Below are 114,122 nucleotides of genomic sequence, written 5' to 3'. Positions count from 1 at the left end.
CCGGGACGATGTCGAGGCCGACGCCGGCCTTGGCGAACACCGGCTTGCCCAGGGCGTTCGCGCCGGCGGTCACGGCGGGGGCGTCCGTGACGAACAGGGAGACGCTCTTGTAGCCCTTGTCCTTGGCGGTCTGCGCCATGACGCCGAGCGTCGCCGGGAAGCCGCCGGTCCAGGAGAAGGCGCCGTCGGTGACGAACTCGGCGCCGCTGGCCGCCACGCCTGTCGTGTAGGGGATCCTGGCGCCGGTGATGACCGGGACCATCGAGTCGGCGAAGGCCGTGGTGCCGATGTTCACGGCGGTGACCTTCTGTTCGACCATCTCGTTGGCGCAGGTGCGGGCGGAGGCCGCATCCTCCTGCGACTTGCAGATGACGAGCTGGATGGGCCGCCCGCCGATGCCGCCGAGGTAGTCGTTGGCGTAGGCGGTGGCGGCCTGGGCGCCCTCGCGGACCTCGGGCAGGGAGATCGCGCTGCCGCCCTCCGCGGTGATGAATCCGATCTTCACCGGCGCACCGGTCGCCTTCGTACCCGGGGGGAGCGTCGCGGTCGACCCGGCCGCCGGGGTCGCGCCTCCGCCGCCTCCCCCGCTGCCGCCGCCTCCCCCGCTGCCTCCGTCGCTGCCGCACGCGGCCGGTAACAGGCCCAGGCCGACGGCCAGGAGCGCCGCTCCCACCCGTGCCCGGCGCGGACGCCTCCCCCACACACCTGTGCTGCCCACAGCCCCTCCATCTCGTCCCACTCGGCCCGTCGGAAGGGCTCGGCGGCGAGAACCGGGTATGTTACCCAGCTCACATGGTGAGCTATGTTATCCAGGTCATAGATCCGGTCAAGGGGGTCGGCCGTCGACGGATCACCCGGCGGGGGCGCCGTCCTCCAGGTAGACGGGCAGGAGCGGGGCGGCGAGGCACGCGGCGATCCGACGGGACAGGCGCGCCGCGGCCCGCTCGGCGACCTCGGCGGGAGTGCAGTACCGGGCCGAGCGGATCTCCTCGGCCTGCAGGACGAGCGCGTCCACCGGGATCGGCGGACCGTCCACGGCGAACAGGAACCGCAGCGCGTCCGCCCGGTGCGGCGTGGCGGCGAGGTGATCGACGCAGATCAGCCGCCCGACCGGCAGGTCGAGCCCGAGCTCCTCGCCCAGCTCGCGCTGCGCGGTCTGCCGCGGTGACTCGCCGGGCTCGGCGATCCCGCCGGGGACCTCCCAGTTCGGCTTGTACGTCGGCTCCACCAGCAGCACGCGCCCGGCGGCATCGCGCAACAGGCAGCCGGCCGCCACCGCCTTCCTCGACCGGGCCACGTAGTCGTCGAGCAACGCCGCCATGGCCGGCACGCTACCGGTCCCGGTCAGCCCATCCGGCCCGAACTCTGTACCTGACGCACGGGATACCTGACGCACGGGATACCCGACGCACCGGTCGGGTCGTCACCGACCTGCGGGTCACCGCCGCGTCGGCGTCGCCCGGCGGCTGGAACGGCCCGGGGAGGTGGCCGGCACGGTTCCGATCCGGATGCCGGTCGTGTGCATTCGGTCTCGCAACCGGCTGCCGGTGTGCGGCTGCTCCCAGGAGTCGTTCTCGGCGCGCGCCTGCCCGTCGTGCGTCCGTCCCCAGGGGCCGCCGCTCGCGTGCGGCCGGTGGTCGGCCCTCGGGTCGGCGACCCCGTCACGGTCGAGCACGATGAGCGCGTCGGCCTGGGCCACCAGGCGCGTGTCATGGGTGATCACCAGGACGGTCCGGTGGGCGGCGAGCCGGCGCAGGGAGTGCACCACGAGCCCGGCGACGTCGTCGTCGAGCCCCGCGGTCGGCTCGTCGAGGATGAGGACGGGCGAGTCGCGCAGCAGTGCCCGCGCGATCGCGACCCGCCGCCGCTGCCCCCCGGACAGCCGTCGGCCGCCTTGACCGAGCGGCGTCTCGTAGCCGTCGGGCAGCCGGAGCGCGAAGCCGTGCACCCCGGCGGCGCGCGCGGCCGCGACGACCCGGTCGGGGTCGGCGTCCGGGATGCTCCAGGTGAGGTTCTGCCACAGTGTGCCGTCGACGAGCTGGCTGTCCTGGGCCACCACCGTCACCGCCCGGCGCAGCGACGCCAGGGTGACGTCACGCAGGTCCTGCCCGTCGAGCAGCACGCGACCCGTCGACGGGTCGTGCAGTCGCACCAGGAGCTTCGTCAACGTCGACTTTCCCACGCCGCTGGGGCCGGTGAGCACGGACAGCTCACCGGGGCGCAGAGTGAACGAGACGTCGTCGAGGGTCGGGCGGGTCGCCTCCGGATAGGTCAGGCTGACCCGCTCGAAGCGGATGTGCCCGCGTACCCGCTGCAACGGGCGGGCGTCGGGATGATCCTCGACCTCGGCGGGATGGTCGAGCAGCTCGATGATCCGTTCGCCGGAGCTCACCGCGGTGCCGATGGACACGACGAGTTCACCGAGCTCCTGCACGGGGCCGTACAGATAGCCGAGGAAACCGGCGAAGGACAGCAGGCCACCGACGGTCAGCCGGTCCTGGGAGATCTCCCAGCTGCCCATGCCCAGCACGGCCAGCACGAAGACCGTCTCCAGCAGCGTGGCCAGCACGGCGTTCGCCGTCGCCATCCGATAGGCGACCAGCCGGGCCTCGAACCAGGCCGTGCCGTGATGACGCAGCCGCCGCCGTTCGTGCTTCGCCATCCCGTGCGTCTGGATGAGGGCGTTGGCGGAGATGTTCTCCTCGACCACGCCGGCGATGCGGCCCTCGGCGGCCCGCTCCTCCTGCGCGACCTCGTGCACCCGGCCCGCGAGCCGGCGGGTAAGCAGCCAGTACAACGGCCCCGCGGCGCAGGCCACCAGCGCCAGGTCCCAGCGCAGCACGAAGGCGGCCGTGGTGAAGCACACCACACCGCAGACAGCCGTGGTCGCTCCCACCAGCCCGCTGGCGGCGAGCTCGTCGACGGCGTCGACGTCCGAACCGAACCGGGTCATCAGGTCGCCGGCCGGCCGCTCGGCGAAGAAGGTCTGCGACATGGTGTGTAGGCGGTCGAGCATCAGCTCGCGGATCCGGGTCAGCAGCCGGCCCGACGCCTTCGCCTGCAGGCAGTGGCCCACGTAGGAGCAGGCACCGCCGGCGACGGCGACGACGAGCCACAGCAGCGCCGGTGTCAGGAACGCCTGCGGCGATGCCTTGACAAGCGCGGAGTCGGTGAGCCGGCCGAACAGCCAGATCGTCGCGGTCTCGCCGGCCGTGCTGGCCAGCACCAGCGCCGTCGCGCCGAGCAGCAGGCCGCGCTCGGGCCGGACCAGCGGGAGCAGCCGCCGCAGCACCCGGCGGGCCGCGTCGGTTCCGCTTTCGTCCGCGGTCGCGTCGGCCGCGTCGGCCGCGTCGGCCGCGCTCGCCGCGGCACGCGCCGTGTGTCGCGCGGACATCTGTACCGCCCTTCCCGGCGGGCCCCGGGGTGCGGCGGCGCATGGCCGCCGCACCCCGAGCTGACATCGCGGAATCGCTCTTACGGGTGGAACGGCCTCTTCGGCTGCGGGGGAGGAAGCGGCTTCTTGTGCTTCTTCGGCTTCGGCGGCGGGGGAAGAATTTTCTTGAGAGGCATTTTGTAATTCCCTTCTGAGGTGCCGGCTTTATCGCCGAACGAGACCAACGATAGTGCGCGGAAAGAGATCTCAACTGTGGATTACCTGGGTGTTCCTGTGATTTTGCTGTGATGAGGAAAATCATCATAGAGATTTTCGAGGGGGTTTTCGTTCTCGCTTTCATGGAGAGCTTCCACCCCCCTGGGTGGGCTTGCTGGCGCTGAGCGTTGCGAGATCCGTGCGATCAGTGGCTTGTTGACCTCGTGTCGTGAGAATTGCGGCGGCGGTGACCCGTGGTGGCGCATCGGCGTCGGGCGGCGGTGACGGCCGGGAGACGGGCGCGTCGGCCCCCGGGGGCGGGACCCGTGGCGTGGGGGGCGCCCGTACCGGGGAGGGTCGGAGCGGGCGGAGTCCGGGCGGGCGGAGTCCGGGCGGGCGGAGTTCGGGTGGGCGGGAGACGGGCGGCGGCGGCCGGTTGCTGGTAGGCCTGTCTGAGTGCATCCCGCGCCGGCGGGACCATGTGAGCCTGAGGCGTCTGACCGCAGCACTGGTGACCGTCAGACGTATGACCGCGACGCCCTGTGAACGGAGACGCTGATGAGCCCGGAGTTCCGGACCCTGAAGTTCGAGCGTGACGGCGGGGTGGCCCGGATCACCCTGAACCGCCCCGACGCCGCGAACGGCCTCAACCAGGAGATGTCCGCGGAACTGGCCCGGGCGGCGGCCGCCTGCGACGGTGACCCGTCGGTCCGGGCCGTGCTGCTGACCGCGACCGGCCGTTTCTTCACCGCCGGCGGCGACGTGAAGGAGATGGCGGACCACGGCGACCGCATCGGCGTGGAAATCAAAAAGCTCGCAGACGACCTGCACCGGGCCGTGTCGATCTTCGCGCGGATGAACGCGCCGCTGATCGTCGCCGTCAACGGCGTCGCCGCGGGTGCGGGAGTCAGCATCGTGGCCGCCGGCGACCTGGTTCTCGCGGCCGACTCCGCCACCTTCACCATGGCCTACACCAACGTGGGGCTCAGCCCGGACGGCAGTTCCTCCTACTCGCTGCCCCGGTTGATGGGGCTGCGCCGCACGCAGGAGTTCATGTTCCTCAACCGCCGGCTGTCCGCCGCCGAGGCGCTCGAATGGGGGCTGGTCACCCGGGTCGTGCCGGCCGAGGAGCTCGCCGGTGAGGCGGCGGCGCTGGCGCAGCGGATCGCGGCGGGTCCGGCCGACTCGCACGGGGCCATCAAGCGCCTGCTGGTGCAGACGTTCGCCAACGGCCTGGAGACGCAGATGGAGCTGGAGGCGCGCGAGATCGCCCGCAGCGCGGTCGGCGACGGCCGGGAGGGCGTCACGGCCTTCGTCGAGAAGCGCGCCCCGAAGTTCACCTGACCGCCGCGTCGCCGCGGCCGTCCGGTTCGTTCGGGTCCTCGCCCGTCCTGGTACGAATTCTCCCCACCCGAAATCACCGCCTGTGGGTGGGCGGATGCGAGGAGCGCACGTTGAAGAGCCTGCGGCGGTGCGCCGGTGAGCAGGTCGGAGCGTCCGGGCGCACCAGTGGGCAACGACGGCGCCGCCCGCGGCGGCGGACCCGACGACTCCGTCGTCTTCCACGCGCTGACGGCGGCGGGCGCCTCGAGCTGCCGTCAGCGCCGGACATCTGCGGGGACGGCGACGTCTGCGTGCCAGCCGGCAACGGCTCGGGTCCGATCATCCTGGACGGCCGCACCGGTGCGCCACGCAACTCCGCGGCGCAACCCGCGAACCTCGTGGGCCCCGGCCAGATTCAGCGCCCGCTCCACCACCCCGCGACGGCATCGATCGTGACGGCATCGATCGTGACGCCGACGGCCAGATCCGCGGCGGCCACGTGGGCTGAAGCTCCACCGGCGTCCCGCGGATCCCCGCGCTGGCCTGGTCCACGCCCAGCGGTCGACCCGCCAGCAGACTCGGGCGAGGGCGTGGGATCGCCGGCGGCATACCGTGAGCGTGCGTGCGGCTTGTACTGGAGGATGCTGCTGTGACTGACTTCGGGCTGGTTCGGCCGCCTGTGCTGGCGGGGACGGCCCTGCTGCGGGACGAGCCGTTGCGGCAGGACACCGGGCGACAGAAGGAAGGCTGGGCGACGGCCCGGGTCGTCCTCGTCGACGAGGAGGGCCGCAGCCCCGTGCTGTGGGGGCCCCCGATTGACCAACCCGACGCCGGGGACGTACCCGGCGCCGGTGAGGCGGATGCCGGCCCCCGGCTGTGGACGTGGGCGGCGACCGAGATCGCCGGCTCCCCGCCGTCGGACGCGTTGCTGCTCGGCGAGGCCGACGGGGTCGCGTACTGGGCGGTGCGCGGTGGCCCGGACCAGCCGGCGACCGGCGGCGACGAGGTTCGGTGGCTCACCCTGTTCTCGGTCGGCGCGGAGCTCGGTGGGCGCGACGCGGCGCTGCTGGCCGCGGCGGTCGCCCTGCTGAACTGGCACGGCCGGGCCCTGTTCTGCGCCCGCGACGGCTCGCCGACCCGGCTGGCCAACGCCGGCTGGGCGCGCGTCTGCGAGGCGCAGCACCACGAGGAGTACCCGCGGACAGACCCGGCGGTGATCTGCCTGGTGCACGACGGCGCGGATCGGATGCTGCTCGGCCGCCACCGGGCCTGGCCGGCGGGGCGATTCTCGGTACTCGCCGGCTTCGTCGAGGCGGGCGAGTCGCTGGAGGCGTGTGTGGCGCGCGAGATCGGCGAGGAGGTCGGGCTCGACGTCACCGATATCCGCTACCTCGGCAGCCAGGCCTGGCCGTTCCCGCGGTCGCTGATGCTCGGCTTCCACGCGGTGGCGGATCCCGCCCAGCCGCTGCGCCTCGACGAGACGGAGATCAGCGAGGCGCTGTGGGTGACCCGCGACGAGGTGCGCGAGGCCCTGGCCCGCGGCGACGACTGGGCGGTCGCGGACGACTCGCCTGCGACCGACTCCCCGCCGCCGATCCGCCTGCCCGGCCGGATGTCCATCGCCCGTACCATGATCGACTCCTGGGCCGCCGCCGGCTGACCGATCCCGGCAGCCGCCGCAACCACGATGCGGCAGCCGCCGCAACCACGATGCGGCAGCCGCCGCGACCACGATGCGGTCCATCGGGTTGCGGTCGGCCACCGCGGTCAGCGCATCATGGCTTGCGCGCTATACCGCCGTAGACGCTGACCTGCGCGTCGGTGAGGTTCTCGGTTGCGTCCTCGGGGCGCCAGCGGTGGACGACCTGGACGCCCGGGTCGATGAGCTCCAGGCCGTCGAAGAAGCGCTCCACCTCGGCGCGGTGGCGCAGCCGCATCGTGACGCCGCGGCGCCGGTAGGTCTCCGCGGCCGGCTCGAACGTCGGGTCGTGGTCGCCGGTCGCGTTCGTCAGCGCAAGGTAGCTGCCGGACGGGAGTGCGTCGACGAGCCGACGGACGATGCCGTACGGGTCGTCCGCGTCATCGATGAAGTGGAAGATCGCGATGAGGGAGAGCGCGACCGGCTTCGTCAGGTCGAGGGTGTCGCGCAGTTCGGGGGAGGCCAGGATGCGCTCGGGATCGCGGATGTCGGCGTCGAGGTAGGCGGTGCGGCCCTGCGCCGTGCTGGTCAGCAGCGCCCGGGCGTGCGCGAGGACGATCGGGTCGTTGTCCGCGTACACGACGCGGGTGTCCGGTGCGATGCCCTGTGCGACCTCGTGCAGGTTCGGCGAGGTGGGGATGCCGGTGCCGATGTCGAGAAACTGGCGGATGCCGACCTCGCCGACGAGGTGGCGCACGGCCCGGATCAGGAACGCGCGGTTCTGCCGGGCGGCGTTGCGGGTGTTCGGGAACGCGGCGATGGCCTGCTCGGCGGTCTCCCGGTCGGCGGGGAAGTTCTCCTTCCCGCCAAGGTAGTAGTCGTACATCCGGGCCGGGTGCGGCACCTCGATGTTCAGGTCAACCGGTTTGACGTCCGCCGCCACCGGCGTGAACCAGTGTGTCCCGGTCGTGCCCGCCTCGGCCTCGCTCATCGTCGTCGACCCCCTACGTTTCGGCGCGATCATCCCGAATCACCTTAAACGGCATGCGGCGCCGGGATGGCCGGTGGTCCGCGGGAACCTCGCGTGGCCGCGCCCGGACAAGCGCCGTCCGCCGCCGGCGCCGTTCGGCCGGCCGAAGGACGCGGCGGCGCGCCGACGGGTCAGGTATAGGTCAGGTAGGCGACTCGGCGGCTGCGATGCCGCCCGCGCGACCGACCGATCGTGACCGAAGGAGCCGCATGACCGAGCCCGCCGTCATCACCGGAGCCGACCTGGGCGCCGCCGAGCAGGCCGTCCGCTACGAGCTGGCCACGCTGCACTTCGGCCTGGCCGACGGTGGGTCGGCCGCCGAGGGGGTGCTGCCCTGGGTGGAGGGCCCGGGCGCGCGGGGTCGCCTGCTCGGCTGCTGGCAGACCGAGCACGGCACACTCGGCCGGCTGTTCGTCCTGAGGTCGTTCGACGATGACGGCGAACTCGCGGCCGAGCGGACCCGCGCCCGCCTGTCCGCCGCCCCCTTCGGCGCCGGGCCCGGGAGCGTCGTCACCGACCTCTCCCTGGCGAGCTTCGCGCCGTTCCCGTACGTCCCCCCGGTCCGACCCGGCGAGTTCGGCAAGGTCTACGAGATCCGCGACTACCACCTGCGCCCCGGCGGCCTGCCGCCGACCATCGAGGCCTGGCGCGGGGCGCTGCCCGCCCGCCACGTCATCGACCCGCTGACCGTCGCCATGTACGCGCTCGACGGCCCAGCCCGCATCATCCACATCTGGCCGTTCGCCGGCCTGGACGAGCGGGTCGAGATCCGCCGCGACCTCGCCGCCCGCGGCCTCTGGCCCCCGGCCGGGGCGCCGGAGCAGATCCTCGACGCCCAGTCGAGCATGGCCTGGCCGACCGACTTCTCCCCGCTGCACTGATGCTCGGTCGCGGGCCCGCGGGCCCGCGGGCTATGCCGGGCGGCCCCAGCCGTCGTGGTAGGTGATGTCCTCGACCGGGGGCCAGACGGCGGGGCGGAATGTGTCGGTGGTCGTGTAGGCGACGGCCAGCATCGAGATCTGGGTGACGTCGGCCGGGATGCCGAGAATGTCGGCGACCTCCTGCTCGCGGCCGATCAGGTGGTAGCCGACCATGGTGCTGCCGAGGCCGCGGGCGCGCAGGGCGAGTTGGAAGCTCCAGATCGCCGGGTAGGCCGAGCCGTAGTAGGCGGACAGCTCCCCGTTGTCGCCGCCGGGCCGACCCTGCATGCACGGCACGACCAGCACCGGGATGCGGTGCAGGGTGTCGAGCAGGTGCTTCCCCGAGGCGAGCGTACGGGCGTCGACCAGGTGCCCGTATTTCGCCTGGGACTCGCGGCCCACCTCGCGGACCGGCGCCGCGATCTTCTCCCGCAGAGCCTGGTCGCGAACCACGATCCAGCGCAGGGCCGAGCGCAGCATGCCGGCGGCCGGGGCCTGCTGGGCGATGCGCAGGCAGTCGTAAAGGACCTCGGGTTCCACCGACCGCTCCAGATCGAGCTTGCGGCGGACCGAACGGGTGGTGGTGAGCAGGGTCTCGGCGTCCACGGAATCCTCCACTGAAGCCAATACTTATCCCGTAAGCTTACAAGGTAAGTATCGTAATATCACACCCGCCGACCAATGATCCGCCAACTTCTTTTCGGAGGTGATCCGTGCCGCGTCAGACCCTGAGCCGGCGGACGGTTCTCGACGCCGCGCTGCGGCTTGCCGACGAGCGCGGCCTGGCCGATCTGACGATGCGTCGGCTCGCGGCCGAGCTCGGGGTGGAGGCGATGTCGCTGTACAACCACGTCGCGAACAAGCGTGACCTGCTCGACGGCATCGCGGCGCGCGTGTACGAGTCCATCCCGTTGCCCGATTCCGCGCTTGCCTGGGACGAACGGTTGCGCTTGCTGGGCAACAGCGCGTTCGCCGCGTTCGCGGCCCATCCGGTCGTGGCCCGGGCGATGGTCGCCAACCAGGCCGACCCACGTTCGATCCGGGCGCTGAGCGTCATCGACGCGTTCTTCGGCGCGCTTCTCGACGCCGGGCTCGACGAGCCGACCGCCGTGCGCCGCTACCGGTCGCTGGTCGGGCTGCTGTTCGGCGCGGTCCTGGTCCAGACGGCGAGCCCGGCCGGAGTGCAGACGCACCAGGCCGAGCTGCTCGACGACTGGTCGCGCACGGCGGCGCGCAGCGAGGAGCTACCGCACCTGCGGCTCATCCTGCCCGTCATGGCCGCCGACGAATGCCGGTCGGACTTCGGCCCGGAGCTCGACCTCTTCATCGACGGCCTGCGCCGGGCGCGCCCGGCCGCCTCCGCTCCCGCCTCCGCCTCCGCTCCCGCCTCCGCCTCCGCCTCCGCTCCCGCTCCCGCCTCCGCTCCCGCCCCGGCCTCCGCCTCCGCGCCGGGGCTCTGACGCGGCCTGTCGCCGTCGACCGATTTCCCTGGACCGCCGTTAGCGTAAGGCTTACGCTAAACGCCTTCACTCCCGGACGACGATGGGATGACGCCATGGACGGATCGGTAACGACGGGGGCCGCGGGCCGCCGGTCGCCCCGCGATCGGGTCGCGGCATGACGGGCCTGGTGCAGGGCGTGCGGCGTGCCTCGGTTGCGCGGACCGTCGCCGAACTCGCCGCGATGCTGGGCAGCGAGGGCGGCACGCTCGCGGTCAGCGCGGTCGACGAGCACACCGGCACGGTGGACCTGTCGTTCAGCCTCGACGACGCGGACTGCGGGGACAACTGCGCCCTCCCGCCCGACCAGTTACGGCAGGTGGTCGAGACCCGGCTGCGCAGCGCCCTGCCCGGCCTCACAGCGGTGCGCATCGACGACTCCCGCCAGCCGGCTCCCGCCGGTGACGGCGTCGCCGCACCCGCCGGCCCGGCGCCTTCGTCGATCACCGTGCTGGACCCCACCGGCGGCGTCATGCCCGGTGACGCCGACCCGGGGCCGGATCTCGGCTCGCTACGGGGCCGGCGCATCGGGGTGCGGGTCGACGTCCTGTGGCAGGCGTGGGACCAGACTGTCGACGAGTGGATCGCCGAGCTGGAGCGGGCCGGCGCGATCGTCACGACGTGGCGGCGCGCCCAGGGGCTCAAGGGCGCCGAGGGCGAGCGCAAGCAGGCGGAGTACGACGCCTTCGTCGGCGGCGTCGACGCCGTCATCTCGGGCCTGGCGAACTGCGGTTCGTGCACCTCGTGGAGCGTCAAGGACGGCCTGAACGCCCTCAACCGCGGGCTGCCCACGGTGGTCGCGGCCACCGAGCACTTCGTCGGCCTCGCGCGCACCCTCGCCGCCGACAACGGTCGGCCGGGCCTGCGCCTGGTCGAGTTGCCCTCGTCGCTGAACACCCTGCCCGAGGAGCAGGTGCGCGCGCACGCCCGCTCCTCGTTCCCGGCGCTGCTCGACGCCATCGGGGCGGTCGTCCGATGACCCCGGCGACCCCGGCGTCCACCGTCGCCCCGGCGATGTCTGCGACCCCGGCGTCCACCGTCGCACCGGCGACCGCGGCCACCCCGGCGACCGTGCCCCCGGCGCTGTCGAGCGTGGTCCACGAGGTGCCCGCCGACCAGGAGGCCTTCGACGCCCTCGCGCGCGAGCGCGGCTGGAGCGACGGGCTGCCGCTGGTGCCGCCCACGCCCGAGCGGGTGGCGCGCTACCTCGCCGAGTGGGGGACCCCGCCGGACGAGGTGATCGGCGCGCTGCCGCCCTCCAGGGCGGCCGTCACCGCGGAGAAACTCGCCGTCAACGCGGTGATGGCCGGCGCGCCGGCGGCCGCGCTGCCGCTGCTGCGCGCCGCGGTGGAGGCCGTCGCCGACCCCGGTTACGAGCTGCACGCCCTGAACGCCACCACCGGCTCGGTGACGACCGCCCTGATCGTCAACGGCGCGCAGCGGCATGCGCTGGGCATCCCGTTCGGCGCCGGTTGCCTCGGCGGAGCGGATGGACGGGCGGCCTCGATCGGCCGCGCGTTGCAGTTGGTCATGCGCAACGTCGCCGGTCAGCGGGTCGGCGTCACCTCGCAGAGCACGTTCGGTCAGCCCGGCCGGGTCAACGGCATCGTCTTCGGGGAGTGGGAGGAACGCTCGCCGTGGGCGCCGCTCGCCGAGCGCCGCGGCGTGCCGGGCGACGCGGTCACGGCGTTCGGCACGATGGGGACGGCCAACATCTGCGAGGTGGTGGCCACCGACGCCGACGTGCTGCTCGAGTTCGTCGGGCGCGCGCTGGCCCATCCCGGGGCCAACGGCTACCTCGTCCAGCTCTCGTTCGCCGAAGTCGTCATCGCGCTCAACCCGGTCTGGGCCGCGCTCGTCGGCAGGGCCTACCCGGACGTCGACGACGTGCGCCGCATCCTGTGGGAGCACGCCTCGATCCCGCTGTCGGAGTTCCCGCGCCAGCATCAGCGCCAGTACGAGGACATCGGGTGGGTCGACGCGCGCGGCCGGGTCCCGCTCACCCGCCGGCCCGAGGACGTCATCGTGATGGTCGCGGGCGGTCTCGGCGGCCTGCACGGGGCCGCGCTGCACAGCTGGGGCACGACGATCACCCAGACCCGGCCCGTCCGCCCGTGACGCCCGGCCCCGCCCGCAGCGCGCCCGCCCGACCTGGTCGTCGGGCGCGGCGCAGCGTTCGGGCGGGGCCGTGACAGCGCGGCCCTCGGGCGGAGCCCTGACAATGGCGGGCGTGCGTGAATCTGCCGAAGGCACCCAGCCGCCGACCGTCGGGCGACGCCGGCGGGCGCGCGGCTCGCTGAGCAGCGGCGAGATCGTCGCGGCCGCGCGGGACCTCGCCGCGCAGGACGGCCTCGCCCGGCTGAGCATGCCGGCGCTGGCCCGGCGGCTCGGCTGCGGCGTGATGAGCGTCTACCGGTACTTCGACACCAAGGACGACCTGCTCGCGGCCCTGGCCGACCAGGTGATGTCCGATCTGCACCGCCAGTTGCCGCCCGCCGGGGACGGCCCCTGGCGTGACGAGCTCATCACCTACTTCACCGCCTACCGGGATCTGATGGAGAGTTTCCCGGTGTACCGCGAGGTGGTGCTCTACGCCCCCACGTTCGTGATCCGCGCGGCCCTCACCCCCGCCCAGCTTCGCCGGCTCGACACCGGCATCGGGCTGCTGCTGCGCGCCGGCCTGCCTCTGGCCGACGCCGCCGCGGTCTACAACGTCTGCTTCAACTACACCCGCTCCTTCGTCGCCTTCGAGCACGCTGCGCAGGCCACCACCGCCGTCACCACCGCGGCCGGTGGGGCCAGCGGGGTCGGCGCGCCGGTCGTGGCGCCGCCCCCCGGCCGGCGGCTTCCTGCCGACGAGTACCCCCAGCTCAGCCGGCTGGCTGACATCGACGGCGTGCTGGGAGTCGACGAGCGGGGTTTCCGGCTGGGCCTGGAGCTGCTCGCCACCGGGATCGCCGGCCGCTACGACGTGGCCGAGAGGTAAGCCAGATCCCCCGCGGACCCGTCACGGCTCGCCGAGGCGGGGCCGATTGCGGTGCGTCCGGCGCGATCCGAGCCCGCGGACCGTGCACATCGCACCGCCATGCCTCCCGTGTACCGCGCGGCACACGCTGTGCGGTGCGCCGGCTAGAATGCTAGCATCGCGTCCGTGGGGGATGAGGACGTCAAGCAGTTCAACGTGTACCTGCCGATCGGGCTGATCAAGCGGGTGAAGCATCGCGCCATCGAGTCGGAGCTGTCCCTGTCGGCCCTGGTGGCCGACGCGCTGCGGACCTACCTCGACGACCAGGACGGCCTCGACGCACACGGCGACCACGACGCACACGGCGACCACGACGACCTCCGCGACCAGCGCGGGCAGGCGTCCGGGAAGGGGATCTGACATGGCGACCGAGGGCATCGAGGGCATGGTCGTGGAGACCCACAACTGGGGCCGGGCGGCCAGGTTCTTCCAGTCCCTCGGGTTCACCCTGGAGTTCGAGACCGACCACGGCTCGGGGCTGCTGCGAGCCGGCGACGGTCCCTACGTCTTCCTTCGCGAGGTTCCCGCCGACGAGGTGCCCCGGATCCAGCCCGTGCTGACGGTGGCCGACGCGGACGCGTTCCGCCTCGACCCCGCCGTCGAGGTGGTCACGCAGTTCGAGGAGACCCACTACGGCACCCGCGAGATGACCGTCCGCGACCCCGACGGACGCACCTGGAGCCTCCAGGCCCCGACCAAGCCCACGCCGATGAGACTCGTCGACGAAGGCGACGGTGTGGTCGCCGCGGCCGACGCCGACCTGCCAGTCCTGACCGCCGACCAGGTCCGGGAGACGCAGGAGCGAACCCGGCGGTGAACGCGGTCGACTTCAGCGTGGTGGTGGCCGCCCGACCCCGACGAGCCTAGATCGGCGTGCCGCGGTGACCTACGAGGCCGTCGAGGTCAGCGTGGAGCAGCTCGCGGGCTGGCGCCGGTGCGTCGGCGGGTTCGCGCCGCGTCGGGTCCTTGCTCGGGGACGACGCTCCTTGCTCGGGGATGACGCGCCGAACTACGGTGCTGGTGGGAGCAAGTGCCGGGCGATGCCCTTGTCGGTCACGATCGGCGTGGGCGGTCTTCGGTGCGCGGACGGGGCGGTTGCTGCCGTGGTCTCCTGGTCCCAGGCCGAGCCGCCCCCGGCGCCCGAGGATGGGCTGTCCCAGCCCGAGAGGACGAAGCCGGCATGACGCAGCAGGCAGACTTAGCGAGGCCCGCGCCCCCCGAGATGGTGATCGACGCGTTGAGCGCGCCGTTCTGGGCCGCGGCGCGGGAGCGCAGACTGGAGCTCCAGCGCTGCCAGGACTGCGGTCTGTTCATCCACCTCCCGCGACCGGTCTGCCGGCGCTGCGGCTCCTTCCGGCTCGAGTTCGAGCCGGTGTCCGGGCGGGGATCGGTGTACAGCTTCACGGAGACGCGCCGGGTGTTCCATCCGTTCTTCGCCGACCGGGTCCCCTACCTGATCGCGTCGATCGAACTCGCCGAGCAGGCCGGCCTTCGGATGCTGTCCAACCTGGTGGGGATCGCCGAGCCCGACGTCCGGTTCGGGATGCAGGTCGAGGTCACCTTCGAGGACCTCTCCCCGGACCTCACGATTCCGGTGTTCGTGCCCGCGGGGAGCCTCGCGTGAGGGGCGGGCGCCGAGTCGCCATCGTCGGCGTCGGCTACTCCGACGCCGGGCGGCGCACGGGGTTGAGCGAACGCCACCACGCCGCCCAGGCGGCTCGGGCGGCCCTCGCGGACGCCGGTCTCGAATCCGCCGACATCGACGGGCTGACCACCTGGGGCGGCAACCCGATCGACTTCGCGCACATGCTCGGCTTCTCGCCGCTGCGCTGGCACCTCGACGTCGGCATCTCGCCGGCCTTCATCAGCCCGGCCATCCATGCCGCCCACGCGGTCGCCAGCGGCCAGGCCGACGTGGTGGTGGCCATGCGGGTGATCCTGCAGCAGCCGAGCCGGGCCAACCTGTGGGCCGGCGGGACCGGGATGGCCTTCGACGCGCAGTTCCAGCACCCGTTCGGCGACCTGATGCCGGCGCAGTGGGCGGGCCTGCTGACCAACCGCTACCTGCACGAGTCCGACGCGACGGAGGAGGACTTCGCGAACTTCGCCGTCACCCAGCGCGGCTACGCCGCCAACAATCCCGAGGCGCTGTTGCGGGAGCCGCTGACGGTCGAGGACTACCTCGCCGCGCCCTACATCAGCAAGCCGCTGCGGCTGCTCGACTGCGACTACCCCTGCGACTCGGGTGCGGCCGTCATCTTCACCACCGAGGAGCGGGCCCGCGACCTGCGCCAGAAGCCGGTGTTCGTCGAGGCGACCGCGCTCTCGGCCACCCACGACATGACCTTCGAGCTGCTGCCCGACATGGTCCGGACGTCCCCGGTGCACTGCCTGCGGGAGCTGTGGTCCCACACCGACCTCACCGCCGCCGACCTCGACTGCGCCCAGCTCTACGACGGCTTCAGCGTCATCACCCTGCAGTGGTTGGAGGCGCTCGGGGTCTGCGAGCCGGGGCAGGCCGGTCCGTTCGTCAGCAGCGGCGGGACCAGCCTCACCGGCGCGCTGCCCACGAACACCGACGGCGGCGCGTGCAACGTGGGCCGCCGCCACGGCGCGAACTTCTGCATCGAGGCGACCCGGCAACTGCGCGGCGGCCAGTCGGGCGAACGCCAGGTCGCTGACGCCGAGGTCGCGCTCTGGGCCAACGCGGTCGGCCCCTTCACCGGCGCGATGCTGCTCACCGGGTCGTAAGCGGCAGGCCTGGCCCGCGTCACCGACCGGAGACCGTCATGCGTTCGGGCGCGCGGCGGTCATCCGTCGGATGCCGGGGACGGCGGGCTCGACTGGGCGTACGGGGGGCTCGACTGGGCGTAATGCCCGGGGCTGGTCCCCAGGAACCGCTTGAAGTGGCGGGTGAGATGCGACTGGTCGTAGAAGCCGGTCGCTGTGGCCACCAGACGAGGAGGCATGCCGTCCAGCAGCAGCCCGCGTGCCCGGTCCAGTCGGCGGCCCGTCAGGTACTGATGAGGCGCGATCCCGAACTCCCGGCTGAACATGCGCACGAGATGGGTCGGGTGCGCGTGGAGCAGGTTGGACGCCTCCTGTAGCGAGATCCCCTCGACATAACGCGCGTCCAGAAGCTGCCGGAGCTGCTCGGCGATCTCCGAGTCGCTCACGGTCGGCTTCGCCTCGACCCGGCCCCGCAGGTGCTCGCGCAGGCGCGCGGCGATGAAGCTGAGCCGAGCCTCGGCTTCCAGTTCGTGGCCGGGCGAGGTGAGGGCGCTGTGCAACTGGTCGACCCGGGTGCGTAGCAGGGAGTCGTCAAGGCTGGGATTGTCCACCGCCCGCCCGATGAGGTCCTCGCCGAGCTGCGACGGTTCTAGGTAGAGCACCCGCTTGCGGAAGCCGCGCGGGCTGGCCGAGCAGCCGTTGTGCGGCACATGCGGCGGCAGCAGCGTGACCAAACCCTCCAGCGCCCCGTGCCCGTGCCGGTCGAGGTCGTACCTCACCATCCCGTCGTCGACTATGAGCAGCGTCCACGAGTCATGGGTGTGCATAGGATAGGCGTGGTTCGTAAAATATGCGTGAAATACCTCCGCTATTCCGTCGACCGGCGGCCGCCATGCCTTCACCCACGGCCCGGACATGGTGGTTGACGACATCTCAGAGCTCCCGGAAGCATCGGTGTTCGGTCCGGTGCACCGCCGAGCACCCAGGTGCGAACCGTTCCAGTCTCCGAGCCCGGCGCCCGTCGGTAGCCGACTGCCCAGCCGTCCCGCTCACGGGAGCCTCCTCCACTGCCATCAAAAAACCTATCACAAGGAGTCTCGGTAGTGTGGCTTAGCGTCGCAGTCTCATTGCCCTCCGCCATCGATCGGGTTCTTTCCGTGGCGGGAGAGTCGCGCCGATGCCGGTGGGCCTCGGTCGACCGCGGGATCGTGGTGGTCAGGTTGCGCAGTTCGGCCATGACGCGGGCCCGTCGCCGCCGCGGACGGCATCCTGCGAGACCGCCGGGCCGAGCTGGGAATGGTCATGATCGATCCAGGTGCCGCGCCATCTTCAGAAAACTCCGCGTGCCGCCCCGGGCCGTTCCTGGGCTCACGCGCCTGCTGTCGGCTTGACGACAGATCCCTGCTCCGGGACCGTGCGAAGTAGGTCAGGGCTGGTTCGGGCCGCGCGACGCGGTGCAGGCGGGATCGCGTTGAATTCGTCACACGCAACATGTCAAGTTCGTACAAGACGTCTCCGTGACGGCCATGTCAACATCCCGAGTATGGAATCCGAGCTCCCGCCCGTCCGTTTTGACACCAAAATCGCGGTCCTGCTCCGGGAAGATCTGCAGACGTGGCAGCGCCTGAACGTAACGGCCTTCCTGGTGAGCGGTTTCGGCACGAAGATTTCCGAGGTGATCGGCGAGCCCTACGCCGACGCCGACCAGACGGAGTACCTGCCCATGTTTCGCCAGCCGGTGCTGGTCTTCGAGGGCGCGAAGGAGACGTTGGTCCAGGCGCACTCGCGCGCGGTCGGCCGCGGTCTGCCGATTTCGGTTTTCACCGCCGATCTTTTCGGTACCAACAACGACCGGGACAATCGGGCCGCGGTGGCCGCTGTTCTACAGAGCCAGCTCGATCTGGTCGGCCTGGCCGTGTACGGCCCGCGTAACGCGGTGGACAAGACCCTCAAGGGTTCGCGTATGCACCCATGACGCCGGCCGCATGCGGCCTTCCCTCGTCCGGTCAGGAAATTAGATGACAATCGAAGACTCGCAGATCGACGATGCCGCAGCATACCGATATCTGCTGGTTACCATGGCCTTTTTCGGCAGCGCGTTCTCCAGTTCAAAGGTCGTCGTCGAGAGCATGCCGCACCAGGTGGCGGCGGTTCTGCGCTTCGGCGGGGGTGCGGTGATTCTGCTGCTGCTGACCTTCCTGTCCCGTCGCGGGGCGCCGAGCGGTCGGCGCCTTACCTGGCCCCAGATCGCCCGAGCAGCCGGGGTGGGGCTGCTCGGCGTGTTCGCCTACAACGTCTTCTTTTTCTGGGGTCTTTCGCTCGCGCCATCCGTCGACGGGAGCATAATAGTCCCGGTGCTGAGTCCGGTGCTGACCACGATGGTCCTGCTTGCCGTCGGCAGCGAGGTGGCCTCACCCGCGCGGCTCGGCGGCCTCGCGCTGGGCGTTGCCGGGGCTGTGGTCTTCTTCGTCGGGGCCGACGGTTCCGGCACGGGCCTGAACGGTTCGCGGCTGGCCGGGGATTTCATCTATCTGCTCGGCGCCGCCTGCTGGGCTGCCTACAGCATCGCCTCGAAGAAGGTACTCACAGGCATGGATCCGTTGCGGGCCACGACCTACGCGACGGCCGCGGGGGCGGCGGCTCTGCTGGTATTCGCTGCCCCGAACCTGCCGTCTGCGGACTGGTCCGGTATCTCCGGCACGGCCTGGGCCAACGTCGCCTACCTCGCCATCGGACCGACCGCCGTGGCCTACCTCTTCTATTTCCGCGGGCTACGCGTCGTGAGTCCGTCCACGGCCACCCTCGTCATGTTCACGGTCCCCGTCTTCGGTGTCACCTGCTCCGTCATCTTCCTCGACGAGTCCTTCGCCGATCTACAGATTGTGGGAGCGGTCGTCATGCTCGCCGGGGCTTTGCTCGCAGTGACCCAGGGTCGACTCGGTCAGCGCGCACCGCTCAAGCAGAACTGACCTTTGGCGCAGCGACCGCCGTAGGCCGGACCTGCTCTGCCGCGCGAATTTAATACCAGCACGAGGGGGTGCTTCGACTCATGATCCACGTCGATTTCCGGGTTCTCGGGCCGTTGGAGGTCCGGATAGCCGGGAAGCGTGTTCCTCTACGGGGCACGAAACATCAGACCGTGCTTGGTCTGCTGCTGACGGCGGACGGCGGGGTGGTGTCGGTCAGCCGCCTCGTGGATGCGGTGTGGGGGGAACATCCGCCGACCACGGCCGAGAAGCAGATCCGCAATGCCGTCTCCGATCTCCGGGCAATTCTTGCCGGCGGCGACGCCAGGATCGACGCTGCCGGAGCCGGTTACCGCCTCGATACCGGTTCGGCCGCGTTGGACCTCAGGAGCTTTCGCCAGGGGCTGGACCACGGGCGCCGGTTGCGCGCCGACGGCCGGGCCGCGGACGCGGTCGAGGCCCTGCGGGCCGCGCTGTCCCTGTGGTCCGGCTCGGCGCTGGCCGGTCTGGACCGTTCCGTGGTGCGAGCCGAGGTGACCAGCCTGAACGAACTGCGGCTGTCGGTTCTCGGGGAGTGCGTCGATCTCGAGCTGTCCCTGCACCGCGACGGAAGTCTGCTCGGCGAGCTGTCGGGCTGGGTCGCCGAGTATCCGCTCCGGGAGCGGATCGTCGCCCAGTACATCCTGGCCCTCCACCGATCGGGCGCCCGGGCGCGGGCCTTCGAGGTGTACGAGCGGACGCGGCGAGCACTGGCCGACGAGCTCGGCATCGGACCCGGCCCGGAACTGCGCGACGTCCATCGCCAGATGCTGGCCGACGACGGCGCTGCGGCGGCTGTCCCGAGGTTGGCCGGCGCCCTGCGCAGCAGCCTGCCGCCCGACATCGCGCACTTCGTCGGCCGCGAAGAGGAACTCGACGCTGTGCTGCGGGCTGGCGAGGAGGCAAACCGCGCGGCCGGGCGCAGGGCCGCCCTCCCGCCGGCCGCGACGCCCTCGAGTGCTGCGATCTTCACGATCGACGGCATGCCCGGGGTCGGGAAGACCGTGCTGGTCATCCACGCGGCCCACCGGCTGGCCGAGCACTTCCCCGGCGGCCGCTTCTACCTCGATCTGCAGGGCCACAGCCCGGGCCGTGAGCCCCTGAACCACCACGAGTCCCTGCTCGCGCTGGTACGTGGGATCGGGCTGCCGGAGGCGGCGATGCCGGGATCGGTCGAGGGCCTGGCCATGCTGTGGAAGCACAAGCTCGCCGGGCGCCGCATCATGCTGGTTCTTGACAACGCGGCGAGTGTCGAGCAGGTCAGGCCGCTGCTCGTCGGAGGTCCGGGCTGCCTGGTTGTCGTCACGAGCCGGCGCCGGCTGCCGATGACCAGACTCTCGCCCATCCGGACGCTCTCACTGGGCGTCCTGCCCCGCGAGCCCAGCCGCGAGCTCTTCCGTCGCCTCACCGTCGGCCGGTGCTCGTTCCCCGAGACCGAGCCCATAGACCGGATCGTCGACTACTGCGGTCGCCTGCCGCTTGCCATCTCGGCCGCCGCCGCCCGGTTGCGACACCGGCCGACCTGGCCGGCGGAATACCTGGCCGCCCGTCTTGCAGACCCGGAGCGTCGGCTGCGCGAACTGCAGACGGAGCACGGCGGACTCGTCGTCTGCTTCGAGTCGTCGTACCGGTACCTGGGACCCGCCCAGCGCAGGTTACTGCGGTTGCTGGCGGCCATCGCCCCCGCGACGGCCGACGCTCGGGTGGCGGCCGAACGGCTGCGGATCCCGGTTCGGGTGTCCGAGCAGCTTCTCGAAGCACTGGTCGACGAACACCTTCTGGAACAACCCGAACCGGCCCGCTATCGGATGAATCCGTTGCTCGCCGTGTACTGCGCGCACGTCGCCGACCCCGGTGACGAGCGCGACCGCCAGGGGGCTCCGGTGGAGCGGGCGATGGTGAGCTGCATCCATCTCAACGGGCAGCGGCCCGCCGCGGGCGCGCGCATCCACTGATCAATCTGATCGGCGGCATTTTTCTCCGGTGCGGGCGGCGACCCGGAACCTACAGGAAATCCGTCCGGGATCTGTCTTTGCACGATTTTGTCGCGAGCGCCGTGGGTCGGTCCGTCGGAGTAAATGACTGGGCAGTCGACATGCACTCGACGAAGGAGATGAAGAAGGAAAAGGGCGGTGGCGGGAGGACCATGTAAGGACAGGTCGAGGACGCCTCCCAATATGTTTCCTTCGGCAGCCAGTTGAAGCATCAATCGCCGATTGAGCACCTCCTTCGCGGGGGTTAGGGAGGCAGAGGATGATTGCAGTGCCGCCGCCACCATTCGTTCCGTCGCAGCTCACCTCCCCGGCGGGCGCGGCCCGCCCAGGGCAGCCCTGGTGGAATCCGCAGCGCGCGTCATCGATGCCGGCACAGCGGTACGTCAGGACTCAGCCCAGGCTGCCCGAGAACCTGCTGGACCGCACATGGCCGTCCCGGTCGACCGAGTACCCGCCGTTGTGGGCGTCGGTGGACCTGCGCGACGGCAACCAGGCGCTGGCCCAGCCGATGGACGTCGACCGCAAGACCGCGATGTTCGACCTGCTGGTCCGGATGGGCTTCAAGGACATTGAAGTCGGCTACCCTTCGGCCAGCGACGCCGACTTCACGTTCATCCGAAGTCTGATCACCGGAGACCGGATCCCGGACGACGTGACGATCTCCGTGTTCACGCCGGCCAGGCCCGAGCTGATCGACCGCACCTTCGAGGCCATCGAACACGCCGACCGGGCCATGGTTCACCTGTGCAACGCCACGGCGTGCCTGTGGCGCGAGGTCGTCTTCGGCATGACCACCGACGAGGTGGAGCAGATGGCGGCCCGATCGGCCGAGCACATCCTGCGGCTCGCGGACAAGGCTGCTGGTAGCGCACTGCGGTTCGAGTACTCGCCGGAGACCTTCAACATCACCGAGCCCGACTTCGCGCTGCGCGTCGCCAACATGATGGTGCGGCGATGGGATGCCAGTCCCGACCGCCCGGTCACGTTGAACCTTCCGACCACCATCGAGACCGACTCCCCGCAGGTCTTCGCCGACCAGATCGAGTGGATGCACCGCAATCTGGAGCGGCGGCACTCGATCATCCTGTCAGTCCATCCTCACAACGACCGGGGAACCGCGGTGGCGAGCGCAGAAATGGCCCTCCTTGCCGGCGCCGACCGGGTCGAGGGGACGCTGTTCGGCAACGGCGAGCGCACCGGCAACGTCTGTCTGGCGACCCTGGCTCTCAATCTTTTCAGCCAGGGTGTCGATCCCCAGCTCGACCTCTCCGACATCGACGAGATCCGCCGCACCGTCGAGTACGCAAACCAGCTCCCGGTGCACGCCCGCCACCCCTACGTCGGCGGCCTTGTCTACACCGCATTCTCGGGCACCCACCAGGACGCCATCGCGAAGGGGCTCGCCGCGATGGAGCGCCGGGTGACGGCGAATGGTGGCCGGGCGGGCGAGGTCGCCTGGGAGGTGCCCTACCTGCCGATCGACCCCAAGGACGTGGGCCGCAGCTACGAATCGGTGGTCCGGGTGAACAGCCAGTCCGGTAAGGGGGGCGTCGCGCACGTGCTGCGCAGCGAGTACGGCCTGGACCTGCCGCGGGGAATACGGGTCGAACTGGGTCGCCTGGTTCAGTGGGTGGCGGACCGCGACGGGACGGAACTGACGCCCAGGCAGATCCGGGCCATCTTCGAGGCGGAGTACCTGAACGTCAAGCAGAGGCGCCTGGTGCTCAGGGACCTCCAGGTCGTCTCCCGCGGGCCTTCGACCTCCCTGGAGGCAATGCTCATCCGAGGGGACGGTCGGCAGGCCCGGATCACCGGATCGGGGGCGGACGCCGTCTCGGCCCTGGTGACGGCGCTGGCCGCCGAAGGCCTGGCGTTCGAGCTGGTGGGAGTGGACTCCCACCCACTGCCCGACGGCCTGGGCACCCGGACCGCGGCCTACGCGGAGATCCGCATCGACGGTGCCAGCCAGTACGGGGCGGCGGTGGACGGCGACGAACAGGCAGCGCGCCTGCAGTCCGTGCTCGGCGCGATCAACCGCGCGCGGTAGCGCATCAGGTACCGGTCCCTCATCCGCCTGCACCGCACATTGTCGTAAGGAGCATCCGATGGGCCTCACCGGCGCGCGTGCCCCTCTGCCGCATGTACGGCTTGTACACAAGGTCGTCGAGGAACACGCGAGGAACCACCCGGACCGCCTGGCGGTCACCTGCGCAGACTCGGAGCTCACCTTCGCCGAACTCGACGCCGAGGCGAACCGGTTCGCCCACCGGCTCGCCGAGCTGGGGACGGGGCGCGGCTCGATCGTGGGCATCTGCCTCGACCGCACGCCGGAGCTGATGGTGAGCATCCTGGGCAGCCTCAAGGCCGGCGCCGCCTACGTACCGCTGGATCCGACCTATCCCCGTGGCCGGCTGAAGCTGATGCTGTCCCAGCTCGGCCCCGTCCAGGTCATCGTGGCCTCGGCCGACACCGCGAAGCTGGTGGAGGGAGCCGACCGCGGCCTGTTGCTCGTCGAGGAGCTGGCCAGCCAGCGGGCGGACCTGTCCGACCTGAGCCTCGACGTCAGCCTCGACAACGGCGATCTGTGCTACATCGTCTTCACCTCCGGCTCCACCGGCGTGCCGAAGGCACTCGCGGTTCGTCACGAAGGCTGGTACAACCTGCTCGCATGGCTGCGCACGGCGTACCGCCTGGACAGCCGGTCGAGTGGGCTCAGCGTGAGTTCCTTCGGCTTCGACATCAGCCAGCGGGGTCTGATGGCGCCGTTGTTTGCCGGCGCCCCGATTCACCTGCTACCCAGCCGGTACTTCGACCCGATGCTGGCCTACCGAGTGATCGCCGACCGCGGGGTGAAGACGCTCCACTGCGCGCCGAGCACGCTGTACCTCCTGATCGACCAGGAGAAGGCGCACGGCACGGATGCCCTCGCGAGGTTGGAATACGTATTCATCGGCGGTGAACCGCTGAATGTGGCCCGGGTCGAGGAGTGGGCCGCCCGGCCTGGCAACCACTGCCAGATGCTGCACCAGTACGGCGTCGCCGAATGCACCGACGTGGCAACCTCGCATCTGCTCCAGGACTACCCCCGCTACCGTGAGGGCCCCACACCGGTAGGAACTCCGGTGCACAACACCGAGATCTACCTGCTCGACGAGGACCTGCGCGAGGTGCCCGACGGCGAGCCCGGCGAGATCTGCATCGCCGGAGCAGGGGTCAGTGCCGGCTATCTCAACTCCTCTCCAGCCGACGCGCGGCGTTTCACCTCTGCCGATGTCGGCGGCCGGACGCAGCGCATCTACCGGACGGGAGACCGGGGCTATGCGAACCCCGACCGTGAACTGGTGGTACTCGGCCGCATGGACGCCCAGGTCAAGATCAACGGCATGAGGGTCGACCTGGGGGACGTGGAACACGGTGTGCGGCGAAGTGGCCTGGTGCAGGACGTGGTCGTGCTGGCACCGCCGGACGAGACCGGGGACCTGGGCCTGGTGGCCTTCGTGGTGCCGGCCAGCGATCCGCTCGACATCCGGGCGCTGCGGACAGCGCTCGTCGAGCTGCTGCCCCGCCACATGGTGCCGCGGGAATTCGTCGTGCTGCAGTCGTTCCCGCTGAACCCCAACGGCAAGATAGACCGCCGCGCGCTGGCTGCCGGCGTCGCGCCGCCCCCCGGCGCCGGGGCCCTCGTCTCCCCTCGCTGAACGCCCGCGCTTCCTGGTGCAGCGATTCCTCTCCGCCGCACGAACGTTCGCCAAGGAGTACAGACATGACTGACATTCAGCGGCCGGTTCCGGCCGCGCGGATTGCTTCCAACGCCGTCGTGCCGGACGACATCAAGCTCGACATCGAGCGCTTCGGAGATGACGGCTTCATCGGCCCGATCAAACTGTACGAGCCCGAGGAAGCTGCCGAGATGATCCGTGAGATCCGCATCAAGAACCACGATTCCTCGTCGGCCCTGTACAGGAACAGCGTCAACTACGATCGGCATTTCGACATCCCGGAGCTGACCCGGCACATATCCCATCCGACGGTCGTCAAGTACCTGACCGCGATCCTCGGCCCCGACGTGCTGGCCTGGCGTACCGAATGGTTCCCGAAGTTCCCCGGAGCCGAGGCCACCGAATGGCATCAGGTCCGTGACTACAGCTATGCGAACGGCGAACCACAACTACTCCCGACCGAGTCGGCCTGGAACGCCTACATCGACATCACGGTCTGGACCACCTTCACGCGTGCGACCAGGGACACCGCCTGCATGAGGTTCGTCCGCCGCTCGCAGCATGACTGGATCTTCGACGAGCACAAGTCGACCGGCGCCGGCCGCGGCACCGACTACGACGTGGCCGAGGCCAAGACCGGTTTCTTCGGCTACGACTTCTCCGACTTCAAGGTCGATCCGGACTGGCAGCCGCGTCCGGAGGACGTGGTGGAGATGGAGATGAAGCCCGGTGAGGCAGTCATCTTCACCGCGTCGTGCGTCCACGGGTCCACGGCGAACATCACCGAACGCGAGACGCGGTTCGCCATCGCCACCCGCTACGTGCCGACCCACGTCCGTGTCTACCCGAATCAGAATACCTTCAGCGCGCACGGCGCCACGTTCGACCTGTCCCGGTACGGAGCCGTCCTGGTGGCCGGGGAGAACCGATACACCCACAACCGGGTCCGGACGGAAAGCAACCGCGGCGAGAGGTTCGTCACCCGTTCTTGCGGCGAGGTCGCGCCGTGACGCGAGTTCCCGCATTCGTCCCCGGCCACGAGACAGGGAGCACAAAATGATTGCGGAACAGGTCCACGCCATCTGGAGCCGGGAGCTCAAGCTCGATCACTTCGCCGACACGGACGACTTTTTCGATCTCGGCGGCCATTCACTGATCATGAACAGGATCCAGCAGCAGATCACCGAGCAGCTCGGTATCGAGGTGCCGATGGACCAGCTCTTCCGCAAGTCGACGGTCGCGGCGATCTCCGCGTACCTCGAGTCGGCACTGGCTGCTTCCTAAGCTTGCAGGCGCCCCGGCACCGACCTTCGGATGATTGTCGGCGCGCGGGTGACCCGGGCCGGCCGGCGCCGCGGCCCTCGGCCGTTCTGGCCGGCTTCTCGGTTCGGAAGGAAGTTTGTTCAGTGCAGCTCTCGGCCTGGGGTGCGGAGATGTCCGGTATGACCGGCATCCGGACCATCTTGGAGGACATCGCGGTGGCGGGGGCCGAGGAGGGCGAGGGGGACTGGCTCAACCTCAGCCCGGGCAATCCCGCGCCGATCCCGGAGGTCGTGGCCTGCTGGCGGCAGCTTACGGGAGAGGCCCTGGAGGAACGGTTCGTCGAGGCCGTGTGCCAGTACGGCCCGTCCCGCGGCGCGGACTCCCTGGTCGAGGCGATCGTCTGGTATTTCAACACCACCTACGACTGGTCGATCGGGCCGGAGAACGTGGTGGTGGGGCCGGGCAGCCAGATGCTGTGCTTCGCCGCCACGACGCTGTTCACCGGGCCGGCTCCGGGTCGGAAAGGCCGCCGGCCGCTCGTCCTGCCAAGACTGCCCGACTACACCGGCTACCACGGACTCTCACTCCAACCGGGCGGAGTCGTAGGGGTCGCCCCGACGATCGTCACCGACGGCATCCGGTCGTTCCACTACAAGCTGGATACCATGGGTCTCCGCCATATCGACGACATGGGAATGATGCTGCTGTCGAATCCGGCCAACCCGACCGGCGGGACGATCGAGGTGGCCGAGCTGAAGGTGTTGACCGCGCTGGCGGCGGAGCGGGATGTGCCGTTGGTCATCGACCATGCCTACGGGGAACCGTTCCCGGGAGTCGCCCCGACACGCGTAGCCCCGATGGTCGACCCGCATGTCGTCAACTGCTTCACTCTGTCCAAGGCGGGTTTGCCGGGCGAGCGGCTCGGGTTCGCGATCGGTCCGGCCGAGCTGATCGATCCGATGGTCTATTTCATGGCCCGGGCCGCCCTGCACGCTCCCCAGCTGGTGCAGTCGGTGTTGGAAAAGGCCCTGTCCACCCGGCGCATCGATTACCTCACCGCCGCGGTGATCCGGCCCTACTACCGGGCCAAGCGACAGATGGCCGAAAGTCTGCTGACCGCGAGTCTTCCACCGTCGATCGACTGGCGGCTACATGCCAACGACGGCGGCATGTTCTGCTGGTTGTGGATCGACCACGACTGGTTCGACGACGTTCGCCTGTACGAGCTGCTCAAGCTCCGGCGCATGTTCATCGTGCCCGGACGGCATTTCTTCACCGACCCGCTGACGGTACCGGCTCTGGCCGGCCACGGGACCCGTTGCATCCGGCTGAGCCTGAGTTCCGACGACTGGACCATCGCGGCGGGGATCAGTCGGCTGGCCGACGCGCTGGTGGACCTGCGCCCCTGACGTTGGACCGCGGCCAGACCGGCACCGCGCCCCCAGACGGCGGCTGCGGTCAGGACACGTGAAGGAGGAGTCATGGGATCGTGGCTGCGCCGGGCGGCGACCCGTGGGGACCGGAGGATGAGGCTCGTCTGCCTGCCGCATGCCGGCGGCACGGCCAGCTCGTTTGGGACGTGGCCGGCGCTGCTGCCGGACGGCGTCGAACTGCTGGCTGTGCAGTACCCGGGCCGGCAGGATCGCCTCGACGATCCCCTGGTCGGCGACATGCACGACATGGCGGACCAGCTGGCCGCCGAGCTGCGGCCGTTACTGGATCTTCCCATGGTCATGTTCGGGCACAGCATGGGTTCCGGGCTGGCCTACGAGGTGGGCCAGCGGCTGGAGGCGATGGACGGCTTCGTGATGGACCGCATCGTGGTGTCGGCCCGCGCCGCCCCCCACCGCATCGACGGCGAGCACCGGCATCGCCTCTCCGACGCCGACCTGGTGAGCGCCATGCGGCAACTGGGCGGCCCTGACACGGAGGTCTTCGAGGTCCCGCAGTTGTTGCCGCTCATCCTGCCGCCGTTGCGCTCGGATCTACGGCTGCTCGACAACTACCTGCCCGACTCCCTGATCGAGCTGCATGCGCCGATCAGCGCGTTCGGCGGCGAAGACGATCAGACCTGTTCCATGGCCGACCTGATGAGCTGGGCGGACGCGACGACCGCCGAGACGGACGTCCGCCTGTTCCCGGGCGGCCACCACTATCTGAGGGCCTGCGACGGGGACGTCGTGCGGGCCGTGTGCGAGGCGTCGCGCGCCCCGCGGTGATCGGCTCGACGTGCTCCGGTCATCAGATGCGGTGGCCGGCGGTTATCTCGATGCCGTCGGGGACGTCGTCGTGACGGTCGCCGACGGTCAGTGTCCCGGTCGGGTCGATCATCAGGATCGATGCGCCGCCGGGCGCCACCGGCCTGTGCTCGACGCCGCGTGGGACGACGAAGACGTCGCCCCGGTTCAGGGTCACGAAACGTTCGGCTCCGTTGTCGCGCAGCCAGATCTGCAGGAATCCGTCGACCACCAGGAAGAACTCGTCCGCGTTTTCGTGCACGTGCCAGATGTACTCGTCGTGAAACTTGGCGACGCGCACGTCGAACCCGTTGAACTGGGTGACGATGCGCGGGCTCCACAGCTCCTGGAAGGTGTCGAGGACTGCCTGCAGGGAAACCGGCTGAGACATGGTGATCTCCATTCGGGGTGACGCGTGTCGGCGTTGAGCTCATGATGGGGACCGGCATCCTCGCCGCATCCCTCATCGGTCCCTCCGTCCCCGATCAGAGCGCTTCCGGGCCGGCCCCCGCCGCGGGCACTAGTGACTGTCCTGGCGCTCGCGGCGGACGGCGACCCGGCGACCCTTGATCGTGCTTCCCCGCAGCGACGCGATCACCTCGTCGGCCGCCCCGTCGGGCACCTCGACGAGCGAGAACCGCTGCGCGATCTCGATGGCGCCGATGTCGCGGCCCGACAACCGGGTCTCCCCGGTGATCGCGCCGACGAGGTCCTGCGGCCGGACGCCGGCGCCACGGCCCGCACCGACGAACAACCGGGCCATGCCCCCGCTCGCCGGTCGGGGTCGCCGCTCCCGGCGGCCGGCGCCGTCGCGTCCCGCCCGTTCGCCGCGCGCCTCGGTCGCCGGCGGCAGGTCGGGGATGTCGTCGTCGCCGTCCGGCACGAAGCTGGCGTCGTGGGCGAGCTTCACCGCGGCCAGCGCGATCTCCATGGGATCGAATTCGTCGGTGAGCGTCTCGACGACGACGCGGAATCGCTCCAGGTCGTCCTCGAGCAGGCTCTCCTGCAACGCGGCACGGGTCAGTTCCAGCCGCCGGGCGTGCAGATCGGCGACGGTGGGCACCTTCTCGACGGCGATGCGCTGCCGGGTGACCCGCTCGATCGTCTTGAGCATCCGGTGCTCGCGCGGCTCCGCCAGGGTGATGGCCACCCCCTCCCGGCCGGCCCGCCCGACCCGGCCGATCCGGTGGACGTAGGAGTCGGGCGCCGACGGGACGCTGTAGTTCACCACGTGGGTGAGCTGCTCGAAGTCCAGGCCGCGGGCGGCGACGTCGGTCGCGACGAGCAGGTCGGCCGTCGCCGTGCGCAGGCGCTCCATCACCCGCTCCCGCTGCTCCTGGCTCATCCCGCCGTGCAACGACTCCGCCCGGTAGCCGCGCCCGTTGAGTGAGTCGGCGAGCTGGTCGACCTCCTCCCGGGTGCGGCAGAACACGATCGCGGATCTGGGCGCCTCGACGTCGAGGATGCGGCCCAGCGCCGCCGTCTTGTACGCCCGGGGGACGACGTAGGAGACCTGCCGGACGAGCGGCGCCGCGCCCGGCTCCGGCGCCGCGCGGCCGATCTGGATGCGGACCGGATCGCGCAGGTGGCGGCGGGCGATCTGGTCCATCCGAGGCGGTAACGTCGCCGAGAACAGCACGGTCTGGCGGTCCTGCGGCGCCTGCTCCAGGATCGCGTCGATGTCCTCGGCGAAGCCCATGTCGAGCATCTCGTCGGCCTCGTCGAGGACGACGGTGTGCAGGCCGTCGAGCCGGAGTGTCCCGCGACCCATGTGATCGAGCGCGCGGCCGGGCGTGGCGACCACGACGTCGATGCCCTGCACCAACGCGCGTACCTGCCGGCCGATCGGAGCCCCCCCGTACACCGGCAGGACCCGGGCACCGAGATCACGACCGTAACGGTGGATCGCCTCGGACACCTGGACGGCCAGCTCCCGGGTCGGGACGAGCACCAGGGCCTGCGGGCCACGGTCGCCGCTGCGGTCATCCGTCAGGCGGTGCAACAGGGGCAGCGCGAAGGCAGCCGTCTTCCCGGTGCCGGTCGCGGCCTGACCGAGCAGGTCGCGGCCCGCGAGCAGGGGCGGAACGGCCTCCCGCTGAATCGGCGTCGGCTCCTCGTACCCGAGGGTGGCCAGGCTGCGCAGCAGTTCCGGCCGCAGCGCCAGCTCGGCAAAGCCGGCCCCGTCGTCAGCCGGGTCGGCGTCTCGTGCCGGGTCGGCGTCTCGTGCCGGGTCGGCGTCCCTGGCCTGGCCCACGTCCCTCGTCGGGTCCGGGGCCGGGTCCGGGTCCGGGTCGGTGGTCAAGCTCATGCGCATCCCCCAGTCGCGACTCGTGTGATCCGGGCATCCGCGCTGGTGCCGGTAGGTCTGCTCCGAAGGTAGTCGCTTGCCCGGCGCAGGTGCGGCGGGCCGGCCGGCGGACGCCCCGCCGGCGACCTCCTCACCGACTGCTCGCCGCATCCGGCCCTTTCGCCGGCGACGACCGCACTACTGTATGAATCCGGACGGAAACGGTCTGATGGGGACTCGACGGTCAGGTCAGGCTGGGAGAATCGTCGACGATCGCGGCGGCGCCACGGAAACGTCGGCGGCGGGGACTCCGGGCGGGAGGGCGGCCGACCTGCGCACGGACGTGGCCCACTCGGCCCGGATCTACGATTATCTGCTCGGCGGCAAGGACAACTATCCGGCTGATCGGGCGGCTTCCGGAGCAATCTCCAAGGACTGGCCGAATCTGCCCACATCCATGCTGGCGAACCGGGCCTTCATGGCCAGGCTGGCCCGTCACCTCGCCGCCGAGCACGACATTCGTCAGTTTCTGGACATCGGGACCGGCCTGCCGACCTCGCCGAACCTGCACGAGGTGGTCCAGCAGGTGCGGCCGGACGCGCGGGTCCTCTACGTCGACAACGACCCGTCTATCCCATGGACGCACACACCAAGTAAGGCCCCGCGGCTGTCGGACCCTCAGCGCCGCGCGCTGACCTTCGCCCACGCGGGTGTTCTGTACTACCGGGCCGACAGTTTCGGCCACGGCTACTACGGGGAGCAGGATGGCGCCCCCGTCCGCATCGGGTGGAATACGTTCGAGGCGATCGAGCGTCGCGGTTGGGTTGTCCGGGAGTCGGCGGGAGACCTGGATCTGCGCGGCGGGACCGTGACCATTCTGGCCTACGTCCTGACTGACGCGGGCCGGACGGTGCTCGGTGTCGAGCGGGACGAGGCCCCCGGGCGGGGAAGGCGCCTCGGGGCGAGGCACCGGTCATGGTCGATGTTGCCGACGTGCGGGTTGGGATGGCTACGCCGTTGGGCTGGGTTGACTTCGCTGATCGGTGCCGTCAACACCTCGGCTGTTCACCTGGAGCTGCGAGACGTCTACACGCCAAACGATCCACTGTTCACCGCATGGCGTTCCGGGACCCCTGCGGACGAACTGGCCTCGCGGATGAAAGCATGGTCGGATCTCGTCCGTTCCGCAGTCGCTCGTGGGGTCTCGTTTCGGCGAGCATGCCGGTTGCACGGGCTGGTGGTCACCAGGGGACGACGCCGTGTCGGTTGACGTAGGCTCCGGTCGGGCCGTCCGCGGGAAGCGTCGCCAATTCGACGATGGCGTCAGTGCCCTCTTGCACGGTCTGGATGCCCCGGAAGTTGTTGAGGTCGGTCGCCGTCCAGCCAGGATCGGCGGCATTGACCCTCATATCGGGCAACGCGTGCGCGTAGAAGACCGTCAGTTTGGTCAATGCGGTCTTGGTCGCCGCATAGATCGGGGGCACATGCTCCGGATCCCACCAGCTGTTCTTCTCGGTCAGCGCGAAAGAGCCCGTTCCGCTGGAGACGTTGACGATGCGCGGGTTGCCGCTGGCGCGCAGCAGCGGCAAAAAGGCGGTGGTCACCCGCACGACGCCCAGCAGATTCGTGTTGAAGACACCCGCGACGTCGGCCGCGGTGGCCTGGTCGATCGGAATCGACGGCCCGTTGATGCCCGCGTTGTTCACTAGTACGTCGAGTCGTCCGTATTGATCGCGCACCCAGGAGGCGGCCAGCGCCACGCTGTCCTCGTCGGTGACGTCGAGATGTACGAACGGGACGGCCAGCTCTCCTGCGGCAGCCTGGCCGCGTTCAGGATCGCGTGCGGCGAGCAGCACCGTGTGTCCCGCCTCGCGCAGTCGGCGGGCACTTTCGTAGCCGAGGCCCTTGTTGGCCCCCGTGATCAAGGTGATCGTGTCCATGCCGGTGAGTCTGTCGGGATCGACCGCACCCGAGGAAGGTACGGCTCGTGGGTGGGACTGACAGCACCAGTCAGCCGGTCCGCCGTAGTGCCATACTGGTTCCGTGTTGAGTGAGTTCGGGTCGCTGCTGCGCGGATGGCGGGACCGCACCAGTCCAGCGTCCGTCGGCGCGATCGAAACGAACCGGCGCTCGCCGGGACTGCGCCGCGAGGAACTCGCCGCGCTAGCCGGTCTCTCGGTGGACTATCTGGTGCAGCTGGAGCAGGGCAGGGCGGCTCGGCCCTCACCGCAAGTGGTCGCGGCGCTGTGCCGAGCGCTGCGCCTGGCCGAGGACGACGCCGCCTTGCTGCACCAAGCCGCCGGTCTCGCTATACCGAAAGGCGCGGTCAGCACCGAAATGCCGTCCGGAATCGAGCGTCTACTCCAGCGCCTCGACGACTGGCCAGTCGCCGTCTACTCCGTCGACTGGTGGCTGCTGCGCTGGAACCGCCTGTGGGCCGCGCTTCTCGGCGACCCGGGCGCTTTGCTCGGCCGAAGCCGCAACCTGATCTGGCACGAGTTCACCGACACTCCGTCTCGGGTCGCGTTGGCCCCGTCCGAACGTGACGCCTTTCGCGATGCCCTGGTAGCCGATCTTCGAGTAGCCTCCATCGAATATCCTCACGACCCTGGTGTGCGGCAACTGGTAAACGAACTTCGCACCCGCAGCACCGACTTCGTGAGTAGGTGGATCGCCGGTCGCCCCGTCCGACATCAAACCGCCCGCAAACGCATCGAGCAGCCTCACGTCGGTCACCTCACGCTCGACAGCGATGTTCTACAAACCCCCGGCAGCGCTCTCCGAATCATCGTCTACTCCGCCGAGCCGGACAGCCAGGACGCCAGCCGCCTCGATCTACTCCGAGTGCTCGGTACCGAGGCTTTCGCTCACTAAGTGACTCTTTTGGGTCTTGATTCTTGTATGCTGAGTGTGGTCGTCGGGCTGGGGGGCTGGCGTGTTGGGGTGATCGGTGGGGCTGGGGTCGCGACGGTCGGGTCATGTCTCGTTCTGACCCGTATCCCTCCGATCTGTCCGACGCGGAGTGGGCACTGGTGGAACCGTTGCTGCCGCCGGTGTCGAGGGACGGCCGGAAGGTAGCGCATCCTCGCCGGGAGATTGTGAACGCCATTCTGTATGTGACGCATTCGGGATGTACGTGGTTCGCTGCCGCGGGACTTCCCGCCGTGGGAGACGGTGTACGGGTTCTTCGCCCGTTGGCACGACAGAGGGGTTGTCTCTGCTGTTCACGACGCGTTACGGGACACCTCCCGGGAACTGGAGGGCAGGGACCGGCAGCCGAGCGCCGGGGTGATCGACTCCCAGTCGGTGAAGGGCGCCCAGACCGTCGACGCGTCGACCCGCGGCTACGATGCGGGCAAGAAGGTCAACGGCCGCAAGCGGTTCATCGTCACCGACACGCTCGGACTCCTGCTCACCGTGCTCGTCCTGCCCGCCAGCGTTCAGGACCGCGACGGCGGCAGGCGCATCATGGTGGATCACTACTTTGCGCACCGGAACTGCCGGCACATCTTCGCTGACGGCGGCTTCGCCGGCCGTTTCGTGGACTGGAAACGCGATGTCATGAGAACCACCGTCGAGATCGTCCAGAAACGCCCCGGGCAACGTACCTTCGAGGCCCTGCCGAAACACTGGGTCGTCGAGCGCACCTTCGCGTGGATCACCGCGCACCGCCGCCTCGCCCGCGACTATGAAAGAAAACCCGCCATCTCCGAGACGTTCATACGCTGGGCCATGATACGAACGATGGTTCGCCGCCTTCCCCGTCGCATCGCGGCCAGCGGTCAGACCACTCTAAAACACCTTCTAGGGTGTTCGATCCCTCTTCGGAGATTGTTGACTGGTTCGTTTCCCGCCGATGGTCACGCGTAGCAGTTTTACGCCGAGATCCATGCGCGATCCAAGCTGCTTTGGCCGATACGACGCCCATGACAGCGCCGCGTTAGCGCCTACTGCCGCACCTCATCGAAAGCCCTGACGGACGCGGGGAAGCACCGCGATCAGGTCCCGGCCGCACCGCCGGGGCCCCGTTCAACTGGTGGAGTGTTGTCATCTGAAGTTTCGCCATTGGGAGTGTGCTGAATCGGCTCATCCAAGATTTTCGTAGCCGGTGATCGTCGGCGCCGACGAGGCGTGACTTCGCGCTCGTGCGGCGGGGTGCTGGGGCGTGTCCGACGAGGTGTTGGTCGTGCTGCTTGCGCGACTCAGGCCCGTGGTCGTCGAGTCGGTCGCGGTCGTCGACGGCGTGCTGGTCATCACCGCCCGTACCCGGGGCGGTGATGCTAGAGACGTGTCGCAGTCCGGATGAGGTCGGCGACGGCTCTGGACCGGCTGTGCGGTGGCCAGGCGATCACGGTGGTGACTGTCGGCGCGTCCAGCACGGGCACGGCGGCGAGGTCCCCGTGCAGTTGGGCTCGGCACGACTCTGGTGTGATCGTGCAAGCGCGGCCGAGCGCGATCAGCTGCAGCAACTGCGCGTGGTCGCGGACCTGCGGGCCGGGGCCGGGCGGGTAGGCGCCGTCGGGGTCGGGCCAGCGTGGCAGGGGCAGGCCTGGCAGCGCGGTGATGTCGGCCATGTGCACGTGGGCCCGGACGGTGAGCGGATGCCCGGCCGGCAGGACCACAACCTGGCTCTCCGTGCTGAGCTCTGCGGTGTGGAACCCGGCCGTCGAGTCGAACGGCCGGTGCAGTAGCGCCACGTCGGCCCGGCCCTCGCGCAGGAGTCGTTCCTGCTCGGCCGGGCCGCACAGGGTGACGTCGACGGGGACCGCGCCGGGTTCGGCGGCGTAGGCGTCGAGCAGTTTCGCCAACAGTTCGCTGGACGTGCCGGCTTTCGCGGCCAGGACCAGGCCGGGACGGCCGGTCGCGGCGAGGGCGGCGCGGCGGGTCCGGCGGTCGGCGGCGTCGACCGCGTCGAGGGCCGCCCGGCCCTCGGCCAGCAGCACCGAGCCGGCCTCGGTCAGCGTGACGGTGCGGCTGGTCCGGTCCAGGAGTGCTGCCCCGAGCCGGCGTTCGAGCTGCTGGATCGCCCGTGACAAAGGCGGCTGTGCGATCCCGAGCCGCTGTGCGGCGCGCCCGAAGTGCAGCTCTTCAGCGACAGCGACGAAGTATCGCAGTTCCCGGGTCTCCACGCAGCCACGCTATCCCGGGATCGATACCTGGGCGGTATCGTTGGCCACCTGATCGGTGTTGGACCCCTCACCGGGGCCGGGTCAGCATTAACCCTATGAGTGAACCGACGATTGCGCTGGTCACCGGCGCGAACAAGGGAATCGGGTACGAGATCGCCGCGGGCCTGGGTGCCCTCGGCTGGAGCGTCGGCGTCGGCGCCCGCGATGATCAGCGCCGGGAGGCCGCGGTGGAGAAGCTGCGCGCGGCCGGCGTTGACGCGTTCGGTGTACCGCTGGACGTGACCGACGACGCGAGCGCGACCGCCGCCGCACGGCTGATCGAGGAGCAGGCCGGGCGCCTCGACGTGCTCGTCAACAACGCCGGCATCACTGGTGGTATGCCGCAGGAGCCCACCCGGGTCGATCCGGCCACCATCCGGACGGTCGTGGAGACCAACGTGATCGGCGTCATTCGCGTCACCAACGCGATGATGCCGCTGCTGCGCCGCTCTGCCTCGCCGCGGATCGTGAACATGTCCAGCAGTGTCGGCTCCCTTACCCGGCAGTCAGGAACCGCTGGTGAGCAGACGACGGGTCCGGTGGCCGTGGCGTACGCGCCGTCGAAGACGTTCCTGAACGCCGTCACCCTCCAGTACGCCCGGGAGCTGAGCGGTACGAACATCCTGATCAACGCCGGCTGCCCCGGCTTCGTCGCGACCGACCTCAACGGCTTCCGCGGCGTGCGCACCCCCGAACAGGGCGCGGCGATCGCCATCAAACTCGCGACCCTGCCCGACGACGGCCCGACCGGCAAGTTCTTCGAGGACGCTGGCGTAGTGCCCTGGTGATGTGCACGGCGGTCATCACCCGCCGGGTGAGGCGGCTTCGCCCGCGCGTCTCGAACAGGTTCATCGACTGTGGCGGCCATCCCGGCCAATTATTTGGGCCGAAACTGTCAGGAGACTGTTGTGCACATCGCGGTCATCGGCAAGGGGAAAGTGGGCTCTGCTCTGGGAGCACGGCTCGCGTCCGCCGGTCACGAGGTGGCCTACGGCTCACGTACCCCCGAGGACCACACCGGGTCGGTCAGTCAGACGGATGCCGTCCAGGGCGCCGAGCTGGTCATCATCGCCATCCCTGGCACTGCTGTCCTTTCTACGTTGGAGGGGATCGGCGAGGATGTCCTCGCCGATCGGATCGTGCTGGACGTGTCGGCCGCCTTCACGCCGGACATGGCGCTGGCCTACCCCAACGACAGCGTCGCCCGGCGGGTGCAGGCGCGCTTCCCCCGGGCCCGGGTCGTCAAGTCTCTGAACACCATGAACGTCTCGATCATGGTTGACCCGCTGGCCTCGCTCTCGCAGGCAACGGTGTTCGTCAGCGGTGAGAACCAGGACGCCAAGGCGGCCGTCAAGGGGTTGCTGGCCGACCTGGGCTGGACCACGGAGAGCATCCTCGACCTCGGGGGCGTGGCCAGTGCGACAGCCACCGAGCACGCCGCGCCGTTGTTCTTCGCGACCTACATGGCCTTGCAGACGATGCGGTTCAACATCGCCATCACGCGCTGACAGCAAGCGATTATCCCTCAGCGCCGAGTCGCTCGTCAGGAAGGCATCACTCGGTGAGGCCCACCGTCGGGACGCACTCGCACGGCTCTGACGCTGGGACGAAGGTCAAAGCCCGAAACGAAAGGACTGATGCTGCATGCCGCAAACACCCCGGCCCAGCTTCGGGATCATGACCGCCCCCATGCAGATCGGCTACCACGACATCCTGCGGGTTTGGCGCGAGGCGGACGAGATCGCCGAGATCGAGCACGCGTGGCTGTTCGACCACCTCATGCCGATCGGCGGCGACCCGGACGGATCGTCCTACGAAGGGTGGACCCTGCTCGCGGCCCTCGCCGCCCAGACCCGGCGACTGCGCCTCGGCCTGCTCGTTACCAGCAACCGCATCCGCCCACCCGCGATGCTGGCCAAGATCGCCACGACTGTCGACACCGTCTCCGGTGGACGTCTCGACTTCGGCATCGGCGCCGGCTCACGACCGGACCAGCCCTTGGCTCGGCGGGAGTACGAGGCGCACGGCCTGCCCTTCCACGACGCCGCTCACGCCGTGGGCAGCCTCGCCGAGGCGTGCACGGTTATCCGGCGGTTGTGGACCGAGCCCGAACCCTTCGACTTCCACGGCACCTACCACCGTCTCACCGATGCGTTCGGCAATCCGAAGCCTGTCCAGCGTCCCCACCCGCCGATCCTCATCGGCGGCCGTTCGGCCGCCGTGCTGCGCATCGCTGCCGAGCACGCTGACCTGTGGAACATCCCGGGCGGCGACATCGACGACGTCGTCAGCCGCAGCGCGCTGCTGGACCGCTACTGCGCCGAGATCGGGCGCGACCCTGCCGCCATCACCCGCTCGATCCACCTGCCGGTCTCCTACGACCAGCCCGGCACGACCCGGGACGCAGTCGGCAAGGCGATCGACGCCGGCTTCCAGCACATCGTTCTCGGCCTGCCGGCGCCCTACCCCGCCGGTGCCGCCCAGTGGGTCGCCGACGAACTCATCACCACGTGGATCTGACACCAGGCGAAGCACAAAACTGACCGGGGTGGGCCTTGATGCCGGTCAGCGTACCGCCGTGGGCGTCGAATCGGTCGCGATCATGAGGTCTCTCGGCCCTGACCAGGAGTTGGCGCGGACGTCGCCGATCGCGATGGTGCCGTGATCAGTCCGCCAGGCCATGACGAGCCGGTCGTGGGTGACGACCGCCGTCGGGCCGGCCGAACAGTGCGCGTCGACGTACGTCGTGCCGGTCGCCTCGATCCGTGGGAAGACGACGACCTGCTGACCACGCCAGGTGGACGATCCGGAGAACAGTGTGCTGTGGAAGATCCTCGGGTCGTCTCCCGCTCCCTTCCAGAACAGGTGCAGGCGTCTCTCGAAAGCGGCGAGGAACGGGCTGTCGGAGGTACCGACGCCGTTGATGACGCTGGGCCGCGACCAGTACAGCGGGACGCCGGGGTGCCAGCCGTCGGTGAGCGAGGCGCGGCTGAAGACGATGGCGCTGTTGTCTAACGTCGGGACCGGGCGCACCAGGGAGACGTTGTCGGGACGGGCGGCGGCGGGGGAACTGTACCTCCCGCGAGGACGTGTGGCGTGACCTCCGGCGAGTGGGCGGCGAGGAGGCTGTGATGACCGGCCACGGGTGTCGAGAACGCGGCGCCGGCTCCGTCCCAGGGACACGAGCGGCCACGAGGGCCGCGCGACACAGGAGGAAATCATGACGGTCCACCGGATGGATCACGCCGGCGTTGTGGTTGAGGATCTCGCCGCTGCCATCGCGTTCTTCGTCGAACTGGGCCTGGAGCTGGAGGGCGAGACAGCAGTCGAGGGTGAATGGGTGGACCAGCTCGTCGGGCTGGAAGGCGTCCGAGCGGACATCGCCGTCGTGCGGACCCCGGACGGCCAGGGCCGGGTCGAGCTGTCGACGTTCCACTCGCCGGTGGCCACCAGCACTGCGCCGAGGGCGCCGCTGAACACCGCGGGCATCCCTCGCCTGACGTTCGTCGTCGACGCCGTTGACGACGTCCTCGACCGCCTGCGCGCCCACGGCGCCGACCTCGTGGGTGAGGTGGCGCAGTACGAGGATTACTGCCGGTACTGCTACGTCCGCGGCCCCGAGGGCGTCATCATCGGGCTGGTCGAGGAGCTCGGCTGAAGCAACACCGAGCGGGCGTTGCCATGGCCGTTGGCCGCGCCGATCTCCGCGACGCGCCACCCCGCGGAGTTCGCGGTCTGCGCGGTGACCGCCGGCCCGGTCAGCGTCCGTAGGCCGGACTGTCCGTGCCCGCGGCGAAGCAACGCTCGAACGTGCCCTGCGGTTCCGTCATGACCGGCTCTCCGCCGTAGGCGCTGGGCGACGCGGCCCTCGCATGCATCCGCTGCGCGCCATCCTGCAACCATCACACCGATGTGAAGGCCAAGGTCTCGCGTGAAGGCCAAGGTCTCGGCGGGCCGATGGCCGCGCTCTCCTGTGGCAGGTGCGGCAGGCATGATGATGATGTATTACTTGGTTAGCTATCATCATCGCAGATGGAAATCGTCTGGGGTTCCCGTGGTGTCGCGTGGCCGCGGGCCCGCGGCGGGCGGAACCCGGAACGGCTGGGAGGTCGGACGTGGAACGCACGCTCTACGAGGAAGATCACGAGCTGTTCCGGGAGTCGGTGCGCGCGTTCGTCGAGCGGTTCGTCAGTCCCGGCTACAGCCAGTTCATCGCGGATCGGGTCATCACCCGGGAGGTGTGGCACGAGGCGGGCCGCGCGGGCTTCCTCGGCCTCGGCGTCGCCGACGAGCACGGCGGCAGCGGCGTCCACGACTACCGTTTCAACGCCGTCTGGGTAGAGGAGCTGTCCAAGGTCAGCGCTGGGGTCGCGTCGTCCTTCAGCGTCCACACCGACATCGTCGCGCCGTATGTGGCGGACCTGACCACCCAGGAGCAGAAGAAGCGCTGGCTGCCCGCGTTCTGCTCGGGCGAGATGGTCGCCGCGATCGGGATGACGGAACCGGCGGCCGGCTCCGACCTGGCCGCGTTGCGGACGACCGCGGTCCCGGACGGCTCGGACTGGATCATCAACGGGTCGAAGACCTTCATCACCAACGGCTACTCGGCCGATTTCGTGGTGCTGGCCGCGCGGACCGATCCCGGGGCGAAGGCCGCCCGCGGCATCACGCTGTTCGGCGTCACGGCGGACACCCCGGGGTTCTCCCGGGGTCGCAAACTACACAAGGTCGGCCAGCCGGAATCCGACACGGCCGAGCTCTTCTTCACTGACATGCGGGTGCCGGGAGACGCGGTGATCGGAGAGGTCAACCGCGGATTCCCGCGCATGATGGAGCGGCTGCCGCAGGAACGCATCAGCGTCGCCGTCTCCAGCATCGCCCACGCCACCCAGATACTCGGCGAAACGCTCGAGTACGTCGCCGAGCGCAAGGCGTTCGGCGCCGCCATCGGCAGCTTTCAGCACAACAAGTTCCTGTTGGCGGAGCTCGTCACGAAGATCGATGTCACCCAGGCGTTCGTCGACTCGTGCGTCGCGGCCCACAGCCGCGGACAACTGTCCGCCGTCGACGCGGCGAAGGCGAAATGGTGGTCCTCGGACGTCCAGAATGCCGTCCTGGACGCCTGCGTGCAGCTCCACGGCGGATACGGCTACATGACCGAATACCGTGCCGCGCAGGCCTGGATGGACGGCCGGGTCACGAAGATCTGGGCCGGCACCAACGAGATCATGAAGGAGATCATCGGACGCAGCCTCGGCCTCTGAGCCCCGCGGCGACCCCTCCCCGCTCGTTTCCCACAGGCGTGGGAGGGGCGTCGTACGGCGGGGATGAATCCTCAGGCGTTCCGATACACGAGGTAGACGTACTTGCCGCCGGCGCCCTTGTTCAGGTCCACGTCGATGCGTCGCCACGGCGCCTGCGGCTGGATCCCGCTGTTGTCGCCGAGAATGACGTCGAGACCGTCGATCGGGCTGCCCAGGTGGGCTTCGCGGGTGAAGGCGGCGTAGATGTAGGCGCCGCCCGCGCCCTTGTTCAGGTCGACATCGATGCGGTGATAGCTCGGCGGCGCCGACTCGTCCTTGCTCAGCAGGAAGATGATGTTAGTGATAGGCGCCCCGGAACCCTGCTCGTAGGCGAAATACAGGTAGGCGCCCCCCGCGCCGGCGTTGAGATCCTTACCGATCTTGACCCAGCCATCCGGTGCCGGCTCGTCATCGACGAGAACGGTCAGGTTCGTGACACCACTCATGTGAACATCCCCCATGCTGGTCGGTTGCTGCCGGTCGGCAGACCCGATATCAGCATCGTTGCACGGAGAATCGGGCCTCGTCCGCGGAAAAAGGGAATGTCGAGGGCTGCTGGCAGTGGTCCGGCCTAGGTATTTCATGGCCGGGCAACAAAGGCGTCGTGCGACCGTGGAGGTGACTCGCGTCAGAAGAGGGTCGCGGGCTCGGTCGGTATCGGCTGCGGCAGGGGCGCCAGCGCGGGCACGCGTGCCCGTACCTCGTCGTGGAAGCGACGGGCGAGTTCCGGGGCGTCGGCGTTGTCCGGGGTGTGGATGAAGACGGTGGGGGAGCGGCCCTCGCGCAGCCAGTCGACGACGACGTCGAGCCAACGCTGCCAGCCCTCGATCGTCCGCGCGGAATCGTCGCGGCCGAGGTAGCGGACGATCGGCCGGTCGGTCAGCGCGACCGATCGCAGCGGCACGCGCGGCTTCTTGGTCCAGGCGTCCCGTTCGGCGTCGCTGGTCGGCGGGCTCCGGAAGAGGGCGGTGGTGTCGAAGGGAATCCATTCGGCGGCCGCGACGGCGAGTGCCGCCGCAAGCGTGCGCGTCGCCCGGGGGTCGTCGAAGAACGCGGGATGGCGGACCTCGACGGCGTACCGATGGGACCGGGGGAGCCGGCCCAGGAAGCGGGCGAGCGCGGGGACGTCGGCGGGCGCGAACGATCCCGGTAGCTGTATCCAGATCGCATGGGTCCGTGGGCCGAGTGGCTCGATCGCCGCCAGGAAGGCGTGCAGGGCCTCGTCGACGTCGGTGAGCCGGCGCTCGTGCGTGATGAGCTTCGGCAGCTTGAGCACGAAGCGGAAGTCGGCGTCGGTCTGCTGCGCCCACGAGGCCACGGCGTCCCGGGTCGGCGTCGCATAGAAGGTGGTGTTCCCTTCGACCGCGTTGCACCAGCCGGCGTAGTGCCGCAGGCGTTCGTGCGGCGCAAGCGGATGCGCGAGGAAGCGCCCCTGCCACGACTTGTGCGTCCACATCGCGCATCCCACGTGCAGCCGCATGGCCCCGCTCCCTTCGTGCATCAACCGCTTGTCGCCTCAGGTCGCGGCGGTGAACGATCCGGTGCCCGCACCGGGCGTGAAAGTGCCGATCACGTCGGTCGGGTTGCCCGCCGCGTCGTGGAAACGGACGGTGCAGGTCGTGGTGCGCGTGCCGGCGCGCCAGCTCTCGGCGGGGATCAGGTGCCAGCCGCTTTGCACGGCCGCGCCGCCGAACTGCGGTTGCTTCAGATACGGCGCCAGCAGGGGCGCGCAGGCGGCGGCCGCCAGCTCGTTGAACCGTTCCTCCGACGGCGGCGCTCCGCCCGGAGTATCCGCCAGCGTGACCGCTCCCACGCTTTGCGCGAGGTGCGGCTCTGTGCACGGCACTTCCTCGTCCTTGCCGTCGCTGTCGCCCCGGAAACAGGCGCCGGCGGGATAGGTGGCCGCCTGCTCGGCGCCGCGCACCGGCCCCTCGAACTCCGCCAGCCGGTGCGGGGTGGCGTGTTGCAAGCGGGCGATGAGTCCGCAGACGATGCGCCGGGTGCCGGTCTCCCATTCGCCGCGCAGCGGGTGGATGGTGCCGGCGCCGAATCGGCCGAACGGATCAAGCGAATAGCCGAGGTACGGAGTGATGAGCGGGCCGCAGTGGTACTGCGCGATCGCGACCCACTCCGGATCGGACGGGTACCGCTGGCCGGCCGGATAGGCGGGGCCGATGTCCAGGTCGCCCACGGCCTCGAACAGGTGCCGTCCGGCACACGGCACCTCGTCGACCCTGGTCCGGGGGTCGGGCTGGTCCCAGTTATAGCACCGTTGCGACTTCCAGTCCCAGCGAAGAAGTTCCGGTTCCCGCTCCTCGCCGGAACCGGAATCGCTGGGGGCGCCGGCAGCGGCGGACCCGCTTGGATCGACCGCCGGGAGGGCCGTGCGCGGGGCGTCGTCCGTCGGCCCGAGCGTGGCATAGGCGGTCCAGGCGAGCAGGGGGATGCCGATCAGTGCGACGACGATGCTGCCCCGCGACCGCGACCGCGACGTCCGGCCGCGCCCCGGCCGCGCCGCGCGCCGAGGCCGGACTCTCCGCCCGGCGGTGGCGTCGTCGGCGGAGCCGAAGCGGGCGAGGGCCGCCCTGGTCCTGGCCGGGGGTTCATATCTGGTCGCGGCCTGGACGAAGGTCTCGTCGAGCACCAGGTCGGCGAACGGATCGGGCTCCTCGGCGCCCACACGGTCCTCGTTGTTTTCCGGAATGCCGCTCACTCCTCGGAGCACATGGGGTCAGGACGCGGCGCGACGGATCGCGGCCGTCCGCAACAACTCACGGCACCTGGAACGCCATCAACCCACGTCGGCGATTGATGGGCCATGAACGAGCGGCCCGTCATAATAGCGAGCACAGCGTCATATGTGGTCATCGGCCGGTCGACGCGCGGATGTTCGACGAGCGCCACCGATCCGTAACAACGCTGGCGGACATTCGGAGGGCCCCGTGGACGGAAGGAGGTGTGTCGGATGGTGAAGGACCGTCAGGTCGACGTGCGTCGCCACGTCCACCGGCACGCCTGGACCCGCGGGCGGATCGCGCACGGCGCCTGACGCCGACGACGTCCACACCCAGGCCCGCCGGCGGCGACCCCGCCCCGGCCGGGGCCGACACGTGTGGCGTCCGACGACAGCCCACCGATCCCCCCACCGATCTCCCGCTAATCCCCCGCTGATCCCCCGCCGTGCTCCGCACGCCCCGAGGCGCGCGGTCCCACCCTGCCGAGGCGCCCTGTGGTCGACACCCGTACCGCGCTCGCGACGGTTCCGCCCGACTGTTCCTTCGACCCGGACGACTGGGCGATCCTGGCCCGGCACTGGTACCCGGTCGCGCTGTCGCGTGAGGTCCGCGACCAACCGGTCGCGGCCCGGCTGCTCGACGAGCGACTCGTCGTCTACCGTGCGGGCGGCGAGGTGGTCGTCGCCCGCGACCTCTGCCCCCACCGCGGGGTCCCGCTGACGATGGGCACGGGGGACGGCGAGACCGTCGCCTGCGCCTACCACGGCCTGCGGTTCGGCAAGGCGGGAGCCTGCGTCGCGATACCGGCGCACCCGACGGCGAAGATCCCCACCCGGATGGCCCTGACCGCCTACCCCGCCACCGAACGCTATGGGTTGGTCTGGACCTGCCTACGCCCCGACCCCGGCCCCGACCCCGGCGCCGATCCCAGCTCCGACCCCGGCTCCGACGGGCCGCCCGGGCCGCCGATCCCACGGATGCCGCACTGGGACGACCCCGGCTTCCAACGAGTGACCTGCCCCGGGTTCGACGTCGCCGCGTTCGCCGGCCGCCAGGTGGAGGGCTTCCTCGACGTCGCGCACTTCGCCTTCGTCCACACCGCCACCTTCGCCGACCCGAACGACACCGAGGTCCCTGACTACACGCCCACCCCGACCCCCCACGGCTTCACCGCCGACTACTGGAGCACCGTCGGCAACTACCCCCACGGCGGCCGACGCGGCGAGCCCGGCTTCCGCTGGCTCCGGCGCTTCGACGCCCACCTGCCGTTCACCGCCACCCTCGTCGTGCACTTTCCCGACGGTGGCCGCCTCGCGATCATGAATGCGGCGTCACCGGTCTCGGCCCGCCAGACCCGGATGTTCGCGCCGATCGCGAAGAACTTCGACACCGACCAGCCCGACCAGGAGATCTACGACTTCAACCTACGGATCTTCGAGGAGGACCGGGCCATCGTCGAGGCCCAGCGCCCCGAGAACCTCCCGCTCGACCCCCGCATCGAGGTCAACATCCCCGCCGATCGCAGCTCGGTCGCCTACCGGCGCGGTCTGCGGGCGATGGGCCTGAGCCACTTCTTCACCGCCTGAATCCGAGAAGGGCCCCACCCGCCATGAGCCCCAGCCCCACCGACCCGGCGACGCCCCCCGCCCCCCACTCCGACGCCCCCCGCCCCGTTGCCGCCTCCGGGATCGCCGCCCTCGGCGTCACCCTGCCCGCCTGGGTGGACGACGAGGTCCACACCGTCGGCACCGTGCTCCCCGACGTCGAACAGCGGATGGACCTCGTGCACCGGCTCGCGGCACGCAACCATCGGGAGGGCTGCGGCGGCCCGTTCGCCGCCGTCGTCGCCGACCCCGACACCGGCGAGATCTACGCCGCCGGCGTCAACCTCGTCCTGGCCACCGGGCTGTCCGCGATGCACGCCGAGGTCGTCGCGCTGTCCTTCGCCCAGGCCCGGCTCGGGCGCTGGGACCTCAGCGCCGTCGGCAACCCGGTCGAACTCGTCGTCAACTGGCGGCCCTGCGTCATGTGCTACGGCGCCGTCATGTGGTCCGGCGTCCAACTGCTGACCATCGCCGGGGAAGGCGAAGAGGTCGAACAGCTCACCGGCTTCGACGAGGGACCGATGCGCGACGACTGGCAGGACCAGTTCGCCCGCCGCGGCATCACGGTGCGCACCGACGTTCTGCGCGAACAGGCCCTGAAGGTCTTCGCCGACTACGGTCGCCGGGACGACGTCGTCGTCTACAACGCCCGCCGCGGCGCCGCCACGACGACCTGACGGGTCGCGAGAGCGACCGGACCCATCGAGTGGGCGATCGCACGGCCACTGCAGGGAACCGGTGCGCGTTATCCTGACTGGCATGGGTCGGGCAGTGCACATCCCCTACACGGTGGAGCAGGACGAAGACGGTGTCTGGTGCGCCCACGCCTACGTCGGTCGTGTCGGGTGCAACGGCAACGGGGACACCCGCGAGGATGCATTGGCGGATCTGTATGAGGCCGTCCTCATGATTCTCGAAGACGACGGCGCTCCCGACGAGTTCACCATCATGCTCGACGTCGCCTGAGCTGCATGCCGTCTTTCCCGTCCACGCAGGACGAGATATACCCAAAGGAACACTGCGCCAGATACTTGCGGACGCGCGCCTGAGTATAGAGGATCTTCAATCGCTTCTCTGACGCGGGACTGGGCCGCTAGGCGCGGTCCTCGTCGGCGTCGGGGAAGTACAGGTAGAGGTCCATGGCCTGCATCATCGTGCGCAGGACGTGCCGTAGCTGGCGCTGCTGCTCGGGGTCGAGGAAGGCCAGGGTGCGGTCCTCGGCCTTCTTGGTCGCGGCCTGGGCGCGTGCGAGCAGCTCGGTGCCCTCCGGGGTGATCCGGACCTGAAGGATCCGCCCGTGGGTGGGGTGCGGCGCGCGGTCGACGAGTCCTCGCTCGAGCAGCCCGGCGATCGCCGTCGACATCGACTGCGCGGTGACCCCGTTGCGCTGGCCCAGGGTGGCCCCGGACAGTGCCCCGGGGTCCACGAGGCCGAGCTGGGCGAGCGCGCCGAGCTGGGTGTGGGTCAGCGAGAACTCCCGCAGCGCGCGGTCGACCTGCTGGGCGAGCGCTGTGCTCACCCGCCGCATCAGGTACGGCAATCGCTCCTCGAAGTTCTCCGCCACCGTGCTCCCTGTTCCGTTCCTCCGGCGTGCCCGTGCTTGCGTGGCCACGCTAGCGGTGTGGACAGATGTCAGGCACCTGATAAGGTGGCTGATATTGGCACGATCCGGCTCGAGAGGAGCAGAGCTATGAGCGCAGCACGCACCGTCGTGGTCACCGGCGCCGCCGGCGGCATCGGTTCCGAGATTGTCGACCGGTTTCTGGCCCATGGCGACACCGTCGTCGCCGCCGACGTCTCGTCGGAGGCGCTCGCCACCTGGCGCGCCCGGTGGGACTCTGGCGCGCCCGGTGGACAGCACCCGTCGCTGTACGCCGTCGCCACGGACATCTCCAGCGAGGAGAGCGTCGCCGCGCTGGCCCAGGTCGTGCAGCAGAGCTTCGGCACGGTCGACGTTCTGATCAACAATGCCGGCCATTTTCCGCAGACCGCCTTCGAGGAGATGAGCGCCGATGAATGGCGTCAGGTCATCGACGTCAACCTCACCGGCACCTTTCTCATGATCCGGGCCTTCGTCCCCCTCATGAAGGCGAGCGGCCACGGTCGCATCGTAAACATCGGGTCCGGCTCGGTCTTCAGCGGCACCCCCATGCAGTCCCACTATGTGGCCTCCAAGGGTGGCGTCATGGGCCTGACCCATGTCCTGGCCCGCGAACTCGGCGGATATGGCATCACGGTCAATCTGATCACCCCGGGACTTACCGTCACCCCGGCGGCCGCCGCGGTGCTTCCCGAGGCCCTGCTGGCGGAGCAACGCAGTGCGCGTGCGCTCCACCGCGACGAAACTCCCGCGGACCTGGTCGGACCGATCTTCTTCCTTGCCTCGGACGACGCCGCCTTCATCACCGGCCAGACGCTCAACGTCGACGGTGGTCGCCACCTGCTGTGACCTTCCCCGTCCGCGGCCGGTCCGGTGGCCCGCTGACGTCAACGAACGACGAGGTTCTCGGAAACCTCGAGGGCTGCGGCGCGAAGCGCATCGGCGAGGCGGGCGGCGGGGTCGGTCAGTGGCTGGGGAAGTCGCGCGAGCAGGATGCGCCGTTGTTCGGCAGGCCCGCCTCGGACGGGCAGGACGCGTACGCCGGCGGGCACCGCGGGGGCGAGCGCGGTGGGCACGGTGGTGATGCCGCAGCCGGCGGCGACGAGCCGGAGCTTGGCGAGCCAGTCGCGGGCGGTGTGGGCGATGTCGGGCCGCTCGTCCAGGCCGGGCCAGACGCCCATGACACGATCCTCGCCCGGGCCGGCGATCCACCGTTGGCCGCGCAGGTCGGCGACGTCGACGAACTCGCCCCGAGCGAGTGGATGGGTCGCGGGCACGGCGATGTGCAGGCTGCGTTCGGTGAGGGTCTGCAGCCGCAGCGGCGGTGTTTCGGCGTCGGGTGGGCGAAACGGCGGCTGCGAGGCCAGCAGCGCGAGGTCCAGCGTGCCGGCGCGCAGGGCGCGGACCAGCGCCGGGGTGGCGCCCTCCCGAGTGGTCACGGTGATGGCCGGATGCGTGTCGCGCAGTGCGGCCAGCGCGCGGGGCAGCAGCACGGCCCCGGCGCTGGTGAACCAGCCGAGCCGAACCGTGCCGGGCTCGGCGGGCAGCCCGGCCAGCTCCCGCGCCGTGGCGTCGACCTGGTCGACCACGGTGGCGGCACGGCGCAGCACGACGCGCCCGGCCGGGGTCAGGCGCACCCCGTCATGGCGTCGCTCCAGCAGGGGCGCACCCGCCGCGCGCTCCAGCGCGGCGATCTGCCGGGACACCGCGGACTGGGTGTAGCCGAGCGCGGCGGCCGCGGCGGTGAGCGTGCCCCGCTCGGCCACCTCGCAGAACACTCGCAGCGCGACGAGCGAGGCATCGGTGAAGGCCATGAGAATTACTCATACCTAGCTTGAGGATTTTTCGCTACCGGCATGGACGGCCGCCGCCTAGCGTGGCCGGCATGAACCTGATCCGAGCATCATGACCACCGCACCGAGGACCGCTCTGATCACCGGGGCGACCCAGGGCCTGGGCCTGGCGCTGGCCGAGGGACTCGCCCGGCGCCTCACCTCCGCGGACACCGTCTACCTCACCGGGCGCACCGTCGACCACGTCAACGAAGCGGTCGCGGCCATGCCCGGCGGGGGAGCCCGCGTCCGAGGCGAGATCCTGGACGTCGCCGGCCCCGGGGCCGCCGGCCGCCTCGCCGCGCGACTGGCCGAACGGCACGGCGGCATCGACATCGTGTTCAACAACGCCGTCATGCGGGTCGGCCCCGACGACGACCCCCGGACGATCGTCGACGCTTACGCCGAGGTCAACAACTTCGGCACCACCCGCGTGCTGCGGGCCTTCGCCCCGCTGCTGCGCGACAACGGCAGGCTCATCGTCGTGGCCAGCTCGCTGGGCACCCTGCACCATCTCGCGCCCGTGCTGCACGACCGCTTCGACGGCCTGGCGTCGCTGGACGAGGTCGACACGCAGGTCGCGGCGTGGCGGGACGCGGTCCAGGACGGCAGCGCCCGCGGCGGTGCCTGGCCCGGCTTCGTCAACATCCCCTCCAAGATCGGCCAGGTCGCCGCCGTGCGCGCGCTGGCCGACCAGCGCCGCGAGCGGGACACCGAGCGGGGCATCCTGGTCGCCGCCGTCTGCCCCGGCATGATGAACACGCCGACCTCCGCGATGTGGTGGGACGTCAGCGCCGCCCCCACCCCGGCGCAGGCCGCCGTCGCCGTTCTGAGCCTCGCGCTCGATCCGGTCAACCCCGAGCACTACGGCCAACTCATCCGTGACGGAGGTGTCCTGCCCTGGGCTCCCCGTCGGGCGGTCGTACGGCAACGGACCTAGGACGATCTCTGCTGGTCTTCGGCGTGCCAGCGCCGCCCGACCCGCCGCTCAGCGGGGCGGGGCGACCGACGGCTGCGCCGTGTGTTCGATGGTGGCGCGGCGTTCGAGGGTGGCGAAGAAGCTCTCGGCCGCGTCCTGGACCCGGTCCCGGTCACCGGTGGCGAGCAGGTCGAGCAGCAGTCCGCGGATGGTGGCGATCACGAGGGTGGCCGTGCGCGTCGCGGTCGTCAGGTCGGTGTCCGGCCCCTGCGCGTCGACCAGGGCGCTCATCCAGTAGGCGACGACCTGCTCGAGGAACGCCGCGAACTGTTGCGGAGCCTGCAGTGCGCGCCCGTAGACCGCGAAGAACAGCCTGAACTCCGCTTCGTGTTGCGGGTCGGAGGCCCGCGTCCAGGACGCGCGGGCCTCCGCGGCCAGGTCGGGCTGCTCGCCGGCCAGGTCGCGAGTGGCCACGAAGATGCGCTCCCGCAGGCGTCCGAGGATGGCCTCGAGCATCTGCTCCTTGGTGCCGAAGTGATGCACCAACGTCGTGGGCGACACCCCGAGGGCGGCGGCGACGGGCCGCCACGTCAGCTCGGAGAACCCGTACTCGGCCGCGTACTCGACCGCCGCGTCGAGCAGCTCGGCCCGCCGCTGATGGTTGACCGGTCGTCCCACCATGGCCGCCTCCTCGGTCAACGTGGTTTGACGTTTCTAGCACGGCTGCATACGGTCTTTTCTAGTACGGTCGTACTATCAATGGTAACGGGCATCCCGGGTCGCTCGCCGCGGATCCGCCCGGTGCACGCCCCTGTCGTGGAGGTTTCCCATGCGTGTGTTCGTCACTGGAGCGTCGGGCTGGGTCGGCCGCGGGCTCGTCCCCGACCTGATCGCCGCCGGCCACACGGTCACCGGGCTCGCCCGCTCCGAGGCCGCGGCCGTCGCCCTGCGGGCGGCGGGGGCCGAGGTCCGCGCCGGATCGCTCGACGACCTCGACACCCTGCGCGCCGCCGCCGCGGCCGCCGACGGCGTCATCCACCTCGCGTTCAAGCACGACATCGCCTTCGCCGGCGACTTCGCCGGCGCCACCGACGCCGACCGCGCGGCGATCGAGACCTTCGGCGAGGCCCTCGCCGGCACCGACAAGCCGTTCGTCATCGCCTCCGGCATCCTCGGCGTGCTCGGCCTCCCGCCGGGAGTCGTCGCCACCGAAAACGACGGGCGCGCGGCGCAGGACGCCGATCGCGAGGTCCCGATCAGCGGGGCGAACGGGCGGATCGACAACGCCAACCACACGCTCGCGCTCGCCGCCCGCGGGGTCCGCTCCTCGGTCGTGCGGCTGCCACCGGCCACCCACGGCGACGGCGACAACGGGTTCATCCCGACCGCGATCGGCTTCGCGCGCCAGAAGGGCGCCGCGGCCTACGTCGGCGACGGAACCAATCGTTGGCCAGCCGTCCACCGCGACGACGCCGCGCGCCTGTTCCGCCTCGCCCTCGAATCGGCGCCGCCCGGTTCGGCGCTGCACGCGGTCGGCGACGAGGGCGTCCCCATCCGCGAGGTCGCCGAGGTCCTCGCCGCCCATCTCGGCCTTCCCGCGGTCTCGGTCACTCCCGACCAGATCGGGGACTACGTCGGCTTCCTTGGCGGCTTCTGGGGATTCGACGGCCCCGCCTCCGCGCAGATCACCCGCGACCTACTCGGCTGGCAGCCAACCCGTCCAGGCCTGATCGCCGACCTCAAGGAGGGCCACTACTTCACCTGAGGTCACGAACGCCTCCATCTGGGCTTTGCTGGACGTTGGGGCTGTCACCTGGACGTCGGGGCTGTCACAACGAGCGGATGACCCTCACCCGGTCGGCCATGGCCCGGCGTGCGGCGTCGCTCTGGTAGGCGATGGCGTCGTACTCGTGCGGGGCGCCTGGGGTGAGGTGAAGCTCGACGGGCACACCGCCGCGACCGAGCAGCAGCGCGTAGGCCAGATCCTCGTCGCGGAAGATGTCGAGCTGGCCGACCTCGATGTAGGCCGGTGGCAGCCCGGTCGCGTCCTCGAGCCGCGCGGGAGCCGCGAGTGCCGGTACATCGGTGCCACCGGCGCGCGCGCCGAGGAACGCCTGCCAGCCGGTGATGTTGTCCTCGTAGGTCCAGGCGGCATAGGGCTCGATGTGCGGGTCCGGAATCGTGGTGCGGTCGTCGAGCATCGGGAAGATCAGCAGCTGTCGCGCGATGGTCGGTCCGCCGCGGTCGCGGGCGAGGATCGACACCGCGGCTGCCAGGCCGCCGCCCGCGCTGTCGCCCATGACGGCGATGCGAGCCGGATCGACATCGAGCTCGGTGGCGTGCTCGTGCAGCCATTGCAGCCCGGCGTAGACGTCCTCGACCGGAGTGGGGAACGGGTGCTCGGGGGCGAGGCGGTAGTCCACGGCGAGGAAGGGCACGCCGCTGCGTGACACCAGGCGGCTGACGGCGCCGTCGTTGATCGACACACTCCCGAGGATCATGCCGCCGCCGTGGAGGTACAGCACCGCCGGGCCGGGCGCGACGTCGTCGGTGTCGCTGGTTCTGTACCAGCGCAGGAGCAGTGTGGCGCCGTCCGCGGTGGTCAGCTCGTGATCGGTGATGCGGACGTCGTCGGCGGTGGGCTGAAGCCGGTCGACGGTGGCGAGCATCGTGTTCAGGACGACGCGGCGGCCGTCGACGTCGCCCACCGGCGGCGGTGCCACATCGGCCAGCCCGGCCGTGAGCGGGCCGAGTGCCTCGGCGATCTGCGGATCGAGTTCAAGCGTCATCGGTCCGACGTCCTTCCCTGGGCTTGAAGGTCCGACAGGCGCCGCGACGGGTCGGCGGGCGGTCAGCCCCCCGGCAGGTCATGACGCACCCAGTCCGGATGCGCCGAGTTCTGCGATGTAGGCGGCCAGTGTGCCCGGTTCGCGCCGCAGGATTGTGCGGAGCACGAGTGCATTGCCGCCATGGAAGCCGTGCCTGTCGTACTCGGCGAACATCGCGCCCAGACCGGCGGCCTGCCCGGGCGGCAACGTGAACCCGGCGGGCAGGTCCTCGGCGGTCACCTCGCGACCGGCGGCCTCGGTCATCAGCTCGGCGAGCCGCACGCGGTCCACCGTGCCGGGTGCGGCGAGCTCGAACGTGCCGAAGGAGAGCCGATCGTCGACGAACGCGAGCGTGGCGGCCTCGGCGACATCGCGGTAGTCGACGTACGTCATCTGCGAGTGCTTCGACCAGGGCATGACGAGCGCGCCGGTGCGGCGGGCCTGCTCGTAGGCGCCGTCGAGGCCCTGCATGTACATCGCGGGCTGCAGGATCGTGAAGTCCAGCGTCGAGGCGTAGAGGGCCGCCTCGATCGGCCGGGTGCTGGCGTGGTTCTCCAACGGTAGGGAGGGGTGGTAGACGCCGTTGTAGACGATCTTCCGGACGCCGGCGGCCTGCGCCGCCTCGACGACGTTGAGCCCCATCTTCGTCGCATCCGGCGAGAAGGCCGGGGTGATCAGAAACGCGCCGTCGACGCCGTCGAACGCGGCGCGCAGACTGGCCGGGTCACCGAGGTCCGCGGTGACGATCTCGTTCGCGCCGTGCCCCAGCGGGATGTCGCGCTTGCCCGGGTCGTGCACGACCGCGCGTACGTCGATCCCATGGCGCACGAGAGCGGGCACGACCAGCCCGGCGAACGTGCCGGTCGCCCCGGTCGCGAGGATCTTCATCGTTTGCTTTCCTTCGGCGGAGGGGTCGATCGGGGTCAAAGCGACCAGTGGGATCGTGCGGGTGGGCTTCCGCGGCTGTCGCGGGAATTAACTTCCGCGCGGTCGGTGTGGACGGTCCGCGTCAGCGCGGCGGTCCGACGACGATGTTGCCGAACTTCTCGGCCGCTTCGGCCATCCGGTCGGGGGAAATCTGAAAGCCGTCGGGCCGCGGGGTGGACTTGTCGCGACCGGCGTAGCGGAACATGCCCTCAATGCCGGCCGGCGTGTTGATCATCAACAGGTCGGCCTTCTTCGACGTGATCCGGTAGGCGTGCGGCTTGCCCTTGGGGAGGAAGACCACGCCGCCTTCGGACAGCTCGTACTCGCGGTCGTCGTACCAGACCAGCGCGGTACCGCTGATCAGCATGAACACCTCGTCCTCGAGGGTGTGCGTGTGATAGGGCGGCGCCTCGCCTTCGCTGACGTCGAATCTGCCCATCATCAGTTGGCCGTCGGTCGCCGCGCCGTCGAGCACCATCGTGAGACTTCCGCCGTCGAGCCATTCGAGCTGCTGTTGCTGCTGGGCCTGGGCGAGATAGAGCATGCTCACGTCGTTCTCCTTCGCATCGTCGGTGCGACGTCCATCGCGTCGTCCAGCCCGGGACCGGCACGGCGCCACGCGGGACGGAGCCCTCAGCCGGGTGCGATCTCCGGCATCCACGCGCTGAGCCTCGTGGTGACCACACCTCGAGCCTAGGCGTACACGCATCCGGCGCGCATGCGCTCGATTGCTAAAAAGGTGTTCCTTATTGCGGCGCTCGCGTCTCAGGTTCGGTCACTGACGGTCACTGATGCTCGCGGTTGGCTGCAGTCAATCGCGGCCGGTCACAGCCCCTACGTCGCGCAGCGGCGACGGAACGTCCGCGGCGCCATACCGGTCTCGCGGCGGAACGCGGTCGAGAACTGGCTGGCGCTGCTGAACCCGCACTGCCGCGCGATGTCGGTGACGGACAGATCGCTGTCCTCGAGACGACGCCGCGCCACGTCGATCCTCATGCGGGTGAGAAACCGGCGCGGCGGCAGTCCCGTCGAGGCGTGAAAGACGCGCAGGAAGTGATACGAGCTCAGCCCGGCGCTGCCGGCCAGGTCGGCGAGCGACAGCGGCAGGTGAAGGTTGTCCCGCATGAACTCGATCGCCGTCCGGACCCGGGCGTCCTCCCTCCCGACGCCGACGGGGCCCGGCGATCCGGTCCCGTAGTGGCTGAGCACGTGAGCGAGCAGGAAGGCCGCCGAGGTCTCCGCGTACAGCTCGTCGACTCCCGCGGCCATCGCGTGAGTGAGCTCGGTCAGGACGCTGCGCACGACGTGGTCCTCGGTCAACACCGGCTCCGCCAAGGTGACCGGCGAGGACCGTCGATGGCTCAGCAGACCGGCGGTACGCGCGAGATCGTCTGCCGGGAGAACCATGACAACGAGCTCGCGCCTGCCGCTCCCCGCATGCGTCCACTCATAACTCAGCGGCACTCCGGCTGGGACGATCCACGCCTTCCCCGGCGCGAGCTGGGCGGATCGCCGCGCTACTCCGTCACGTCGTTGCACGGCCACGCTTCCACGGGTCACGAGCATGATCCGGGGATGGGGCAGGACGCCCATGTCCGCACGTCCCGAAGAATCACAGCGCTGAGCGACCCGGACGAGCACCGACTCCCAACCGGCATCCCGCACGCTGCAACGTCGGATCTCACACCGCGCGTCCTGGTCGAAGCGCTGCGCCAGGTCAGTCGCGGCGAAACGCATCGCCCCCGAAGCCAACGAATCTGTCGTCACGCTGAGCTCCCGTGATCTCGTCCCCAAAACCCCGCGGCGCAGGCCACGTCGCCGTGTCCAACCCAGTCTGTACAGCCACGGTGATGCTGTGACAGGCACGGTGGTCAATAGCGTCAGCGGTGATCCGTCTGATCTTGGTTCGGGGTCCTGAAATCACCATCCGGCCGGTCTCCGCCGACGCGGTTGCGTCGGTCGCAGGACACGGACACAGGGTGGCGCGGCAGGCGCGGAGGGCCAGGTCGACACGGGCGGCCGGGGGCCCGTTCTCAGCCGGCGGACGTGGGACACGCGGTCACCGGCCGATCGCCACGAGTCGTCCGACCCGCGATGACCGGCCGGTGGCCGCATTGCCCGCACCCCCGCGCCGCGGGCCGAGCGGAGCACCGCCATGCAGGCGCCCCACTCGGCCGACTACCCAACTGCGGCTGCCGTACTAGCCAGCGAGGCCGACGCCCTCCGCGTCATCCCCGGGACCGTTTGAGTCTGAGTCGTGCTGCTCCGACGAGCCGTCCCACTTCTTGTGGTGGTCATTCTTGTGCTTCTTGTCGAACCAGGTCACCCGCTCGAAGGTCGCCTTCTCCTTCTTCTTGGTGATGTCCCGCTTCTTGTGGTCCCACTTGTGCTTGTCCGGGTCCCACCCAATGATGTTCGCCTGATCCGCGTCGTCCCCCGTCGGCTCATCACCGAGCCATGTCGGGTCGTCGCCTGGCCCCTTCTTGTCGTCCCACTTGTCGTCCCACTTCTTGTGGTGGTCCTTCTTGTCGAACCAGGTCACCCGCTCGAAGGTCGCCTTCTCCTTCTTCTTGACGACGTCCTGCTTCTTGTGGTCCCACTTGTCCTTGTGCGGGTCCCATCCCTGCAAGGAGCCCGCGAGCCACGGGTCCTGGATTCCGGCGTCCTCGGCAGCGACTGTGGGGGGAGCGGCCACGGTCGGCTCCGCAGCCTGTGCCATGGCCACTCCCGGCCCGAGCAAGACGACGCCGGTCGCGACACCAGACATGGTGAGAAGAGCGGCGTAACGTCCGGTCCTGTTCTTCATTCCGTACCCTTTCCCGTAACTTGCATCGACCCAACTACTGCGAGCGACAACCTAGCTGGTTGATCTGTTGAATCGGCGCAGCCGGCCGTACGGGTTACCTGCGGGATAGTCGACGGAGCCGAATCTCCATAGGCATCAGAAGATTCACGCTTTGGCCTCCCAACCGCCGGAGTTCCGGGTTTGCGTCCAGGCGAAAAGTGTCGGAAGGATTCCCGGAAGACGGAAATAGACGGCGCCGCGCCACCAGATCAACGGCCCGCCGACGAGCCAGAAAGCAAGATCTGCAGCCCGGGTGCGGCGCGTCATCGCGGCAGCAGCTAAAGGCGCACCTTCCCCGAATGATGCGCAATGCTATCGGTTACCGGCTGCCCGGCGAGGACATCCGTTTTACAACGTGTTTATGTGATCACACGGATGCGGGCAAGGATGTCCTGCGGATCGTCCAGGTAAACGATGTCGAGCCCAAGTCGCCCCGTCAGCCCGCGGGGCTCCAGAACGAGGCGCAGCCGATCATCTCAGCCAGGATCGGCACCCCTCTGGCCCTCGCATGCTCGGCCTCCTCCAGCACCCTGATCCCCGCTCCGGTGCAACGGATGCGGGCGGGCCGCCGTCGCCGCGGGAGCCCGGCAGCGCACCTGCTGCGGTCGACTGGTCAGGCGGCGGCAGAGACGGTCGCGACCGCGGTTGTCCCAACCGGGTGAGCGGGCGTTTCACGCTGGTCAGGCGAGTGACACCGTCCAGGCGCCGTACTCGCGGGCCACGTCGGTGACCGTCAGGGTGCCCGACCGTGCCGGGCCGTGCGTGCTCAGGGCCTGATCGAGCGGGGTGATCAGCATGTCCTCGAGTGCGGAGCCGATGCTGTGGTCGTCGAGGTGTAGGCCGGCGGTGAGCTCGACTAGGAGGCGGGCGCGGGCGCGCGGGCCGAGGGTGAGATCGATGCCCTGTTCGGTGCGCATGCGGACGACGAGCCGGCCGACGAGCAGATCGACGATCTGCTCGATGTCGGCGCGGTCATTATGGTTCGACACCACACAATTGTCGCCGGGGATGGTGAGGCTCAGGCCGGTTCAGGCCAGCTCGGGAACAGCCATGCACCGCCCCCGCCGACGGCTTCACGTGGCCGCCCCCGGACAACTCACCCACCCTCGGCGGGGCGGAGGCGGTTCGTATGGCCGTGACGTGGTCGTCCAGATGGGGCTCGAACCAGCTGCCGCGGTCCTCGCCAGGGAAGGCTCGCCGGCGAAGGCGGGCGCGCTCATAACCGCGGCCCAGACGAGGGCCGCCCGCTCGTCGACCGGATCAAGGGAAGCAAGCTGCACCATCTGAAGGAGTTGCGCCCAGCCAGCACCGGCGAGACCGAGATCAGAATTCTGTTCCTGTTCGACACCGTCAGACAGATGGTGCTCCTGGTCGCCGGGGACGAGTCCGGCAACTGGCAGGGGTGGTACGAGGTGGCGATTCCGCTCGCCGAGGCACGCTACGCCGAACATCTGGTATCGCTGGAAGAGGGATGTTGATCGACGATGAGTAGACGAACCGCCGCCGGCTGACCTAACGCTGCCGACCACCGATGAGCTGGGCAGGGGCGACCATCCATCGATCAGTGGCGACCGGACGAGCATGCCCCGGGCGCCGCGCCCCGGGTCAGGCGCCGGCCCAGTGTTCAGGGATAGACGGAACCAATCATGATCAGGTGCCAGGTCCCGTCAATACGTGCTGCTTCTACGTACATGCTCCAGTGAGGCTGTACCAGCGCGCTTATCTCCACCGGGATTTCGAACGGGCCGACAATCGTCCCATCATAGTGGTGGAAGGAGATCTCGCCCGCGCCCACCTCGACGGTGTAGACGACGTCCTCGAACCGGTCCTCGAACGGAATTGAGCCAACGTCGACAGCGGGCCTGCTGTCGAGGTAGTCGTCGATCAGGTCTCGAAAGTCGTCAGCCGCCGAGAGATCGCGTCCCGCGTCCCGCGCGTGATCCGCTGCGTTCCGAGCGGTAGACTCGTCGAGATATCCACGCTCGGACATCCAATTAACCAACTTCCGAGTTACCGTCCCCGCCGCTCGGATCTGTTCTTTGCTGGCGATTACCTTGCGGACCATATAGTAGCCGAGGAACTCGCTCAGATAATCCGGAATCGTCTCCGGGCCGTCGAGCACACTACCGAGCTCTCCGTCCTCGACCGTCCTCGCGATGCACTTTCCCAAGAGCGCTATGATCCCCTCATAGTTACTCATGGTCCTCTTCTCGAGGCGGGTGCGCTGTTCGGCGAGGAACTGGTCGAGGACCTCCTCGATCGAGGGTCCGGTCCGCGGCGGCCTGACGACAACGTCGAGATCGCTGGCGACATACGGTCGGCCGGGGTCTTGGTTCCCGTACACGGTTTCCTTGTAGCACCCCACGGCGGTGTCCCGGTCGTCGTAGTCCGACGTCCACCGGAAGTCGCCGGCGGTGTAGTCCAGCGCGTAGCGGGTCGAGCTGTCGACGGGATCGGTGTACTCGTAGACCAGTATCGAGCCACCGACCTCCGGGTGGCTGTCGGTCCGCCGGAGCACGATGCCGGCCTCCATCGCGATGACATATCCGGCCCAGATACGGTCCTGATACCGGCCCCAGCTGCCGTAGAGCGAGTGCCCTCCGGTGAGATACAGCATGCGTGTGCCGTCGTAACTGACGGCGGGATTCCGTAGCTTGGCGTCGCATGGGACCACTTCCCACCGCCCACCGTGGCAAGCCATCAGTCGGCGCACCGCCAGCCAGGCAGCCTGCTTGTCGGTGAACCGGCGGCAGCCGAACCCCGTGTGCTCCACATACCATGCGCCCCCGGTTGAACTACTGACCGAGACGTGCGCCTGCTCCCACTCGCCAGCGTCCCGCAACTCCCACCGCATGACGCACTCATGCCCTTGGACAAGTAGCCCCGTGACAAGCTCACCAGGTTCGGTCCCCACCTGCTCCAGAGTAATACCATGGCTGCCTATATCTTGGACGACTCATTACCGTTGTCCTCGCATTGGGTTCAATGCTGCTGTGAATGTGCGAGGACCATCGGGATAGCTGCGCGTGGTGCCGATCGCGGAGTCGCCTCTTGATCGCCTGGAAAACGCGGTCAGGGAAGAACTTCGGGTCGCCATTTACGAACGGCGTGAGCTGGCGCAGGGCAACTGCCCTGCCGCGCTGGATCTTTTCTAGATCGTCTCGGAGGTCGACGATCTAGAAGCCGTGCTTCGAGTCGGGCGCCAGTACGTAGAGCAGGTCGACATCCGACTCGTCGGTGTCGTCGCCGCGAGCCACCGAGCCGAAGACGGACCTCTCGGCGACGTCGTAGCGCCGGCACACCGGGCACACCTCGGCGATCCGGGTGTCACGAAGGTCGACGGTCACATCCCTCGTCGAGGTTGCCGAACAGCCGTGTGCGGGACGTATCGGACATGATCAGGCCCAGTCGGACCAGGCCGGTGAGATGGCCGACGTCGGTGAGGACACGGTTGGCGATCTCACCGCGTGTTCGCGGGGCGCGGCATGGGTCCGACCCGACCCGGGGGGCTGGCTGATACATGGCGCCCCAAGCTCACGTCGCCAGCGGCATATACATCCATGCAGCGTCGTCACCGCAGTGTTGTCCGCTGATCGATCGAAAAAGTCGGGAATAGCGGACCGGCGGTGGGCGTCCCAGTACAGGATTGAGACTGTGAGCGCGGTGACGGTCCGCGCGGACGACGACGGGAGCGGGTGCGATGGTGCTGTCCGCGCGATCGGCGCGGTGCCCCGTCACCGAGGTCCTGGCCACCGGCCCGCGGTGTCGACATCGAACCGATGACCAAGGAGTCCTGGATGAGCGTGAAGATCTATTTCGAGGAGTACGGCAGCCCGACGGTGCTGGTGCAGGCCGAGGAGACGGTGGGGGAGCCGGGCGCGGGGGAGGTCCGGATCGTGAACCGGGCGATCTCGGTCAACCCGGTCGACTGGAAGGTCGTCGCCGGCTACCTGAAGGACTTTGTGCCACTGCAGTTGCCCGCCGTGCCGGGTAACGAGTCGGCTGGCGTGGTCGACGCGGTCGGCTCGGGCGTGGACGGGTTCGCCGTCGGCGACGAGGTCATCTGGTCAGGCTTCACCGGTGGTTACCGCGCGCAGGCCAACGTGCCCGCGAGCTCGCTGATCGCGAAGCCGGCCGCCGTCGACTTCGAGCAGGCGGCGTCACTGCCCGTCGCGGCCGGGACCGCGTACTCCGCGGTGCACCAGATCGGTGTCCGGGAGGGCGAGACCGTGCTCGTCCACGCCGCGGCCGGGGGAGTCGGGACGGCGACGGTCCAGATCGCCAGGGCGCTCGGGGCCCGCGTGATCGGTACGGCCTCCCCGGCCAACCACGACTACCTCCGCTCGATCGGCGCGGAGCCCGTCACCTACGGGGATGGTCTGGTGGATGCCGTGAAGGCGCTCGGAACGATCAACGCCTCGATCGACAATGTCGGCGGTGCGGCGTCGGTCGCGGCGACGGTGGCGCTTCTTCCCGACCTCTCCCGTGCGGTCACGGCCGTAGCCGACGAGCATGCCGCCGGCGCCGGGATTGCGGCGGTCGCCGCGTCCGAGGACAGGCTGACCGCGGTCGCGAAGCTGGCCGAAGAGGGCGTGATTCGTTTCGAGATCCAGGACCGCTTCCCCCTCGCCGAGGCCGCGAAGGCGTTCGAGCTCAGCCTCACCGGCCACGTCCGCGGGAAGATCATCCTCGTCCCCTGACCCGAGGCCCTGATGACCTGGGCGGATCGCCGCACCCATGAGACACCGAGGCCGAGGGCCAAACACAGCCCTCGGCCTGTCTCCTCAAGGCATCCCGTCATGCGTCAGGCGTCTTGTCGTCCCCCGCTGCTGCCATGTCTGCGCACCCAGTCCTTCGCCAGCCGTCGGGCCGTTTGAGCCCGTGGTGGTCGCCAGGTTCCGCCGCACGAGCAGGCCGCCGCTTCGATCATGTCGACGAGGTACAGCTCGTCACGCCGCGTAGAGGACCCTGGCCTCCGCGAGCACCCGGTCGCGGATGACTCACTTCAGTCGGGACTTGGGTACCAGGTCGACGTGACGTCCGACGATCTTTTCGAGATCATCCCGAAGATCGGCGACCTCGAAGCCAAGCGTCGGGTCGGGCACTGACACGTACAGCAGGTCGATGTCCGAGGAGCCGGTGTCGTCGCCGCGAGCCACCGAGCCGAAGACCGACAACTCGGCGACGCCGTAGCGCCGGCACACCTCGCCGATCCGGCTGTCACGAAGGTCGACGGTCACGCGGCTGCGTCGGCGACCTGCTGGCCCACTGGACCAACGACCGGTGGCGTTCCACCCTGCACCGGGTCGTCCTGCCGCCGCCGGCCCAGGACGCGGTATCGGGCGTTCGTCACTGATATATGTTTCTGCCCGAGCGGGGCGATGCGTGCGGCGGGGGTGACAGATTGGCCGGGGAATGTCCGCCGGCATCAGCCGGACCGGAAGCCTCGGACCGGGGACGGGAACTCCGCGCGCACGGGATGGTCGAGCGCGCCATCGTCAGTGTGCTGCTCGGCGAGGAGCCGGTCGGCGTCGGCTTTCTCGTTGCCGATGATCTCGTCCTCACCTGCTCGCATGTGGCGGCGGCAGCCCTGGGCGGTGAGCTGCCCGAACTGGGCGCTGCCGTGAATGTTGTTTTCCCCCTGCTCGGGACGGAGAACGTCCAGCGCGCCGAGGTGTGCCGGGTGGCCGACGACGGCGGGCCGGATGCCGTCGGGCTGCGAACCCACCCGCCGGCAGGCGCACGCGCCGTCCGCCTCGTCGATGTCGATGACATCGCCGGTGACCGGGTCGTGACATTCGGATTTCCCGCGGGCAGGTCGCGCGGGGTATGGGCGGCGGGATTCATTCGCGGAAAGACCGCTCAGGGGCGAATACAGATCGAGGACGATCGCTCCTGGGGGCTGCCGGTGAGTCGCGGCTTCAGCGGCGGCCCGGTCATCGACCAGGACCGAGGCGCTGTCGTCGGCATGACTGTCGAGGTCGAGAGCCGGGCGGATCGCCGGACCAGTTACGCCCTCGCCGCCGCGACGCTGCACGATTTCTGGCCCGAGCTGGGTGACCACGCCACGCAGCCGAATCCGTTCCGAGGCCTGGCGGCCTTCCGGGAACGGGACGCCCAGTATTATTTCGGCCGCGGCGAGGAGGCCGACGGCCTGGCCCGCCGGCTGGAGACCGAGGACGTGCTGGTGATCAGCGGTCCGTCCGGGTCCGGGAAGTCCTCGCTCATGGCGGCCGGGCTGCTGCCCCGGCTGCGCAACGACACGACGGCGTCGATGCTCTTTCGGCCGGCGGCCGGAAGCGGCCCCTGGCATTCCCTCGCCACGTCGTTCCTGGAGCTGCTGGACCAGGGCGGCGGGTTGGCGCAGACCGAGGAGTTGGCCGCCCGCCTGTCCGCCGGCGGCACCGAGGACGCCGTGAACCGTATCCTGGTCCGCCGTGGGCTAGACCGCCTGCTGATACTCGTCGACCAGCTGGACGAGGCACTCACCCGGTTCCCGGCGGAATGCGACGAGATGCTCGACGCACTGCTGGCGGCCACCGCTCCGCTGACGCGGGCCCCGCGGGCCAGCCTGGTGCTGACCGTAGGCTCGCGTCATCTCGACGCGTTGCTCGCGCACAGCGGCATCGGCGCGCGGCTGAGGAATCGGATCGTGGTTCTCGGCATCCCAGGCGCCGGCGAGATACGCGACATCATCACGCGGCCACTGGAACCGGCGGGCATGCCCGTCTACCAGGACGGCCTGGTGGACGTGCTGCTCGCGGACATCGCATCCGAGAGTAACCCGCTGCCACTCACGGAATTCACCCTGGCGCTGCTCTGGGAAAACCAGCGGCGTGGCGTTCTCACCCACGCGTCCTATCGTGACCAGGGCGGCGTGTCCGGGGCGCTTGCACGGTATGCCGAGCATGTGTGGCAGCGCATCGCCGTCGACGCCTCGACGGAACACGATGTGCGCTGGCTGTTCTGCCAGCTCATCACCCCGCTTCCGGACGGGGGTGCCACCGGCCGGGCATTCACACTGTCCGACGCGCCCGCGCTGGAGGGCCTCGCGGGAGATCTGTGCCAGACGCGGCTGATGGTGATGAGAACGGGCGCCGACGGCCTGACGAAGGTCGAGCTGACGCACGACGCGCTGTCCGTGCACTGGCCGCGGTTCAGGGCCTGGATCGAGGACGAACGCGAATTCCGGCTCTGGCAGGACGAGGTCGGTCGGCATGCCGCGCGATGGCAGGCGCGAAAGGAAAGAACCGCACTGCTGCGCGGCACCGCGCTGCGCACCGCGGTGTCGATGCTCGGCCGCCAGCGGGACCTCACCGCGCCGCAGCGCGACTTCATCCTGCGCAGTCAGGCCAACCGGCGCCGGTCGCTGCTCCTCCGGTTGCTGTCCCTCTCGCTGGTCATCGATCTCGTGGTGATCGTCGTCGCGGGTGTCTGGATTGTGCGGCAGCAGAACACCGCACGGCGCGACGCGCTCGCGGGGGGCGCGCTGCTGAATGCCGAGGTGAACTACTCCAGTGCCCGCGACCCGTCCCCCGTGCGACTGGCACTCGACCTGCGGGCATTCCGGACCGTCGACGACGAGCGGACCCGCAGCGCGCTGCGTGAATGGTATCGGGCCCTCCGCTTCAGCTCGACGATCCTGCCGGCCGACAGCCAGGAACTGGCTATCGAGGCGGTGAGCCCGGACGGGGCGCTGGCGCTCGCCGCGGCCGGCACGGATGAGATGGACGTGCTGGATATGGACCGGCCCCGGACCGCGCTGACCCGGCTACGGATTCCGCGCACGAGCTCCGGAATCCGGGCCGTGGCCTGGCTTTCCCCGGGCGCCCTGGCGATGGGTAACAGGGACGGAATCGAGATCAGAGACGCCCGGGACGGGCGGCTGCTCAGGAAGGTGCCCGCCGAGCTCGACCGCGTCATCACCGATCCGGGCGGGCGATGGCTCGGCTGGGGCCGCACTGGGGATCCGGTATTCCACCTTCTCGACCTCCGGGACACCGCGGCGGTCACGAGAACGGTGCGCCTGCCCTCTCCGCTCGGCGCCACCCGGCAGGGCTCGGCGGATGACATCCAGGTCCGGGCGGTACTCGATGACGGTTCGCTCGTCGGCACGCGCGACGCCGCCGACTTCCGTGTCGACGACCGTGCAGCGACGCCGTTCGACCTTCCGTTCGGCACCGTCCTGGCGAGCCCGGACGGCCGGTCGGTGGTGGTCCGCTGCGCCGAGGGCGTCGGCATGCTGCTTCAGGCCGTCGCCACCGGGCAGACCGTCGCCACCCAGCGGGTCGCGGACGCGCACTGTGACCAGACAATGGGCGGGGCGCTCCATGCCGCCTTCAGCCCGGATGGCCGCTCCATCGCGCTGACGACGTACGACCCGGCGCTGGAATCGAGCGTCGGCCCGGTCCAGGCGACCGACACCCCGCCGACGGTGGAGGTCGGGGAGGTGGGCACCGAACTGCGGCGGGTGCCACGCCCCAGGGGGTATCTCCCCACGCACGTCTCGGCCGAGGCTGGCGGCGTCCTGCGGGTCGTCCTCGAGTCGACGTCCGGGGTGACCGTGCTTCGGATTCCCCCGGCCGGTCCGATGGAACGCGCAGTCGGCACCTCGGCTGACGCGCTCCTGTCGCCCGATCGGCGGTATGTCGTCCTGACCCAGGCCTCCGGTCTGACCGAGGTATGGGACACCGCCACCCGCCGCCGCGTCGCCGCCGCCTCGTTCTCGACCGGACCCCCGCCCGGCGGGCAGGTCGAGAACGGGCTCGGTAAGCCTGAGCTGACCGCAGACGGTCAGGTCCTGGTGATCAGTCGGCCCGGCCTGGCAACCGTGCGGATCGTGCGGCTGCCAGATCTTCGCCCGGTGGCGAGCTTCGCGCTGCCGAAGGATGTCTACGGGGACGGCGGGTTCTTTTCCGTATCCGCCGCCGGCGGCCGAATCCACGTTGTCGGGAACGGTGGCGTCGTCACCGTGTGGGGCGAGGACGGCACGGCGCGGTCCGCGCCGATCAGCACCGACGGTGGGGACGTCATCGCCCGCCCCGGGCACGCCGAACTGGTGGAGGTGACGGACAACAGGGTGTGGCGGCTGCGGACCTCCGACGGGCGCGAGATCCCCGGATCGGCGTTCACGGTGGTGCGGGACCTTCCCCGCTCCACCCGGTGCCAGGCTGCGCCGGCCATCGATCCGGCTGGAAAGGTCGTCGCACTCTGCGCCGGCGACGCGTTGGAGGTGTGGAGCCTGGAATCCCACGAACGGCTGGGCACCTACGATCTCGGGCAGACCCGGACGGTCGACGCGATCGCGTTCAGGGGCGGCGCCGACGACCTCGACGTCACCCTGGGCACACAGTGGCCGACCGCCGGATCGGCCACCGCGGTGGCGCACTGGTCGCGCAACCGCTTCTTCGGTATCCCCGGATTTCTCGGGCATCCCGTGCAGTCGTTCACCATAGCGGACAGCCGTTTCCCCGGAGGCCCGCTCGCCCTGGCGGGCATCGGATTCTCGACTGATCACGCCAGCGTTCTCGAATCCACCGAACCAGCGGCCTGGGCGAGGCGGGTCTGCGCCGTTGTCGCCAACAGCCCGGCCATTTCCGAGCCCACCGTCCGGCAACCCGGGATTCACTCCGGACCGCTCTGCCCCCGGTAGCCAGGAATCGCGAAGGGACCATCATGACCGAATACCTAGAGGTACGGACCCCCGACGGCGATATCGTCCTGTTCGAATCCCTGGAGGACCTTGACGGCGTCGTTCCCGCGGGCCGCCACCGGGGTCCCGGTGGTCACCGTGACGGCGGCAGCCTCCGGCAGGGACTGCGGGCAATGCCACTTCCACTATTTGGATCTTGACTGGTTGCGGTGTGTCGGTTCGGGTGGTTCTGCCTGGTTGGCGGCATGATCGTGGGCTGTGACGGACACGGGTAGCCAGCTGATGGACTGGATCTCGTTGGGGGTCCTGACGTCGTTCGTGTCGCGGGATGCGGTCGACGAGGCGATCGAGGCGACCGGGACGGGTGCCCGGCGCAGCGACACGACGATCCCGCCGCGGGTCGCGGTCTACTTCGTGATGGCGCTCGCGTTGTTCGCGGACGACGACTACGAGGCGGTCGCGCGCCGGCTCGCTACCACGCTTGACGATCTCGACGTGGTCGGGCCGCGATGGGAACCGACCTCGGGCGGGCTGACCAAAGCCCGCCAGCGGCTCGGTGCGGCACCGCTGGCGGAACTGTTCTCGCAGGTCGCCGGGCCGGTCGCGGACCTCGACACGGTCGGGGCGTTCCTCGGCCCGTGGCGGCTGATGAGTATCGACGGACTGGAGTGGGACGCGCCCGCCTCGGCGGAGAACATCGCCGCGTTCGGCCTGCCCGCGGGCCGCGACGGCGCGCCGGGGGCGCTGCCGAAGGTCCGCGCCCTCACCGTGTCCGAGTGCGCCTCGCACGCGCCGGTGCTGGCCGTGCTCGGCCCGGCCGGCGGCGCGAAGCCCGCCAGCGAGCAGGCCCTGGCCCGCACCCTGTACCCACGGCTGGCCGAACGCTGGCTTCTGCTCGCGGACCGCAACTTCTACTCCTGGACCGACTGGTGCACGGCCGCGGACACCGGCGCGGCACTGCTGTGGCGGGTCAAGGCCAGCCTGCGGCTGCCGCCGCTGCGCGCGTTGTCCGACGGCTCGTACCTGACGGTCCTGGTCAACCCGAAGATCACCGGGAAGGCGCGGGACGCCCTGGTCGCCGCGGCCCGCGCCGGTGAGGTACTCGACCCGGCGAAGGCCCGCTACGCCCGTCTCGTCGAGTACGACGTGCCCGACCGGGACGGCGACGGGAAACACGAGGTCATCGCCCTGCTCACCACGATCCTCAACCCACGCGACGCGACCGCGTCCGCGCTGGCCGGGGCCTACCGGCAGCGCTGGGAACACGAGACCGGTAACAGGCAGCTCAAGACCTACCTACGCGGCCCGGGGAAGGTCCTGCGCTCGAAGCACCCCGACACCGTCTACCAGGAGATCTACGGCTACCTGCTCACCCACCACGCGATCAGCGCGCTGACCTGCCAGGCCGCGACCGCCGCCGGGATCGACCCCGACCGGATCAAGTTCAAGCGCACTGTCAGGATCATCCGGGACCGGGTCGCCACCGACCCGGCTTTTTCCCCCTGACCAGCGGGCACGCACCCAAGGCGAGATCGCCACCGACATCACCCGACCGACCCGGCTCAACACCCGCCGCGAACGCACCTACCCCCACGTCGTCCGCCGAGCCCGCCACAACCAGTACCCGGTCAAGAAACCCGGCCAGCACGGCATCCGCCACCATGCCCCGCCCACGATCAGACTCGCCAACCCGGTGAAACCCCAGGTCACAGCTTGATCAACTTAGCGGAAGTGGCATTGGGACTGCGGGTGATCCGAGCGGTTGCCGGTGCGGTCTCGGAGAACCTCGACACCCTGGCGGCCCCACCGAACCGGATCTCCGTGGAGATGGGCGTGAAGGCGGTGGGCGAGGTGGGATTCGCCATCACCAAGTCCACGGCCGAGGCGCACCTGGTCGTCACGCTCGAATGGACGTCGGCGCGCAGGCGGCCATCGGCTGCCGGAGAGCCCGGCGAGGCACCTCCGGTGGGAGCTGAGGCGGCACCTTCGCCGTGATATCAGGGTCGTGACGTCGGCGCCGGGCGCCGGTGGTGGTGGCGGTGGCCCGCCGAGGGGTCTGGTGCACGGGCTGCGGTCCACCCCGGCGGCCGGCATGATCAGGTGATGCGCCGCCGTCGCCAGCACGTCCGACCAGCCGTCCCGGTTTCGGAGTTCGCCGGGTTCCGGTTCCCACCGGAAGTGATCGTCCTGGCAGTCCGGTGGTACCTGCGGTACGGCCTGTCCTACCGCGACGTCGAGGAGCTGCTCGCGGAACGCGGCATCACCGTCGATCACGTCACGATCTACCGGTGGGACTCCACTGCTCGTCGACGCCGCCCGGCCCTGCCGGCACGGCACCGGAGACAGACGGTTCGTCGATGAAACCTAAGTAGCTGTTTTGGATCTTGATGCTTGTGTGCTGAGTGTGGTCGCTTGGGTTGAGTTCGGGGTGTTGTTGCGTCACGAACACGGAGAGGAGTCGGTCGGTAGGTAGCGACTACTCGATGTGATGCTGTGCAGGAGATGGAGGATTGTGGCCCTCCGGCGTCGCCCTGCGGGGGGAGATGTCAAATCACCTTGAGCTGCGTTAGTTGACGACTGTCGTGGTGAGCGTCGAGGAAAAGGCGGTGTAAGAGCCGTCAGATGGGGACCAGAAAGCCGAACGTGAGTGAACCGCTGATGACGTGTCGAGATTTAGGAAACGGCGTCGAAACCGGGGTGTCAATGCGACTCCGGGATGAGCCTGGCGGGTGCCCGTCTATTGGCCAGGTGGCGTCCGGCATGCAGGCGGCGGGATTCTGGTCTGCTGCTCCTGTACGGAACGTGAGAAGGCGCGCGTCGATACAGGGTCCACCGGGCAAAGATGACGGTGGCTCCGAGAGGGAGTGCGTCGAGCGGCGGGAACCGTGAGGCGTTGAGTACCGATGCGATGCGCGCTGGCGGACCGACTCGTAGTAGTGATGAAGCTTCTGTAATGGGAGCGGAGCGAAGGGGTCGGCTCACCTGTGGTTTGCGCACACGAGCAACCGGAGGGGCTCCCTCCGGGAGGACGAGCAACCAGAATATTCTTCTGGGAGGACACGAGTGGGCAAGTTGGATCCGGAAAGTAAACCGTTCGATATATCGAAGCGACTGGTGTGGGAGGCGTACGAGAACGTCAGGGACAACAAGGGTGCCGCCGGGGTGGACGGGTGGTCCGTCGAGGACTTCGAGAAGGATCTGAAGAACAACCTGTACCGAATTTGGAACAGGATGTCCTCGGGGACCTACTTTCCGCCTCCGGTTCGGGCGGTCGAGATACCAAAACCGCACGGCGGAGGGACAAGGATGCTAGGTGTTCCCACCGTCGCCGACAGAATCGCACAGACAGTGGTGGCCCGGCACCTGGAACCCCGTACCGAGTCGATCTTTCATGAGGACTCGTACGGGTACCGGCCAGGGCGGTCGCCGCTGATGGCGGTGGAGAAGTGCCGCCAGCGGTGCTGGGAGAAGAACTGGGTGATCGATCTTGACATCCAGAGCTTCTTCGATTCGGTTGATCATGATCTGGTGGTCAAGGCGGTGAAGGCCAACACCGATCAAAAGTGGGTGGTGTTGTATGTGGAGCGGTGGCTGAAAGCGCCGATCCGGATGCCCGATGGCAGGCTGGTGGAACGGGATCGCGGTACTCCCCAGGGATCGGCCGTGTCACCCGTGCTCGCTAATCTGTTCTTGCACTATGCGTTGGACCTGTGGATGGTCCGGGAGTATCCGGCTGTCCCGTTCGAGAGGTTCGCGGACGACGTTGTGGCGCACTGCGCGACCGAGCGGCAGGCCAGGCAGCTGCTGGGGGAACTGACCGAAAGGTTGGCCAGTGTCGGGCTGCGAGTGCATCCCGACAAGACGCGAATAGTGTACTGCAAGGATCGGAAACGGCGTCAGAACCATGAACAGACGTCGTTCACGTTCCTGGGCTATACGTTCCGCCCCCGGAAGGCCCCGACGAAGGACGGCGGGAGCATGTTCACCGCGTTCCTGCCGGCGATGAGCGGGGAGGCCCTGAAAGACAAGGGCCGTACTGTCAGGCGCTGGCGGCTGCACCTGCGTACCACCTCGGACATCGGGGAAATCGCCGTGTGGATGAACCCTGTCATCCGTGGCTGGATGAACTACTACGGCAGATTCTACCGGACCGAGATGTATGTTCTTCTGCGACGCATCAACACCTACCTGGTGCGGTGGGCGCGGCGGAAGTTCCAACGGTTGAGGGCGTTCAAGCGCGCCAAGCGATGGTGGAACGGGCTCCTGCGAAGGCAGCCCCGGCTGTTCGCCCATTGGGCGTGGATGCCCGATTTCTGACGGATCAGGTGAGAAGAGCGGAGTGACGAGAGATCGTCATGCTCCGTTCTGTGGGAGCCCGGGGGTGAGATCCCCCCGGGCCACCCGGCGGGCTGGCGGGTCGGGACGGTCGGGTCATGACTCGGTCTGATCCGTATCCCTCTGATCTGTCCGATGTGGAGTGGGCGTGGGTGGAGCCGTTACTGCCGCCGCCGTCGAAGGATGGGAGGAAGGAGGCGCATCCCCGCCGGGAGATCGTGAACGCGATTCTGTATGTGACGCACACAGGGTGTTCGTGGCGTTCGTTGCCTCGGGACTTCCCGCCGTGGGAGACGGTCTATGGTTTCTTCGCCCGGTGGCATGACAAGGGGGTCATCGCGCGGGTTCACGACGGGTTACGGGACGTCTCCCGCGAGCTCGAGGGCCGGGACCGGCAACCGACGGCGGGGGTGATCGACTCGCAGTCGGTGAAGGGCGCCCAGACCGTCGGCGCGGCTTCGCGTGGCTACGACGCGGGCAAGAAGGTCAACGGCCGCAAGCGGTTCCTCATCACGGACACGCTCGGGCTCCTGCTGAGCGTGCTCGTGCTGCCGGCCAGTGTCCAGGACCGCGACGGCGGCAGGCGGATCCTGGTGGATCATTACTTCGACCACTGGCACTGCCGCCACCTGTTCGCCGACGGTGGATTCGCCGGGCGTTTCGTCGACTGGGCGGTCGAGGTCATGAAGACCAGCGTCGAGATCGTCCGGAAAAACCCCGGGCAACGCGGCTTCGAGGCCCTCCCGAAACGCTGGGTCGTGGAACGAACCTTCGCCTGGATCACCATGCACCGCCGGCTCGCCCGCGACTACGAAAGAAAACCAGCCATCTCCGAGACATTCATCCGGCTCGCCATGATACGGACCATGGTCCGGCGCATCCCACGCCGACTCGCGAACAGCAACCAGACCACACCGCCCATCACGGAGAGTAACCCGAGCAAGATCTAAAACACCTTCTCAAAGGGCGTTTGATCCCTCTCCGGGGATTGTCGACTGGTTCGTTTCCCACCGATGGTCACGCATAGCAGTTTTACGCCGAGATCCATGCGCGATCCAAGCTGCTTTGGCCGATATGACGCCCATGACAGCGCCGCGTTAGCGCCGAAAGATCCTGTCTCATCCCGCCATCTGACGGTCTACGACCTTGCCAGTGACGGAAAGAAATCCGGGTAGCCACCGCCGGTCCGCGGTAGGCCACAACCATGACCGAGCAGCGACGCTACCCCAGCGACCTGTCCGACGCCCGATGGAGACTGGTCGAGCCCGTGCTGACCGCCTGGCGCGCCGAACGACACCGCAAAGGCCTGACCATCGGACGCCCCCCGGCGCATGACCTACGCAGCATCCTGAACGCGATCCTGTATGTCGACCGGACCGGTATCCCCTGGCGCTACCTTCCCCACGACTACCCGCCCTGGGAAACCGTCTACGGCTACTTCGCCCACTGGCACAACGACGGCATCCTCGACCAGCTCGTCGCCCTGACCCGGTGCCACGTCCGCACCGACGCAGGCCACGACCCTGAACCCACCGCCTGCGTGATCGACTCCCAGAGCGTCAAGACCGCCCCCACCGTTCCGGCTGCCACCCAGGGCATCGACCCCGGAAAGAAGATCATCGGACGGAAACGCACCATCATCGTCGATACCCTCGGGCTGCTGCTCACCGTCCTGGTCACCACCGCCGGCACCTCCGACAGCCGTGCCGGCCTCCAGGTACTGACCACCGTTGCCGCCACCCATTCCAGAATCCGTAAAGCCTGGGCTGACAGCGCCTACCGCACCATGGTCATCGAGCACGCCGCCGGGCTGGGCATCGACGTCGACACCGTCCACCGCGACCCCACAACCACAGGGTTCATTCCTCTTCCACACCGTTGGATTGTGGAACGTACCTTCGGCTGGCTGATGGGCTACCGCCGCCTCGCCCGCGACTACGAAGCCCACCCCACCCGCTCCGAAGCCATGATCAACCTTGCGATGATCGACCTCATGGCCCGCCGCGCCACCGGCGAATCCACCTCAACCTGGCGAGGAACATAAACCCGAACAAGACAGAACCCACAGGATCGAACACCCTGTCAAGTCAAAGTCGCCGGCCGGTGGACCTACTTGTACCGGGCAGTGGACCAGTTCGGGTTGCCGGCCGTCGGGGTGGACCGCAGCCCGTGCAACAGACCCCCGAAATCCGTCATCCGCTCTCACCGACCCAGCAGGGCGCCGCCGTTGACGTGCAGGAACTGGCCGGTGACGTAGCCGGCCTCCGTCGAGGCCAGGTACCGGATCGCCGTGGCGACGTCCAGGGGCTCACCGACCCGGTTCACCAGCGTCTGCGCCGCGCGCCGTTTCCGCTCGTCGTCATCGACGTCGGCGCCGAAGAACTCGGTCCCCGCGACGAACCCGGGGACGACGACGTTCGCCGTCACCCCGCGCGGGCCGAGTTCGCTCGCGAGGGTGAGGTTCCACCCGTGCAGCATCGCCTTCGCCGCCCCGTAGGAGCCGTTGCCGCGTATCGCGGCGAGGCTGCTCACGGTTACGACCCGCCCGCCGGGCGACCGCAGGCGGTCGGTCAGGGCGGTGGTCAACAAGACAGCCACCAACACGTTGTTGTGAAAGTCGGCCGTCCAGCGCTCGGCCACCGCCGTCAGATCGCTGCCGGTGAGCGCCACGCCCCGGGCGCCGGCATTGTTCACCAGGACGTCGACAACCTCGGGCAGGTCGCCGACCGCGGTCTCGACACTGAGCGGGGAGCGCAGGTCACACACGACCGGGTGCGCCTGAGGCCCGAGCTTGTCTGCCGTGGCGGCGACGACCGCTTCGCGCCGACCCAGCAGGTACACCTCCGCTCCTTCGGCCACGAACAGCTCGGCGGTGGCCGCACCAATCCCGGTACCCCCGCCGCTAATCACCACAATACGCATTCGAATATTCCTCGATCTCCAGGCCAAGAGTGACATTCGACTTGTCAGTCGACATCCTTTCACATCTGGGATAATCGCTGCCCGGGCGCAGGCTCTTCGTGGAGCGCGCGGATGACCGAGCCCACACCACTGTCGTACCTCGTTCGTCAATTGCCGGACGGGTATAGGGTCGGCGACCCGATCGATCTCGTAGGGCACTGTTACATTGAGGGTGGGCAAGACATGGCTGCGTCCGCCGAACGGCTGATCAGAGTGCCCGGGCGAGCTCGGTGAAGGCAGCCGGCATCCGCAGCCGTGGGTCGACCTCCACGCCGGCGCGACGCCGAGCGCGACGGGGTCGGACCGGCATGGAAAAACGGCACCCTGCCGAACCAGCGCGGGGAATTGGTACAGCTCATCGGGCTGATCTTCACCCGCCTCGACGGGAGGCGCCTCTCGCCGGCATACGTCACGAGCCACATGCAGGTGATTGCCCGACGGGTGGGGCTGTGCTGCCAAACGGGGCGCAAAGACGCTGACGGTCGGTAAGCGGTACCGGGCGCCAGAAGGCATATGGTGGGTCTACCGGGATCGGGAGCCGCGCGGGCAGGTCACGGTGATCGGCTGCACCCGACGTCGCGGCTCCGGCGCGGTGCTACACCTCGCCGAGGCGCTGCCGATCGACCTGGACACCGGCATGGAGCTCGGCAAGAAGCTGCTGTCCCGCAAACGTCTTCATGACCTTCGGCACGGGAGCGCGAGCATCCAGATCGCCAAGGGCGTGGACATCACCCTCGTGTCCAAGCGGCTCGGCCATGCCTCCCCTGCGATCACCGGCCGTCTGTACGCGCACCTGTTGCGGTCGGCTGGGCGGGAGGTGGCGCAGACCGCTGCGAACGCCGTTCCGCGGCGTGTGGTGCGGCCGGCGCGGCCACACCCCGGCCACAACGATCAACGGCCGTGAACTACGCGAGTGGGGCCTGCCAACCATGCAGGTCGCGCCTCTATTTCGTTGTGGGCCATGTGTACCAGCATCCGAACCGTTTGATCTTGGTTGTCGGCCCTGAAATCACCGTCCGACCGGTCGCCATACGCGCCCCGAACAGGGGCGATGCCCGGTGACCGCGCCGACCGGAACATCGTCTATCGAGTAGAACAAGTGTTCCGAACACCTGGCGGTTCCGGGCACTTCCAGCCCGCCTGGTAGCCGTAATCGTCGGGCGTCGTGGTCGCGTCGGCGTTCCTGTTCCGCCCCGGGATGTGCTTGTGCTCAGGCCGCGATCGCGCCGAGGAGGGGCTGACGGCCAGTAAGTCCACACCCAGGGCGATGGTGCCCGTGGTCAGTGTGGCTGGTCGAGTTGGCTGGCGACGAGCGGGAACTCTGCCCTGAGGAGCAGTATCAGTTGCTCCTGGAGCTCGCGCAGTGCGGCCGTGGCGATGCGCCACACGATTGACCAGTCGACGTCGAAGTATGTGTGAACGGCGATGTTGCGGAAGCCTGTGACGGATCGCCACGGCACGTCCGGCCAGCGCGCGCGGATCTCGGGTGAGACTCGCCCGGCCGCCTCGCCGATCACCATGAGCTTCTGCAGCACAGCGCTCTGGATCAGGTCGCTCGCTGCGAACGCGACCTCATCGACGTCCTGGACGAACGTCGTCGCGGCCGCTGCCGCTTCGATCATGTCGACGAGGTACAGCTCATCACGCCGCATAGAGGACCCTCGCTTCCGCGAGCACCTGATCGCGGATGACCCACTTCAGCCGGGACTTGGGCACCAGGTCGACGCGACGTCCGACGATCTTCTCGAGCTCGTCTCGGAGATCGACGATGTCGAAGCCAAGCGTCGAGTCGGGCGCCAGCACATACAGTAGGTCGACGTCCGAGGAGCCGGTGTCGTCGCCGCGCGCAACGGAGCCGAAGACGGACAGCTCGGCGACGCCGTAGCGCCGGCACACTTCAGCAATCCTGCTGTCACGCAGGTCGACGGTCACCTGACCATTATCGCCCCCGTGACAGGCCACGACCGCACGACTGCGGCGCCGCCTCACGCGCGTTCCCGCGCGACGCCCGGCGGGTCCTGCGTGCCGCGGGCGGACCACGGCCCAGCAGTGAGCCGAAGCGTGAGGAAGTAGTCCGACGCGCAAGGTGCATCTGATCGACTGTCCCAGTCGACAGCGCCCGAGGTGAGTTGCTCGATCCACCCCGCGGACAGCTCGCCGCAAGGCTCAGACCCGGAGTCCAGTACGGGGGCGTGGTCGCAGCGTTCGGGTGAGTGAGGATCTCGGCGCTGTCGATGGCCTGGTCGATCGTGCCGGGGAGATGGCCGTGCAGCCCGACGGGGCGGTGCCCACGCTGGGCGGGGAGCGCTCGCAGCCACGGATAAGTCTCTGTCACTCTGTGGCAGCGCGATGGACACTGCCGATGAAACAGATGAGGGCGTAATCGAACTACGCACTTGATTGCTACAGGGGGCGTCTGCGAACGTTGCCGCCATGAGATCAGCGGGTGCGGGGCGGCCTTGGCCGCCGTGGAAACTGCCGGGAGGGGTCTGGGGGCATGGGCGGCTGCCCCGAGCCGCTCCGGCCGTGTTGGGTCTTGGATGGAGCCCGTCGCTGCCGGGCTCGGTGGCGATTGTGCTCGTCACTGCCACTCTTATCGGGTTCTTGAGCTGGGTGGTGGGCAGCGACGCCCGCACGCGGCGGCTGGCTCGGCTGCTGCGTTCCCGACGGGGTGACCAAGGATGATCGGTGAAGGGGCCGAACAGCTCGTGACCCGGGAGGAGATCGCCTCGGCAGCCGGCGTGACGACGCAGGCGGTCAGTAACTGGGCGCGGCGGTACACGAACTTCCCGCACCCGGTAGGGCGATCAAGCCCGCAGCGGTTCGCGGCGGTCGAGGTCGCGATCTGGCTCGACACGCATACGATCGACCGCCCGCGACGACGGCCGGACGAAACATCGGGGTCGACGTTCGGTCACCGGTTCCGCGAGAGCCTGCGGCTGCCACCGGCAGACGCGGCGGCCTCCGGTGCGGGCCACGGGGCCGCGTCCAGACGACTGCTGTCGCCGCTGTGGCAGCAGCTCTCGACGATGTGGGATTCGGCAAGCACCGGAACCCGCGCGGAGCGCCTGCTGGCCCTGGCATATCTTCGTCAGGCAGACCCCGAAGGCTGGGCCGCGCTGCGCCGCTCCCATGCGCAGGGCGCGGACATCGCTCAGCTTGAGGCGATGATGAAGGCCCAGCACGTTCACTCCGCCGGGCTCTGGGATGTGCTTCGTGACGTTCTCGGCAGCCTGCCGCCAGAACCGCGGATCCTGCATCTGGCCGGGGCCATGGAGAACGCGCTCGGCACACTGCCGGGAGCGGGCGTACCGGAGGCGGAGATCGGGCCGGTCGTCAGCCAGTACGTGCTCGGACAGGACGCGGAGGAACGCAGGCGTCCGGGGTCCGACTTCGTCACCCGGCCCACCGTCGCCCGCCTTGTCGCCGATCTGCTGGCGCCGCGTCCCGGCGAGCGGATCTACGACCCCTGCTGCGGCTCCGGGGAGCTGCTGATCGCCGCTGGACTGCGGGCCCGGACCGGACGTGCCAAGACCAGCGAGCCCGAACAGGTCGTGCACGGTCAGGCCCGCGGCGCACACTCCTGGCGGATGGCGAAGCTGATCGCCGCCATCCACGGCCTGCCCGCCGACCTGGGCCCCGGGCCCGACAACGCGCTACGCCATCACGGCACGGGACTGCTCGGAAGCTTTGACGTCGTCCTGACCAACCCGCCGTTCAATCAGAAGGACTGGGGCGCGGAATTCGTCCACAGCGACCGATGGGAGTTCGGCCAGCCGCCACGAGACGATGGCAATCTCGCCTGGCTGCAGCACTGCCTGTCCATGCTCGACGAGCGTGGGCGGGCGATTGTCATCATGCCCACCAGCGCCGCTGCGAAGACCAAGCCGCAGCAGCAGCGGATCCGTGGTGACATGGTGGACGCGGGGATCGTCCGCTGTGTCATCGCGCTACCCGCGAAGCTGTTCTCCGAGAGTCCCGTCGGAGTGGGCCTGTGGGTGCTCGATCGCCGTACCCGCCCTCGCCGCGACGAGGTGCTGTTCATCGACGCCACCCGCCTGGAGACAGGCGCGGTCGCCCACGACCGGCGCCATCAGCTCAGCGACACGGCCCATGCCACGATCGTCGGCGCCTACCAGACATGGGCGGCCAGCCCACCCGGACAGTACGTCCCGGTGGACGGCGTCACTGCCACCGCAACCGTGCAAAAGATTGGGCAGCTGGACTACCGGTTGGAACCGAGGCTGTATCTCCCGATGGTTCCGCAGTTCGCGCCCGCCACCGAGAGTGTCACCGTGACGGCGCACGCCCTTCACGAGGAGCTTGAGGAACTCAACCACCGGGTCGCGGACGCTCGCGAAACACTTCGCCGTCTTCTCACGGAACTCAGTCCGGATTCGTCGGCAGCGGACAGCCGGGAATCCTGCGAGCTTGGGACCATATGCGATGTGAAGACCGGGCCATCCGGCAGAAAATATCTTCCCCGAAGCCGCGAGCCGGACGCGGTCCCGCTACTTCGACCTCCCGACATCAACAAGCACCGCATCGCGACCGACGACCTTTACATGATCGACCGCGTGGCGGCCCGGAAGGATCTGGCCCAGTACCTGCTGCGGCCAGGAGACATCGTCTACAGCCGGATCGGGGACAGCGGCCACCGAGCCATGGTGGAGCCCGGCCATGAGGGATGGGCGTTCGGAACCGCGCTGATCAGACTGCGGCCGACCGCGGACTGGCTTTCGGCCGACTACCTCTACTACTACCTCGGCACCCACTCGGTTCGGGACACCCTGGCCCGGCGGAGCGTCGGCGCGACGGTCCGTGCCCTCAGCGCCGACAGCCTCCGCCGCCTGACCATCCCGCGGCCACCCCATAACACCGACGCCCTCATCACCTATCTCGCCACGTGCGATGAGGCGAGCGAGATCAGCCAGCGGATCGGGGAAGTCGTCACCCGCCTTCGAGACCTGCTCGCGGACCACTCCATCGTCGGCGCGGCACGACCTGGCACATCAGTGGTCAGTGAGCCATTCCCGGCAACGGCCAGCAACGCTGTGTGATGCCGCTCAAACGGATCCACTACCGGCCCGACCTGATCGACGGCTGCTATCCCGTGACGTATCGAGGTGCCAGAGCTTCCATCTGCTCGATCACCAGGCGGATGGCCTCCGGCTGCTTGTCCGGCGGGTACTTGTACTTGACGAGTAGCCGTTTGACCGACGATCGGAGCTTGGCGCGCACGTCGTCACGCACGGTCCAGTCGGTCTTGACGTCACGGCGCATGACCGCGACCAGCTCGCGGGCGATCTGGGCCAGCACGTCATCGCCCTGGAGCGCAACGGCCGACTCGTTGGTGCTGACCGCGTCGTAGAACGCCAGTTCGTCGCCGGAGAGCGGCGGGCTGAAGTGCTGGCCGCGGTTGCCCTCGGCGGCGATCTCCTTGGCCAGTTCGATGAGCTCGGCGATCACTTCGGCCGAGGTGAGCTGCTGGTTGGTGTACTTCCGCATCAGTTCGGCGATGCGCTCGGAGAACGCCCGCTGACGCACCAGATTGTGCCGCGAGACCTGGCCCGACTCCTCGACGAGGAGCGCCCGCAACGCCTCGATCGCGAGATGCGGGTTCGACGCTGACTGTGCCTTGACGTGGAACTCCGGCCCCAGGTCGGAGAGCGACGGCTTCGGCAGGCCGGCGGCCTCGTAGATGTCGATGATCTCGCCGGAGGCGGTCGAGGTCGCGACCAGCGCGGCGAGCATCCGCTGGATCTCTTCCGGTACCGGTTTGCCCTCGGCCTGCCGCTGCTGGGCGTCGAACTTGCCCATCCAGACCCGGACTTCCTCGTAGAACCTCGCCGTGGAGCGTAGGTGCTCGAGAGTCTGGCTGCCCGAACACAGCGCCCACGCCCGGGCCAGTTGGTTGGACAGTTTGCGGAAGCGGTCGCCGAGGGTCTCCTCGCCGTCCGCCACCTGGTTGCCGGCGGTGGTCGGGGAGCGCAGGTAGTTGGTGAGTCCGTAGACGGCCTTGACCCAGCTTTTCTGGGCGCCGGTCAGTTGCTTCCGCCACGGATAGCCGGCGCACAGCTCGTCCAGGGAGGCTATGAGCGTGGTGGTGAGGTCGACGGCCTCGTCGATGCTCTTGCCGACCGGCTTCTTGGCCCGGTCGGTGTCGGTGTACTCGGCAAGCGCCCGGCTCAGGTTGTCGACCAGGGGGGCGAAGGCGACGAGCAGCCCGTCCGGCTTGCCGCGGAAGGTGCGGTTCACCCGCGCCAGCGTCTGCATCAACAGGGCGCCCTTGAGCGGGCGGTCGAGGTAGAGCGTGTGCAGCGGTGGCGCGTCGAAGCCGGTGAGCATCATGTCCTTGACGATGACGATCTGCAGTTCGTCCTCGGCATCACGCAGCCGCTTCTGGATGGTCTTGTTCTGCCCCTCGCGGCGGACGTGCTTCGCCACCGGCATGACATCCTGCACCGAGCCGGAGTAGACGACCTTGATCACACCCTTGTCGACGGCGTCGTGGTGCCACTCCGGCCTGAGCTTGACGATCTCGTCATAGAGGCGGGCGCAGATCTCGCGGGTCGCGCCGACGATGAACGCCTTGCCCGGGGAGCCGATGAACTTGCGCATCTCCCCCGAGCGGGCCTCCCAGTGCGTGACGATCTCGCCCGCGAGCGAGGCCAGCCGGGCCGGCGCCCCGTACACGGCGTTGATCACGACGACCGATTTCTCGATCTTCGCTCGCTCGACCTCGTCCAGCCCGGCCGTGGCCTCGTCGGCGGCCCGGTCGAGATCCTCCTCGCTGACGTCCTTGGCCAGGGCGACCTTCGGCAGCCGCGGTTCGAAGTAGACGGGGACGGTCGCCCCGTCCTCGACGGCCCGGGTCAGGTCGTAGATGTCGATGTAGTCGCCGAACACCTCGCGGGTGTTGCGGTCCTCGAAGGAGATCGGCGTCCCGGTGAAGGCGATCAGCGCGGCGTTCGGAAGGGCGTCCTTGAGGTGGCGGGCGTAGCCGTCGAGGTCGTCGTAGTGGCTGCGGTGCGCCTCGTCGGCGATGACGATGATGTTGCGCCGTTCCGACAGCAGCGGATGGTCCAGGCCGGCGTCCTTCTCCGCCTTGCTGAGGCCGAATTTCTGCAGCGTGGTGAAGTAGATGCCGCCCGTCGCCCGGCTGGACAGCTCCTCGCGTAGCTGCGCGCGGGTCGCCACCTTGACCGGAGACTCGCTCAGCAGGCGGGAGCGGTTGAAGGCCTCGAAGAGCTGGCCGTCCAGCTCCCGGCGGTCGGTCACCACGACGAGGGTCGGGTTCTTCAGCTTGGGCTGGACGGCCACCAGATGGGCGTACAGCTCCATCTCCATGGACTTGCCCGAGCCCTGGGTGTGCCACACGACACCGGCCTTGCCGTTGCTTTCGACGGCGGCGACCGTCGTGCCGACCGCCTTGGCGACGGCGAAGTACTGATGGGGCTTGGCGATCCGCTTCGCGTAGCCATCGGCCCCGCCGTCGAAGGCGGTGAAGTTCCGCTGCAACTGGAGGAACCGCTCGGGGTTGAACACCCCTTCGATCAGGAACTCCAGCTCGGTGCCGAGGTGCACGTCGTCGAGCGGCTCGCCGAGCTTCACCGGCTTGCCGTCGTCGTCGACGTTCCAGGGCGAGTAGTGGTTCAGCGGCGTGAACGGGGTGCCGTAGCGGGCGGTGATCCCGTCGCTGATCACCGTTACGACGGCGAACCGGAAGGCCATCGGGAACTCACGCAGGTACGTCGCCAACTGGGCGTGCGCGGCGTCGAGGTCGGCCTTGGCCGACCCTGCCTGCTTCAGCTCAAAGATCGCGACCGGCAGGCCGTTGAGGTAGAGCACGACGTCGAAACGGCGCTCGACCTCCGCCGTCCGGACGGTGACCTGGTTGACCGCGAGCAGCTCGTTGTCGCCGACCTGATGACCGACCAACCGGATGGTGGGGTTCTGCTCGACACCGTCGGCGTCGATGTAGCTGATCCCCCGATAGCCCTGGACGCAGATCTGGTGCAGCCGGTAGTTCTCCGCGATGGCATCCTGCGAGGTCGGCTGAATGATCTCCGCCAGCGCCTGTTCCAGGTACTCGGCAGGCACCTGCGGGTTCAACGCGCGCATGGCGGCCAGCGCCCGCCCCGGAAGCACGATGTCATCCCACGACGCCCGCCCGTTCGTGGCGCCCGGCGCGACAGCGGTCCCCGGCAGCGGCTGCCACTCCTGCTCGCCAAGCGTCTCCAGCGCCACCCCCTCCCAGTCCGCCTCACTGAACCCCTGCCGACCAGCCATCACACGACACACTCCACGATTTTCTCTGCCTCCCGTACGCGAATCTTTCCGGACATGAGAAGCGGCAACAATTCGTCCCTCGTCGCGGCCAATCTGTCTGATTCTCTCCGAAGGCCCACACTCAGCTCGTCGAGTGCCGAAAGTTCAGATCCAACCGCACCCTGCAATACTGCGTCTGGTACGTCAATTTCGATACCGGCGAGCAGATCTCGTCGAAGTTCAGTCTGGCCAGTACTACCTTCAGCTAGACCTTCAATCTCCTTCTCAACTCGAAGGAGGCCGAATCCCGCGCAGACGGGGTCGATCAAAGTGTGATCGAAGCGCACTATGGTGACATGCGAATCAACGGTTGCGTGGACGTCCTGCGTCCACCGCGCGACGCGCCCGAGCGTTCCTGCGCCCGTGGAATTAACTAGCACGTCATCTAGTCGAAGCAGCTTCTCTGTGCGCAAAGAAGACTCTGCCGTCATTCGTGAGGGAGTGAGGCTGATTTGCCGATCACGCACACATTTCTGGTTTAGGACAGTCACGCCATCGGCCACAACATACTTCGGAGCGACGCCCCGCGTGACCAGTTGAGCCACATCGCGAACCTTAACTCTGTATCCTCGACGAAATATAGCCCGATCGAACTTCGCGTAAGCCAGTTCGCGGGAAATGGCACTCGCCGTACCATTAACGGCGATCTTGTCGTCGAGCGCCCCCAGCACACCTGCAATCTCCCGCTGTCGAGCGAGAGTCGGTATGGGTATCAGTTTGCTATTAGAGAAAGCCGTATACTGAAATCGCGCAATTCCCGTGTGTTGCACCTGAAACTCGAAAGTCTCCCCCCTTGCATAGATTGCCTGCAGATACCAGAAAAGGTACCCTGGATCAACGATATCTGAGTTCGCACGCAAGAATCGCGTGAAGCTCGCGCCAATTACTGGGAACTCGAATCGCCGTAGAAGCTGTTCGGTTACCAGGAGTGTGCGGCCAGTGGGGCGGTCTCGCGTACCTCCAGCCGTTTCGATCAGAATGTCACCAGGGCGCAGAACGCGTCGACCTACCGTGCGGACTGGAATATATCGAAGCGGAACACTTTTGATCGCAAGCTTGCGAGCGCCCGGAAAGTCTGCACCTCGAATGACGTAATGTGGTGCATGGCCATCGACTTCGGCATCAAGCCCCCAGTCACCGTCTTTCGTATCGACAAGAAGATCTTTCAGAAGCCTGTGTTCCATTACGGTAGTCGCTCCAATTTTTCGCGGACGACCTTCTCTAGGCGTGCCGACTCGTCGAATGCGGCCAACAGCTCCTTGGCCAGCCGCTCGATCTTTTCGTTGAGGGGTTCGCCGTCGTCCGCTACGTCAGCGGCGCCGACGTAGCGGCCTGGGGTGAGGGCGTAGTCGGCGGCTTTGATGTCGGGGATGCCTACGGACTTGCAGAAGCCGGGGACGTCCTCGTAGCTCAACTTCTTCTGGGCGGCGGAGCGGGTGCCGCGCCACGCGTGGAAGGTGTCGGCGATCTTGGCTATGTCTTCGTTCGAGAGGGCGCGCTCGGCGCGGTCGACCATATAGCCGAGGTTGCGGGCATCGATGAACAGCACCTGGCCGGAGCGGTCCACCCCTCCGTACTCCCCGGCGCGTTTGTCCTTGGCGAAGAACCAGACGCACACCGGGATGCCGGTGCTGCGGAACAACTGGGTCGGCAGGGCGACCATGCAGGAGACGAGGTCGGCCTCGACGATCTGGGCGCGGATGGCGCCCTCGCCGTTGGAGTTCGACGACATCGAGCCGTTGGCCATCACCACACCGGCGCTGCCGCCCGGGGCGAGCTTGTACAGGATGTGCTGGATCCAGGCGTAGTTGGCGTTGGTGGCCGGCGGCACGCCGAACTTCCAGCGCGGGTCCTCCGTGTTGCGCGACCAGTGTTTGATGTTGAACGGTGGGTTCGCCATCACGTAGTTCATCTGGAGGTCCGCGTGCTGGTCGCGCGCGAACGTGTCACCCCACCGTGCCCCGAGGCCCTTGTTGTCGATGCCGTGGATGGCGAGGTTCATCTTCGCCATCCGCCAGGTCTCCTCCAGGCTCTCCTGGCCGTAGATGGCGATGTCCTTGGGGTCACCGTTGTGTTCGTAGATGAACTTCTCGGTCTGGACGAACATGCCTCCCGACCCACAGCACGGGTCGTACACCCGGCCGTGTGAGGGCTCCAGCAGTTCGACGATCACGCGCACCACACTCGGCGGGGTGAAGAACTCGCCGCCCCGCTTGCCCTCCGAGCGGGCGAAGTTGCCGAGGAAGTACTCGTACACCTCGCCCATGAGGTCGCGGGCACGGTGCTCGCCCTGCCGGCTGAACCTGGCGCTGTTGAACAGGTCGATCAGCTCGCCGAGGCGGCGCTGGTCGATGTTGTCCTTGTTGTAGAGGCGCGGCAGCGTGCCCTGCAACGCCGGGTTGGCCTTCATGACCAGGTCCATCGCCTCGTCGATGAGCTGGCCGATGGTCCTGGCCGGCTCGCTGCCCTCGGCCGGCCTGCCCTTGGCGTTCTCCGCCAGGTAGGTCCACCGGGCCAGGGGCGGCACGACGAAGACCCCGTACCCCTGGTACTCCTCGGGGTCGTCGATCAGATCCTCGATCTGCTCGTCGTCGTAGCCCTCGGCCGTCAGCTCGGCACGGATGGTCTCGCGGCGCTCGTCGTAGGCGTCGGAGACGTACTTGAGGAACACCAGGCCGAGGATGACGTCCTTGTACTGGTTCGCGGACAGCGAGCCGCGGAGCCGGTCGGCGGCCTTCCAAAGGGTGTCCTTGAGCTCCTTCATCGTCGAGGGCGCCGACGGTTCCTTCTTGGTACGGGGCGGCATGCTGCCCGTCCTTCCTCCTGCGTCGTTGCTACCGAGTCGTGGTGCTACTGCGTGCGTACGGTCAGGGTCACCGCACCGGCGGCGACCCCCTCGATCATGGCGGCGACGAGATCCCCGGTCGCGGCCAGGTGGCGCCGCAGGTTCGCCTCGTGGTTCGCCGCCGCGACGAGCGCCGCGTCCAGTTGCTCCATCTCGGCGGTGTCGAGGATCGGCACGTTCCAGGTCTGCCACTCGGCGGGCTCGTCCGGCAGCCGGTTGATGATCGCTGCCACCGCGTGCGGGCCGATACCGGCACCCGGTCCAATCCTGAGAATCTTCGACGGTGAGGCCACCAATGATCCGCCGTGGTCGTCGACCGTCGCGACGGGGCGGGGCCGCTCCGCGATCACCACATCCCCCGGGTTGGTACGGGCTGCCTGCGGGTACAGCCTCTCCGCGTCGAACGGGTCCAGCAGCATCGAACGGTGTGGGTCGATCGCAGACAGAATTCGCACCGACCCGGCCGGATCGGCGTGTCCGGGATTGATTCGGCTGCCGCGCAGTACCCGTAGATGCTTCATGTCCTTCAGCTCGCCGAGCGACCGCCGACTCAGCAGCATCGACCCCGGGGCGCGCTCGACCAGGACGTCGAAAGGTCGGATCGGCTCGCTCGTCACCAGGGTGCCCGTGTTGATCGCGGCAATGTGCCGGTCGAGCTCCGTCGTGGCCAGCCGCGCCGCCCGCGCCCCGCGCGGCACGACGACGGCGCGGGCACTCAGGATGCGCTGGAGATCGTGCGGGCGAAGGTAGCGGAACGCCCGGCTACGGACGGCCAGTGCCGTGGGGGCTATGGCGGCCGTCACGTCAGAGGCGAGGTCGTCGAGGTCCAGCTCGTCCCGGGTGAACGCGGCCAGGTCGGCCACCAGCGGGTGCCGCGTGAAGCCGCCGGGCGCGCAGACCCACAGGCCCAGCGCCTGCCGATGCGCCTCCCGCCACAGACCCCGGGGCAGCCGGAGCGCGACGGCGAGGCTTTCGGAACGAAGTGTCTGTGCGCGGTGCTTCTCCTGCTCGCCGTGAAGGTCGTCGCACAGGACGGCGGCCGGGCCGACAACCACCGCGAGTTCACCGTCGCCGAGGTCGAGGACGAGGTTGTCGAGCAGATCGAGGATCTCGTCCGCCGTCCTACCGACGACCGACATCACGCGGACACTCGGCGCCACCGCTGCTCCGGCCGTCTCGATGGCGCGTATCGCTGCCCGCCGCCTGAGGTCGCGAAGGTCCGCGGTGTCACCGGCGACCGCGAGCTGGGCGAACGACTCGGCGATCGCCAGGGTCACGCTCGTGGCGGGGCCAACATGCACGAGCGGCACGCCATCCGGGTCGAGGTGGAGTGCGCAGGCATCAGCGACGGCGTGGATAAGGCCGACCGCCTCGGACGTGAGGTCGCGAGCCCCCCGCGATCGGGCCGCCCGGCCCCGCTCCAGGCGGTCAAGTGCCTCGCGGGCGCCGTACGACGCCTCCACCAGGTCGTCGACAAACCCCAGGGTGCTGGCCACCGGCGCAGCAACCGCTATCTCGCGTAGCAGCATCTCGTCATCGGGGTCGACCGAACGCGCTCGCGCGAGGCGTTGCTCCGGTGTCGTCTCGGCCAACTCCTGCCCGGTAAGCGTCGCCAGGCAGAGCCAGGTGACGAGCTCGTCCAGCGAAACGCCCTCCGGCACGCTCAACGCCGGTGCGTCGAGATTCGCCTCCGCGTTGTTGCCCCGGCCGGTACGCGCCAGCCACGCGACGATATCTTCGCGCGGGAATCGCTCCATCCCGCCGGAGGTCTCCACCGGGTCGGGAAAGGGCAGGTACTGACCGCGTACGCGTGGGCGGTTACGCCACATGCTCACGACCGGACGACGAACCCGCGCCAGATCCGCGACGTCCTGCAGCGTCAAGGTAGCCCCAGCGTCCTCCACCGCGCACCTCCCCCGATCGCTCCGGCGACTCACACAGGCTACTGGGATGTATGCCATCATTAACGCCGGCGAGTGATAAGCCAGGTTATCAGCTCGCTCATTATGATTTTAGGGTCTCGAGGCGCACAGTGATCTCCGTCCGGGCCGCTCGGGGGGCGGCTCGGGCACCACACCCTCTCGCCCCCCGCGGAGGTCACGACCATGGACCCGACGCGAAGCGCCCTCTACGAGCAGTTGTTCGACGAACTGGCCGAGGCCTGCGCGTCCGACCTGGCCGCCGATCTGGTGCTCGCCGCCTTCGAGGGGGCCGACGCCCTGGCCGGCGTTCTCGGTGGCGCCACGACACCGCGCCTGTCAGCGCCGCAACGGGCCGTCCGTTCCGACGCAGCCGCGATCCCGGGCATGTATCTCACGTCCATCTCGGTCTGCAGTTTCCGCGGCATCGGCCCGACGAAGACGCTCAACCTGCGGCCCGGCCCCGGCCTCACGCTCGTCACCGGTCGCAACGGCTCCGGGAAGTCGAGCTTCGCCGAGGCCGTCGAACTGGCCCTCACCGAGACGAACGAGCGCCTCCAGCGCGGGAAGATCTGGCGGGACGGCTGGCGCAACCTGCACTGCGAGGACGCACCCAGGATCGAGGTGGAGCTGACGTCGGAGGGCGCGCCACGGCCCATCCGGGTCGTACGGGCCTGGCAGGCAGACGACACCGACCTGCTGGCCGCGACGACCACGGTGCGCCTGCCCGGCGAGACCGCCCGACCGCTGGCCGACCTGCCGTGGCGGGAGGCACTCGCCGACTTCCGGCCGTTTCTCGCCTACTCGGAACTGAGCGGCCTGATCACGGACGGCAACGCGAAGATCTTCGACGCGCTGGGCGGGCTGCTCCGGCTCACCGAGCTGACCGACACCCATACCCTGCTGCAACAGGCGCACAGTGACCTCGACAAGGCGCACAAGGCGGTCCGCGACGGCCGGACGGTGCTGCTCGCCGCCCTGGCAACCTCGGACGACCCGCGGGCGAAGGCCATCTCGGCGGCGCTCGCCTCGAAGGTCTCCAAGGCGTGGGATCTCGACAGCGCGCAATCAGCGGTCAGCGGAGGCAGCGGCAACAGCCCCGCTGTCGACGGCAGTGGTGTCGACGGTGAGGTGGCGGCGCTGCGGCGCCTCACCGTGCTCACCGTGCCCGACCCGGCCGACGTGGCCGACCGCGCGGCACGGCTGCGGTCCGCCGTCGCGCGGGCAGATGCCACGGCCGGAACGCCCGCCGCCGACGCCCGCCGGGTCGCCGGGCTGCTGCGCGCCGGGCTCAGCCACCACCAGGAGCACGGAGACACCACCTGCCCCCTATGCGGGGTCGGCACGCTTGACGAGACCTGGCGTGCGGCCGCCGCCGCCGAGGCCGACAGGTTCGGCATCCTCGCGAAGGAGGCCGACGACGCCGACCTCCGGCTGCGCGACGCTCTCGCCGCAGCCCACACGCTGGTGGAACGGCGCCCGGACATCCTCGGCACCGATCCCGCGCGTGGCCTGACCGCCGCCGAGGTCGTCGATGCGGTCGCGGAGGGCGCCGCCGGAGCCCGGGCCGCCTGGCATGCCTGGAACGGGCTCCGCGCCGTCGTCGACCCCGCCGCACTCGCCGACGAGCTCGTCGTCCGGCACACGGCACTGGTCACCGCCGTGGACGCACTGAGGTCCGCCGCCCGCTCCCGCCTGGACGACCTCGAGACCGCCTGGGCACCGCTGGCGCGGCAGGCCCAGGACTGGCTCGACGCCGCCCGCCGCGCCCGTTCCCGCCAGCCCCACCTGGCCGCCCTCAAGGAGGCCGGCGACTTTCTGAAGCGGCTGCTCGAACGCCTGCGGGACGAGCGGCTCGCGCCGTTCGCCGCGCAGCAGCAGGCCATCTGGGCCGAACTCCGCCAGGAGAGCAACGTCGATCTCGGCCCCATGCGGCTGCGCGGCATGGCGACCCGACGCCGGCTCGTGCTCGACGTCACCGTCGACGGCGCGGGCGGCACCGCGCTCGGCGTGATGAGCCAGGGCGAACTGCACGCCCTCGGGCTCGCGCTGTTCCTGCCGCGCGCCACCGTTCCCGAAAGCCCGTTCCGGTTCGTCGTCATCGACGACCCGGTGCAGGCGATGGACCCGGCGAAGGTCGACGGGCTCGCGCGGGTGCTGCTACGCACCGCCGAAACCCGTCAGGTTGTCGTCTTCACCCATGACGACCGGCTCGCCGACGCGGTGCGGCGGTTCAGCCCGCGTGCCTTTCCCACCTACCATTTGGACGTCATCCGCGCGGAGCAGTCGGTCGTCGACATCAGGCCGTCCCTCGACCCAGCAACACGGTGGCTGAACGAGGCCGAGGCGCTGGCGCTGACCGACGGCCTGCCGGATGACATCAAGGCGGCGCTGGTCCCCGCCTTCTGCAGGTCAGCCGTGGACGCCGTGTGCCTCGACATCCACCGCCGCCGACGGCTCGCCGCCGGCGACCGCCATCACGACGTCGAGGCCGCGATCACCGCGGCCCGCCGGACAGGGTCGAAGGCCGCGCTCGCGATCTTCAACGACACCGCCCAGGAGAAGAAGGTCGCGTCCTACATCACCAACCGGTGGGGCGCGTCGGCTGGGAGCTTCTACCGGACCATCAAGGAACGCGGCCACGAGCCCTGGGCCGGTGACCTCAACGACCTGGTGCGGCACTCGACCCGGTAGGTGTCAAGTCAAATGAGACAGTTGGTCGTTGCTCGGCTGGCTCGGAACTGGCTGGTTGATCCACACGGTCTCGGGTAGCCGGGGTGGCCGTGGCCGGCGGGCGAACCGCTCGGGATGCGTGGCGTGGGCGCGGTCGAGGGTGGCCTGGCGGTGGGCCTGGACATCGTCGGCGGTGCCGAAGTGCACCGAAGCGGGCGTGTGAAACCCGATCCCGGAGTGGCGATGGTCGTGGTTGTAGGCCGTGAAGAACCCCTCACAGAACGCCCGGGCGTCGGCCAGCGACCCGAACCGGTCCGGGAAATCGTAGCTGTACTTGAGCGTCTTGAACTGCGCCTCGGAATAGGGATTGTCATTCGACGTTCGTGGCCGGGAATGCGACCGGTGGACGTTGAGATCGGCGAGGAGTTCGGATACCTGCTTCGAGACCATCGCCCCGCCACGGTCCGCGTGGATCGCCCGGGGCGCGGTACCGTTCCGCGTGATGGCGTCGGCGAGGAAATCCTTCGCGACCACGGCGTCCTCGCCGGCGGCGACGAGCCAGCCGGTCACATATCGGGAGTAGATATCGAGGATCACGTAGAGCTTGTACCAGACGCCTTTCGCGGGTCCTTTCAACGCGGTGATGTCCCACGACCAGATCTCGTCCGGGCCGGTCGCGGTCAGCTCCGGGCGGACCCGGGCCGGGTGGGTCGCCTGGGCGCGGCGTTCCCGGGTCTGCCCGGCCGCCCGGGCGATGCGGTACATCGTCGACAGCGAGCACCGGTACCGGCCGGCGTCCAGCTCCCGTGCCCAGACCTGCGGAATCGCCAGGTCCTGGTAGACCGGGCTCGCCAGGACCGCCAACACCTCGGCGCGTTCGACGTTGGTCAACGCGCCCGGCGGCGGTGTCCGCGCCAGCCACGGGCCGTGGCGCCGGCCGCCTGGTGCCGCATGACGGTAATACGTTGCCCGTGACCGGCCCGTGTGGGAGCACGCCCGGCTCACCGGCACCCCCGCGGCGCGCAGCTCCTCGAAAGCACCATCCAACACCCGGTCTACGGCCGTTCGGTGTCCGCGCTCCCGGAGATCTGTTCCAAGAGCGCGCGCGCTTTTCCCATGATATCCAGCGCGGTTTCGGTCGTCGCCAGCCGGTTTTTCAGCCGTTCGTTCTCGCGGCGCAACTTCTCCAACTCGATCTGCTCCGCCGATTTCCCGGGTTTCTTCTCCGGACCGAGAGCCGCGGTGCCTGTTCCGCCCAGGGCCCCCGCGTCACGGGCCCGGGTCCACTCCACCAGATGCGAGGAGAACAAACCCTCCCGACGCAGGACCGCTCCTTTCTCCCCATGCGGGGCGTTCTCATACTCGGTGACGATCCGCAGCTTGTACGCAGCGCTGAACACTCGCCGCGACGGACGCGGCGCCGGATCATGCCGCGGCGAGGACCCGCCCGGACGGTCCTGCGACTCTGACTCCACGAACACAAGGATCTCCGATCACGTCCCCCGTAGCCAACCCGCACCCAGCGGGTGTCTCACCCGAGACTGACAGGGAGGGACCGACCTCGTCGGCAAGCTCGGCGAGCTTCGATGAGCGCCACCGGTCGCCACGCGAACACCGCTGATCACTACCTGAAGGCGGCGGATCGCTACCTGGACGCCGCCGATGGCCTACTCCGTGGCGCACCAGCCGGTGCCGCGGGGTTCTGGCCACGGGCCTGCGCCTGGTTGCTGCGGCTCGCGCTCGAAGCCGCGGTGAACGAACTGTGGGCCCGGGAGCGCCCGGAGGTCGTGCTGGTGTCGATGCGCGCGCGGCTGCTCAGCCTGCACAGTGCGCGAGACCTCGGACCGACCGTTCCCGGCCGCGCGGAATACCTCTGGGCGGCCCTCTCCCGCACAGTGCACCACCACCCGTACGAACTCTCCCCGACCGCCGCCGAACTGCGCGGCTGGTACCAGGATGTGCGGACGCTCGCGGACGAGCTGCGCAGGATCTGCATGTACTCGACAGACCGGAGCGACCATGATCTTGACGCCGACGCTTGGCACAGTGGGGACGGCAGACGCGAGGAGCGCCGCCGCGCCCGATCCCCGGACGGGCCACACGGGTCACCGGTCGCTCCGGATGCTGCATCGAGCGGTCTTGCCCCCAACGTAGAGCCCGTGCTCGCTGAACCAGGCGCCGCAGCAGGCGCACAGGCCGGAGCTGCCGAAGATGTAACGAAAGGTAATTAAGATCGGGAAGTTGGACTCGAAAACCGCCGTACGCCCAGGTCGGACGGCATGGGCCACCCACCCAAGGGTCGGATGGTGGGCCGTCAGGGACTCGAACCCTGAACTCGCCGGTTAAAAGCCGGCTGCTCTGCCAATTGAGCTAACGGCCCCGCGGGGCGATCCTACCCGGGTGGGGGGTGGTCCTCGAAGCCTCCGGCCGTGGGGGATGTGCACCGTGGCGCCGTCCTGATGTGATGCGGGACACAGTGCGCAGGGTTGTCGCTTCCGTCGATGATGGCGATCTACGACCTCACCTCCCGCTTTCCGGACGCGACACGCTACCGGGACGGGCCGGGGACGAGCATCCGCGAGTGTCGAGGAGCCCACGTGACCGACATCAGCCCGGCCGCCGAGTCCGAACCGAACGCCGCGAGTGCGGGGCACACGATCGTCTTCATCCACGGGCTGTGGCTGACGTCGGCGAGCTGGCAGCCGTGGATCGACCGGTTCGCCGCCCGGGGGCACACCGGTATCGCCCCGGAGTGGCCGGGGATGGACCGCGACCTCGACGCGCTGCGGGCCGAGCCGACCGCCGACAACCACGTCGGCGTGGCCGAGGTGACGGACAGCTACGCGAAGGCCGTCGCGGCCCTGCCGGAGGCGCCGATCCTCGTCGGGCACTCGTTCGGCGGGCTGATCGTCCAGCTCCTGCTCGACCGTGGCCTCGGGGCGGCCGGGGTGGCGATCTCGCCGGCGCCGGTGAAGGGCGTGCTGCGGCTGCCGATCGCCACGCTGCGTTCGTCGGCGCCGGCGCTGACGAAGCCGGCAACCCGCGGCCGACTGGTCGGGCTCACCGCGGGCCAGTGGTACTACGCCTTCGCGAACACGGTCAGCCGGGCCGAGTCGGACGAGCTGTTCGCGCGGCTGCATGTGCCCACCCCGGGCCGGCCGCTGTGGCAGGCCGCGTTCGCGAACGTCAATCCGAAGGCGCCGAGCAAGGTCGACTTCGCCAAGGCCGACCGGGCGCCGCTGCTGGTCCTCGGCAACGGCGCCGATCACACCGTCCCGCCGTCGCTGAGCCGGGAGACGTACACCCGCCAGCGCAAGTCGGGCGCGATCACGGCCTACCACGAGTTCCCGGGCCGCCCGCACCTGACCGCCAGCCTGCCCGGCTGGGAGGAGGTCGCCGACCTCGCCCTCACCTGGGCGTTGGCCCCCCGCTCCGGCGAGGTCTGAGCTCGGCGTCCCACCGGCAGGCCAGCGTCTCGGCGGCAGGTCGGCGGCAGGTCGGCAGGTCGGCAGCTCGGCGGGTCAGGACGGCGAGAAGTGCACCGGAAGGGCGGACAGGCCGCGCATCCACGGTGACGGACGCCAGACCAGCGCGTCGGGGGAGACGGCGAGGACGGCGTCGGGCAGCCGGTCGAGCAGCACCTCGACGGCGCCCCGCACGATCGTCTCGGCGATCTCCTGCGCGGGATACGGGCAGCGGTGCTCGCCGTGACCGAACGACATGTGGGCGTGGTTGCCGCCGGGGCCCTCGAAGGAGTCCGGCCGCACCTGCGGGTCGCCGTTCGCCGCCGCGCAGCTCAGCACGAGCATGTCACCGGCCTGGATGTGCTGGCCGGCGAGCTGGGTGCTGCGGACCGCCCAGCGGCCGGACATGTTCTGCAGCGGCGTGTCCTCCCACAGCACCTCGTTGAGCGCCTGCCCGACGCTGCGCCGACCCCCGGAAAGGGTGACGGCGAACCGGCTGTCGGTGAGCATCAGCCGCAGCGTGTTGCCGATCCAGTCGGTGATCGGCTGCTGGCCGATCCCGACGATCAGCAGCAGGTCCCAGGACGCCTCCTCGTCGGTCAGCTTCCCGGGATGGCCGAGCATCGCGGACGGGAGGTCCGGCCGCGGGCGTGCCCGCCGGTCGGCCAGCAGCGCGTTGATGATGGCGACGAACCGGGAGTGGCCGGCGACCGCCTCCGGGCCGGAACCGTCCGTGGCCGCGTTCATCGACGCGAGCAGCTCCGGCAGGCCGGCCTCGGGGATGCCGATCATGCGGCCGATCAGCAGCATCGGCATCGACTGGGCGTACTCGGTGATGAGGTCCGCCTCGCCGCGCCCGGCGAAACCGTCGATCAGCTCGTCGCAGGTCCGCTCGCACAGCGCCCGCAGCTCGAACAGGTCCACGTCGCCGAGCACATCGTTCATGATCGCGGAGCGACGCTCGAACTCGGCGCCCTCCAGGTGCATCGTGTACGGCTGGTAGCCGACGACGGGGAGCAGCGGCCAGTCCGGCGGGACGCGGTCCCAGGCGTTCCAGCGACGCGGGTCGCGCCCGTACAGCTCCGGGTTGCTCGTCACGTAGTGCAACTCCCGGTAGCCGAGGACCAGCCAGGCGGGGATGTCGCCGTCGAGCAGGATCGGCGCGACGGGGCCGTGGACGCGGCGCATCTCCCGGTACATCTGCGCCGGGTTGTGCTGGAAGCGCGGGCCGTACAACCGGACCGCCCCGGGGTGGTCCGGGAAGCCCGGGGCCGGCGCCGCGAGCTCGGTGGCGGCCGGCGCCGCAGCCCAGTTGTCGACGCGGTCGTGGTGCGGATTTGTCACGGCGAGGTCTCCTGGGCGGTGGACAGGGCGTAGAGGTGGTTGACCAGTGCGATCAGCACCGACTTGCTCGACGCGCGGTGCCGGGCGTCGCAGTCGATGAGCGGGACGTCGTCGGACAGCGACAACGCCTCGCGTAGCTGCGGCAGCGTGTGCGCCGGCTCGCCGAAGTTGTTCCGCGCGACGATGAACGGCATCCCGTGATGTTCCAGCCGGTCGATCGCGTACCAGGAGTCCGCCACCCGGCGGGTGTCGACCAGGACGACCGCGCCGAGCGTCCCCGCGAACAGCCGGTCCCACAGGAACCAGAACCGCTCCTGCCCGGGGGCACCGAACAGGTAGAGCACCATCCGCTCGTTGAGGCTGATTCGGCCGAAGTCGAAGGCCACGGTGGTCGTGGTCTTCTCCCGCACGCCGCCCGTGTCGTCGATGCCGATGCCGGCGCCGGTCATCGTCTCTTCGGTGCTCAGCGGGCGGATCTCGCTGACCGCGCGGACCATCGTGGTCTTGCCGACGCCGAAACCCCCGACGATCACGATCTTCAGCGCGTCGTCGACCGTGCTCGCCAGCGGGGCGCGGGAGCGGGGTAACGCCCGGACGGCGGGCTCAGAGCTTCTTGAGTCCAACGAGCACCTGCTTCAGGATTTCGGGATGGGGCAACGGCGTCCTGACGACGGAGGCCGAGGGATGGCGCGCCGCGATCCGACCGGTGTCCAGCAGGTCGCAGAGCAGGATCTTCACCACGCTCACCGGCAGTTTCAGCTCGGCGGCGAGTTCCACGACGGCGACCGGCGTCCGGCACATCCGCAGGATCGCGGCGTGCTCGGACTGCATGCCCGGCGCCGCGTCGCTCTCGCTGACGATCAGCGTGACGAGGTCGAAGGCGTTCTCGTCGGCGCGGCTGCGCCCGCCGGTGACGGTGTAGAGCCGGTCGGGGTTCTCCCCGTCGATGGCCTCGCGGATCACGAGGCCGCGAACCCGGGGGCGGCCTCGCGGGGCGGGGCGCTGAGGTAGTCGCCGATCTGCTCGACCAGCTCGTTCATGTTGTGCCCGATGACGCCGGCGTCGGCATCGTCGGTCGCCACGACGGCGAGGTGAGCGCCCTGGCCGGCCTCGATGATGAACAGCAGCCCGCCGTGGAACTCGGTCATGGACTGTCGCACGCCCCCGCTGCCATCCCCGAACTCCACCGACGCGCCGTGCGAGAGGCTCTGGATACCGGAGGCGATGGCGGCGAGCTGGTCCGCCTGATCCACGCTGAGCCCGGAACTGCGGCAGAGCTTGAGCCCGTCCTTGGACAGCACCAGGGCGTGTCGGGTTCCCGGAGTCCGCTCCAACAGGTTCTCCAGCAGCCAGTCGAGGTCACGGGTTCTCGTGTTCATGCTTGTCTCCGGCCGTGCGTAGGAGCGATCAGGAGTTGCCGTTCCGCCTGGTGGGGCGGCCGCCGGGGGTGGGCCCGTCGGCGTCGGACCCGCCCCGCGTCTGGAACCACGTGCCCGTGTCCGGACTGCTGGCGGTGCCCCCGGCATCGGGGTGCGGTTCCGCCGGATCCGGCAGCACGGTCCGTCCCGGCAGCGCGGCCGGTCCGGTCAGGACGGTTGGTCCCGGCAGCGCGGTCGGTCCGGTCAGGGATGGCGGCAGCGGGGGAAGTGCGGGCGGTTCGGCCGGTGACGGCGGCGGGGGCAGCGCGGTCGGCCCCGTGCGTGATGGAGGCAGCGGCGGCAACGGCGGGCGACCGGCGTCGGGCCGGTCGGTCGCGGCGGAGGTGTTCGAGGTGTCCGCGTCGGTCCGCCCGCCGCGGGTCGCGCGGCGGAAGGCGCCGAAGCGGGCACCGGCGTCGGCGGGCGGGGAGGCGCGCGTCGGCGCGGGCGGGACCGGCAGCCGGCCCACCGCGTTCGCCATGGTCTCCCCGCGACGCCGTTTCGGCAGCGCCTCGCGGGGTGCCGGCGGCGCGGGCGTGGCCGGCGCGCCGGGAACCTCGGCGCGCGCAACCGGACCCGTCGGGCTGTCCAGGACGGGGGTGCCGGGCGCGGCGGGTCGCCCTGCCGCGGCACCGCCCGCGAAGCCGGCGCCCGCCAGCCCGGTGCCGTCGAAGCTGGTGCCGTCGAACGTGATGCCGTCGAACCCGGGCTGGACCGAGACGGGGCGCTCGAGCATGCCGATCGCGCCCCGAGGCGCCGCGCCGGCGGCGTCCGCGCGCGCCGCCGCGCCCGAGGTGTCCGCGGCCGCCCCGGCGATCTCGCCCACCGGCAGCCCGGCCGCGGCGGGGGTCGGCCGCGGCTGGGTGATGAGCCGGCGGGGGATCATCACCACCACGCCGGTGCCGCCGCGCGAGGACGGCCGGAACGACACCGTCAGACCGTGCTTGCGGGCAAGCACGCCGACGACGGCCAGGCCCAGGCGGGTGCCGGACAGCGTGGTCAGATCCAGCGGCTCCGCCGAGACCGCGGCCTCGGCGCGGCGCAGCGCGGCGGGTCCCATGACCAGGCCGCCGTCCTCGATCGTCACGACGATGCCGGCCTGGACCTCCTCCACGTAGACGTGCACCTCCTCCGACGGAGGCGAGAAACTGGTCGCGTTGTCCATCAGCTCGGCGAGGGCGTGCATGACGCCCTCCGCGGCGTAGCCGGCGACCGCGGCCGTGCTCGTCGAGTGCAGGCGGACCCGCTGGTAGGCGCTGATCCGGCCGACCGCGCCGCGCAGGATGCTCTCCATCACGATCGGCTTGGTCCACCGCCGCCCGGTACGGGCGCCGGTCAGCACCGCGATGCTGTCCGCCAGCCGGCCCGCCTGCGCGGTCGCGTGGTCCAGGCGGAGCAGGTCGCCGAAGACCTCCTCGTCGTGGCGCTCCTCCATCTCGCGCAGGTCCGCGAGCATGCTCGTCGCCAGCGCCTGCACCCGGCCGGCCGCGTTGGCGCAGGCGGACATCGCGGCGGCGCGCATCCGCTCGCCGCGGCCGATCTCCGTCGCCAGCGTTCGCAGGATGCGCCGATGTGTCTCGCGCGCCTCGCGGTCCTCGTCGCCGACCCCCCAGCTCGGGGCGGCGTCCCCGGGACCGACGGTGCCCGCCTCCTGGACGATGACCGTCCGGCTGGCGGGGACCGTGCGGCCGGCTGGGTCCGTCCATCCGGCTGGAGCCGGCTGGCCGGCTGGGTCCGGCTGGCCGGCCGGGTCGCTTCCGCGGGCGAGGCCCGGGCCGGTGGTGCCTGCGGCGCCGATCTCGGCGATCTCGGCCAGCGCGGCCTCGGGCGAGGCGCCGTCACGCAGCCGCTTCACCACCGCGGGCAGGATCTGGTCGGCGAGCTGTGCGGCGCGGGTGTTCTGCGTCTGGACCTGCAACTGCGCGCCGGCGAGCCGGTTCTCCAGGTCGGTGACCTGGCTGCGTAACCGGCGGACGTCCCGACCGCGGCCGAGCGCGAGCGCGACGGTGAGCAGCACGACGGCGGTGGCCACCACCGCGGACACGATCACCGGCGGTCGGTCCGGGCCGGCGGTCGCGGCGTTCGCCCACGCGCCCGCGCCGACGACGGCCAGCACGGCGATCAGCAGGGCGACAGGTGTCTGATCGGTCAGGGTGCGGGGACCACGGCGGGTGGGCGAGGCATGTGTCGGCATGAGGCAGTCCTCGTCAGCGGCTGGTGGCGAGCACGCGGGGACGGTCCGGGCGGCCGCCGAGGGCGTGCCGTGGGCCGTGGGCGCGTTCGGGGTTGGACGTGCGTCGGCCCAGATATGTGACTGCCACGGTTTCGACCCCCCGGTCTCGCCTGTGTCGCCGGTCCCGCCTGTGGACTTCGCTGGTCCCGCCTGCGAACCTCGCCGATCCGGCCGGTGGACGAGGTGCCCAGGCCGTCGGCGGCGGCCGGCCCGGGTTGGCGGCGATGTCGGACAGCCTAGGCACGCATTCCCTGCTCGCCGACGGTCAGCAACCAGCATTGAGCGGGACGATCGACCCCTAGTGGCAGGGATGGGGCACTGTTGTCCCCGAATGGTCCCCGGAGCTGCCCGGAACCATCCGGGGACAAGGGAGCGGTTCCGCCAGAGGCGGCGGTCCCACATATGCGCGAACGGCCTAGACCCCCGGCCGCCTTCCCGGAATGCCCTGTTTGCCCGGAGCATTGGTGATGATTTGGTGGTATCTGGCCGATATGGCGGCGCCACGTCGCCGTCTCGCGGATTCCCCGCATAGCGGTGACGTGGTGGTGTGGATGCCGGCGTGGACCGGGCCATGGGCGGACCGTTGGCACTTTCGGGCCATCGGGAGAACCTGGAAGGCTCGCTGCCGGCGACGGGCACAGTGCAGTGCGGCGCAGCGCGGCGCAGTGCGGTGCGGTGCGGTGCGGTGCGGTGCGCTCAGCGACCCCGGGCCGCGGCGGGGCCGGGGTAGGGCAACAGCGCCATCTCCCGGGCGTTCTTGATCGCTCGGGTCACCTCCCGATGCTGGCGGGGAGTCAGCCCAGTGATCCGTCGCGCCCGGATCTTGCCCCGGTCCGAGATGAACTGGCGCAGCAGGGCGATGTCCTTGTAATCGACGTAGGTGATCCCGCGTTCGCGGAGAATGTTCGACTTCTTACGCTGTCCCGGCTTCGGGGCGCGACGCGTGGGCATGGGATGACCTCCTGTCGACCGTCGGCGTCATCTCGGTTATCTCACGCAGCGCGCAGTGATGGTCGGGCGACGACGATCCGCGCTCGGTCGTCATGTCGGTGCCGCCCACGCCGGTTTGGCGGCAAACCGCCGATCCTGCACATCGTTCGGATCGGTCAGGTCACCGGCCTCGTCGGCGGCGACACGAGCCTCATCGGGACCGACTACCGGGTATCGACTACCGGGTGCAGAACGGCCGGCTCTACGGTGTCGGCAACCTCGGCGGCCTCTATGTGATCAACACGTCCAACGCGGTCGCAAGCCCCGTGTCGCACCTCACGGTGGCGCTCAACCGACCCGCTGACCGGGCGGTTCCGCGTCCACGGCTCGTTCCCGAGCAACGCCCAGGTCTCCGACATCGCGATCCCGCCGAACCAGTAGAGGGCCTGGCCAGTCGGGACTGTCACCAGGCCCGCGGGCGGGTCGGGACGGTGCCCACACCGTCTCGACCCGCCCGCGGGGTCCGGCCGACCGCCGCGCCCGCGGGCGCGCCCCAGGCCGGGTCAGCTCCGCTTGCGGTCGGAGCCGTCGAGGGTGATCCGGTCGCCGGTGACGATCCCGGCCCGCCGCAGCGCGTCGGCGATGGCGCCGTCCGGCGCACCGCCGCGTCCGCCCCGGCCACCACCCGCACCGCCGCCCCGGCCACCACTGGCACCGGCGCCGCCCCGGCCACCACCCGGGCCGCCGGCAGCCACGCCGCCGGAACCTCCCGTCCCGCCGCGGCCACCCCCGCGCGCGCCGGGACCCCGACCGGCCGATCCGTCGCGGCCGCCGCCCCGGCCCCGGCCACCGGCGCCGTCGCGGCGCTCACCGCCGGCCTCGCCGCGCCGCGTGCCCTCCCGACCCGTGCCGGCGCCGCCGCCAGGAGCCCGCCGCTCGCCGCCACTGCCGCCACTGCCGCCACTGCTACCACTGCTAGTGCCGCTAGTGCCGCTACTGCCACTACCGTCGCCGCCGCGGCGTCCCGAACCGCGCCCGGCGCCGCCCGTCGGCGCCCCGATCTCGTCGTCCAGGCGCAGCGTCAGTGAGATCCGCTTGCGCGGGATGTCGACGTCGAGAACCTTCACCGTGACGATGTCGCCGGGCTTGGCGACCTCCCGCGGGTCGCTGACGAAGTTCTTCGACATCGCCGAGACGTGCACCAGGCCGTCCTGGTGCACCCCGACGTCGACGAAGGCGCCGAAGGCGGCCACGTTGGTGACGGTGCCCTCCAGCGTCATCCCGGGCATCAGGTCCGCGAGGGTCTCGATCCCCTCCGTGAACGCCGCCGTGCGGAACGCCGGCCGCGGGTCGCGTCCCGGCTTCTCCAGCTCGGCGAGGATGTCGGTGACCGTCGGCAGCCCGACGGCGTCGTCGACGAACTCGGTCGGCTTCAGCGACCGCAGCACGGCGCCGTTGCCGATGAGCGTGCTCAGCTCGCCGCCGGTGGCCGCGAGGATCCGCCGGACCACCGGGTAGGACTCGGGGTGCACGCTGGAGCCGTCCAACGGGTCGTCCCCGCCGCGGATGCGCAGGAAGCCGGCGCACTGCTCGAACGCCTTCGGGCCGAGCCGGGGCACCTCCCGCAGCGCCTCCCGGGTGCGGAATGGGCCGTTGGCGTCGCGGTGGCGGACCAGGTTCTCGGCGAGGCCCGCCCCGATTCCCGACACCCGGGTCAGCAGCGGCGCCGACGCGGTGTTGACGTCCACCCCGACGGCGTTCACGCAGTCCTCCACCACGGCGTCGAGGGACGACGACAACCGCGTCTCGGACAGGTCGTGCTGGTACTGGCCCACCCCGATCGACTTCGGATCGATCTTGACGAGCTCGGCGAGCGGGTCCTGCAGGCGGCGGGCGATCGAGACCGCGCCCCGCAACGAGACGTCCATCCCGGGCAGCTCGGCCGCCGCGAAGGCGGACGCTGAGTACACCGACGCCCCCGCCTCGGAGACGGTCACCTTTGTCAGGGACAGCTCGGGATGCCGGCGGATGAGGTCGTCGGCCAGCTTGTCGGTCTCCCGGGACGCCGTCCCGTTCCCGATCGAGATCAGGTCGACGTGGTGCTCGGCGGCGAGGCGGGCCAGGGTGGCGATCGACTCGTCCCACCGCCGGGCCGGGACGTGCGGATGGATGGTGTCCGTGGCAACCACCTTGCCGGTCGCGTCGACCACGGCGACCTTCACGCCCGTGCGGTAACCCGGGTCCAGGCCCATCGTCGCCCGGCTGCCGGCCGGCGCCGCGAGCAGCAGGTCGCGCAGGTTGGCCGCGAACACGCGCACGGCGGTGTCCTCCGCCGCCGTCCACAGCCGCATCCGCAGGTCCACGCCGAGGTGCACGATGATGCGGGTGCGCCAGGCCCAGCGGACGGTGTCGACGAGCCAGCGGTCCGCCGGCCGGCCCGCGTCGGAGATCCCGAAAGTCTCGGCGATCCGCTGCTCGTAGCTCGTCGGCCCGGGCGCGGGCAGGGCGCCCGGCTCGGCCGGGGTGTCCGGCTCCAGGGTGAGGTCGAGGATCTCCTCCTTCTCGCCCCGGAACGCGGCCAGGATGCGGTGCGAGGGCAGTGAGGTGAACGGCTCGGAGAAGTCGAAGTAGTCGGCGAACTTCGCGCCGGCCTCCTCCTTGCCCTCCCGCACCCGGGAGACGAGCACGCCACGCGACCACATCTGCTCCCGCAGCGCGCCGATGAGATCGGCGTCCTCGGCGAACCGCTCGACCAGGATCGCCCGTGCGCCCTCCAGCGCGGCCCCGGCGTCCGCCACCCCCTTCTCCGGGTCGACGTAGCCACTCGCCGTGCCGTGCGGGTCTCCGGTGGGGTCGGCCAGGAGTGCCAGCGCCAGCGGCTCCAGGCCGGCCTCCCGGGCGATCTGCGCCTTCGTCCGCCGCTTCGGCTTGTACGGCAGGTAGATGTCCTCCAGCCGGGCCTTGGAGTCCGCCGCCAGGATCTGCGCCTCCAGGGCGTCGTCGAGCTTGCCCTGGGCGCGGATGGAGTCCAGCACCGCGGTGCGCCGCTCCTCCAGCTCGCGCAGGTAGCGCAGCCGCTCCTCCAGGGTGCGCAGCTGGGTGTCGTCGAGGGTGCCCGTCGCCTCCTTGCGGTAGCGGGCGATGAAGGGCACGGTGGCGCCCCCGTCGAGCAGGTCGACCGCCGCCGTCACCTGCCCCTGGCGCACGCCGAGCTCGTCGGCGATCCGCTGATGGATGGACCGCTGTGGGACAGATGTCGTCGTCACAATGCCTGATCCGCCTTCTCGTCCTCGTCGCTGCTGTGCGCGTCAGCGCGGTGCCGGGCCGTCCGGTCGATCCGCGCTGACTGCGAGACTACGGGCGATCACCCGCCGCTTTCCGCCCGGGCGGCCATCCGGGCTGATGCGCCGGCCGCCGCCTGAGGGCCGCGGTGCGGCGATCGGCCGGGCCGCCGTCCGCCGAGGTCATCCTCCGTGGTGGTGGCTGGTCCGGCGTGATCCGGTGTGATCCGTCCCGTTCGATTCCGTTGCTGGGCATATCCCATTGGTTCGACATGACCTATGATGTGCGCGTGCGCATGGGGGGTGGGGCCGCGGATGCGGGACGCTGTTATTCTCCGCATTCCGGAGGCGGTCCGGCCGGATGCGGCACGTCCATGCTGGCGCGGTCCGCTGCCGGATTGCGACCCAGGGCGGCGGAGTGACTCGGGAGAGTACTCTGGGTCCCGTCCGTGGCCCGGCCCTGAGCCCGGCCGGCGTCGGCGGCGTTCGGCACGAGGCTTTCCTGTACCGGGGTGACGTCGGTTTCCTGAGCGCGACCAGGGATTTCATCCTTGCCGGCCTCGCGGCCGACGAGGATGTTCTCGTCGCGGTGACTCCCTCTCGGATGGCGCTTCTTCGGGCGGCGCTCGGCCGGGCCGCGAGACGAGTCACGTTTCTCGATCTGACGGCGGTCGGCCGGAATCCGGCGCGCATCATCCCCGCCTGGCAGGAATTCCTCGACCTCGGGATCGAACGGGGCCGGACGGTCCGCGGCATCGGTGAGCCGCTGTGGTCCGGGCGCCCCGTTCCCGAGCAGCGGGAATGCATGCTCCACGAGGCCCTGCTCAACGAGGCCTTCGCCGCCCCGCCGGCCTGGCGGCTGCGCTGCCCCTACGAGGTGACCGCGCTCGATTCGGTGACCGCCGACGAAGTGTGGCAGACCCATCCGGTGGTGGTGGACGGCGGCCTCGGCCGCATCAGCGCGCGCTACCGGCCGCCGGCCGGACCGGCCGCGTCAGTGACGGCTGCCGCCGTCGCCGCCGTGGTGGCCGAGGCCGGGGCCGCCTCGGCCACGGCCGCCGCCGTGGTGGCCGAGGCCGGTGTCACGTCAGCCAGCGCCGCCGCTGTCGCCGCCGCCGCCGCTGTCGCCGCCGCGGCGGTGGCCGACGCTACCGTGGCCGTCGCGACAGGCGTTGCCGCCGGCCCGGGCGGGGGGGCCGAACCGCCCGGGCGGCCAGGCACGGCTACCCGATCGGATCCGTTTGCCGAGCCGCTACCGGACCTCGGTTCGCCGCAGGCCGAGGTTGCGTTCGGCGCGGCTGACCTCGGCCTGGTCCGCGAGGCGGCCACCCGCGCGGCCCTCGCCGACGGGCTGGGGGAGGACCGAGCCGGCGATCTCGAACTCGCCGTGCACGAGGTCGCGACGAACAGCATCCGCCACGGCGGCGGGCGGGGCGTCGCGCGCTTCTGGATTTTCGCTGGCTGCCTGATCTGCGAGGTCACCGACTCCGGTCAGCTCGCCGACCGGCTCGCCGGGCGACGGCGCCCGGACCTCGACCTCAGCGGCGGGCGCGGACTCTGGCTTGTCAACCAGCTCTGCGATCTCGTGCAGCTCCGTTCGGGGAGCGCCGGCACGACCGTGCGGATGTTCATGTACGTCTGACCGGTCGCGGCGCCCGTGCGCACGCCCGGCGGGGGAGGAGACTGCGGTGACGTCAGCGGAGCGGACCCGGGTCGGGCGCGGAGCCTGGCCCACGGACGGGCGGGGCGGCACCGTCGCTCCGGCGGGTGGCGGATCCGCCGCCGGCCCGGGCCGGTGTTACGGCGTCGGCGCGGGCGAGGCCCCGCCCGCCGGCAGCACCGACGCGGACATCCTCGCCGTCCGGGCCGGCGTCACCGCGCTCAGCCGGGCGCTGAACTGGCACGGCGGGCCGGGCACCCCGGTGCCGACCGACGGCCACTTCACCGCCGCCACCAGAGCGGCCGTCATCGCCTTCCAGGAAAAACTGCAGCCCGTGATCAACCGTGACATGTACCTGCCGGCGGTCGAGCGAAGCCCGGCTGGATTCGTCAACAAGGAGACGTCCTACGCGTTGTTCATGCCGATTGCGGACCGTTACGCGTTGAAGTACACGGTCCCCCGCGGACTCCTGCGTGGAATCACCACCATCGAGAGCAACTGGGATCCCGGCGCGGTCGGTTACTGGACCAACTCGGATTTCGGGCTCTGCCAGTGGAACACCACGCTTCCGGAGATCACCACCGCCCGGGCACTCGATCCCTTCTGGGCGCTCGACTCCACTGCGCGGGCGATGCGAGAACGCTTTGATTCCGACCGCTGGGGCCACAACTGGCTGTATGTCATTGCGGCGCACAATGTCCCGACCTGGGCCGCGCAGTGGGCCCAGGGCGAACTGTCCGCCACCGATCCGGCCGACAAGCCAAAACTCGACCGGATGAACGGCTACGTCAGCAACGTCCTCGCTCGCGTCTGGTGACGGCGGCGGCCGGTCCGGTGCCGAGGGGACGCGGCGGGTCAGTCCGGAAGAGCCGTGACCTTGTCCATGACCGCGGTGTTCAGCCGGCGGATGCCGATCGGGGCGAAGGTGCGTTCGAAGAAGCCGCCGACGCCGCCAGCGCCGTCCCACGTGGTGGTCGCCGTGACCGTGCTCTGCCGCTCGCCGGCGCCGGGCGCCACCTGCCACCGGGTCTGCAGCGAGGAGTTCTGGTCCGCCTCGACGAGGGTGGTCGGATCCGGGGCGGACACCGTCGCGTCGACCTGGCGGACCCGCTTGCGAGTGGCCTGCAGCCGGTAGGCGATCCGGCTGCCCGCGCCGGTGCCGCCCGCCAGCACCCGGTACTCCGAGACGTTCTCCGGCCAGGACCGGGCGCGGGCGCCCTGGTAGTCGGCGAGCTTCGCGACGACCTGCTCAGGCGTGCCGGGCACGGCCCGTTGGACCACGACCTTGATCTGTCCCACCGCTGTTCCTCCCTCGCTGCCGGGCGTCCGCACCGGTCAGATTCGCACGCCGGCCGCGGACGTCGCACCAGGGCCGCCCAGGCACCGGTCGGGGATGGCCGGATCGATTACTCAGAGTTACATTGCGGGAGACGCTGGCGACGGCCCCGAGACCGGCCGCGGCCACGGGGGCGCCGATGAGGGGGTAGGCCGATTTCTCGCGTATGGCCAGGTTATCCGCGTGCCTTCGGGGACTTCCTCGTCTTCTGCGCGGGTGCGGACAGTCGCGCGGTAGGTCCGCAGGACCGGCCCCGTTTCGTCACCGCCGGTGCACTCATGCTGCTGACCGCCGGGTTCGCCGCGTACGCGGGGGCCACGGTCGCCGGGATGGGCCTGCACCGCTCGACCCTCGGCGCGCTCCCGTTCGGCCTGTTCTACGCCACGGTGATCTTCTTCCTCGACCGATCGGTGCTGCTGTCCACCCGCCCGTACCGCCACGGCCCGGACGGGTCCGTCCGGGTGGGCCGGGCCGGGCCGGCCACCGCCATGCGGATCTTCATCGCCGTCTGCGCCGCGTTGCTCGTCGGGGAGACGCTGCTTCTGAGGATCTTCGCGCCGTCGATCGCGCCGCGGGTCACCCAGATCCGGCAGGAGGATCTCGGCCGGGTGCTGCGCGGCTGGGATGCCAACCAGCTCGGCGAGCAGCGGGTCCTGCGCGACGACCTCGCCGCCCGCCAGCGTGCGTTGGACGGCGCCCACGCCCTCGTCACCGGCAAGACCGCCGAGGTGAACTGCCAGCTCACCGGGGGTGACGGCTGTCTGAGCGGCGAGGGGCCGGTATACCGGATCAAGCTCGGCGAGCTCGGCGCCGCGACCGCGGCGGTGACCACCGCGACCGGCCAGCGCGATGCCGCCCAGGCCCGTCTGGACGCCTTCGACCAGTCCCGCGACACTCGTCGCGCGCACTTCCGCGATCAGCAGACCGCCACCGTCGACGCCGCCGACGACCTGCTGATCCGGGAGAAGGCGTTCTGGCGGCTGACGGTCGCCGACCGCTCCGTGCTGCTCTGGCGGACGGTGCTGACCCTGCTGCTGCTCGGCATCGACCTCGGTCCGCTGATGTTCAAACGGATGCTGGAGCAGACGGAGCTGCGACGCCGGGAGCGGCTCGTCCAGTGGCAGGGGGAGGCCACGGACGAGGTCGACGCCCTGCAGATCGGCCAGACCGCGCGTCACCGCGGCGAGCTCGCCGCGGCCCTCGCCGAGGGCGCCGCCGATCGTTACGGCCAGTACGTGCGGCGCCGGGACGAGATCGGCATCTCGCTGCGGGTCGCCGCCGATCTCGCCGACGCGGACGTCGGCCGCGAGCAGATCCGCATCGACCGGGACAGCCGGATCCGCGACCTGCGCGTGCGGTACCGCGTGCCGGACCCGGCGCCGGTGCCGGACCCCGCCGACCCCGCCGACCGCACCGACACCGACCGCGCCGACCGCGCCAACCGTGCCAATCGCGCGGCGCCGTCCTGAACCGCCGCGCCGTCCTGACCGCCCGGGGCATGGCAACGCCCGGGCACGTGGGGTCAGTCCCGCACGTGCCCGGGCGTCCGGTGGCCGGATCTCCCGGCGAGGGTCGTCAGTCGAGCGTCTCCGCGCCCTGGCGTCGGTGGCGCAGCACGACCAGCAGCAGCGCGAGCAGCGCCGCCGCGGCAGCCGCGGCCGAGCCGGTGGCCCTGGGGTTCGCGGCGGCCTTCTGCCGGCCCGCGTTGACCGCCCCGCCCGCGGTGTCGCGCACCTGGCTCACCTTCGCCGCGACCTGCGGGTGGGAGTCGAGCTGGCGGTGGACCGTCTGGCTGGCGGAGCCGGCGGCGCTGCCAGCGGTGTCCCTGGCCCGCTGCGCGGTCGCGGCGACCTGCGGGTGCGCGTCGAGCTGGCGGCGCACCGTGGCCTTGGCCTGGTCCGCGGTCTGGTGGGCCTTTTCGGTGACGGTACCCGTCGTCGCGGCCACCTTCGGCCGCACCGACTCGGTCGCCGAGCTCACCCGGCGCCGGAGGTCCTGCGCCGTGCGCCCGGCCACCTTCTGCGGGCTGACGCGGTCGGAGAGCTCGTCGAGATCGTCGCCGAGCCGGGCCCGGGTCGCCTCGATGTCGGACCGGATCTCATCCGGACTCGTGCTGGTCACTGCCCACCTGGCCTTTCAGTCGGTATCTGCGCTGGTGAAATCCGAGCCGCGCACGGGAAGCGGGGAGAAGGAGGGGCTTACTTGCGTCGGCTCTGCGCCCACTGGACGTCCTCGCGCAGCGTCTCCACGGTCTGCGTCGGGGCGGGGTGGACTCTGCGAACGGTGGAACGACCCTTCAGCGCCAGCACCGCGGCGACGGCGCCGAGCACGACGGTGACGATGAGAGCCGCCCAGCCCAGCGCCATCACCTCCCCGAGCCCGAACATGACGGCTAGCAGGGCGAACAGCAGCGCGAAATACCCGGCGCCGCCGGCGCCGGCGAACATGCCGGCCCCCTTGCCGGCCTTCTTCGCCTCCTCACGGACCTCCGCCTTCGCGAGGGCGACCTCCTGGCGGAACAGGGTGGAGATGTCCGTGACGACCTCGGAGACGAGCTGCCCGGTCGAACCGCGGCCCGCGGCGTGCCCCTCCCCGTCATGACGCGCGGTCGTGGACCGGCTGCTGGTCGAGGTCGCGGCGGCCGGGGCGCGCAGCACCTGGGTCGACTCGTCCGGCGCGTCCACGTCGACACCGCCCCGGTACGCGGTACTATCGTTCGGGTACGGATCGGCAGTGACGTCTGGCTGCTGACGGTATGTGCTCGTCATGGGTTCTCCTCGCGGGTTCTCCTGGCGGGGCGTCCGCGTGGCGGCACCCGTGGAACATCGTGTGGTCTGCGGAATTCCCCACCTTGGGCCGCTTAACCACGCCTCTCGCGACGCCTGAGACGGATACCCGTCCTGATCCGTTCGGCCGCGCCCGCCGGGCGGTCGTCGGCGGTCTCCCCATCCCGATCAGCCTCGTCGTCGGATTCCGGTCGGTCCCAGGGGCGGCGCACGCCGACGGGGGAGGCCTCCGGATAGGTCTCGGGCGCGGTGGCGCCGGTCGCCTCGCGGGCCGCCTCGGCGTTGAGCAGCGCGCCGATGAGCACGACCGTGACGGCGTAGTACAGCCACAGCATGAGGATGACGACGCCGCCGAGCGCGCCATAGGTCTTGTTGTAGTGGCCGAAGGCGCGCACGTAGAACGAGAACGCCACCGAGGCGACGATCAGCGCCACGGTCGCGACCATGGCCCCGACCGACGCCCACCGCCAGTTCGCCGGGGTGTGGGCCGGCCCGAAGCGGTAGAGCGTGCCGACCGCGGCCATCACGATCAGCGCCAGCACGAGCCACTGCACCACCGTGAGCAGCACCCGGACCGTCCCGTCGGCCACATGGTGGGACAGCAGGGAGCCGCCGGCGGTGATGCCGCCGACGACCAGCACCGCGACGACCACGCCCCCGAGGCTCATCGCGACCGCGAGCGCCCGCAGTCGGACTGGCCCCCGCGTCTCCTCCTGCTCGAAGGCCACGGTCACGGCCTTGATCAGGTTCTGCGTGCCGGAGGAGACCGCCCAGAGCACCCCGGCGAGGCTTAGCAGCAGGCCCAGGCCGAGCCCGGAGTGGTTCGTCGAGACGATGCCGTTCAGCCAGTCCCGCAGCACCGTGCTCGTCGACGGCGACAGCGAGCCGGACAGGTGGGCGATCTGGTCGCTCACCGTCTGGGGGCTGGCGACCAGGCCGTAGACGGTGAGCACCGCGATGGCGGCCGGGAAGATCGACATGATCGCCCAGAACGCCACGCCGCTGGCGATCAGCGGGATCGACAGGATGCCGAGCTGTGACTTCACCCGCTTTGCGACCGAGAGCCAGCCTCGCGCCGGGACGGACGTCGGGCCGTGCTCGGGCGGGTCGACCTCCCGCACCGGCCGGCTGGTCCGGTGCCCGTGGTCGTCGTGGCGGTGCCCGAGGAGGGCGGACGGATTCATGACGATCTCCACTGCCGTCGTGACATGACGGCAGATGTACCCGTCCGACCCTGGTCAACCCACCTTTCGGGCCGTCACCCGGGCGCCCGCCGCGGCGGAGTCCTCGGTCGGTGCGCTCCCGGGGGTCAGTCGGTGCGTTCCTGGGGGGAGGAGTGCTCCCAGTCGGCCAGGATGGTGCGGATGCCCGTGACCAGCAGCAGCGGCCGGTCGAGCATCACATGGTGACCGGCGAGCGGGATCTCGATCACCGGCGCCACCCGGCCGAGCAGGTTGTACATCTGCACCCCGATGTCCGGCGTCAGCAGGCCGTACTCGGCCCGGAACAGCGCGACCCGGCAGTGCACCTTGCGCAGCACCTCCGGGGAGGGCGTGCGGTTGCCGAACACCTTCGGGTCGAACTTCCACGTCCAGCCGCCCTGGACCGAGCCGATCGACCCACGGGCGATGTGGTCGATGATGAACGGCAGCGAGGTCGGCTGGTCCGGAACCGTGCGGAACCGGGCCAGGGCGTCGGTCGCGGTCGGGTAGACCCGCAGCGGCCCGAAGGCGGTCCGGTCGCGGGCGGCCCGCTCCTCCGGGGTGAACTCCTGGACGGGGGAGTCGACGACGACGATGCCGGCGACCCGGTCCGGGTACTCGGCGGCGGTCATGATCGTGACCCAGCCGCCCATGCTGTGGCCGATGATGATCGGCGGCGAGGTGATGCCGGCGTGGTCGATGACGCCGATGACCTCCGCCGCCCATGTGCTCAGCGTGTAGTCCTCGCGCCGGTCGCTGTCGCCGTGGCCGGACAGGTCCAGGGCGACGACCCGGTACTCGCTGGGGATCAGGGGGGCGATGTGGTCCCACCACCCCGCGTGGGCGGCGCCGCCGTGGACCAGTACGATCGCCGGCCGCCCGGCCGCACCCCAGCAGCGGTAGCTGATGGTGGCGCCGGCGACCTCGGTCTCGTGCCGCTGCGGTCGGCTGTCAAGGGCGGCCTCGAACCAGGCCGGTGCTTCGTCTTCCATCCCAGGTCTCTGCCGTTCGGGTCGTGGGGCGGGTGGCTCCGGTCGCCGGCCGGGCGGCCTGCGACGTGTCCCACCCTGATACAACACCGCTTGCCCGGAGTTCCGGCCCTTCCGGGGCAGGTTGTCGGATTGACGATGTGTCACCTGGCGCCCTGCGACGGAGCCGTGACGCGCATGTGACCTCCCGGGGAGCGGTGTGGACCGGCGGTGATCGGCCGACGGCCGGTCAGGCGTGGCCGAGGCCGGTGATGTGACCGGCCAGCACGGGGGTGCGCCCCCCGTCGGGCCAGCGCAGCGTGACGCCCGTTCCGGGTAGCAGGATGCCGCACCTGGCCGAGGTCGCGGGCCCGGTCGGCGGCACCGGCCGGTCCGCCCGGTCGGCGGTGATCATCCCATAGCCGGGGAAGCAGGTCAGCCAGTCACCCATGGTCACCCCCGCCGGGCACGGCACGGCCGCCACGTCCAGTTCGGCGGCGCAGCCGCTGGCCTCGGCGAGCATCCCGAGGGTGCCGGCGATGCCGGCCATGCTGACGTCCTTGGCCGCACCGGGCCGATGCCGGCCGGGCATCCGCACCATCGCCTGCAGCTCGGCGGTCCGCCGGGTGGCGGCCGAGTCCCACTGCCGACCGGTGTACCCCGGGCGCCAGCCGCCGCCGAGGTCGACCGTGAGGGAGACGGCGTGGCCGGGCAGCCCGCCGCCGGCCGGCACCGGGTGCGCCGCGCGCCCGAGCGCCGTGACGGCCAGCGCCGCCCGGACGCCGAACTGGCTGTGCCCGCCGAGGATCTGCACGCCGTAGGCGTCCGCCGCCGCGCGCAGCCCCCCCAGCACCCGGGCGACGTGCGACGCGGTCGGGCCCGCCACCGCGTCGAGCAGGCCGATCGGGGTGGCCCCCATGGCGGCGAGGTCGTTGATGCTCACCTGCGCCCCGCACCAGCCGGCCCAGTGCGGGTCCCGCTCCACCATCGTCGGCATGATCGCGTCGCAGGCCGCGACGATGTCGCTACCCGGCAGCGGGGCGCCGTCGTCGCCGACGAAGCCGGGCCCACCCGGACGCAGCCCGGCGAGCACCGCGCCCAGCGGGGCCTTACCGGTCGCGACCAGCGCGGCGATCCGGTCGATGGGCCAGCGCATCAGCACCCCCGGCCCGCGGGCGAGGGGCGTCGGACCTGCCGTGGACCAGCCCAGCCGGCCGAAGAAGCGCTCCAGCTCCGGGCGCACCGCCGCCTCGAGCCGGAGCACCCCGCAGTCCTCCGCCCGGGCGGCGGCGGCACGCACGAGCGCGGCGGCGACGCCGGGGAACTCGTGGCGGGCTCGGGCGGACACGGCGAGCCGATCGCAGTACCAGGCGCCCAGGTCCGGCCCGGGCCACAGCGGTCCGAGCCGGATCCCACCGAGGACGGCGCCGTCGCCCCCCGCGCCGACGGCCCGTGCGACCAGGACGACCGTCCGCGGATCGTCGGTCCGTGGATCGTCGGTCCGCGGACCGCCGGTCAGGGGATCGTCGCCCCCGGAACCCTCGGATCCGGTGCGGGTGACCAAGCTCGCGAGCTCGCGGTAGGCCGCGAGTGTCGCGGCGTCGCCGGCCTGCTCGATGCGGTACGGGGGCAGGCGCTCCAGCGTCCGCCGGTCGCCCCAGATCGCGAGGGTGTCGACCGGCTCGGCCGCCACCGGCGGCGCGGCGCCCGCGGACAGCAGCGCGTCGAGGACCGGCCGGGCCACCCGTGCGCGCCGGGGTGGGGCGGACGGCGCGCCGTCGACGGTCATGTGGGGTTGTTTGTCGGCATCGAGTGCATCCAGTCGGTCGGAGCATGATCTGGTCGGTCAGAACGTGGTGGAGTCGGTCAGAACATGAAGGTGGAATTGATGATCGCGCCACGCCGGGTGTACTCGATGACGCAGTCCTGGATGTCCAGCGGATGCGCGGGTATCACCCCGTCGATGACGTCCTCCTCGCGCAGGCCGTGCAGCGAGAGTCCGAACCGGCAGACGTAGACCTTCCCGCCCTCCTTGATGAACGTCTCGATCTGGTGATTGATGTTGTGCTCACCCGGAAACGCGGAATCGCCGGTGTGTGGAAACCCCCGGGTCGCCATCGTGTTCATCGCGCCAGGCCCGTAGAAATAGAGCACGGACTCGAAGCCCTTGCGCAGGGCGCGGGTGGCCTGCAGTATCGCGACGAAGCTGACCGACGACTCGTGCGCGATCCCGTGGACGAGGGTCAGGTAGCACTCGCCGTCGCGGGCCTGGTAGTCCGGGAAGATCTTGGTTGATCCGTACAGGTTGCTACCCGGTGGAAGCGCCGGATGGGGAACCTCGTTGAGGCTCTGCCGATCGTTCTCCGTCAGCTCCATGAACGCTCCTCGATCGGGCCCGGACGTGACCACGCGGATCGCCTGTCGCCGGTCTGGCCGGAGTGCAGCCGGTCATCGTCGACGACAAAACGCGGGACGGTACCGGTGGTCGGCACGTTCCGCGGAGATCCCCTCGATGCACGGGTTGCAGTCAAGCACCTCGCCGATTCCCGTGTGCGCCGAACACGACGATCCGCGACGAAGCCCGTGCTTTCTGGTCCCGGTATGGCCGCGGCGGACCAGACGGCATTGTCCGTCGCTCCGATTGGCTCTTTCCTTGCAACGATTGACCGGCCTGGGGTGCTTTGCGCACCCGCCCGTCGGCGCCAGCCCGAACCAGCGATGGTTCGCCGATTGCCGGGCGATTCGTGCCTTCCTGGTGGCCGAGGACCGCCAGCCGGCACCGTTGAGCGGCGAACCGGGGATCGCCCGGCAGCGCAACGGCGGACCGGGGATGCTGGTGGGGTGCGATATGCCGTGCTTGCCGACCTCCACGGCCGGCCGGGGGCACTGCGGCGGATCCTCGCCGCCGCCGCGGCGGCGGGCGCCGACGAGATCGTCTGCCTCGGCGACTACCTGGAGGCGAAGGTCCCGCGCCGCTTGCATGATCCCTCGCGGTTCTGGCCGCTGGAGCGGGTCGTCGACCCCGATCCGGCGCTGTGGGCGCGCCTCGCCGGCATCCGCCGGGTGCTGGGCAACCAGGAGCTGCGCATCCGCGATCTGCTGCGGCCCGAGCAGGTACCCGCCGACCTCGCCGCGCTGCTCGACGCGCCCGAGCGGGATCGCCTGCACGGCCTCGTGGGTCTACACGGCCATCAGATCCGTTGGTCGACCGGCCGTGCCGAGCCCGCCGGCGGCCCGGGCGAGCCGGTCGGGACGGCAGCCCACGGCGTCGTGGACGGGCGGGACCTGCTCGTGCCGGTCGCCGCCGACGTCCCCCGGGTGCCGGTCGTGGTGGTGGGGCACACCCACCAGGAGGCCATGTTCGAGATCGTCTGGTCGGACACCGCCGCCGGCGGCGAGGTGGCGGACGACCCGGCGGCGGGGCTGGTGGGGCCGGTGGGGCTCGTGGGGTCGGCGACGGTCGTGCGGGCGCTGCCTCCCGTCGAACCCGGCCGGCCGGTCCCGGTGCCCCGGTCGGACCGCGGCGGCGGCCTCGCGGTCGTCGGCCCGGCAAGCGGACCGGCACCCGTCCCCGGTCCGGCCGGTGCGGGCCCGTCCGTCGCTGCCACGCTGGTGGTCAACGTCGGGCCCGCCCGAGGCAAGCCGTCCCACTGGATGTTGTACGACACGGACCGTGGCGAGATCAGCTTTCGGCGGGCGGTTCGATAGCTAATCGTCCATTGTCAAGCACGTTGGGGCGTCAAATGGCAAGAGTCAGACGTGAGTGACTTTGGTCCTGTCGCCTCCGACAGATGGGGGTCGTACACTTTCACTAGTCCCGGTGAAGTTCTGCACCTGCGTTCCCCCCGTACGCCAGGTGAGGTGGCTTCACCGGGACTTCTTGCGTCCGAGTGGGTGCGGAGCGTTCCCAGGTCGGGGCAATCCCAGGTCGGAGCGTTCGCCTCCGTGCCGGTGGTCATGGGATGGCGTCGTGCCGCCGCTCACCCCCACGGGGTGAATCCGGCCCCCGGGCCTGGGCGCCGACGCCCCCGCCCATGGCCGGCGACCACCGCCGGCGCGATCTCCCGGTGGTCGCCCGGCGCGCTGCCCGCCCCGCCGATCAGCCTCGCCCGGCGGGGATCCCCGACCGGTCGACCCCCGTCTCGCGGAGTGGCGCGTCACCGCGCCGGTCTCGCCGGTGGGCCACCGGCGGGCCAGGCCCGCCCGGTTCGCGATTGGTGATGGGAGGGTGACCGACTGCCACAACGGGTATCGGAGGCGCGACGAAGCCCCGTGCGCCCGGCGGCCTCCGGACCGTCGGCGGGGAGGGAGAGGGGGCACCCACGATCGATCACCGTCCGTCCCGGAGTGCGTGTCTTCGGCGATGTGGATGAACGACCCGACGGTTGGCGTCGCTTTGCCGACAGGTTCGGCTACTTTCGGATAGATGTGAGATGTTTCGTAGATAACCAGTGTGGGCCGTAGCTGCGCCGTCGACCGGGGTCGATAGCCTGTTTTGGGCATGTACTGACAAAGCTGGGCGTTACATCCGGACGAGTTGGAGGGGGCGCGGTCGCGTCGGCGGGAGGCCGGCGTAATCCGGGGCCGTGGGGTCGCGAGGGTCGCGGCCGCCAGGGGAGTTCCGCATCGCGGCGATGCCGTCTCGCGGACGCCCGCGGACCCGACATTGCGGCTGGGCCGCGATGCCGGGCGACCGGGGTCCGCGCATCGGCGCGCCACCGCGATACGGGGCATCCGGAGCAGTGCCCGCTCACACGGATAAC

Annotated in this window: 102 protein-coding genes, 1 tRNA gene and 4 pseudogenes (1 of these 107 only partly in view); 57 read left to right on the top strand and 50 right to left on the bottom strand. The window is 70.0% G+C overall.

Annotated elements, in window-relative coordinates:
• From AC5R91_RS18460 to AC5R91_RS18450, 3 genes are all read right to left on the bottom strand, one after another.
• A protein-coding gene (locus tag AC5R91_RS18460) for an ABC transporter substrate-binding protein (protein WP_495392597.1) crosses the window boundary here: on the bottom strand, positions 1–505 show its beginning. Its footprint begins 581 nt before the window's first position; the window shows 505 of its 1,086 coding nt (coding positions 1–505); its start codon is at positions 503–505; the stop codon falls past the left edge of the window.
• A gap of 345 nt (positions 506–850) precedes the next feature.
• Complete coding sequence (locus AC5R91_RS18455; protein WP_495392596.1) at positions 851–1,321, bottom strand: NUDIX domain-containing protein; 471 nt, start codon at positions 1,319–1,321, stop codon at positions 851–853.
• Positions 1,322–1,438: 117 nt separating this feature from the next.
• Positions 1,439–3,394 carry an ABC transporter ATP-binding protein gene (locus AC5R91_RS18450; protein WP_495392595.1) on the bottom strand — a complete coding sequence of 652 codons (1,956 nt, stop codon included), beginning with the start codon at positions 3,392–3,394 and terminating at the stop codon, positions 1,439–1,441.
• 753 nt (positions 3,395–4,147) lie between these two features.
• Here AC5R91_RS18450 and AC5R91_RS18445 point away from each other — a divergent pair.
• Together AC5R91_RS18445 and nudC are read left to right on the top strand one after the other, a co-directional pair.
• A complete protein-coding gene (locus AC5R91_RS18445) occupies positions 4,148–4,933 on the top strand; it encodes an enoyl-CoA hydratase/isomerase family protein (protein ID WP_495392594.1) in 786 nt (261 codons plus the stop codon).
• 628 nt (positions 4,934–5,561) lie between these two features.
• Positions 5,562–6,572, top strand: a complete 1,011-nt coding sequence (nudC, locus tag AC5R91_RS18440) for an NAD(+) diphosphatase (protein ID WP_495392593.1) — start codon at positions 5,562–5,564, stop codon at positions 6,570–6,572.
• 115 nt (positions 6,573–6,687) lie between these two features.
• Here the strand turns inward: nudC and AC5R91_RS18435 are convergent, their stop codons facing one another.
• A complete protein-coding gene (locus AC5R91_RS18435) occupies positions 6,688–7,575 on the bottom strand; it encodes an SAM-dependent methyltransferase (protein WP_495392591.1) in 888 nt (295 codons plus the stop codon).
• 215 nt (positions 7,576–7,790) lie between these two features.
• On the opposite strand from AC5R91_RS18435, the gene AC5R91_RS18430 reads away from it, so the two are divergent.
• A complete protein-coding gene (locus AC5R91_RS18430; protein ID WP_495392590.1) occupies positions 7,791–8,462 on the top strand; it encodes an NIPSNAP family protein in 672 nt (223 codons plus the stop codon).
• Positions 8,463–8,492: 30 nt separating this feature from the next.
• On the opposite strand, the gene AC5R91_RS18425 is transcribed toward AC5R91_RS18430, so the two are convergent.
• Positions 8,493–9,107 carry a nitroreductase family protein gene (locus tag AC5R91_RS18425; RefSeq protein ID WP_495392589.1) on the bottom strand — a complete coding sequence of 205 codons (615 nt, stop codon included), beginning with the start codon at positions 9,105–9,107 and terminating at the stop codon, positions 8,493–8,495.
• Between the two features lie 107 nt (positions 9,108–9,214).
• Between AC5R91_RS18425 and AC5R91_RS18420 the strand changes: the two genes are divergently transcribed.
• The 9 genes from AC5R91_RS18420 to AC5R91_RS18380 all read left to right on the top strand — a co-directional run bounded on the left by AC5R91_RS18420 (position 9,215) and on the right by AC5R91_RS18380 (position 15,776).
• Positions 9,215–9,961 carry a TetR family transcriptional regulator gene (locus tag AC5R91_RS18420; RefSeq protein WP_495392588.1) on the top strand — a complete coding sequence of 249 codons (747 nt, stop codon included), beginning with the start codon at positions 9,215–9,217 and terminating at the stop codon, positions 9,959–9,961.
• Positions 9,962–10,118: 157 nt separating this feature from the next.
• Positions 10,119–10,979 carry a UGSC family (seleno)protein gene (locus AC5R91_RS18415; protein WP_495392587.1) on the top strand — a complete coding sequence of 287 codons (861 nt, stop codon included), beginning with the start codon at positions 10,119–10,121 and terminating at the stop codon, positions 10,977–10,979.
• Complete coding sequence (locus tag AC5R91_RS18410; RefSeq protein ID WP_495392586.1) at positions 10,976–12,118, top strand: hypothetical protein; 1,143 nt, start codon at positions 10,976–10,978, stop codon at positions 12,116–12,118. Before AC5R91_RS18415 ends, AC5R91_RS18410 begins: the two co-directional genes overlap by 4 nt.
• Positions 12,119–12,221: 103 nt before the next feature.
• Entirely contained in the window at positions 12,222–12,986 is a 765-nt protein-coding gene (locus AC5R91_RS18405; protein ID WP_495392585.1) for a TetR/AcrR family transcriptional regulator, read from the top strand.
• A gap of 165 nt (positions 12,987–13,151) precedes the next feature.
• Complete coding sequence (locus AC5R91_RS18400; protein WP_495392584.1) at positions 13,152–13,385, top strand: ribbon-helix-helix domain-containing protein; 234 nt, start codon at positions 13,152–13,154, stop codon at positions 13,383–13,385.
• A gap of 1 nt (position 13,386) precedes the next feature.
• On the top strand, positions 13,387–13,842 hold the full coding sequence (locus AC5R91_RS18395; protein WP_495392583.1) for a VOC family protein: 456 nt from the start codon (positions 13,387–13,389) through the stop codon (positions 13,840–13,842).
• 64 nt (positions 13,843–13,906) lie between these two features.
• Entirely contained in the window at positions 13,907–14,209 is a 303-nt protein-coding gene (locus tag AC5R91_RS18390; protein ID WP_495392582.1) for a hypothetical protein, read from the top strand.
• Entirely contained in the window at positions 14,206–14,649 is a 444-nt protein-coding gene (locus AC5R91_RS18385) for a Zn-ribbon domain-containing OB-fold protein (protein ID WP_495392581.1), read from the top strand. Before AC5R91_RS18390 ends, AC5R91_RS18385 begins: the two co-directional genes overlap by 4 nt.
• Positions 14,646–15,776: a thiolase family protein gene (locus AC5R91_RS18380; RefSeq protein ID WP_495392580.1), complete on the top strand. Its 1,131-nt coding sequence runs from the start codon at positions 14,646–14,648 to the stop codon at positions 15,774–15,776. The genes AC5R91_RS18385 and AC5R91_RS18380 overlap by 4 nt, the downstream gene beginning before the upstream one ends.
• A 59-nt stretch (positions 15,777–15,835) precedes the next feature.
• Here AC5R91_RS18380 and AC5R91_RS18375 read toward each other — a convergent pair whose 3' ends face one another.
• The gene (locus tag AC5R91_RS18375; protein ID WP_495398000.1) at positions 15,836–16,672 is read right to left on the bottom strand and encodes an AraC family transcriptional regulator; all 837 of its coding nucleotides are present in this window, start codon (positions 16,670–16,672) and stop codon (positions 15,836–15,838) included.
• A gap of 626 nt (positions 16,673–17,298) precedes the next feature.
• Here AC5R91_RS18375 and AC5R91_RS18370 point away from each other — a divergent pair.
• The 9 genes from AC5R91_RS18370 to AC5R91_RS18330 all read left to right on the top strand — a co-directional run bounded on the left by AC5R91_RS18370 (position 17,299) and on the right by AC5R91_RS18330 (position 27,955).
• A complete protein-coding gene (locus AC5R91_RS18370) occupies positions 17,299–17,730 on the top strand; it encodes a DUF2000 family protein (RefSeq protein WP_495392579.1) in 432 nt (143 codons plus the stop codon).
• Between the two features lie 43 nt (positions 17,731–17,773).
• Complete coding sequence (locus tag AC5R91_RS18365; RefSeq protein ID WP_495392578.1) at positions 17,774–18,724, top strand: DMT family transporter; 951 nt, start codon at positions 17,774–17,776, stop codon at positions 18,722–18,724.
• Between the two features lie 80 nt (positions 18,725–18,804).
• On the top strand, positions 18,805–20,715 hold the full coding sequence (locus AC5R91_RS18360; RefSeq protein WP_495392577.1) for an AfsR/SARP family transcriptional regulator: 1,911 nt from the start codon (positions 18,805–18,807) through the stop codon (positions 20,713–20,715).
• A 298-nt stretch (positions 20,716–21,013) separates the two neighbouring features.
• A complete protein-coding gene (locus AC5R91_RS18355; protein ID WP_495392576.1) occupies positions 21,014–22,801 on the top strand; it encodes a 2-isopropylmalate synthase in 1,788 nt (595 codons plus the stop codon).
• A 58-nt stretch (positions 22,802–22,859) separates the two neighbouring features.
• Entirely contained in the window at positions 22,860–24,452 is a 1,593-nt protein-coding gene (locus AC5R91_RS18350) for an amino acid adenylation domain-containing protein (protein WP_495392575.1), read from the top strand.
• Positions 24,453–24,517: 65 nt separating this feature from the next.
• On the top strand, positions 24,518–25,483 hold the full coding sequence (locus AC5R91_RS18345) for a chlorinating enzyme (protein ID WP_495392574.1): 966 nt from the start codon (positions 24,518–24,520) through the stop codon (positions 25,481–25,483).
• A 46-nt stretch (positions 25,484–25,529) separates the two neighbouring features.
• The gene (locus tag AC5R91_RS18340; protein ID WP_495392573.1) at positions 25,530–25,757 is read left to right on the top strand and encodes a phosphopantetheine-binding protein; all 228 of its coding nucleotides are present in this window, start codon (positions 25,530–25,532) and stop codon (positions 25,755–25,757) included.
• 2 nt (positions 25,758–25,759) lie between these two features.
• Entirely contained in the window at positions 25,760–27,145 is a 1,386-nt protein-coding gene (locus AC5R91_RS18335; protein ID WP_495392572.1) for an aminotransferase class I/II-fold pyridoxal phosphate-dependent enzyme, read from the top strand.
• 72 nt (positions 27,146–27,217) lie between these two features.
• A complete protein-coding gene (locus AC5R91_RS18330) occupies positions 27,218–27,955 on the top strand; it encodes a thioesterase II family protein (protein WP_495392571.1) in 738 nt (245 codons plus the stop codon).
• Between the two features lie 22 nt (positions 27,956–27,977).
• On the opposite strand, the gene AC5R91_RS18325 is transcribed toward AC5R91_RS18330, so the two are convergent.
• Both AC5R91_RS18325 and AC5R91_RS18320 read right to left on the bottom strand, forming a co-directional pair.
• Positions 27,978–28,364, bottom strand: a complete 387-nt coding sequence (locus AC5R91_RS18325) for a cupin domain-containing protein (RefSeq protein ID WP_495392570.1) — start codon at positions 28,362–28,364, stop codon at positions 27,978–27,980.
• Between the two features lie 129 nt (positions 28,365–28,493).
• The gene (locus AC5R91_RS18320) at positions 28,494–30,281 is read right to left on the bottom strand and encodes a DEAD/DEAH box helicase (protein ID WP_495392569.1); all 1,788 of its coding nucleotides are present in this window, start codon (positions 30,279–30,281) and stop codon (positions 28,494–28,496) included.
• 208 nt (positions 30,282–30,489) lie between these two features.
• Here AC5R91_RS18320 and AC5R91_RS18315 point away from each other — a divergent pair, with 208 nt between their 5' ends.
• Positions 30,490–31,530, top strand: a complete 1,041-nt coding sequence (locus AC5R91_RS18315; protein WP_495392568.1) for a DUF6879 family protein — start codon at positions 30,490–30,492, stop codon at positions 31,528–31,530.
• Here AC5R91_RS18315 and AC5R91_RS18310 read toward each other — a convergent pair.
• Positions 31,502–32,200, bottom strand: coding sequence for an SDR family NAD(P)-dependent oxidoreductase (locus AC5R91_RS18310; RefSeq protein ID WP_495392567.1), 699 nt, complete (start codon positions 32,198–32,200; stop codon positions 31,502–31,504). The two genes, AC5R91_RS18315 and AC5R91_RS18310, sit on opposite strands and share 29 nt — an antisense overlap.
• Positions 32,201–32,303: 103 nt before the next feature.
• On the opposite strand from AC5R91_RS18310, the gene AC5R91_RS18305 reads away from it, so the two are divergent.
• The 3 genes from AC5R91_RS18305 (at position 32,304) to AC5R91_RS18295 (ending at position 34,566) form a co-directional block, all read left to right on the top strand.
• Entirely contained in the window at positions 32,304–33,134 is an 831-nt protein-coding gene (locus AC5R91_RS18305) for a helix-turn-helix transcriptional regulator (RefSeq protein ID WP_495392566.1), read from the top strand.
• A 104-nt stretch (positions 33,135–33,238) separates the two neighbouring features.
• Positions 33,239–34,130 (top strand): IS5 family transposase gene (locus AC5R91_RS18300; protein WP_495392565.1). Its coding sequence is split into 2 segments (ribosomal slippage): positions 33,239–33,402 and positions 33,401–34,130, totalling 894 coding nucleotides; the frame shifts between segments, so codons are not numbered across the junction.
• 295 nt (positions 34,131–34,425) lie between these two features.
• Positions 34,426–34,566, top strand: coding sequence for a hypothetical protein (locus AC5R91_RS18295; RefSeq protein ID WP_169317348.1), 141 nt, complete (start codon positions 34,426–34,428; stop codon positions 34,564–34,566).
• Here the strand turns inward: AC5R91_RS18295 and AC5R91_RS18290 are convergent.
• Entirely contained in the window at positions 34,541–35,389 is an 849-nt protein-coding gene (locus tag AC5R91_RS18290) for a LysR family transcriptional regulator (RefSeq protein WP_495392564.1), read from the bottom strand. The genes AC5R91_RS18295 and AC5R91_RS18290 overlap by 26 nt on opposite strands.
• A 95-nt stretch (positions 35,390–35,484) precedes the next feature.
• Between AC5R91_RS18290 and AC5R91_RS18285 the strand changes: the two genes are divergently transcribed.
• The 3 genes from AC5R91_RS18285 to AC5R91_RS18275 all read left to right on the top strand — a co-directional run bounded on the left by AC5R91_RS18285 (position 35,485) and on the right by AC5R91_RS18275 (position 37,948).
• Positions 35,485–36,216, top strand: coding sequence for an SDR family NAD(P)-dependent oxidoreductase (locus tag AC5R91_RS18285; protein ID WP_495392563.1), 732 nt, complete (start codon positions 35,485–35,487; stop codon positions 36,214–36,216).
• A 120-nt stretch (positions 36,217–36,336) separates the two neighbouring features.
• Positions 36,337–36,936, top strand: coding sequence for an NADPH-dependent F420 reductase (locus AC5R91_RS18280; protein ID WP_495392562.1), 600 nt, complete (start codon positions 36,337–36,339; stop codon positions 36,934–36,936).
• 136 nt (positions 36,937–37,072) lie between these two features.
• On the top strand, positions 37,073–37,948 hold the full coding sequence (locus tag AC5R91_RS18275; RefSeq protein WP_495392561.1) for an LLM class flavin-dependent oxidoreductase: 876 nt from the start codon (positions 37,073–37,075) through the stop codon (positions 37,946–37,948).
• A 45-nt stretch (positions 37,949–37,993) separates the two neighbouring features.
• Here the strand turns inward: AC5R91_RS18275 and AC5R91_RS18270 are convergent, their stop codons facing one another.
• Positions 37,994–38,461, bottom strand: a complete 468-nt coding sequence (locus AC5R91_RS18270) for a hypothetical protein (RefSeq protein WP_495392560.1) — start codon at positions 38,459–38,461, stop codon at positions 37,994–37,996.
• Between the two features lie 187 nt (positions 38,462–38,648).
• Here AC5R91_RS18270 and AC5R91_RS18265 point away from each other — a divergent pair, with 187 nt between their 5' ends.
• Together AC5R91_RS18265 and AC5R91_RS18260 are read left to right on the top strand one after the other, a co-directional pair.
• Positions 38,649–39,086, top strand: a complete 438-nt coding sequence (locus tag AC5R91_RS18265) for a VOC family protein (protein ID WP_495392559.1) — start codon at positions 38,649–38,651, stop codon at positions 39,084–39,086.
• 457 nt (positions 39,087–39,543) lie between these two features.
• The gene (locus tag AC5R91_RS18260) at positions 39,544–40,692 is read left to right on the top strand and encodes an acyl-CoA dehydrogenase family protein (protein ID WP_495392558.1); all 1,149 of its coding nucleotides are present in this window, start codon (positions 39,544–39,546) and stop codon (positions 40,690–40,692) included.
• 71 nt (positions 40,693–40,763) lie between these two features.
• On the opposite strand, the gene AC5R91_RS18255 is transcribed toward AC5R91_RS18260, so the two are convergent.
• The 3 genes from AC5R91_RS18255 to AC5R91_RS18245 form a co-directional block, all read right to left on the bottom strand.
• Complete coding sequence (locus AC5R91_RS18255) at positions 40,764–41,177, bottom strand: hypothetical protein (RefSeq protein ID WP_495392557.1); 414 nt, start codon at positions 41,175–41,177, stop codon at positions 40,764–40,766.
• Positions 41,178–41,359: 182 nt separating this feature from the next.
• Positions 41,360–42,211, bottom strand: a complete 852-nt coding sequence (locus AC5R91_RS18250) for a DUF72 domain-containing protein (RefSeq protein WP_495392556.1) — start codon at positions 42,209–42,211, stop codon at positions 41,360–41,362.
• A 36-nt stretch (positions 42,212–42,247) separates the two neighbouring features.
• On the bottom strand, positions 42,248–43,411 hold the full coding sequence (locus tag AC5R91_RS18245; RefSeq protein WP_495392555.1) for a septum formation family protein: 1,164 nt from the start codon (positions 43,409–43,411) through the stop codon (positions 42,248–42,250).
• Between the two features lie 549 nt (positions 43,412–43,960).
• Here AC5R91_RS18245 and AC5R91_RS18240 point away from each other — a divergent pair.
• The 3 genes from AC5R91_RS18240 to AC5R91_RS18230 all read left to right on the top strand — a co-directional run bounded on the left by AC5R91_RS18240 (position 43,961) and on the right by AC5R91_RS18230 (position 46,036).
• Positions 43,961–45,052, top strand: a complete 1,092-nt coding sequence (locus AC5R91_RS18240) for a Rieske 2Fe-2S domain-containing protein (RefSeq protein WP_495392554.1) — start codon at positions 43,961–43,963, stop codon at positions 45,050–45,052.
• Positions 45,053–45,075: 23 nt separating this feature from the next.
• Entirely contained in the window at positions 45,076–45,747 is a 672-nt protein-coding gene (locus AC5R91_RS18235; RefSeq protein ID WP_495392553.1) for a nucleoside deaminase, read from the top strand.
• An 82-nt stretch (positions 45,748–45,829) separates the two neighbouring features.
• Complete coding sequence (locus AC5R91_RS18230; protein ID WP_495392552.1) at positions 45,830–46,036, top strand: type II toxin-antitoxin system HicB family antitoxin; 207 nt, start codon at positions 45,830–45,832, stop codon at positions 46,034–46,036.
• 127 nt (positions 46,037–46,163) lie between these two features.
• Here AC5R91_RS18230 and AC5R91_RS18225 read toward each other — a convergent pair whose 3' ends face one another.
• Positions 46,164–46,634: a MarR family winged helix-turn-helix transcriptional regulator gene (locus AC5R91_RS18225; RefSeq protein ID WP_495392551.1), complete on the bottom strand. Its 471-nt coding sequence runs from the start codon at positions 46,632–46,634 to the stop codon at positions 46,164–46,166.
• A gap of 126 nt (positions 46,635–46,760) precedes the next feature.
• On the opposite strand from AC5R91_RS18225, the gene AC5R91_RS18220 reads away from it, so the two are divergent.
• Positions 46,761–47,519 carry an SDR family NAD(P)-dependent oxidoreductase gene (locus AC5R91_RS18220; protein ID WP_495392550.1) on the top strand — a complete coding sequence of 253 codons (759 nt, stop codon included), beginning with the start codon at positions 46,761–46,763 and terminating at the stop codon, positions 47,517–47,519.
• Between the two features lie 38 nt (positions 47,520–47,557).
• On the opposite strand, the gene AC5R91_RS18215 is transcribed toward AC5R91_RS18220, so the two are convergent.
• Positions 47,558–48,484, bottom strand: coding sequence for a LysR family transcriptional regulator (locus AC5R91_RS18215; protein ID WP_495392549.1), 927 nt, complete (start codon positions 48,482–48,484; stop codon positions 47,558–47,560).
• Between the two features lie 91 nt (positions 48,485–48,575).
• Here AC5R91_RS18215 and AC5R91_RS18210 point away from each other — a divergent pair, with 91 nt between their 5' ends.
• Positions 48,576–49,442, top strand: coding sequence for an SDR family NAD(P)-dependent oxidoreductase (locus AC5R91_RS18210; RefSeq protein ID WP_495392548.1), 867 nt, complete (start codon positions 48,576–48,578; stop codon positions 49,440–49,442).
• A 48-nt stretch (positions 49,443–49,490) separates the two neighbouring features.
• Here the strand turns inward: AC5R91_RS18210 and AC5R91_RS18205 are convergent, their stop codons facing one another.
• Positions 49,491–50,102: a TetR/AcrR family transcriptional regulator gene (locus AC5R91_RS18205; protein ID WP_495392547.1), complete on the bottom strand. Its 612-nt coding sequence runs from the start codon at positions 50,100–50,102 to the stop codon at positions 49,491–49,493.
• Positions 50,103–50,250: 148 nt separating this feature from the next.
• Here AC5R91_RS18205 and AC5R91_RS18200 point away from each other — a divergent pair, with 148 nt between their 5' ends.
• Positions 50,251–51,186: an SDR family oxidoreductase gene (locus tag AC5R91_RS18200; RefSeq protein ID WP_495392546.1), complete on the top strand. Its 936-nt coding sequence runs from the start codon at positions 50,251–50,253 to the stop codon at positions 51,184–51,186.
• A 64-nt stretch (positions 51,187–51,250) separates the two neighbouring features.
• Here the strand turns inward: AC5R91_RS18200 and AC5R91_RS18195 are convergent, their stop codons facing one another.
• From AC5R91_RS18195 to AC5R91_RS18170, 6 genes are all read right to left on the bottom strand, one after another.
• Positions 51,251–52,210 carry an alpha/beta hydrolase gene (locus tag AC5R91_RS18195; RefSeq protein ID WP_495392545.1) on the bottom strand — a complete coding sequence of 320 codons (960 nt, stop codon included), beginning with the start codon at positions 52,208–52,210 and terminating at the stop codon, positions 51,251–51,253.
• A 78-nt stretch (positions 52,211–52,288) separates the two neighbouring features.
• Positions 52,289–53,137 (bottom strand): SDR family oxidoreductase, encoded by an 849-nt coding sequence (locus AC5R91_RS18190; protein WP_495392544.1) that lies wholly within the window; start codon positions 53,135–53,137, stop codon positions 52,289–52,291.
• A gap of 121 nt (positions 53,138–53,258) precedes the next feature.
• The gene (locus AC5R91_RS18185; protein ID WP_495397999.1) at positions 53,259–53,720 is read right to left on the bottom strand and encodes a cupin domain-containing protein; all 462 of its coding nucleotides are present in this window, start codon (positions 53,718–53,720) and stop codon (positions 53,259–53,261) included.
• A 290-nt stretch (positions 53,721–54,010) separates the two neighbouring features.
• Positions 54,011–54,943 carry a helix-turn-helix domain-containing protein gene (locus tag AC5R91_RS18180; RefSeq protein WP_495392543.1) on the bottom strand — a complete coding sequence of 311 codons (933 nt, stop codon included), beginning with the start codon at positions 54,941–54,943 and terminating at the stop codon, positions 54,011–54,013.
• A 433-nt stretch (positions 54,944–55,376) separates the two neighbouring features.
• On the bottom strand, positions 55,377–55,982 hold the full coding sequence (locus AC5R91_RS18175; RefSeq protein ID WP_495392542.1) for a hypothetical protein: 606 nt from the start codon (positions 55,980–55,982) through the stop codon (positions 55,377–55,379).
• A 719-nt stretch (positions 55,983–56,701) separates the two neighbouring features.
• Positions 56,702–57,010, bottom strand: a complete 309-nt coding sequence (locus AC5R91_RS18170; RefSeq protein ID WP_495392541.1) for a hypothetical protein — start codon at positions 57,008–57,010, stop codon at positions 56,702–56,704.
• 234 nt (positions 57,011–57,244) lie between these two features.
• Between AC5R91_RS18170 and AC5R91_RS18165 the strand changes: the two are divergent.
• Positions 57,245–57,499, top strand: a pseudogene (locus AC5R91_RS18165) (type II toxin-antitoxin system RelE/ParE family toxin); the annotation flags it as partial.
• Between the two features lie 146 nt (positions 57,500–57,645).
• On the opposite strand, the gene AC5R91_RS18160 reads toward AC5R91_RS18165, so the two are convergent.
• Positions 57,646–58,875 carry a hypothetical protein gene (locus tag AC5R91_RS18160; protein WP_495392540.1) on the bottom strand — a complete coding sequence of 410 codons (1,230 nt, stop codon included), beginning with the start codon at positions 58,873–58,875 and terminating at the stop codon, positions 57,646–57,648.
• A gap of 172 nt (positions 58,876–59,047) precedes the next feature.
• On the opposite strand from AC5R91_RS18160, the gene AC5R91_RS18155 reads away from it, so the two are divergent.
• Positions 59,048–59,176 carry a hypothetical protein gene (locus AC5R91_RS18155; protein ID WP_495392539.1) on the top strand — a complete coding sequence of 43 codons (129 nt, stop codon included), beginning with the start codon at positions 59,048–59,050 and terminating at the stop codon, positions 59,174–59,176.
• Positions 59,177–59,197: 21 nt separating this feature from the next.
• On the opposite strand, the gene AC5R91_RS18150 is transcribed toward AC5R91_RS18155, so the two are convergent.
• A complete protein-coding gene (locus AC5R91_RS18150; RefSeq protein WP_495392538.1) occupies positions 59,198–59,368 on the bottom strand; it encodes a nucleotidyltransferase family protein in 171 nt (56 codons plus the stop codon).
• 450 nt (positions 59,369–59,818) lie between these two features.
• On the opposite strand from AC5R91_RS18150, the gene AC5R91_RS18145 reads away from it, so the two are divergent.
• The gene (locus tag AC5R91_RS18145; RefSeq protein ID WP_495392537.1) at positions 59,819–60,721 is read left to right on the top strand and encodes an NADP-dependent oxidoreductase; all 903 of its coding nucleotides are present in this window, start codon (positions 59,819–59,821) and stop codon (positions 60,719–60,721) included.
• Between the two features lie 300 nt (positions 60,722–61,021).
• Here AC5R91_RS18145 and AC5R91_RS18140 read toward each other — a convergent pair whose 3' ends face one another.
• Positions 61,022–61,261, bottom strand: a complete 240-nt coding sequence (locus tag AC5R91_RS18140; protein WP_495392536.1) for a nucleotidyltransferase family protein — start codon at positions 61,259–61,261, stop codon at positions 61,022–61,024.
• A gap of 239 nt (positions 61,262–61,500) precedes the next feature.
• Between AC5R91_RS18140 and AC5R91_RS18135 the strand changes: the two genes are divergently transcribed.
• The 8 genes and pseudogenes from AC5R91_RS18135 to AC5R91_RS18100 form a co-directional block, all read left to right on the top strand.
• On the top strand, positions 61,501–65,673 hold the full coding sequence (locus AC5R91_RS18135; protein ID WP_495392535.1) for an nSTAND1 domain-containing NTPase: 4,173 nt from the start codon (positions 61,501–61,503) through the stop codon (positions 65,671–65,673).
• 258 nt (positions 65,674–65,931) lie between these two features.
• The gene (locus AC5R91_RS18130; RefSeq protein ID WP_495392250.1) at positions 65,932–67,179 is read left to right on the top strand and encodes an IS4 family transposase; all 1,248 of its coding nucleotides are present in this window, start codon (positions 65,932–65,934) and stop codon (positions 67,177–67,179) included.
• A 225-nt stretch (positions 67,180–67,404) separates the two neighbouring features.
• Entirely contained in the window at positions 67,405–67,668 is a 264-nt protein-coding gene (locus AC5R91_RS18125; protein ID WP_495392534.1) for a CU044_2847 family protein, read from the top strand.
• Between the two features lie 108 nt (positions 67,669–67,776).
• Positions 67,777–67,965 (top strand): annotated as a pseudogene (locus tag AC5R91_RS18120) (IS6 family transposase); the annotation flags it as partial.
• 771 nt (positions 67,966–68,736) lie between these two features.
• The gene (gene ltrA, locus AC5R91_RS18115; RefSeq protein WP_495392341.1) at positions 68,737–69,990 is read left to right on the top strand and encodes a group II intron reverse transcriptase/maturase; all 1,254 of its coding nucleotides are present in this window, start codon (positions 68,737–68,739) and stop codon (positions 69,988–69,990) included.
• A 116-nt stretch (positions 69,991–70,106) separates the two neighbouring features.
• A complete protein-coding gene (locus AC5R91_RS18110) occupies positions 70,107–70,958 on the top strand; it encodes an IS5 family transposase (RefSeq protein ID WP_495392533.1) in 852 nt (283 codons plus the stop codon).
• A 254-nt stretch (positions 70,959–71,212) separates the two neighbouring features.
• The gene (locus tag AC5R91_RS18105; RefSeq protein WP_495392532.1) at positions 71,213–72,052 is read left to right on the top strand and encodes an IS5 family transposase; all 840 of its coding nucleotides are present in this window, start codon (positions 71,213–71,215) and stop codon (positions 72,050–72,052) included.
• A 9-nt stretch (positions 72,053–72,061) separates the two neighbouring features.
• Positions 72,062–72,148: pseudogene (locus AC5R91_RS18100) on the top strand (IS6 family transposase); the annotation flags it as partial.
• 62 nt (positions 72,149–72,210) lie between these two features.
• Here the strand turns inward: AC5R91_RS18100 and AC5R91_RS18095 are convergent.
• Complete coding sequence (locus tag AC5R91_RS18095) at positions 72,211–72,930, bottom strand: SDR family NAD(P)-dependent oxidoreductase (protein ID WP_495392531.1); 720 nt, start codon at positions 72,928–72,930, stop codon at positions 72,211–72,213.
• 595 nt (positions 72,931–73,525) lie between these two features.
• Here AC5R91_RS18095 and AC5R91_RS18090 point away from each other — a divergent pair.
• Positions 73,526–73,873, top strand: a complete 348-nt coding sequence (locus tag AC5R91_RS18090) for a tyrosine-type recombinase/integrase (protein WP_495392530.1) — start codon at positions 73,526–73,528, stop codon at positions 73,871–73,873.
• Positions 73,874–74,249: 376 nt separating this feature from the next.
• Here the strand turns inward: AC5R91_RS18090 and AC5R91_RS18085 are convergent, their stop codons facing one another.
• On the bottom strand, positions 74,250–74,621 hold the full coding sequence (locus tag AC5R91_RS18085) for a HepT-like ribonuclease domain-containing protein (protein WP_495392529.1): 372 nt from the start codon (positions 74,619–74,621) through the stop codon (positions 74,250–74,252).
• The gene (locus tag AC5R91_RS18080; protein ID WP_495392528.1) at positions 74,611–74,901 is read right to left on the bottom strand and encodes a nucleotidyltransferase family protein; all 291 of its coding nucleotides are present in this window, start codon (positions 74,899–74,901) and stop codon (positions 74,611–74,613) included. The genes AC5R91_RS18085 and AC5R91_RS18080 overlap by 11 nt, the downstream gene beginning before the upstream one ends.
• Before the next feature lie 749 nt (positions 74,902–75,650).
• Between AC5R91_RS18080 and AC5R91_RS18075 the strand changes: the two genes are divergently transcribed.
• Positions 75,651–78,029 carry an N-6 DNA methylase gene (locus AC5R91_RS18075; protein WP_495392527.1) on the top strand — a complete coding sequence of 793 codons (2,379 nt, stop codon included), beginning with the start codon at positions 75,651–75,653 and terminating at the stop codon, positions 78,027–78,029.
• A 46-nt stretch (positions 78,030–78,075) separates the two neighbouring features.
• Here AC5R91_RS18075 and AC5R91_RS18070 read toward each other — a convergent pair whose 3' ends face one another.
• From AC5R91_RS18070 to AC5R91_RS18055, 4 genes are read right to left on the bottom strand one after another with little or no spacing between them, the layout of a single operon-like run.
• Positions 78,076–81,261 (bottom strand): type I restriction endonuclease subunit R, encoded by a 3,186-nt coding sequence (locus AC5R91_RS18070; RefSeq protein ID WP_495392526.1) that lies wholly within the window; start codon positions 81,259–81,261, stop codon positions 78,076–78,078.
• Positions 81,261–82,484, bottom strand: a complete 1,224-nt coding sequence (locus tag AC5R91_RS18065; protein WP_495392525.1) for a restriction endonuclease subunit S — start codon at positions 82,482–82,484, stop codon at positions 81,261–81,263. Before AC5R91_RS18065 ends, AC5R91_RS18070 begins: the two co-directional genes overlap by 1 nt.
• Positions 82,484–84,106 carry a class I SAM-dependent DNA methyltransferase gene (locus tag AC5R91_RS18060; RefSeq protein WP_495392524.1) on the bottom strand — a complete coding sequence of 541 codons (1,623 nt, stop codon included), beginning with the start codon at positions 84,104–84,106 and terminating at the stop codon, positions 82,484–82,486. The genes AC5R91_RS18065 and AC5R91_RS18060 overlap by 1 nt, the downstream gene beginning before the upstream one ends.
• 44 nt (positions 84,107–84,150) lie before the next feature.
• Entirely contained in the window at positions 84,151–86,028 is a 1,878-nt protein-coding gene (locus tag AC5R91_RS18055) for a hypothetical protein (protein WP_495392523.1), read from the bottom strand.
• A 222-nt stretch (positions 86,029–86,250) separates the two neighbouring features.
• On the opposite strand from AC5R91_RS18055, the gene AC5R91_RS18050 reads away from it, so the two are divergent.
• Positions 86,251–88,758, top strand: a complete 2,508-nt coding sequence (locus AC5R91_RS18050) for an AAA family ATPase (RefSeq protein WP_495392522.1) — start codon at positions 86,251–86,253, stop codon at positions 88,756–88,758.
• A gap of 3 nt (positions 88,759–88,761) precedes the next feature.
• Here the strand turns inward: AC5R91_RS18050 and AC5R91_RS18045 are convergent, their stop codons facing one another.
• Both AC5R91_RS18045 and AC5R91_RS18040 read right to left on the bottom strand, forming a co-directional pair.
• Positions 88,762–89,787 (bottom strand): IS3 family transposase, encoded by a 1,026-nt coding sequence (locus AC5R91_RS18045; RefSeq protein WP_495392521.1) that lies wholly within the window; start codon positions 89,785–89,787, stop codon positions 88,762–88,764.
• Between the two features lie 5 nt (positions 89,788–89,792).
• Complete coding sequence (locus AC5R91_RS18040; RefSeq protein ID WP_495392520.1) at positions 89,793–90,218, bottom strand: transposase; 426 nt, start codon at positions 90,216–90,218, stop codon at positions 89,793–89,795.
• Positions 90,219–90,323: 105 nt separating this feature from the next.
• Here AC5R91_RS18040 and AC5R91_RS18035 point away from each other — a divergent pair, with 105 nt between their 5' ends.
• A complete protein-coding gene (locus AC5R91_RS18035) occupies positions 90,324–90,968 on the top strand; it encodes a hypothetical protein (RefSeq protein ID WP_495392519.1) in 645 nt (214 codons plus the stop codon).
• 73 nt (positions 90,969–91,041) lie between these two features.
• On the opposite strand, the gene AC5R91_RS18030 is transcribed toward AC5R91_RS18035, so the two are convergent.
• Positions 91,042–91,117: transfer RNA gene (locus AC5R91_RS18030), tRNA-Lys, on the bottom strand.
• Between the two features lie 217 nt (positions 91,118–91,334).
• Here AC5R91_RS18030 and AC5R91_RS18025 point away from each other — a divergent pair.
• Positions 91,335–92,183, top strand: coding sequence for an alpha/beta hydrolase (locus tag AC5R91_RS18025; protein ID WP_495392518.1), 849 nt, complete (start codon positions 91,335–91,337; stop codon positions 92,181–92,183).
• Between the two features lie 75 nt (positions 92,184–92,258).
• Here the strand turns inward: AC5R91_RS18025 and AC5R91_RS18020 are convergent, their stop codons facing one another.
• The 6 genes from AC5R91_RS18020 to rpsR all read right to left on the bottom strand — a co-directional run bounded on the left by AC5R91_RS18020 (position 92,259) and on the right by rpsR (position 98,147).
• On the bottom strand, positions 92,259–93,545 hold the full coding sequence (locus AC5R91_RS18020; RefSeq protein ID WP_495392517.1) for a cytochrome P450: 1,287 nt from the start codon (positions 93,543–93,545) through the stop codon (positions 92,259–92,261).
• On the bottom strand, positions 93,542–94,168 hold the full coding sequence (locus AC5R91_RS18015; protein ID WP_495392516.1) for a GTP-binding protein: 627 nt from the start codon (positions 94,166–94,168) through the stop codon (positions 93,542–93,544). The genes AC5R91_RS18020 and AC5R91_RS18015 overlap by 4 nt, the downstream gene beginning before the upstream one ends.
• Positions 94,149–94,508: a DUF742 domain-containing protein gene (locus AC5R91_RS18010; RefSeq protein ID WP_495392515.1), complete on the bottom strand. Its 360-nt coding sequence runs from the start codon at positions 94,506–94,508 to the stop codon at positions 94,149–94,151. Before AC5R91_RS18010 ends, AC5R91_RS18015 begins: the two co-directional genes overlap by 20 nt.
• The gene (locus AC5R91_RS18005; RefSeq protein WP_044885945.1) at positions 94,505–94,924 is read right to left on the bottom strand and encodes a roadblock/LC7 domain-containing protein; all 420 of its coding nucleotides are present in this window, start codon (positions 94,922–94,924) and stop codon (positions 94,505–94,507) included. Before AC5R91_RS18005 ends, AC5R91_RS18010 begins: the two co-directional genes overlap by 4 nt.
• A 28-nt stretch (positions 94,925–94,952) precedes the next feature.
• Positions 94,953–97,157, bottom strand: a complete 2,205-nt coding sequence (locus AC5R91_RS18000) for an ATP-binding protein (protein WP_495392513.1) — start codon at positions 97,155–97,157, stop codon at positions 94,953–94,955.
• Positions 97,158–97,892: 735 nt separating this feature from the next.
• A complete protein-coding gene (rpsR, locus tag AC5R91_RS17995; RefSeq protein ID WP_495392512.1) occupies positions 97,893–98,147 on the bottom strand; it encodes a 30S ribosomal protein S18 in 255 nt (84 codons plus the stop codon).
• Between the two features lie 92 nt (positions 98,148–98,239).
• On the opposite strand from rpsR, the pseudogene AC5R91_RS17990 reads away from it, so the two are divergent.
• Positions 98,240–98,419 (top strand): annotated as a pseudogene (locus AC5R91_RS17990) (hypothetical protein); the annotation flags it as partial.
• A gap of 270 nt (positions 98,420–98,689) precedes the next feature.
• On the opposite strand, the gene AC5R91_RS17985 reads toward AC5R91_RS17990, so the two are convergent.
• Positions 98,690–101,392, bottom strand: a complete 2,703-nt coding sequence (locus AC5R91_RS17985) for a Tex family protein (RefSeq protein WP_495392511.1) — start codon at positions 101,390–101,392, stop codon at positions 98,690–98,692.
• Positions 101,393–101,825: 433 nt separating this feature from the next.
• On the opposite strand from AC5R91_RS17985, the gene AC5R91_RS17980 reads away from it, so the two are divergent.
• Both AC5R91_RS17980 and AC5R91_RS17975 read left to right on the top strand, forming a co-directional pair.
• Positions 101,826–103,049 carry an MEDS domain-containing protein gene (locus AC5R91_RS17980; RefSeq protein ID WP_495392510.1) on the top strand — a complete coding sequence of 408 codons (1,224 nt, stop codon included), beginning with the start codon at positions 101,826–101,828 and terminating at the stop codon, positions 103,047–103,049.
• A 46-nt stretch (positions 103,050–103,095) separates the two neighbouring features.
• Entirely contained in the window at positions 103,096–103,884 is a 789-nt protein-coding gene (locus AC5R91_RS17975) for a hypothetical protein (RefSeq protein ID WP_495392509.1), read from the top strand.
• A gap of 38 nt (positions 103,885–103,922) precedes the next feature.
• On the opposite strand, the gene AC5R91_RS17970 is transcribed toward AC5R91_RS17975, so the two are convergent.
• Positions 103,923–104,366, bottom strand: a complete 444-nt coding sequence (locus tag AC5R91_RS17970; RefSeq protein ID WP_495392508.1) for an SRPBCC family protein — start codon at positions 104,364–104,366, stop codon at positions 103,923–103,925.
• Positions 104,367–104,681: 315 nt separating this feature from the next.
• Between AC5R91_RS17970 and AC5R91_RS17965 the strand changes: the two genes are divergently transcribed.
• A complete protein-coding gene (locus tag AC5R91_RS17965; RefSeq protein WP_495392507.1) occupies positions 104,682–105,872 on the top strand; it encodes a DUF4407 domain-containing protein in 1,191 nt (396 codons plus the stop codon).
• A 106-nt stretch (positions 105,873–105,978) separates the two neighbouring features.
• On the opposite strand, the gene AC5R91_RS17960 is transcribed toward AC5R91_RS17965, so the two are convergent.
• The 6 genes from AC5R91_RS17960 to AC5R91_RS17935 form a co-directional block, all read right to left on the bottom strand.
• Positions 105,979–106,524 (bottom strand): DUF3618 domain-containing protein, encoded by a 546-nt coding sequence (locus tag AC5R91_RS17960; protein ID WP_495392506.1) that lies wholly within the window; start codon positions 106,522–106,524, stop codon positions 105,979–105,981.
• A gap of 77 nt (positions 106,525–106,601) precedes the next feature.
• A complete protein-coding gene (locus AC5R91_RS17955; protein WP_495392505.1) occupies positions 106,602–107,171 on the bottom strand; it encodes a phage holin family protein in 570 nt (189 codons plus the stop codon).
• A 92-nt stretch (positions 107,172–107,263) separates the two neighbouring features.
• The gene (locus AC5R91_RS17950; RefSeq protein ID WP_495392504.1) at positions 107,264–108,373 is read right to left on the bottom strand and encodes a YihY/virulence factor BrkB family protein; all 1,110 of its coding nucleotides are present in this window, start codon (positions 108,371–108,373) and stop codon (positions 107,264–107,266) included.
• 125 nt (positions 108,374–108,498) lie between these two features.
• Positions 108,499–109,383: an alpha/beta fold hydrolase gene (locus AC5R91_RS17945; protein ID WP_495392503.1), complete on the bottom strand. Its 885-nt coding sequence runs from the start codon at positions 109,381–109,383 to the stop codon at positions 108,499–108,501.
• A 226-nt stretch (positions 109,384–109,609) separates the two neighbouring features.
• Positions 109,610–111,148, bottom strand: a complete 1,539-nt coding sequence (locus tag AC5R91_RS17940) for an MSMEG_0567/sll0787 family protein (protein WP_495392502.1) — start codon at positions 111,146–111,148, stop codon at positions 109,610–109,612.
• Between the two features lie 77 nt (positions 111,149–111,225).
• Entirely contained in the window at positions 111,226–111,735 is a 510-nt protein-coding gene (locus AC5R91_RS17935; RefSeq protein ID WP_041940082.1) for an MSMEG_0572/Sll0783 family nitrogen starvation response protein, read from the bottom strand.
• Positions 111,736–112,212: 477 nt separating this feature from the next.
• Here AC5R91_RS17935 and AC5R91_RS17930 point away from each other — a divergent pair, with 477 nt between their 5' ends.
• A complete protein-coding gene (locus AC5R91_RS17930; protein ID WP_495392501.1) occupies positions 112,213–113,067 on the top strand; it encodes a metallophosphoesterase in 855 nt (284 codons plus the stop codon).
• Positions 113,068–114,122: the final 1,055 nt, after the last annotated feature.

This window comes from Frankia sp. BMG5.60 (genome assembly GCF_059428125.1).
Note: the sequence above shows the minus strand (reverse complement) of the source record. Positions and strands in the feature narration are given on the sequence as shown.

Coding starts and splice junctions, on each gene's coding strand:
- AC5R91_RS17965 (WP_495392507.1), top strand. CDS start 104,682: ATGCTGCTGACCGCCGGGTTCGCCGCGTACGCGGGGGCCACGGTCGCC.
- AC5R91_RS18205 (WP_495392547.1), bottom strand. CDS start 50,102: ATGGTGGGACGACCGGTCAACCATCAGCGGCGGGCCGAGCTGCTCGAC.
- AC5R91_RS17955 (WP_495392505.1), bottom strand. CDS start 107,171: ATGACGAGCACATACCGTCAGCAGCCAGACGTCACTGCCGATCCGTAC.
- AC5R91_RS18310 (WP_495392567.1), bottom strand. CDS start 32,200: ATGGACACGATCACCTTGATCACGGGGGCCAACAAGGGCCTCGGCTAC.
- AC5R91_RS18075 (WP_495392527.1), top strand. CDS start 75,651: ATGATCGGTGAAGGGGCCGAACAGCTCGTGACCCGGGAGGAGATCGCC.
- AC5R91_RS18320 (WP_495392569.1), bottom strand. CDS start 30,281: ATGAGCTTGACCACCGACCCGGACCCGGACCCGGCCCCGGACCCGACG.
- AC5R91_RS18005 (WP_044885945.1), bottom strand. CDS start 94,924: ATGAACACGAGAACCCGTGACCTCGACTGGCTGCTGGAGAACCTGTTG.
- AC5R91_RS18135 (WP_495392535.1), top strand. CDS start 61,501: ATGGTCGAGCGCGCCATCGTCAGTGTGCTGCTCGGCGAGGAGCCGGTC.
- AC5R91_RS18200 (WP_495392546.1), top strand. CDS start 50,251: ATGCGTGTGTTCGTCACTGGAGCGTCGGGCTGGGTCGGCCGCGGGCTC.
- AC5R91_RS18445 (WP_495392594.1), top strand. CDS start 4,148: ATGAGCCCGGAGTTCCGGACCCTGAAGTTCGAGCGTGACGGCGGGGTG.
- AC5R91_RS18060 (WP_495392524.1), bottom strand. CDS start 84,106: ATGCCGCCCCGTACCAAGAAGGAACCGTCGGCGCCCTCGACGATGAAG.
- AC5R91_RS18255 (WP_495392557.1), bottom strand. CDS start 41,177: ATGAGTGGTGTCACGAACCTGACCGTTCTCGTCGATGACGAGCCGGCA.
- AC5R91_RS18370 (WP_495392579.1), top strand. CDS start 17,299: ATGGAATCCGAGCTCCCGCCCGTCCGTTTTGACACCAAAATCGCGGTC.
- AC5R91_RS18405 (WP_495392585.1), top strand. CDS start 12,222: ATGGCGGGCGTGCGTGAATCTGCCGAAGGCACCCAGCCGCCGACCGTC.
- AC5R91_RS18235 (WP_495392553.1), top strand. CDS start 45,076: ATGAGCCCCAGCCCCACCGACCCGGCGACGCCCCCCGCCCCCCACTCC.
- AC5R91_RS18340 (WP_495392573.1), top strand. CDS start 25,530: ATGATTGCGGAACAGGTCCACGCCATCTGGAGCCGGGAGCTCAAGCTC.
- AC5R91_RS18450 (WP_495392595.1), bottom strand. CDS start 3,394: ATGTCCGCGCGACACACGGCGCGTGCCGCGGCGAGCGCGGCCGACGCG.
- AC5R91_RS18085 (WP_495392529.1), bottom strand. CDS start 74,621: ATGCGGCGTGATGAGCTGTACCTCGTCGACATGATCGAAGCGGCAGCG.
- AC5R91_RS17950 (WP_495392504.1), bottom strand. CDS start 108,373: ATGAATCCGTCCGCCCTCCTCGGGCACCGCCACGACGACCACGGGCAC.
- AC5R91_RS18330 (WP_495392571.1), top strand. CDS start 27,218: ATGGGATCGTGGCTGCGCCGGGCGGCGACCCGTGGGGACCGGAGGATG.
- AC5R91_RS18415 (WP_495392587.1), top strand. CDS start 10,119: ATGACGGGCCTGGTGCAGGGCGTGCGGCGTGCCTCGGTTGCGCGGACC.
- AC5R91_RS18430 (WP_495392590.1), top strand. CDS start 7,791: ATGACCGAGCCCGCCGTCATCACCGGAGCCGACCTGGGCGCCGCCGAG.
- AC5R91_RS18160 (WP_495392540.1), bottom strand. CDS start 58,875: ATGCGGTGGGAGTTGCGGGACGCTGGCGAGTGGGAGCAGGCGCACGTC.
- AC5R91_RS18095 (WP_495392531.1), bottom strand. CDS start 72,930: ATGCGTATTGTGGTGATTAGCGGCGGGGGTACCGGGATTGGTGCGGCC.
- AC5R91_RS18360 (WP_495392577.1), top strand. CDS start 18,805: ATGATCCACGTCGATTTCCGGGTTCTCGGGCCGTTGGAGGTCCGGATA.
- AC5R91_RS18105 (WP_495392532.1), top strand. CDS start 71,213: ATGACCGAGCAGCGACGCTACCCCAGCGACCTGTCCGACGCCCGATGG.
- AC5R91_RS18145 (WP_495392537.1), top strand. CDS start 59,819: ATGAGCGTGAAGATCTATTTCGAGGAGTACGGCAGCCCGACGGTGCTG.
- AC5R91_RS18215 (WP_495392549.1), bottom strand. CDS start 48,484: ATGGCCTTCACCGATGCCTCGCTCGTCGCGCTGCGAGTGTTCTGCGAG.
- AC5R91_RS18070 (WP_495392526.1), bottom strand. CDS start 81,261: ATGGCTGGTCGGCAGGGGTTCAGTGAGGCGGACTGGGAGGGGGTGGCG.
- AC5R91_RS18455 (WP_495392596.1), bottom strand. CDS start 1,321: ATGGCGGCGTTGCTCGACGACTACGTGGCCCGGTCGAGGAAGGCGGTG.
- AC5R91_RS17945 (WP_495392503.1), bottom strand. CDS start 109,383: ATGGAAGACGAAGCACCGGCCTGGTTCGAGGCCGCCCTTGACAGCCGA.
- AC5R91_RS18175 (WP_495392542.1), bottom strand. CDS start 55,982: ATGAAGAACAGGACCGGACGTTACGCCGCTCTTCTCACCATGTCTGGT.
- AC5R91_RS18230 (WP_495392552.1), top strand. CDS start 45,830: ATGGGTCGGGCAGTGCACATCCCCTACACGGTGGAGCAGGACGAAGAC.
- rpsR (WP_495392512.1), bottom strand. CDS start 98,147: ATGCCCACGCGTCGCGCCCCGAAGCCGGGACAGCGTAAGAAGTCGAAC.
- AC5R91_RS18410 (WP_495392586.1), top strand. CDS start 10,976: ATGACCCCGGCGACCCCGGCGTCCACCGTCGCCCCGGCGATGTCTGCG.
- AC5R91_RS18285 (WP_495392563.1), top strand. CDS start 35,485: ATGAGTGAACCGACGATTGCGCTGGTCACCGGCGCGAACAAGGGAATC.
- AC5R91_RS18385 (WP_495392581.1), top strand. CDS start 14,206: ATGACGCAGCAGGCAGACTTAGCGAGGCCCGCGCCCCCCGAGATGGTG.
- AC5R91_RS18195 (WP_495392545.1), bottom strand. CDS start 52,210: ATGACGCTTGAACTCGATCCGCAGATCGCCGAGGCACTCGGCCCGCTC.
- AC5R91_RS18395 (WP_495392583.1), top strand. CDS start 13,387: ATGGCGACCGAGGGCATCGAGGGCATGGTCGTGGAGACCCACAACTGG.
- AC5R91_RS18035 (WP_495392519.1), top strand. CDS start 90,324: ATGAGCGCCACCGGTCGCCACGCGAACACCGCTGATCACTACCTGAAG.
- AC5R91_RS18000 (WP_495392513.1), bottom strand. CDS start 97,157: ATGCCGACACATGCCTCGCCCACCCGCCGTGGTCCCCGCACCCTGACC.
- AC5R91_RS18110 (WP_495392533.1), top strand. CDS start 70,107: ATGACTCGGTCTGATCCGTATCCCTCTGATCTGTCCGATGTGGAGTGG.
- AC5R91_RS18250 (WP_495392556.1), bottom strand. CDS start 42,211: ATGCGGCTGCACGTGGGATGCGCGATGTGGACGCACAAGTCGTGGCAG.
- AC5R91_RS18275 (WP_495392561.1), top strand. CDS start 37,073: ATGCCGCAAACACCCCGGCCCAGCTTCGGGATCATGACCGCCCCCATG.
- AC5R91_RS18435 (WP_495392591.1), bottom strand. CDS start 7,575: ATGATCGCGCCGAAACGTAGGGGGTCGACGACGATGAGCGAGGCCGAG.
- AC5R91_RS17935 (WP_041940082.1), bottom strand. CDS start 111,735: ATGGAGCTGACGGAGAACGATCGGCAGAGCCTCAACGAGGTTCCCCAT.
- AC5R91_RS18325 (WP_495392570.1), bottom strand. CDS start 28,364: ATGTCTCAGCCGGTTTCCCTGCAGGCAGTCCTCGACACCTTCCAGGAG.
- AC5R91_RS18210 (WP_495392548.1), top strand. CDS start 48,576: ATGACCACCGCACCGAGGACCGCTCTGATCACCGGGGCGACCCAGGGC.
- AC5R91_RS18375 (WP_495398000.1), bottom strand. CDS start 16,672: ATGTCCGGGCCGTGGGTGAAGGCATGGCGGCCGCCGGTCGACGGAATA.
- AC5R91_RS18345 (WP_495392574.1), top strand. CDS start 24,518: ATGACTGACATTCAGCGGCCGGTTCCGGCCGCGCGGATTGCTTCCAAC.
- AC5R91_RS18065 (WP_495392525.1), bottom strand. CDS start 82,484: ATGGAACACAGGCTTCTGAAAGATCTTCTTGTCGATACGAAAGACGGT.
- AC5R91_RS18350 (WP_495392575.1), top strand. CDS start 22,860: ATGGGCCTCACCGGCGCGCGTGCCCCTCTGCCGCATGTACGGCTTGTA.
- AC5R91_RS18185 (WP_495397999.1), bottom strand. CDS start 53,720: ATGCTCTATCTCGCCCAGGCCCAGCAGCAACAGCAGCTCGAATGGCTC.
- AC5R91_RS18050 (WP_495392522.1), top strand. CDS start 86,251: ATGGACCCGACGCGAAGCGCCCTCTACGAGCAGTTGTTCGACGAACTG.
- AC5R91_RS18265 (WP_495392559.1), top strand. CDS start 38,649: ATGACGGTCCACCGGATGGATCACGCCGGCGTTGTGGTTGAGGATCTC.
- AC5R91_RS18220 (WP_495392550.1), top strand. CDS start 46,761: ATGAGCGCAGCACGCACCGTCGTGGTCACCGGCGCCGCCGGCGGCATC.
- AC5R91_RS17940 (WP_495392502.1), bottom strand. CDS start 111,148: ATGACCGTCGACGGCGCGCCGTCCGCCCCACCCCGGCGCGCACGGGTG.
- AC5R91_RS18355 (WP_495392576.1), top strand. CDS start 21,014: ATGATTGCAGTGCCGCCGCCACCATTCGTTCCGTCGCAGCTCACCTCC.
- AC5R91_RS18365 (WP_495392578.1), top strand. CDS start 17,774: ATGACAATCGAAGACTCGCAGATCGACGATGCCGCAGCATACCGATAT.
- AC5R91_RS18315 (WP_495392568.1), top strand. CDS start 30,490: ATGGGGACTCGACGGTCAGGTCAGGCTGGGAGAATCGTCGACGATCGC.
- AC5R91_RS18190 (WP_495392544.1), bottom strand. CDS start 53,137: ATGAAGATCCTCGCGACCGGGGCGACCGGCACGTTCGCCGGGCTGGTC.